At 63.9% G+C, this 106,391-nt stretch carries 112 protein-coding genes, 1 pseudogene and 1 riboswitch; of the genes and pseudogenes, 64 read left to right on the forward strand and 49 right to left on the reverse strand.

The annotated features are described in order from the left end of the window. Window positions 1-2,430, forward strand: a complete 2,430-nt coding sequence (locus B7Z66_04395; GenBank protein ID OYV77351.1) for a hypothetical protein — start codon at window positions 1-3, stop codon at window positions 2,428-2,430. Window positions 2,431-2,484: 54 nt separating this feature from the next. On the opposite strand, the gene B7Z66_04400 is transcribed toward B7Z66_04395, so the two are convergent. From B7Z66_04400 to B7Z66_04435, 8 genes and pseudogenes are all read right to left on the reverse strand, one after another. Next, window positions 2,485-3,909, reverse strand: a complete 1,425-nt coding sequence (locus B7Z66_04400; GenBank protein ID OYV77352.1) for a nitrogen regulation protein NR(I) — start codon at window positions 3,907-3,909, stop codon at window positions 2,485-2,487. After that, on the reverse strand, window positions 3,902-4,981 hold the full coding sequence (locus tag B7Z66_04405; protein ID OYV77353.1) for a two-component system sensor histidine kinase NtrB: 1,080 nt from the start codon (window positions 4,979-4,981) through the stop codon (window positions 3,902-3,904). Before B7Z66_04405 ends, B7Z66_04400 begins: the two co-directional genes overlap by 8 nt. Before the next feature lie 467 nt (window positions 4,982-5,448). Next, window positions 5,449-6,174, reverse strand: a complete 726-nt coding sequence (locus tag B7Z66_04410) for a hypothetical protein (GenBank protein OYV77354.1) — start codon at window positions 6,172-6,174, stop codon at window positions 5,449-5,451. A 126-nt stretch (window positions 6,175-6,300) separates the two neighbouring features. Beyond that, window positions 6,301-7,707: a type I glutamate--ammonia ligase gene (locus B7Z66_04415; protein OYV77355.1), complete on the reverse strand. Its 1,407-nt coding sequence runs from the start codon at window positions 7,705-7,707 to the stop codon at window positions 6,301-6,303. A gap of 193 nt (window positions 7,708-7,900) precedes the next feature. Beyond that, window positions 7,901-9,106 (reverse strand): hypothetical protein, encoded by a 1,206-nt coding sequence (locus B7Z66_04420; GenBank protein OYV77356.1) that lies wholly within the window; start codon window positions 9,104-9,106, stop codon window positions 7,901-7,903. A gap of 85 nt (window positions 9,107-9,191) precedes the next feature. Further along, window positions 9,192-9,425 carry a SirA family protein gene (locus tag B7Z66_04425; protein OYV77357.1) on the reverse strand — a complete coding sequence of 78 codons (234 nt, stop codon included), beginning with the start codon at window positions 9,423-9,425 and terminating at the stop codon, window positions 9,192-9,194. Then, window positions 9,422-10,465: a tRNA (5-methylaminomethyl-2-thiouridylate)-methyltransferase gene (locus B7Z66_04430; protein ID OYV77358.1), complete on the reverse strand. Its 1,044-nt coding sequence runs from the start codon at window positions 10,463-10,465 to the stop codon at window positions 9,422-9,424. The genes B7Z66_04425 and B7Z66_04430 overlap by 4 nt, the downstream gene beginning before the upstream one ends. A 242-nt stretch (window positions 10,466-10,707) precedes the next feature. Continuing rightward, window positions 10,708-11,223 (reverse strand): annotated as a pseudogene (locus tag B7Z66_04435) (hypothetical protein). Window positions 11,224-11,504: 281 nt separating this feature from the next. On the opposite strand from B7Z66_04435, the gene B7Z66_04440 reads away from it, so the two are divergent. The 5 genes from B7Z66_04440 (at window position 11,505) to B7Z66_04460 (ending at window position 16,287) form a co-directional block, all read left to right on the forward strand. Further along, window positions 11,505-12,437, forward strand: coding sequence for a glycine--tRNA ligase subunit alpha (locus B7Z66_04440; GenBank protein OYV77359.1), 933 nt, complete (start codon window positions 11,505-11,507; stop codon window positions 12,435-12,437). Beyond that, window positions 12,430-14,502, forward strand: a complete 2,073-nt coding sequence (locus B7Z66_04445; GenBank protein OYV77360.1) for a glycine--tRNA ligase subunit beta — start codon at window positions 12,430-12,432, stop codon at window positions 14,500-14,502. Before B7Z66_04440 ends, B7Z66_04445 begins: the two co-directional genes overlap by 8 nt. A gap of 70 nt (window positions 14,503-14,572) precedes the next feature. After that, window positions 14,573-14,908 (forward strand): pyrophosphatase, encoded by a 336-nt coding sequence (locus tag B7Z66_04450; GenBank protein OYV77361.1) that lies wholly within the window; start codon window positions 14,573-14,575, stop codon window positions 14,906-14,908. A 22-nt stretch (window positions 14,909-14,930) separates the two neighbouring features. Next, window positions 14,931-15,497 (forward strand): D-glycero-beta-D-manno-heptose-1,7-bisphosphate 7-phosphatase, encoded by a 567-nt coding sequence (locus B7Z66_04455; protein ID OYV77362.1) that lies wholly within the window; start codon window positions 14,931-14,933, stop codon window positions 15,495-15,497. Window positions 15,498-15,516: 19 nt separating this feature from the next. Further along, entirely contained in the window at window positions 15,517-16,287 is a 771-nt protein-coding gene (locus B7Z66_04460) for a 1-acyl-sn-glycerol-3-phosphate acyltransferase (protein OYV77363.1), read from the forward strand. A 14-nt stretch (window positions 16,288-16,301) separates the two neighbouring features. Here the strand turns inward: B7Z66_04460 and B7Z66_04465 are convergent, their stop codons facing one another. The 3 genes from B7Z66_04465 to dnaA all read right to left on the reverse strand — a co-directional run bounded on the left by B7Z66_04465 (window position 16,302) and on the right by dnaA (window position 21,633). After that, window positions 16,302-18,719, reverse strand: a complete 2,418-nt coding sequence (locus B7Z66_04465) for a DNA topoisomerase (ATP-hydrolyzing) subunit B (GenBank protein ID OYV77364.1) — start codon at window positions 18,717-18,719, stop codon at window positions 16,302-16,304. 264 nt (window positions 18,720-18,983) lie between these two features. Next, on the reverse strand, window positions 18,984-20,084 hold the full coding sequence (locus B7Z66_04470) for a DNA polymerase III subunit beta (protein ID OYV77365.1): 1,101 nt from the start codon (window positions 20,082-20,084) through the stop codon (window positions 18,984-18,986). 211 nt (window positions 20,085-20,295) lie between these two features. After that, window positions 20,296-21,633, reverse strand: coding sequence for a chromosomal replication initiation protein DnaA (gene dnaA / locus B7Z66_04475; protein OYV77366.1), 1,338 nt, complete (start codon window positions 21,631-21,633; stop codon window positions 20,296-20,298). Between the two features lie 200 nt (window positions 21,634-21,833). On the opposite strand from dnaA, the gene B7Z66_04480 reads away from it, so the two are divergent. Genes B7Z66_04480 through B7Z66_04510 form a run of 7 tightly spaced genes read left to right on the forward strand, consistent with a single transcriptional unit; the run spans window position 21,834 to window position 28,369 of the window. After that, window positions 21,834-21,968: a 50S ribosomal protein L34 gene (locus B7Z66_04480; protein ID OYV77367.1), complete on the forward strand. Its 135-nt coding sequence runs from the start codon at window positions 21,834-21,836 to the stop codon at window positions 21,966-21,968. 11 nt (window positions 21,969-21,979) lie between these two features. Next, the gene (locus tag B7Z66_04485; protein OYV77368.1) at window positions 21,980-22,345 is read left to right on the forward strand and encodes a ribonuclease P protein component; all 366 of its coding nucleotides are present in this window, start codon (window positions 21,980-21,982) and stop codon (window positions 22,343-22,345) included. Then, window positions 22,330-22,566, forward strand: coding sequence for a membrane protein insertion efficiency factor YidD (locus B7Z66_04490; protein OYV77369.1), 237 nt, complete (start codon window positions 22,330-22,332; stop codon window positions 22,564-22,566). The genes B7Z66_04485 and B7Z66_04490 overlap by 16 nt, the downstream gene beginning before the upstream one ends. Continuing rightward, window positions 22,559-24,211, forward strand: a complete 1,653-nt coding sequence (locus B7Z66_04495; protein ID OYV77370.1) for a membrane protein insertase YidC — start codon at window positions 22,559-22,561, stop codon at window positions 24,209-24,211. The genes B7Z66_04490 and B7Z66_04495 overlap by 8 nt, the downstream gene beginning before the upstream one ends. 30 nt (window positions 24,212-24,241) lie before the next feature. Further along, complete coding sequence (locus tag B7Z66_04500) at window positions 24,242-25,594, forward strand: tRNA uridine-5-carboxymethylaminomethyl(34) synthesis GTPase MnmE (protein OYV77371.1); 1,353 nt, start codon at window positions 24,242-24,244, stop codon at window positions 25,592-25,594. 53 nt (window positions 25,595-25,647) lie between these two features. Continuing rightward, a complete protein-coding gene (locus tag B7Z66_04505) occupies window positions 25,648-25,983 on the forward strand; it encodes a hypothetical protein (GenBank protein OYV77372.1) in 336 nt (111 codons plus the stop codon). A gap of 1 nt (window position 25,984) precedes the next feature. Continuing rightward, window positions 25,985-28,369: a hypothetical protein gene (locus B7Z66_04510; protein ID OYV77373.1), complete on the forward strand. Its 2,385-nt coding sequence runs from the start codon at window positions 25,985-25,987 to the stop codon at window positions 28,367-28,369. 31 nt (window positions 28,370-28,400) lie between these two features. Here B7Z66_04510 and B7Z66_04515 read toward each other — a convergent pair whose 3' ends face one another. The 5 genes from B7Z66_04515 to B7Z66_04535 form a co-directional block, all read right to left on the reverse strand. Then, window positions 28,401-29,027, reverse strand: a complete 627-nt coding sequence (locus B7Z66_04515; GenBank protein ID OYV77374.1) for a hypothetical protein — start codon at window positions 29,025-29,027, stop codon at window positions 28,401-28,403. Window positions 29,028-29,088: 61 nt separating this feature from the next. After that, the gene (locus B7Z66_04520) at window positions 29,089-29,319 is read right to left on the reverse strand and encodes a hypothetical protein (protein ID OYV77375.1); all 231 of its coding nucleotides are present in this window, start codon (window positions 29,317-29,319) and stop codon (window positions 29,089-29,091) included. Between the two features lie 186 nt (window positions 29,320-29,505). After that, window positions 29,506-29,952, reverse strand: coding sequence for a hypothetical protein (locus B7Z66_04525; GenBank protein OYV77376.1), 447 nt, complete (start codon window positions 29,950-29,952; stop codon window positions 29,506-29,508). A gap of 146 nt (window positions 29,953-30,098) precedes the next feature. Continuing rightward, complete coding sequence (locus B7Z66_04530; GenBank protein OYV77377.1) at window positions 30,099-30,260, reverse strand: hypothetical protein; 162 nt, start codon at window positions 30,258-30,260, stop codon at window positions 30,099-30,101. A 116-nt stretch (window positions 30,261-30,376) separates the two neighbouring features. Next, window positions 30,377-30,910: a hypothetical protein gene (locus tag B7Z66_04535; GenBank protein ID OYV77378.1), complete on the reverse strand. Its 534-nt coding sequence runs from the start codon at window positions 30,908-30,910 to the stop codon at window positions 30,377-30,379. A gap of 193 nt (window positions 30,911-31,103) precedes the next feature. Between B7Z66_04535 and B7Z66_04540 the strand changes: the two genes are divergently transcribed. The 4 genes from B7Z66_04540 to B7Z66_04555 all read left to right on the forward strand — a co-directional run bounded on the left by B7Z66_04540 (window position 31,104) and on the right by B7Z66_04555 (window position 33,729). Next, on the forward strand, window positions 31,104-31,532 hold the full coding sequence (locus B7Z66_04540; GenBank protein ID OYV77379.1) for a hypothetical protein: 429 nt from the start codon (window positions 31,104-31,106) through the stop codon (window positions 31,530-31,532). Between the two features lie 173 nt (window positions 31,533-31,705). After that, entirely contained in the window at window positions 31,706-32,263 is a 558-nt protein-coding gene (locus tag B7Z66_04545; protein OYV77380.1) for a hypothetical protein, read from the forward strand. 77 nt (window positions 32,264-32,340) lie between these two features. Then, the gene (locus B7Z66_04550; GenBank protein OYV77381.1) at window positions 32,341-33,021 is read left to right on the forward strand and encodes a hypothetical protein; all 681 of its coding nucleotides are present in this window, start codon (window positions 32,341-32,343) and stop codon (window positions 33,019-33,021) included. A 114-nt stretch (window positions 33,022-33,135) separates the two neighbouring features. Then, window positions 33,136-33,729 carry a hypothetical protein gene (locus tag B7Z66_04555; GenBank protein ID OYV77382.1) on the forward strand — a complete coding sequence of 198 codons (594 nt, stop codon included), beginning with the start codon at window positions 33,136-33,138 and terminating at the stop codon, window positions 33,727-33,729. Between the two features lie 43 nt (window positions 33,730-33,772). Here the strand turns inward: B7Z66_04555 and B7Z66_04560 are convergent, their stop codons facing one another. Further along, window positions 33,773-34,174, reverse strand: coding sequence for a hypothetical protein (locus B7Z66_04560; GenBank protein OYV77383.1), 402 nt, complete (start codon window positions 34,172-34,174; stop codon window positions 33,773-33,775). A 223-nt stretch (window positions 34,175-34,397) separates the two neighbouring features. Between B7Z66_04560 and B7Z66_04565 the strand changes: the two genes are divergently transcribed. Then, a complete protein-coding gene (locus B7Z66_04565) occupies window positions 34,398-34,589 on the forward strand; it encodes a hypothetical protein (GenBank protein ID OYV77384.1) in 192 nt (63 codons plus the stop codon). Window positions 34,590-34,643: 54 nt separating this feature from the next. Here B7Z66_04565 and B7Z66_04570 read toward each other — a convergent pair whose 3' ends face one another. Further along, entirely contained in the window at window positions 34,644-34,835 is a 192-nt protein-coding gene (locus B7Z66_04570; GenBank protein ID OYV77385.1) for a hypothetical protein, read from the reverse strand. A 124-nt stretch (window positions 34,836-34,959) separates the two neighbouring features. Between B7Z66_04570 and B7Z66_04575 the strand changes: the two genes are divergently transcribed. After that, window positions 34,960-36,129: a ribonuclease D gene (locus tag B7Z66_04575; GenBank protein ID OYV77386.1), complete on the forward strand. Its 1,170-nt coding sequence runs from the start codon at window positions 34,960-34,962 to the stop codon at window positions 36,127-36,129. A gap of 50 nt (window positions 36,130-36,179) precedes the next feature. Here B7Z66_04575 and B7Z66_04580 read toward each other — a convergent pair whose 3' ends face one another. From B7Z66_04580 to B7Z66_04595, 4 genes are all read right to left on the reverse strand, one after another. Beyond that, window positions 36,180-36,953, reverse strand: coding sequence for an ABC transporter permease (locus B7Z66_04580; GenBank protein ID OYV77453.1), 774 nt, complete (start codon window positions 36,951-36,953; stop codon window positions 36,180-36,182). Continuing rightward, the gene (locus B7Z66_04585; protein ID OYV77387.1) at window positions 36,953-37,888 is read right to left on the reverse strand and encodes an ABC transporter; all 936 of its coding nucleotides are present in this window, start codon (window positions 37,886-37,888) and stop codon (window positions 36,953-36,955) included. Before B7Z66_04585 ends, B7Z66_04580 begins: the two co-directional genes overlap by 1 nt. Window positions 37,889-38,150: 262 nt before the next feature. Continuing rightward, window positions 38,151-40,244, reverse strand: a complete 2,094-nt coding sequence (locus tag B7Z66_04590; protein ID OYV77388.1) for a hypothetical protein — start codon at window positions 40,242-40,244, stop codon at window positions 38,151-38,153. After that, window positions 40,165-43,839 carry a methionine synthase gene (locus tag B7Z66_04595; protein OYV77389.1) on the reverse strand — a complete coding sequence of 1,225 codons (3,675 nt, stop codon included), beginning with the start codon at window positions 43,837-43,839 and terminating at the stop codon, window positions 40,165-40,167. The genes B7Z66_04590 and B7Z66_04595 overlap by 80 nt, the downstream gene beginning before the upstream one ends. Before the next feature lie 56 nt (window positions 43,840-43,895). Here B7Z66_04595 and B7Z66_04600 point away from each other — a divergent pair, with 56 nt between their 5' ends. From B7Z66_04600 to B7Z66_04655, 12 genes are all read left to right on the forward strand, one after another. Next, window positions 43,896-44,840, forward strand: coding sequence for a heme ABC exporter ATP-binding protein CcmA (locus B7Z66_04600; GenBank protein ID OYV77390.1), 945 nt, complete (start codon window positions 43,896-43,898; stop codon window positions 44,838-44,840). Beyond that, window positions 44,837-45,520: a heme exporter protein CcmB gene (locus B7Z66_04605; GenBank protein ID OYV77391.1), complete on the forward strand. Its 684-nt coding sequence runs from the start codon at window positions 44,837-44,839 to the stop codon at window positions 45,518-45,520. The genes B7Z66_04600 and B7Z66_04605 overlap by 4 nt, the downstream gene beginning before the upstream one ends. Before the next feature lie 262 nt (window positions 45,521-45,782). Then, entirely contained in the window at window positions 45,783-46,424 is a 642-nt protein-coding gene (locus B7Z66_04610; protein ID OYV77454.1) for a heme ABC transporter permease, read from the forward strand. Then, complete coding sequence (locus B7Z66_04615; GenBank protein ID OYV77392.1) at window positions 46,421-46,588, forward strand: heme exporter protein CcmD; 168 nt, start codon at window positions 46,421-46,423, stop codon at window positions 46,586-46,588. Before B7Z66_04610 ends, B7Z66_04615 begins: the two co-directional genes overlap by 4 nt. Next, window positions 46,585-47,049, forward strand: coding sequence for a cytochrome c biogenesis protein CcmE (locus tag B7Z66_04620; GenBank protein OYV77393.1), 465 nt, complete (start codon window positions 46,585-46,587; stop codon window positions 47,047-47,049). The genes B7Z66_04615 and B7Z66_04620 overlap by 4 nt, the downstream gene beginning before the upstream one ends. Next, window positions 47,046-49,046 (forward strand): c-type cytochrome biogenesis protein CcmF, encoded by a 2,001-nt coding sequence (locus B7Z66_04625; GenBank protein ID OYV77394.1) that lies wholly within the window; start codon window positions 47,046-47,048, stop codon window positions 49,044-49,046. Before B7Z66_04620 ends, B7Z66_04625 begins: the two co-directional genes overlap by 4 nt. After that, window positions 49,046-49,582 carry a thiol:disulfide interchange protein gene (locus B7Z66_04630; protein ID OYV77395.1) on the forward strand — a complete coding sequence of 179 codons (537 nt, stop codon included), beginning with the start codon at window positions 49,046-49,048 and terminating at the stop codon, window positions 49,580-49,582. Before B7Z66_04625 ends, B7Z66_04630 begins: the two co-directional genes overlap by 1 nt. Beyond that, window positions 49,579-50,064: a hypothetical protein gene (locus B7Z66_04635; protein OYV77396.1), complete on the forward strand. Its 486-nt coding sequence runs from the start codon at window positions 49,579-49,581 to the stop codon at window positions 50,062-50,064. The genes B7Z66_04630 and B7Z66_04635 overlap by 4 nt, the downstream gene beginning before the upstream one ends. Further along, the gene (locus tag B7Z66_04640) at window positions 50,061-51,329 is read left to right on the forward strand and encodes a c-type cytochrome biogenesis protein CcmI (GenBank protein ID OYV77397.1); all 1,269 of its coding nucleotides are present in this window, start codon (window positions 50,061-50,063) and stop codon (window positions 51,327-51,329) included. The genes B7Z66_04635 and B7Z66_04640 overlap by 4 nt, the downstream gene beginning before the upstream one ends. Window positions 51,330-51,376: 47 nt before the next feature. Next, a riboswitch (cobalamin riboswitch) is annotated at window positions 51,377-51,602 on the forward strand. 115 nt (window positions 51,603-51,717) lie between these two features. Then, on the forward strand, window positions 51,718-53,568 hold the full coding sequence (locus B7Z66_04645) for a hypothetical protein (protein OYV77398.1): 1,851 nt from the start codon (window positions 51,718-51,720) through the stop codon (window positions 53,566-53,568). Further along, a complete protein-coding gene (locus tag B7Z66_04650; GenBank protein OYV77399.1) occupies window positions 53,565-54,302 on the forward strand; it encodes a hypothetical protein in 738 nt (245 codons plus the stop codon). The genes B7Z66_04645 and B7Z66_04650 overlap by 4 nt, the downstream gene beginning before the upstream one ends. A gap of 18 nt (window positions 54,303-54,320) precedes the next feature. Next, the gene (locus B7Z66_04655) at window positions 54,321-54,875 is read left to right on the forward strand and encodes an ATP:cob(I)alamin adenosyltransferase (protein ID OYV77400.1); all 555 of its coding nucleotides are present in this window, start codon (window positions 54,321-54,323) and stop codon (window positions 54,873-54,875) included. A 17-nt stretch (window positions 54,876-54,892) separates the two neighbouring features. Here B7Z66_04655 and B7Z66_04660 read toward each other — a convergent pair whose 3' ends face one another. From B7Z66_04660 to B7Z66_04670, 3 genes are all read right to left on the reverse strand, one after another. Then, window positions 54,893-55,783 carry a phosphate ABC transporter, permease protein PstA gene (locus B7Z66_04660; GenBank protein OYV77401.1) on the reverse strand — a complete coding sequence of 297 codons (891 nt, stop codon included), beginning with the start codon at window positions 55,781-55,783 and terminating at the stop codon, window positions 54,893-54,895. After that, complete coding sequence (locus B7Z66_04665; GenBank protein OYV77455.1) at window positions 55,780-56,676, reverse strand: phosphate ABC transporter permease subunit PstC; 897 nt, start codon at window positions 56,674-56,676, stop codon at window positions 55,780-55,782. The genes B7Z66_04660 and B7Z66_04665 overlap by 4 nt, the downstream gene beginning before the upstream one ends. A 136-nt stretch (window positions 56,677-56,812) precedes the next feature. Further along, entirely contained in the window at window positions 56,813-57,910 is a 1,098-nt protein-coding gene (locus B7Z66_04670; protein OYV77402.1) for a phosphate ABC transporter substrate-binding protein PstS, read from the reverse strand. Window positions 57,911-58,210: 300 nt separating this feature from the next. Between B7Z66_04670 and B7Z66_04675 the strand changes: the two genes are divergently transcribed. Both B7Z66_04675 and B7Z66_04680 read left to right on the forward strand, forming a co-directional pair. After that, the gene (locus B7Z66_04675; protein OYV77456.1) at window positions 58,211-58,504 is read left to right on the forward strand and encodes a hypothetical protein; all 294 of its coding nucleotides are present in this window, start codon (window positions 58,211-58,213) and stop codon (window positions 58,502-58,504) included. A gap of 34 nt (window positions 58,505-58,538) precedes the next feature. Continuing rightward, on the forward strand, window positions 58,539-59,312 hold the full coding sequence (locus B7Z66_04680; protein ID OYV77403.1) for a hypothetical protein: 774 nt from the start codon (window positions 58,539-58,541) through the stop codon (window positions 59,310-59,312). 533 nt (window positions 59,313-59,845) lie between these two features. On the opposite strand, the gene B7Z66_04685 is transcribed toward B7Z66_04680, so the two are convergent. Continuing rightward, a complete protein-coding gene (locus B7Z66_04685) occupies window positions 59,846-60,457 on the reverse strand; it encodes a YihA family ribosome biogenesis GTP-binding protein (protein ID OYV77404.1) in 612 nt (203 codons plus the stop codon). A gap of 191 nt (window positions 60,458-60,648) precedes the next feature. Here B7Z66_04685 and B7Z66_04690 point away from each other — a divergent pair, with 191 nt between their 5' ends. The 7 genes from B7Z66_04690 (at window position 60,649) to B7Z66_04720 (ending at window position 66,971) form a co-directional block, all read left to right on the forward strand. Next, a complete protein-coding gene (locus tag B7Z66_04690; protein ID OYV77405.1) occupies window positions 60,649-61,260 on the forward strand; it encodes a cytochrome c4 in 612 nt (203 codons plus the stop codon). Window positions 61,261-61,433: 173 nt separating this feature from the next. Beyond that, on the forward strand, window positions 61,434-62,189 hold the full coding sequence (locus B7Z66_04695; GenBank protein ID OYV77406.1) for a hypothetical protein: 756 nt from the start codon (window positions 61,434-61,436) through the stop codon (window positions 62,187-62,189). Between the two features lie 85 nt (window positions 62,190-62,274). Beyond that, on the forward strand, window positions 62,275-63,909 hold the full coding sequence (locus B7Z66_04700) for an acetolactate synthase large subunit (GenBank protein ID OYV77407.1): 1,635 nt from the start codon (window positions 62,275-62,277) through the stop codon (window positions 63,907-63,909). 23 nt (window positions 63,910-63,932) lie between these two features. Further along, window positions 63,933-64,763, forward strand: coding sequence for an endonuclease (locus B7Z66_04705; protein ID OYV77408.1), 831 nt, complete (start codon window positions 63,933-63,935; stop codon window positions 64,761-64,763). 101 nt (window positions 64,764-64,864) lie between these two features. Next, window positions 64,865-65,305 carry a hypothetical protein gene (locus tag B7Z66_04710; protein OYV77409.1) on the forward strand — a complete coding sequence of 147 codons (441 nt, stop codon included), beginning with the start codon at window positions 64,865-64,867 and terminating at the stop codon, window positions 65,303-65,305. Window positions 65,306-65,395: 90 nt separating this feature from the next. Beyond that, complete coding sequence (locus B7Z66_04715; protein ID OYV77457.1) at window positions 65,396-66,055, forward strand: hemolysin III; 660 nt, start codon at window positions 65,396-65,398, stop codon at window positions 66,053-66,055. Window positions 66,056-66,632: 577 nt separating this feature from the next. Next, window positions 66,633-66,971: a sulfite reductase subunit gamma gene (locus B7Z66_04720; protein OYV77410.1), complete on the forward strand. Its 339-nt coding sequence runs from the start codon at window positions 66,633-66,635 to the stop codon at window positions 66,969-66,971. A gap of 43 nt (window positions 66,972-67,014) precedes the next feature. Here the strand turns inward: B7Z66_04720 and B7Z66_04725 are convergent, their stop codons facing one another. After that, window positions 67,015-67,245, reverse strand: a complete 231-nt coding sequence (locus tag B7Z66_04725; GenBank protein OYV77411.1) for a hypothetical protein — start codon at window positions 67,243-67,245, stop codon at window positions 67,015-67,017. Continuing rightward, entirely contained in the window at window positions 67,221-67,538 is a 318-nt protein-coding gene (locus B7Z66_04730) for a hypothetical protein (GenBank protein ID OYV77412.1), read from the reverse strand. Before B7Z66_04730 ends, B7Z66_04725 begins: the two co-directional genes overlap by 25 nt. Window positions 67,539-67,893: 355 nt before the next feature. On the opposite strand from B7Z66_04730, the gene B7Z66_04735 reads away from it, so the two are divergent. After that, window positions 67,894-68,535 (forward strand): hypothetical protein, encoded by a 642-nt coding sequence (locus tag B7Z66_04735; protein OYV77413.1) that lies wholly within the window; start codon window positions 67,894-67,896, stop codon window positions 68,533-68,535. A 156-nt stretch (window positions 68,536-68,691) separates the two neighbouring features. On the opposite strand, the gene B7Z66_04740 is transcribed toward B7Z66_04735, so the two are convergent. Continuing rightward, window positions 68,692-69,111, reverse strand: coding sequence for a hypothetical protein (locus tag B7Z66_04740; GenBank protein OYV77414.1), 420 nt, complete (start codon window positions 69,109-69,111; stop codon window positions 68,692-68,694). 151 nt (window positions 69,112-69,262) lie between these two features. Between B7Z66_04740 and B7Z66_04745 the strand changes: the two genes are divergently transcribed. Beyond that, window positions 69,263-69,889 carry a transcriptional regulator gene (locus B7Z66_04745; protein ID OYV77458.1) on the forward strand — a complete coding sequence of 209 codons (627 nt, stop codon included), beginning with the start codon at window positions 69,263-69,265 and terminating at the stop codon, window positions 69,887-69,889. Between the two features lie 41 nt (window positions 69,890-69,930). On the opposite strand, the gene B7Z66_04750 is transcribed toward B7Z66_04745, so the two are convergent. Beyond that, window positions 69,931-70,551, reverse strand: a complete 621-nt coding sequence (locus B7Z66_04750; protein OYV77415.1) for a hypothetical protein — start codon at window positions 70,549-70,551, stop codon at window positions 69,931-69,933. A 196-nt stretch (window positions 70,552-70,747) separates the two neighbouring features. Between B7Z66_04750 and B7Z66_04755 the strand changes: the two genes are divergently transcribed. From B7Z66_04755 to B7Z66_04785, 7 genes are all read left to right on the forward strand, one after another. Beyond that, the gene (locus B7Z66_04755) at window positions 70,748-71,152 is read left to right on the forward strand and encodes a transcriptional regulator (GenBank protein OYV77416.1); all 405 of its coding nucleotides are present in this window, start codon (window positions 70,748-70,750) and stop codon (window positions 71,150-71,152) included. Window positions 71,153-71,195: 43 nt separating this feature from the next. Beyond that, window positions 71,196-71,879 carry a hypothetical protein gene (locus B7Z66_04760; GenBank protein OYV77417.1) on the forward strand — a complete coding sequence of 228 codons (684 nt, stop codon included), beginning with the start codon at window positions 71,196-71,198 and terminating at the stop codon, window positions 71,877-71,879. Window positions 71,880-72,347: 468 nt separating this feature from the next. Beyond that, window positions 72,348-73,700, forward strand: coding sequence for a hydroxylase (locus B7Z66_04765; protein ID OYV77418.1), 1,353 nt, complete (start codon window positions 72,348-72,350; stop codon window positions 73,698-73,700). A gap of 182 nt (window positions 73,701-73,882) precedes the next feature. Next, on the forward strand, window positions 73,883-74,776 hold the full coding sequence (locus B7Z66_04770) for a hypothetical protein (protein OYV77459.1): 894 nt from the start codon (window positions 73,883-73,885) through the stop codon (window positions 74,774-74,776). Further along, window positions 74,770-75,597, forward strand: a complete 828-nt coding sequence (locus B7Z66_04775; protein OYV77419.1) for a hypothetical protein — start codon at window positions 74,770-74,772, stop codon at window positions 75,595-75,597. The genes B7Z66_04770 and B7Z66_04775 overlap by 7 nt, the downstream gene beginning before the upstream one ends. Beyond that, entirely contained in the window at window positions 75,590-76,396 is an 807-nt protein-coding gene (locus B7Z66_04780) for a 1-acyl-sn-glycerol-3-phosphate acyltransferase (protein OYV77420.1), read from the forward strand. Before B7Z66_04775 ends, B7Z66_04780 begins: the two co-directional genes overlap by 8 nt. After that, window positions 76,389-77,207, forward strand: coding sequence for a glycosyl transferase family 2 (locus B7Z66_04785; protein ID OYV77421.1), 819 nt, complete (start codon window positions 76,389-76,391; stop codon window positions 77,205-77,207). The genes B7Z66_04780 and B7Z66_04785 overlap by 8 nt, the downstream gene beginning before the upstream one ends. A gap of 426 nt (window positions 77,208-77,633) precedes the next feature. Here the strand turns inward: B7Z66_04785 and B7Z66_04790 are convergent, their stop codons facing one another. The 13 genes from B7Z66_04790 to B7Z66_04850 form a co-directional block, all read right to left on the reverse strand. Beyond that, entirely contained in the window at window positions 77,634-78,377 is a 744-nt protein-coding gene (locus tag B7Z66_04790; protein ID OYV77422.1) for a 3-oxoacyl-ACP reductase, read from the reverse strand. A gap of 14 nt (window positions 78,378-78,391) precedes the next feature. Continuing rightward, on the reverse strand, window positions 78,392-78,871 hold the full coding sequence (locus B7Z66_04795; GenBank protein ID OYV77423.1) for a 3-hydroxylacyl-ACP dehydratase: 480 nt from the start codon (window positions 78,869-78,871) through the stop codon (window positions 78,392-78,394). Further along, complete coding sequence (locus B7Z66_04800) at window positions 78,865-79,683, reverse strand: 3-oxoacyl-ACP synthase (GenBank protein OYV77424.1); 819 nt, start codon at window positions 79,681-79,683, stop codon at window positions 78,865-78,867. Before B7Z66_04800 ends, B7Z66_04795 begins: the two co-directional genes overlap by 7 nt. Then, window positions 79,680-80,915 (reverse strand): beta-ketoacyl-[acyl-carrier-protein] synthase II, encoded by a 1,236-nt coding sequence (locus tag B7Z66_04805; protein ID OYV77425.1) that lies wholly within the window; start codon window positions 80,913-80,915, stop codon window positions 79,680-79,682. Before B7Z66_04805 ends, B7Z66_04800 begins: the two co-directional genes overlap by 4 nt. Window positions 80,916-81,008: 93 nt before the next feature. Continuing rightward, window positions 81,009-81,302: a hypothetical protein gene (locus B7Z66_04810; GenBank protein ID OYV77426.1), complete on the reverse strand. Its 294-nt coding sequence runs from the start codon at window positions 81,300-81,302 to the stop codon at window positions 81,009-81,011. Continuing rightward, window positions 81,299-82,132, reverse strand: coding sequence for a polysaccharide deacetylase family protein (locus tag B7Z66_04815; GenBank protein OYV77427.1), 834 nt, complete (start codon window positions 82,130-82,132; stop codon window positions 81,299-81,301). The genes B7Z66_04810 and B7Z66_04815 overlap by 4 nt, the downstream gene beginning before the upstream one ends. Window positions 82,133-82,166: 34 nt before the next feature. Then, on the reverse strand, window positions 82,167-84,530 hold the full coding sequence (locus tag B7Z66_04820; protein OYV77428.1) for a hypothetical protein: 2,364 nt from the start codon (window positions 84,528-84,530) through the stop codon (window positions 82,167-82,169). Beyond that, a complete protein-coding gene (locus B7Z66_04825; protein ID OYV77429.1) occupies window positions 84,527-84,958 on the reverse strand; it encodes a hypothetical protein in 432 nt (143 codons plus the stop codon). The genes B7Z66_04820 and B7Z66_04825 overlap by 4 nt, the downstream gene beginning before the upstream one ends. Window positions 84,959-85,151: 193 nt before the next feature. Next, window positions 85,152-86,153 (reverse strand): acyl-CoA synthetase, encoded by a 1,002-nt coding sequence (locus B7Z66_04830; GenBank protein ID OYV77430.1) that lies wholly within the window; start codon window positions 86,151-86,153, stop codon window positions 85,152-85,154. After that, entirely contained in the window at window positions 86,150-86,470 is a 321-nt protein-coding gene (locus B7Z66_04835; GenBank protein ID OYV77431.1) for a hypothetical protein, read from the reverse strand. Before B7Z66_04835 ends, B7Z66_04830 begins: the two co-directional genes overlap by 4 nt. After that, complete coding sequence (locus B7Z66_04840) at window positions 86,457-87,821, reverse strand: beta-hydroxyacyl-ACP dehydratase (protein OYV77432.1); 1,365 nt, start codon at window positions 87,819-87,821, stop codon at window positions 86,457-86,459. The genes B7Z66_04835 and B7Z66_04840 overlap by 14 nt, the downstream gene beginning before the upstream one ends. A gap of 325 nt (window positions 87,822-88,146) precedes the next feature. Then, window positions 88,147-88,407, reverse strand: a complete 261-nt coding sequence (locus B7Z66_04845) for a hypothetical protein (protein OYV77433.1) — start codon at window positions 88,405-88,407, stop codon at window positions 88,147-88,149. Further along, on the reverse strand, window positions 88,407-88,688 hold the full coding sequence (locus tag B7Z66_04850; protein ID OYV77434.1) for an acyl carrier protein: 282 nt from the start codon (window positions 88,686-88,688) through the stop codon (window positions 88,407-88,409). The genes B7Z66_04845 and B7Z66_04850 overlap by 1 nt, the downstream gene beginning before the upstream one ends. A 979-nt stretch (window positions 88,689-89,667) precedes the next feature. On the opposite strand from B7Z66_04850, the gene B7Z66_04855 reads away from it, so the two are divergent. The 7 genes from B7Z66_04855 (at window position 89,668) to B7Z66_04885 (ending at window position 94,828) form a co-directional block, all read left to right on the forward strand. Continuing rightward, window positions 89,668-90,420, forward strand: a complete 753-nt coding sequence (locus B7Z66_04855; GenBank protein OYV77435.1) for a hypothetical protein — start codon at window positions 89,668-89,670, stop codon at window positions 90,418-90,420. A 176-nt stretch (window positions 90,421-90,596) separates the two neighbouring features. Beyond that, window positions 90,597-90,887 (forward strand): zinc/iron-chelating domain-containing protein, encoded by a 291-nt coding sequence (locus B7Z66_04860; protein ID OYV77460.1) that lies wholly within the window; start codon window positions 90,597-90,599, stop codon window positions 90,885-90,887. A gap of 468 nt (window positions 90,888-91,355) precedes the next feature. Beyond that, on the forward strand, window positions 91,356-91,625 hold the full coding sequence (locus B7Z66_04865) for a hypothetical protein (protein OYV77436.1): 270 nt from the start codon (window positions 91,356-91,358) through the stop codon (window positions 91,623-91,625). 397 nt (window positions 91,626-92,022) lie between these two features. Beyond that, window positions 92,023-92,391, forward strand: coding sequence for a sulfite reductase (locus B7Z66_04870; GenBank protein OYV77437.1), 369 nt, complete (start codon window positions 92,023-92,025; stop codon window positions 92,389-92,391). Between the two features lie 117 nt (window positions 92,392-92,508). Next, window positions 92,509-93,201, forward strand: coding sequence for a hypothetical protein (locus B7Z66_04875; protein ID OYV77461.1), 693 nt, complete (start codon window positions 92,509-92,511; stop codon window positions 93,199-93,201). A gap of 17 nt (window positions 93,202-93,218) precedes the next feature. Continuing rightward, entirely contained in the window at window positions 93,219-94,148 is a 930-nt protein-coding gene (locus B7Z66_04880) for a hypothetical protein (GenBank protein ID OYV77438.1), read from the forward strand. A gap of 128 nt (window positions 94,149-94,276) precedes the next feature. Next, window positions 94,277-94,828: a hypothetical protein gene (locus B7Z66_04885; protein OYV77439.1), complete on the forward strand. Its 552-nt coding sequence runs from the start codon at window positions 94,277-94,279 to the stop codon at window positions 94,826-94,828. Window positions 94,829-94,871: 43 nt separating this feature from the next. Here the strand turns inward: B7Z66_04885 and B7Z66_04890 are convergent, their stop codons facing one another. Further along, the gene (locus B7Z66_04890; protein OYV77462.1) at window positions 94,872-95,240 is read right to left on the reverse strand and encodes a hypothetical protein; all 369 of its coding nucleotides are present in this window, start codon (window positions 95,238-95,240) and stop codon (window positions 94,872-94,874) included. Window positions 95,241-95,479: 239 nt separating this feature from the next. Here B7Z66_04890 and B7Z66_04895 point away from each other — a divergent pair, with 239 nt between their 5' ends. After that, window positions 95,480-96,127 carry an adenylate kinase gene (locus B7Z66_04895; protein ID OYV77440.1) on the forward strand — a complete coding sequence of 216 codons (648 nt, stop codon included), beginning with the start codon at window positions 95,480-95,482 and terminating at the stop codon, window positions 96,125-96,127. Between the two features lie 207 nt (window positions 96,128-96,334). Here the strand turns inward: B7Z66_04895 and B7Z66_04900 are convergent, their stop codons facing one another. Then, on the reverse strand, window positions 96,335-96,802 hold the full coding sequence (locus B7Z66_04900; protein ID OYV77441.1) for a hypothetical protein: 468 nt from the start codon (window positions 96,800-96,802) through the stop codon (window positions 96,335-96,337). 158 nt (window positions 96,803-96,960) lie between these two features. Between B7Z66_04900 and B7Z66_04905 the strand changes: the two genes are divergently transcribed. Beyond that, the gene (locus B7Z66_04905) at window positions 96,961-97,317 is read left to right on the forward strand and encodes a hypothetical protein (GenBank protein ID OYV77442.1); all 357 of its coding nucleotides are present in this window, start codon (window positions 96,961-96,963) and stop codon (window positions 97,315-97,317) included. Between the two features lie 71 nt (window positions 97,318-97,388). Here B7Z66_04905 and B7Z66_04910 read toward each other — a convergent pair whose 3' ends face one another. Together B7Z66_04910 and B7Z66_04915 are read right to left on the reverse strand one after the other, a co-directional pair. After that, a complete protein-coding gene (locus tag B7Z66_04910; GenBank protein OYV77443.1) occupies window positions 97,389-98,246 on the reverse strand; it encodes a hypothetical protein in 858 nt (285 codons plus the stop codon). Between the two features lie 216 nt (window positions 98,247-98,462). Continuing rightward, entirely contained in the window at window positions 98,463-99,134 is a 672-nt protein-coding gene (locus B7Z66_04915; GenBank protein OYV77444.1) for an FMN-dependent NADH-azoreductase, read from the reverse strand. Between the two features lie 140 nt (window positions 99,135-99,274). Here B7Z66_04915 and B7Z66_04920 point away from each other — a divergent pair, with 140 nt between their 5' ends. The 5 genes from B7Z66_04920 to B7Z66_04940 all read left to right on the forward strand — a co-directional run bounded on the left by B7Z66_04920 (window position 99,275) and on the right by B7Z66_04940 (window position 104,048). Beyond that, a complete protein-coding gene (locus B7Z66_04920) occupies window positions 99,275-100,216 on the forward strand; it encodes a LysR family transcriptional regulator (protein ID OYV77445.1) in 942 nt (313 codons plus the stop codon). A gap of 151 nt (window positions 100,217-100,367) precedes the next feature. Next, the gene (locus B7Z66_04925) at window positions 100,368-102,188 is read left to right on the forward strand and encodes a hypothetical protein (GenBank protein ID OYV77446.1); all 1,821 of its coding nucleotides are present in this window, start codon (window positions 100,368-100,370) and stop codon (window positions 102,186-102,188) included. Between the two features lie 334 nt (window positions 102,189-102,522). Continuing rightward, complete coding sequence (locus tag B7Z66_04930; GenBank protein ID OYV77447.1) at window positions 102,523-103,251, forward strand: hypothetical protein; 729 nt, start codon at window positions 102,523-102,525, stop codon at window positions 103,249-103,251. 43 nt (window positions 103,252-103,294) lie between these two features. Then, window positions 103,295-103,555: a DUF5062 domain-containing protein gene (locus B7Z66_04935; GenBank protein OYV77448.1), complete on the forward strand. Its 261-nt coding sequence runs from the start codon at window positions 103,295-103,297 to the stop codon at window positions 103,553-103,555. 289 nt (window positions 103,556-103,844) lie between these two features. Next, the gene (locus B7Z66_04940) at window positions 103,845-104,048 is read left to right on the forward strand and encodes a cold-shock protein (GenBank protein OYV77449.1); all 204 of its coding nucleotides are present in this window, start codon (window positions 103,845-103,847) and stop codon (window positions 104,046-104,048) included. Between the two features lie 153 nt (window positions 104,049-104,201). On the opposite strand, the gene B7Z66_04945 is transcribed toward B7Z66_04940, so the two are convergent. Continuing rightward, complete coding sequence (locus B7Z66_04945) at window positions 104,202-104,618, reverse strand: hypothetical protein (protein ID OYV77450.1); 417 nt, start codon at window positions 104,616-104,618, stop codon at window positions 104,202-104,204. Between the two features lie 250 nt (window positions 104,619-104,868). Between B7Z66_04945 and B7Z66_04950 the strand changes: the two genes are divergently transcribed. Further along, window positions 104,869-105,747: a hypothetical protein gene (locus B7Z66_04950; GenBank protein OYV77451.1), complete on the forward strand. Its 879-nt coding sequence runs from the start codon at window positions 104,869-104,871 to the stop codon at window positions 105,745-105,747. A gap of 116 nt (window positions 105,748-105,863) precedes the next feature. Here B7Z66_04950 and B7Z66_04955 read toward each other — a convergent pair whose 3' ends face one another. Then, window positions 105,864-106,385, reverse strand: coding sequence for a glutathione transferase GstA (locus B7Z66_04955; protein ID OYV77452.1), 522 nt, complete (start codon window positions 106,383-106,385; stop codon window positions 105,864-105,866). Window positions 106,386-106,391: the final 6 nt, after the last annotated feature.

A 106,391-nucleotide genomic window follows, 5' to 3' on the forward strand; every position in this document is an offset into this window, starting at 1 on the left:
ATGCTGTTCGACGCATCCAAGCCGGCACCGCCCAACGGTAACAACGCCCAGGATAACTATTTCTTCCTGGACCTGCGCAACCGCGGCCAGCTCCGCTTTGGCTTCGATGACAACCAGGGCAACGGCTACGCGGCGCAGACCGGACGTTTTTCCTTCGGGAAGAAGACCTGGGTCCACATCGCCGTGACCTGGGACCTGGGGGCGGGAACGATACAGATCTACGTGAACGGCAACCTGGCAGCCACCGACTCGGCCTCCGGCTCCAGCGGTGCCCTGGGGGCCTTGAACAGCCTCTATCTGGGGAACAACCGCAGCAGTTTCCAGGGGCCGCCGGGCGCCACCGGGGGTTCTGCGGACGGGGTCATGGACGAGGTGCGGATCTACCGCCAGGTGCTCACCCCGGCCGAGATCCTGTTCGACATGAACGCCACCCATCCGTGCGTCGCGTTGGATCATTTCACGATCGGCGTGGGCACCGGGACCGCCAGCACCTGCTCACCGCTGCCCGTCACCATCACCGCCGAGGATGCCGCCAACAATGTGCTGACTACCTACGGCGGGCTCGTCAACCTGAGCGACTCCGCTGGACATGGGACTTGGTCAGTGAATACCGCCTCCGGTACCGTGACGCCGGGCGCCGCGGACAGTGGGACCGGGACCTATCAGTTCGTCCCCGCCGACAACGGGAGTGTGGTTCTCAATCTCGCCGACGTGCACGCCGACGACCTCACCGTTACGGTAACGGACCCCACCGCGAACGTGACGTCCACTTCCGCGCCGGTCAGCTTCCGCGACGACGCCTTCGTCATCACGCCGACTGACCCGCTCGGCACCCAGGTGGTGGCGGCGCGGCCCCATGGGTTCGACGTTGCGCTGTGGCGCCGCGACCCCACTACCGGCAACTGCGCCATTGCGACGGGATACGCGGGGGTCAAGCCCCTCAAGGCGTGGTACGTGGCGGACCCCAGCGATCCGGCGGGCGCGCTGCCACCCGCCATCGGCGGCGTAACCTTGCCCGGTGCGATCCCCGCGGCGAACGATCTGAGCCTCGCTTTCAGCTCCGGTCAGGCGCCCTTCACTTTAAACACCTCCGACGTGGGCAAATACGCCCTCGGCCTGCGGGACGATACCAGCGGCTTCGCCAAGGACCTGACCGGCGGTGCGCGGCCCATCGATGGGAGCAGCGCCACCCTGACCGTGCGTCCGTTTGCACTGGCGCTGGTAAACATCAGCGCCGGCGCCACGCCGAACCCCGGCAGCACCACGCCGGGGGGCGCGGTATTCACCGCTGCGGGCGGCGGATTCAGCGCCACGGTGCGCGGCGTGCAATGGCAGGCCGCGGACGATCCGGGCAATACCGGCAGCCCGGCACCGGGCGCAAACTTGGCGGACAACCCGCTGACTCCCAGCTTTGCCTGGAATACCGCCCTTGCGGCCGGCACGCCGTTCCAGCCAGCGGGCGGTGTCCGCGGCAATCTGACGCTGGGTGGTACCGCACCGGTCACGCTTCCCCAGGCGGCCTACGGCGGTGGCAGCACCACCGCCAGCCCCTTGCAATACAGCGAGGTGGGCAGCTTCACCCTGCAAGCGCAGGCGGCAAACTATCTGAATACCCCTGGGATCAACGTCTACGGCAACGCCGTGGTGGGGCGCTTCATTCCGGCGTATTTCCAGACCGTGGTGACCCCAGGTTGCAGCGGCGCGCCGTTCACCTATTCCGCGCAGCCCTTCAACGTCACTGCGACGGCATACAATACCTTGGGCACCGTCACCCAGAACTATGACGGGAACCTGGGATACGCCAAGCTCACCACCTTCTCCGACGCCAACGCCGGAACCGGAGGCACCCTGAGCAACAACCTGCTCGCGGCCCTCGACTATGTCCATGGGGTCGGTTCCGACAACCAGATCACCTATACATTCACCAACAAGGACACCGCCCCGTACACGCTTGCGGTGCGCGCCACGGATACCGACGCGGTGACTTCAGCGGGGCACCTGGAGGGCACTACCGAGATCCGCAGCGGGCGGGTATTTTTGCAGAATGCCTTCGGCTCGGAGTTGCTCGATCTCACCATGCCCCTGGCGGTGCAGTACTACCAGGATGCCACAGCCCAGTGGGTACCCAACACTGCCGACACCTGCACGACCCTCAGCGCAGGCAGCTTCACCCTCGGGAACTGGTCCGGCGCCCTGCATCCCGGAGACACCGCCATCACCGGCGTCACCTTGAGTGCGGGCAGCGGCGCCCTGACCCTGTCGGCTCCCGGCGCCGGCAAGGTCGGTTCGGTGGACGTGACCGGGACCGTGGCGAGTTGGCTGCAGTATGACTGGAACGCGAGCGGCTCGCTGTCCAATCCCAGTGCGCTCGCCTCCTTCGGCATCTTCAAGGCCCCCAACCGCGTGATTTATCAGCGCGAGCTCCCGTAGAACGCGGCACCTAATCGCGGGCGCGCGCGTCCCGCGCGGGGGCCCTGCAGCCGCTCAGGAAGGCTCGTGGCCTAGCGTCGCCTCCATGCCCAGTTCGCGGATCTTCCGGGTGAGGGTGTTGCGCCCCCAGCCCAGGAGCTTGGCGGCATCCTGACGCCGTCCACCAGTACGCCGCAAGGCGGTTTCGATCAGGATGCGCTCCAGCCGCGGGGTCGCCTCATCCAGGATCGCCCGTTCACCCTGGGCGAGGCGCTGCTCCGCCCACCTTTTCAGGCCCGATTCCCAGTCCTCTTCGCGGGTCGGGACACCGGCGTCTTCCCGCAATTCCGGCGGTAGGTCCGCCATATGGATCTCCCGCCCGGGGGCCATCACGGTAAGCCAGCGGCAGGTATTTTCCAGCTGGCGCACATTACCGGGCCAGTCCAGGTTCTGGAGGTAGGCGTCCACATCCGGGCGCAAGGCCTTGGGTGCCACGTCGAGCTCCTGCGCCGCCTGTTCCAGAAACACGCGCGCCAGGCCGGGGATATCGGTGCGCCGTTCCCGCAGCGGCGGGATCTGGATCCGGATGACATTCAGGCGGTGGAACAGGTCTTCCCGAAAGGTACCCTCCTGCACCCGCTGGCTCAGGTCCTGGTGGGTGGCCGCGATGATCCGCACGTCCACCTGGATCGCGGTATGTCCCCCAACCCGGTAGAACTCCCCGTCCGACAGCACGCGTAACAACCGGGTCTGCAACTCCGCCGGCATATCGCCGATCTCGTCCAGAAAGAGGGAGCCACCGTCGGCCTGCTCAAAGCGCCCGCGTCGCTGGCCGGTGGCGCCCGTGAATGCGCCACGCTCGTGGCCGAACAGCTCCGACTCCAGAAGGTCGCGGGGAATCGCCGCCATGTTGAGGGCGATGAAGGGGTGGTCGGTACGCGGGCTGTGGCGGTGCAAGGCGCGCGCCACCAGTTCCTTGCCGGTCCCTGACTGGCCGGTGATGAGCACTGTGATGTTGGACCGCGACAGCCTGCCGATGGCGCGGAACACCTCCTGCATGGCCGGGGCTTCGCCGATGATCTCCGGCATGCGCGCGCTTTGGGTACCGCCACCCCCAACGCTGCGTTCGCGCCGGTGTGCGACGGCGCGGCGGACCACCGCGAGTGCGTCATCGACGTCGAAGGGCTTGGGAAGATATTCAAATGCGCCGCCCTGGAAGGCGGATACGGCGCTGTCCAAATCGGAATGCGCGGTGATCACGATCACCGGCAGGTCCGGATAGTGCGCGCGTATCCGCTCCAGCAATTGCAGTCCATCGGTGCCCGGCATGCGGATGTCGGTGATGATCGCATCCGGGACATCGCGGGACAGGGCGTCCAGCACGCCGTCGGCGCTCTCGAAGGTCTTCACACTCATGTCCGCTTGCCGCAGGGCACGTTCCAGCACCCAGCGGATCGAGCGGTCATCATCGATGATCCAAATGCGTTCCGGGCTACTCATCGCGGCACTCCAATGGCAACAGCAGGGTGAATTCGGTATGGCCCGGACGGCTGGTGTATTCGATCAATCCGCCGTGCTGGTTTACCAGTGATTGGGCAATGGAGAGACCGAGCCCGGTACCGCCCGCACGACCCGTGATCATCGGGAAGAAGATGCTCTCCTGAAGTTCCGGTGGAATCCCCGGACCATCGTCCACCACGTCGATCCGTGCCACCAGTTTGTGGCGCCGGGTACCGATGGTGAACTGGCGTTGGGCGCGGGTGCGCAACGCGATGGTCCCCTGATCGGCCACCGCCTGAAGGGCATTGCGCACGATGTTTAACAACGCCTGCACCAGCTGGTCCGGATCCGCCCAGAGGGGCGGGATGCTGGGGTCGTAGTCACGCTGGATTCGCACCCCGGCGGGCGCTTCCACCTCCACCAGGTTGCGCACATGCTCGACCACCTGGTGCAGGTTGATCTCGCGCTTGCGGGGCAGTCCATTAGGACCCAGCATCCGGTCCACCAGGGACTGCAGCCGGTCCGCCTCGCCGATGATGATGCGGGTGTACTCCCTGAGATGCGCGCCGGGGAGTTCCCGTTCCAGGAGTTGTGCCGCTCCGCGCAGGCCACCCAGGGGGTTCTTGATCTCGTGGGCGAGCCCGCGGATGAGGGCGCGGGTTACTTGGCTCTGGGCGATCAGGTTCTCTTCCCGCGTGATGCGTAGGTGGCGGTCCACCTGTAGCAGTTCCAGCACCACCGCGGGGCTGGAGTCGGCCTCCAAAATCGGGGTCACGGTGCAGTCAACGGTGACCAGGCGGTCAATGGGGAGCCGCAGCTCCAGCCCCCGTTCGGTGTAGGGGTGGGCGCCCGCCAGGGCCTGGGCCAGGATCGGGGTGAGGCACTCGGCGCCGGGCAGGAGCTGGTTCAGGTGGAACCCCCGTGCCTGGCGTGCGCTGACCTCCAGCAGCATCTCCGCGGCCGGATTCAGGTAGCGCAGGGTGAGACCGTCCCCCAGCAATAGGACCGCGACGCTGAGATTCTCGAGGACCCTTTGGGCCCCATTCCGCATTGGCAAGACCGGCGCTGGCATATCTGAACCTCTTGCAAAACCTCTTGCAAAAACCAAACCACTCCCCGTCGCGGGTATCAAATCTTTCGCGGGATTCTGAAAAAAATCATTTACGAACAATGCACTGCCATGGACAGCGGTGTGCGGCCGCGGTGCGCCAACGCACGCTTGCACGCATTGAGGTTCCCTGCGGGGATATGGGTGGCCACTTAGCGACCCTGTGCGCACCATGATAGTGCATTTTGGGCGCCGCTGCGCCGCAGCAATGAGCCCACGGGTCACGCGTCAATAGCCGATGAGACGGGCTCTAGCCCGGATTTCTGAGCGGTTTCCGGCCGCGGCTGCCCACGTAGCCAGGGCCGGGCCGTATTCTCTTCTCAGGGGCCGCCTCGACTAGGCGTCGATCCGCGCCATCGGAACGGACACGATCAGAAAAATAGGACGGTTGCCCGCCGCCGCAGTACCGACACGACTACTTGGACAAGGCGTTAGGGGGCGCCGCTGCGTAGCGGGCGGGGGATATTGGAGTTGGGGCTGAGTACGTTCGGATTCGAAGAAAGTACATTAGGGTTTTGCGACCGGACATTGGGGTTGGAACTCAGCACATTGGGGCCGGGCGATCCCTGGGTCCCCGCGGGGTTCGGTGCGAGGAGCGCGGAGAACCGCATCAAGTGAAACGTGACCACTGGGCTCGACGTCAGTACGTTACCCGTAGGCCCCACCACCTGGGCCTCCAGGGTGTGGGTGCCACGATCCACGTTGGGAATCACCATATCCGGCGCCGCGTATTGGTGCGGCAAGCGGGAGCCGTCCAGCAGCAGAACTATGGTGTCGCCTTCCCCTGCCCTGAGCGCCGGGTGGATCGCCACCTTCACGGCGACATCCCCATTGTTCTGGCGCACCGTGGCATCGGGCCCGGGTGCGGTGATCTTCAGGGACGCGTAGACGGCGTGCCCTGCCATGCCCGCGGTGCCGGTCACCCCCGGCACCGGGAGCTTGGCCGGATCGTAGACGTTGGCCGGCGGGATCACCACTTTCTGGGCCCCGGGGCGGGGTTGGTCGGAAAAGACCACCGACCCGTCCTTGCCCACCCAGCGGTAGACGTTGGCGGCAGACGCCAGCATTGGCACCGCCCACAGGGCAAGTATGACCCAGCTGCGATTCATGACGACTACGATAGTGGAGCCGGTCCTGGGGCGCAAGGGCCCGGCCATGAAGGGTAGCGCGCAGGGTAGCCTGCCCCGCTTCCCGGCCGCGCCGGCACGGGGGCCACGGCGGGGGCCTCAAACGACAGACGCCCCCGCAAGGGGGCGTCTGTGAGCCGCACGTTTACGGCAACTTCACAGGCTATAATAGAGATCAAATTCCACTGGATGCGTGGTCATGCGCAGGCGGGTGACCTCCTTCATCTTCAGGTCGATATACCCGTCGATCATATCGTCGGAAAACACTCCACCGGCGGTGAGGAACTTGCGGTCCTTGTCCAATATGCCAAGCGCCTGATCCAGCGCGTGACACACCGTGGGGATCTTCTTTTCCTCTTCCGGCGGAAGATCGTACAGGTCCTTGTCCATGGCCTCGCCGGGGTGGATCTTATTGAGGATCCCGTCGATGCCCGCCATCATCAACGCCGCAAAGGTGAAGTACGGGTTGCCGCTGGAGTCCGGGAACCGTACCTCGATGCGCCGCGCCTTTGGGTTGGCCACGTACGGGATACGCACCGATGCGGAGCGATTGCGCGCCGAGTAGGCCAGCAGCACCGGTGCCTCGAAACCCGGGACCAGGCGCTTGTAACTGTTGGTACCTGAGTTCGTAAAGGCATTCAGGGCACGCGCGTGCTTGAAGATGCCGCCGATATAGTAAAGCGCGAGTTCCGACAACCCACCGTACTTGTTGCCCGCGAACAGATTCTTGCCCTGCTTGGCCAGGGACTGGTGCACATGCATGCCGCTGCCGTTGTCGCCCACCAAGGGTTTCGGCATGAAGGTCGCCGTCTTGCCGTAGGCGTGGGCCACGTTCTGAACCACGTACTTGAGGATCAGCAGTTCGTCCGCCTTGCGGGTAAGGGTGTTGAAGGCGGTGCCGATCTCGCACTGACCAGCGGTTGCCACCTCGTGATGATGCACCTCCACCTTCAACCCCATCTCCTCCAGTGCCAGACACATGGCGGAGCGGATATCTTGCAGGGAGTCCACCGGTGGCACCGGGAAATATCCGCCCTTGACGGAGGGACGGTGCCCGATGTTGCCGTCATCGAAGACGCGCTCGGAGTTCCACGATGCCTCGTCGGAGTCGATCTTGTAGAACGCGCCGCGCATCTCCGCACCCCAGCGCGCGTCGTCAAAGATGAAAAACTCCGGCTCCGGCCCGAAGTAGGCGGTATCGGCGATCTTGGTGGACTTCAGGTAGGCCTCGGCGCGCTTGGCGATCGTCCGCGGATCGCGGTCGTAACCCTGCATGGTGGTGGGCTCGAGGATATCGCAGCGCACGATCAGGGTCGGCTCGTCGGTAAACGGGTCCATCACCGCCGTTTCCGGGTCCGGCATTAGCACCATGTCGGATTCATTGATCCCTTTCCAGCCGGCGATGCTGGAACCATCGAACATCTTGCCGTCCTTGAAAAAGCTGCCGTCCACTTGGCTCGCCGGCATGGACAGATGCTGTTCTTTACCACGGGTGTCGGCGAACCGGAGGTCGACAAATTTGACACCCTGGTCTTTGAGCAACTTCAGTACTTTCGCGGACATGAAAGGTCCTCCTGGACAGTGACGGGAGGCGCTGCGCGATGCATCTGCGCGGCCGCCGGAACCGGTTGGTTGTAAAGAGCACAAACTGTGCCATTGATATAACCGCCTGTTATTTCAGTGCTTACGGTGGTCCGGCGGCCCGACTTTTTCAAAAAATGCGTCATGATAGTGCAAACTGGCCGCCTGCGCACCGTTATCGTGCGAGCGCGCTCTCGAAGTGCACCGCGACCTTCCCCACCTCGGGAAGATTCCGGGCCCCGCGGGCCAGGGCCTCCGCGAGTGTTTCTGCGGAGTCCAGATCCGTCACCACCGCGAGCGGCAGCACCAACTCGACATTCACCTTGCCCCCCAGATAATGGAGGGTGACTCGGCGCAGGCGACGCGCCTCGTCCAGTCCACGCCATTCGCGGCGCAACCGCACCAGCATCTCATCCCTCTGGGGCAAGTGCTGCGATGGGGATACGGTCGCATCGTCTTCCGGGTCGATATGCACCAACACGTCCGTGATCTCCTCGAACTGGCGGATCAACCGCGCACGTACCGTCTCACTGATCTGGTGCCCTTCGGATACGCTCAAGGTTGGTTCCACCAGGATATGCACGTCCACGAGCGCGTCGGAGCCCATCCGCCGGCTGCGCAGCATGTGCAGGGCCTTCACCCCTGGCACGGATTGTATGGCATGTTCGACCGCTACCACCCGTTCCCGCTCCAGGCCGGTGTCGATGAGCTCACGCACGCTCTGCCACATCAGGCCCCAGCCGATCTTGGCGATCATCGCCGCCACCACGATGGCGGCGATGGCGTCCAGGTAGGGGAGGCCCGCAAGGGTTCCCGCGATCCCCACCGCCACCACCACGGAGGAGATGGCATCGCTGCGATGATGCCAAGCGTTGGCCCGCAGCACGTTGGAACGGAAGCGGCGCGCGGCGCGCGCCGTGTAGTGGTAGAGCGCCTCCTTGGATACGATGGACAGGGCGGCGATCACCAGGGTCAGCACGTCCGGGCGCAACAGGTCCCGGGGCGCGAAGAGACGGTAGCCCGCATCGTACATGATCCCAGCCCCCACCAGGATCAGAAACACGCCGAGCGCGACGGTGATGACCGTCTCGATACGTCCATGGCCATAGGGATGGTCTTCGTCCGCGTCCCGGCTACCGTGGCGGACCGCCACCAGAACCATGGCGTCGGACACAAGATCGGACAGCGAGTGTATCCCATCCGCCACCAAAGCCTGCGAATGTCCCTGCAAGCCGAACACGACCTTCACCACGGACAGCACCACGTTCACCATCGCGCCCACTACGGTGACCCGGCGGGAGGCCTGATAGCGAGCGTCCGCGTCCGGAGACGGGATAGCGTTGTCGGTGATGCCGTTGGACATGCGTGGGGAAGGGGTCATGGGATCGCGCGGCGCCGGAAGGGCCGGTTCGGCGGGTATTATCCACCAGACCGGCGGTGCGCGGAACCGCTGCGGGAACTTGGCCTCACGAGCCGACGGCCACCTCGATGGTGATCACGATTTCCCCCCCGGACTCCCGGGTCTCCAGTACCCGGTGACCGTACATGCGGCACCAGACCGGGATATCGTGGGTGGCACCGGGGTCGGTGCAACGGATCTCCAGCCGGTCCCCGGGGAGCATAAGGCGAACCCGATCCTGGGTACGGATCACCGGCAGGGGACACAGCAGACGGCGTGCGTCCAGTACCTGACAGGTCACAGATACCACTCCTTGGGAACCCCATCCGCCGCCAGCGGCGCCACCTCCAGCACGCGCGGGGCCTTTCCGAGGGGCGTCACCTCCACCTGGACCCACGGTGCGTCCCGGCCTTGGCTGAAGCGGGCAGTCAGACGCGCGGCCAGCTCCAGATCCGTGCCGTCCGCCGCCCCGTCTACCAAGGCCAGGGGCCCGGGGTGGCTCACGGTGGTCAGGTGGGTAAACTGCCGCCGGTAGCCCTCCAGGAATCGATTCTCGCCTTCTTCCCGGGCAATAATGAGCTTGAAGTGAGGGCGCGGGCGCAGGTGGCGCCCTACCTTTAACAGCATGATATCGTCTAGTTCGTAGTCCCGGACCCCCTGTGCCTGCCACAGGTCCTGCAGCTTTGCCGAGTAGCGCGCATCCGTGAGGAAGCAGCAGCCGCCGGCAGGCTGAGCGTAGTCGCTGAATCCGTAGCGCTTGGCCAAGGCCATCTGGGGCTTGCGGGACCGTCCGTTGAAATCCAACAGCCGCTCGCGGTCCACCCAGCCCTCCCGCTCAGGCAAGGTGGGCGGCAGCAACCGGGCACACAGCGGACGCAACAACCGGTCCCCGGCGCCCGACTCCCGTGCCACCACCGGGAGGGTATCGCGGCGCTGGGACATGGGACGCTGGCCCAGGACCTCCCCGGTGATCACGAAGTCGAAACCGTGGGCCTCCATCCAAGCCCGCGCCCGCCCCACCATGAACCCCTTGCAGTCCAGGCACGGGTTGAGGTTTTGGCCGTAGCCGTGGCGGGGATTGAGCACCACGTCCTTGTAGTCCTGGGATACGTCCAGGATGTGCAACCGGATCCCGAGCTGCTCGGCCACCCACAGGGCGTTGTTGCGTTTTGGGCGCGCCCGGTCACGGTCGCGTATGGCATGGGTGTGTCCCTCGACGCAGAATCCCGTGAAGAAATTGATCCCCTCCACATGGATGCCCTGGTCCAAGATCACTTTCACGGCCAGCATGGAGTCAAGGCCACCGGACACCAGCGCCACTGCCTTGCGCGGTTCAGTCATGGGAGTCCCCTGGGGTCGGCAGGAAAATGGATCTAACGGCAGGCGCCCTCTGCCCACCCCGGGTCCGGCGGGCGAGCGGGCCGCGCAGGGTCCCGTTCGCCACGGCACCTGCGCATACCGTAGTGATGAAGTGTAGAAGATCCCGGTACCGGCGACAAACCCGCGGTAACGGTTCAGTGCAGGGGCCCGTCTCCGGCGCCGGTCTCCGAGCGGGGCGCTGGCACGCCCCCGGTGGCCTTCACCAGGGCCCGAAAGGCGCGGACGCTGCCGGTATCGCGCCACAGCTCGGCGCTGCCCAGCAGGTCCGGACAAGGACGGCCGTCCAGGTCCCGCATGGTCTGGAGCACATCCATCAGGGGCACGAACGCGGCGGCGAGCCGGGCGAAAAGGGCGTAGGCGCCGCGCGTGAAAGAGTCCGCCAAATCCTGGTAGGCGGTACGCCCCAGGCTCACAAAATAGCTGGTACACACCAGGCGGCGTTCGGCGCGGCGCGGGAAAAGCCCGGAGTAGAGCAGGCACTGATCCCCGACGGCCCGCAGCCGCTCGGCCCGTACCCGTCCGCTGGCAGCGGCCCCACGCAGATACTCCAGGGCCATGACGCGGGCCGCCAGTTCGGGCTCTGCGACGAAACGCATCAACAGAAAGACCAAGTAACTTTCCAGATCCTCGTCCAAGTCACAGTGGCAGACACGCTGCGCGTCGTGGACCAGGGCATGCCACTGGGCAGTGGCGGTGGGTTGGAGCACAAGTTCCGTCATCCGGGGCCTCCCACCCACTGCATCGACCGCCGCCCCCGGGATCTTTAGCGCCCGGGGGCCCGGCGAGCGGGGAACAACCCTGACGGTAGGTTGCGAGATATCGCCCGTTGGTCTTGTTCCAGCTGCCACGCCACGGCGCCAGTCCACGTCGTGCCGGCGGCGGGCACACTCGGCCCTGGTGGTGTGGTGGCGGCCCCGGCCACACCCGCGCCTTCGTTCACATCCCCATCCACGCTATACTGGCCCGTCTTTTCAGGACCGACCCAAGCGGATATCCGCACGTGCCCAGCGAAGTCGCCCCGAAACCTCCGGCCACTTTTCAAGGTCTCATTCTCGCCCTGCAGCGCTACTGGGCGGAACAGGGCTGTGTCCTGCTGCAACCCCTGGACCTGGAAGTGGGCGCCGGGACCTTCCATCCAGCCACCTTCTTGCGCGCCATCGGTCCGGAACCCTGGAACGCCGCCTACGTGCAGCCCTCGCGCCGGCCCACCGACGGGCGCTACGGGGAGAACCCCAACCGGCTGCAGCACTACTATCAGTTCCAGGTGGTGCTGAAACCGTCCCCCCCCGCGATGCAGGACCTCTACCTGGGATCCCTGGCTGCGCTGGGGATTGACGCGCGGATCCACGACATCCGCTTCGTGGAGGACAATTGGGAATCCCCCACTCTGGGCGCATGGGGCCTCGGCTGGGAGGTGTGGCTCAACGGCATGGAGGTCACGCAGTTCACTTATTTCCAGCAGGTGGGCGGTCTGGACTGCGCGCCGGTGATGGGCGAGATCACCTACGGACTGGAGCGCATCGCCATGTACCTGCAGGACGTGGAGAGCCTGTTCGATCTAACCTGGACCGACGGGCCCCTGGGGCGCGTCACCTATCGGGACGTGTTCCATCAGAACGAAGTGGAGATGTCCGCCTACAACTTCGAGCAGGCGGACGTGGATACGCTGTTCCAGTGGTTCGAGGACTGTGAAGCCCAGAGCCGGCGTCTCACGGAGTTGGACCTGCCACTGCCTGCTTATGAACTGGTGCTGAAGGCCTCCCATCTCTTCAATCTGCTCGATGCGCGGAACGCCATCTCGGTCACCGAGCGCCAGCGTTACATGCTGCGCGTGCGGGCGCTGGCGCGCGCCGTCGCGGAGCGCTACTTCGAGCGGCGCAAAGCGCTTGGGTTTCCGTTGAGCCGCGCCGCTACGGGGCCCGGCCATGACTGAATACCGGGATCTGCTGGTAGAAATCGGGACCGAGGAACTCCCGCCGCGCGCGCTGGTCGCGCTATCCGAATCGCTCGCGACAGGCCTGTGCGCTGGCCTTGCGGACGCCGGGCTGGACCATGGCGTAGTGCATCCCTACGCGACCCCGCGCCGCCTGGCGGTCTGGATCGAGGACCTGGGCATCAAACAGCCGGAACGCCTGGCGGAACGGCGCGGGCCCGCCCTGAACACCGCCTTCGATCAGGATGGGAACGCAACCGCAGCCGCGTTGGGCTTCGCGCGCTCCTGCGGCGTGGCAGTGGAGACCCTGGAACGGTTGGAGACGGACAAGGGTGCGTGGTTGGTGTTTCGCCGCGCGGAACCGGGCCTAACCACCACCGCCCTCGTCCCGGATCTGCTGCGCCGAGTCTTGGACACTCTGCCGGTTCCCAAGCGCATGCGTTGGGGGTCGGGGGATGCGACGTTCGCGCGGCCGGTGCGCTGGGCGGTACTGCTGTTCGGCACAGACATCATCGACGCCGATGTGCTGGGGGTGCGCACCGGTCGCACCACGCAGGGACATCGGTTCCATCACCCGCAGCCCCTAACCCTGACGCAGCCCGCCGATTACCCGGCACGGCTGGCGGCGGAGGGCTTCGTTCAGCCGGACTTTGCGGTGCGCCGCGCGACCATCCGCGATCAGGCAACGCGTGTGGCGGCACAAGCCGGTGGTCGCGCGCTGCTGGATGAAGGACTTTTGGACGAGGTTACCGCCCTGGTGGAATGGCCAGTGGCCCTGGTAGGTAGTTTTGACCCGCGCTTCCTGGCGCTGCCCCAGGAGGTGCTGATCTCCACCATGCAGGTACACCAGAAATATTTCCCCGTGGAAGATCCCGCCGGGGGCCTGCTACCCCGGTTCGTAGCCATCAGCAATCTGCAGAGCCGGGATCCGGCACAGGTGGTGGCAGGCAATCAGCGGGTCATCCGCCCGCGGCTGGCCGATGCGGAGTTCTTCTGGGCCCAGGACCGCAAGCGCAGCCTGCAGGCGCGACGTGAACCGCTGCGCACGGTGGTATTCCAACACAAGCTCGGATCCCTCTACGACAAGAGCGAGCGGGTGGCGGCACTGGCGGCGGCCATCGCGCCGCGTCTGGATGCCGACCCCGGAGAAGCGGCACGCGCCGCGGCGCTGGCCAAATGTGATCTGGTCACCCAGATGGTCGGGGAATTTCCCGAATTGCAGGGAACCATGGGCCGCTACTATGCCATCGAAGACGGGGAGCCGGAAGCGGTGGCACGGGCCATCGATGAGCAGTACATGCCACGCCACGCCGGCGATGCCCTGCCCGCGAGCCCAGTGGGCCAAACCCTCGCGCTGAGTGACCGGCTGGATACACTGGTTGGGATCTTCGCTATCGGGCAACGGCCCACCGGCGACAAGGATCCCTTCGCCCTGCGCCGGGCCGCCGTGGGTATATTGCGCCTGCTCATCGAGCGGCACCTGGACCTGGATCTGGTTGAGCTTCTGGATCAAGCAGCGGCGGGCTACGGCAGCACGGTGGGCGGCGCGGTGGCGCCGGAGGTGTTCGAATTCATGCTGGAGCGGCTGCGCGCCTACTACCTCGAGCAAGGTGTCACGGCCGAGGTGTTCGAAGCGGTGCTGGCATGCCGACCGACGCGGCCACGGGATTTCGACCGGCGGGTGCGCGGGGTGACGCACTTTCTGCGGCTGCCGGAAGCCGCGAGCCTTGCCGCCGCCAACAAACGTATTCGCAATATCCTGCGGCAGGCGGGTTACACCGCAAGCGCCTCGGTGGATTCGGGACGGATCGTCGCCACGCAGGAGGACGATCTGCACCGGACGGTGAAGACGCTGTCGGTCGCGGTGGAACCGGACATCGGCCGTGGAGACTATGCGCGGGCCCTGACCAGCCTGGCGGGACTCAAGGAACCGGTGGATCGGTTTTTCGACGCGGTAATGGTAATGGACGAGGACCCCGCGCTGCGTGCGAACCGGCTTGCGCTGTTGCACACCATCAGCGCGCTATTCCTGCGCATCGCGGACATCTCGCGGCTCCCAGGGTGATTCGCGCGCCGAATCGCGCCCCCGTATACTGAGTCCTGCGGGCCAAAGCAAACCACCGGGGAGTATGGCCATGGATCCGAGCGACTCTTACGCGGCAATGCTCGAAGCCGTGCAGCGGTTCCACGACAAACACCACTTTCGGGACACTGGTGGCGAGGAGCTGGCTTACCGGGTGGCCCTGATGGCGGAGGAATTGGGCGAGATCTCCGCCTGCGTAACCAAAGGCAAGGATCGAGCGCACCTCGCCGAGGAGTGCGCGGATTTGTTCATCCTGTTGCTCGGAACCGCGATCTCGGCGCCGTTTGATCTTCGGCAAGCGTTCTGGGAAAAGATGGAACGGCTGATGCATCGTGAGGCGCGCATGATCAACGGACGCGTGCGCGTCTCGGAATTCCGCGACCCATGAGCCCGGCCCGGGGAGCGTTATCGTGAAAATGATCATCCTTGACCGGGACGGCGTGATCAATCACGACTCGGACGCCTACATCAAGTCGCCCGATGAATGGGTGCCGATCCCCGGCAGTCTGGAGGCCATCGCACGGCTCAACCGAGCCGGCTACCGGGTAGTGGTCGCCACCAACCAGGCGGGGATCGCCCGCGGTCTGTTCGACATCGACACCCTGATGGACATACACGCCCGGCTGCATCGCGAACTGGCGGAGATGGGTGGCGGCATCGACGGTGTTTTCTTTTGTCCCCATGGTCCCGAGGACGATTGCCGCTGTCGCAAGCCGCGGCCCGGTCTGTTGGAGGAGATCGCCCGGCGCCTAGGTGTCTCGCTGTCCGGTGTGCCCGCCGTGGGAGATTCCGTGCGCGACCTGGAGGCGGCCGCTACCGTGGGCGCACAGTCGGTACTGGTACGCACCGGCAAAGGGGCGGCGGCCCTTGCTTCCGGCGCTGTTCCGCCGTCGACGCCGGTATTCACCGATTTGGCAGCGTTCGTCGACGCCCACCTCAAAAGCGCGGCGGCAGAATCTGCCGGCGCCGATGATTAACCGGGCTGGCCACCGCGCGATGATGGAGTGGGTGCGGTCCGCCGCCTACGCGGCGGTTAGTTTGATCAGCACCCCGGTATGGGCGGTGCTAAGCCTGTTCACCTTTCCGCTCCCGGTCTCTCGGCGATATCGGTTCATTACCCTATGGACCCGCTTCACGCTGTGGTGGCTCGGCGTAAGCTGTGGGCTGCATTACCGGGTGGAGGGCGCCGAGCGCATCCCCGCCGGTCCGGCCATCGTAATGGCCAAGCACCAGTCTGCCTGGGAAACCATGGCGCTCCAGCGGGTGTTCCCGGAACAGACCTGGGTACTCAAGCGGGAGCTGCTGTGGACCCCGTTCCTGGGGTGGGCCCTGGCGCTGCTGGATCCCGTCGCCATCAATCGAAAGGCCGGCCGGCGGGCCGTGGAACAACTCGTCGAGCAGGGGCGTGCACGCCTGCAACAGGGGCGCTGGCTGGTGGTCTTTCCGGAGGGCACCCGGGTCGCTCCGGGGCGGAAGGGTCGGTATCGGCTTGGTGGGGCGGTACTGGCGGCCCGATCCGGTTACCCGGTCGTGCCAGTGGCCCACAACGCCGGGGACTTCTGGCCACGCCGCAGCTTCCGCAAGCGAGCGGGGATCATCCAGGTGGTGGTCGGCGAGCCGATCGAGACGCAGGGTTTGGCGCCGGAGGAAATTTTACGGAGGGTGGAAACGTGGATCGAGGACACCATGGCCCGGATCAGCCCTGCGTATCCGGCATTGGCCCCAACCATTCTACCCGCGGCGTCAAACGAATTAAATAATTTATAAACAATAAGTTATAATTATACGTCCAGGTTCGTGACGTACAGGGCGTTGCGTTCTATGAACTCCCTGCGCGGTTCCACGTGATCCCCCATCAGGGTGGTGAAGATCTCGTCGGTGCCGACTACGTCCTCGATTTTCACCTGCAGCAGGCGCCGGCTATCCGGATCCATGGTGGTCTCCCAAAGCTGTTCGGGATTCATTTCTCCCAGGCCCTTGTAACGCTGGATCTGCTGGCCGCGCTTGGCCTCCTCCATCAACCAGTCCATGGCCTTCCGGAAATGGCTCACGGACTCGCGGCGCTCGCCACGCTGGATAAACGCGCCTTCACCCAGAAGTCCGTCCAGCTTCCGCCCCAGATCGGCCATGGTTCGGTACTCTGCGGAGTCAAAAAATTCTGTGGGGAGGAGGTGTTCGGTCGCGATCCCGTGGGTCCGGCGCCGGACCCGAACCTGCGCACGCGCCCCCTCTTCCGCCGGCTCCAGAATCAGTTCATAGCGGACCCCAGCCACCAGCCCTGCGTTGAGCCTACCCTCCAGTTCCTGGAGCCATACGGTCATCTGGCTACGATCCAACACCGCCTCCTTTGCTAGGGCGGGCATGTACACGATGGTCTCCAGCACCCTTGGGTCGTGGCGCCGCGACAACCGGCCGATAGCTGCCATTACCGCGGTATAGTCCCGGGCTAATCCCTCCAGTGCAGCCCCGGCAATGGGGGGCGCAGCGGCGTTTACGTGCAAGCCGGCACCATCCAGGGCCACCTGAAGCAAATATTCCGTCAGTGCCAGGTCGTCCTTCACGTAGTGTTCCTGCTTGCCTTTTTTGACCTTGTAGAGGGGCGGCTGGGCGATATATACGTGGCCGCGTTCCACCAATACCGGCATCTGCCGGTAGAACAGGGTCAGCAACAGGGTGCGGATGTGGGAGCCGTCCACATCCGCATCGGTCATGATGATGATCCGGTGGTAACGAAGCTTATCCGGGTTGAATTCTTCCTTCCCGATACCACACCCCAGGGCGGTAATCAGGGTGGCTACCTCAGTTGACGATAACATCTTGTCAAATCTTGCTTTTTCAACGTTCAGGATCTTGCCCTTCAACGGCAGGATGGCCTGAAAGCGCCGATCCCGACCCTGCTTCGCGGAGCCACCGGCGGAGTCTCCCTCTACCAGGAATAATTCCGACTGGGAGGGATCCCGCTCTTGACAGTCCGCCAGCTTGCCGGGAAGGCCGGCCATGTCCAAGGCTCCTTTGCGCCGGGTCATGTCCCGAGCCCGGCGCGCCGCCTCCCGCGCCCGGGCGGCGTCGACGATTTTGCCCGTGATGGCCTTGGCGTCCGCGGGATTTTCCAGTAGATATTCCCGTAGTTTTTCCGCCACTGCTGCCTCCACCACGGCACGCACCTCGGATGACACCAGCTTGTCCTTAGTTTGGGAGGAGAATTTCGGGTCCGGCACCTTGACTGACAGGACTGCGGTCAATCCCTCGCGCACATCGTCTCCGCTTACCACTACCTTGGCCTTCTTCGCGACCCCTTCCTGCTCCATATACTGATTCAGGGTACGGGTCAGGCCCGCGCGCAACCCGGCCAAGTGGGTTCCGCCGTCCCGTTGGGGGATATTGTTGGTGAAACAGAAGATGTTCTCCTGGTAGGAATCGTTCCACTGCATGGCCAATTCCACCACGAGCAGATCGCGCTCAGCGCTGAAATAAAAAACATTCGTGTGTAAGGGGGTTTTGTTTCGGTTGAGGTGCTCCACAAAGGCCCGGATCCCGCCTTGGTACTCAAACAGGTCCGTCTTATCGCTACGTTCGTCCGTCAAGCGGATCCGTACACCGGAATTCAGGAATGATAACTCCCGCAGGCGTTTGGATAGGATGTCGTAATGGAATTCGATATTGGTAAAGATGTTCGAGGCCGGCTTGAAGCTGACCTCGGTGCCAGTCTGATCGCTGTCACCGATGGGTCGCAGGGGTGCTTGGGGGACCCCCATACGGTATTCCTGCTGCCAAACCTTGCCGTCCCGGCGGATGGTAAGCTGCAGAAGCTCGGACAGTGCGTTCACAACAGAGACCCCGACGCCATGAAGCCCGCCGGACACCTTATATGAGTGGTCGTCGAACTTACCGCCCGCGTGGAGCACGGTCATGATGACCTCCGCAGCGGAACGCCCCTCTTCCGGATGCAGATCTACGGGGATGCCCCTTCCATTGTCCACCACGGTGACCGACTCGTCGCTGTGGACCACCACGCTGACCTCAGAACAGTAGCCGGCCAGGGCCTCGTCGATGGAGTTGTCAACCACCTCGAAAACCAGATGGTGGAGGCCTGTCCCGTCGTCGGTGTCACCAATGTACATTCCGGGCCGCTTACGAACGGCATCCAGACCTTTCAAGACTTTGATATTAGAGGAGTCGTAGCGCGGGCTTGCAGTCATGGAAATTCCTGGGTCCGAGGACATCGCGAGTATAGCACTAAGCCTTTCCTAAATGGTTTCACGTGAAACATGCCCGCTGGTATCACCTTCAGGTCGAACGGCCGCTCCGGCGTCGGTACTGGTCGCTACTTCTTCAGCGACGCGGATACGCCGCGATGGGCGAACGGCCGTTCTTAAGAATCACATCCCTGGGTGGAGAGGAAGGGCTGGACGGTTCGCTGGCAGGAATGTTTCACGTGGAACAACCAGGGTCAGCGGGTACCGTTACAACCTCATGGGCATAACCACATACCGGTACTGGTCCTGTCCTACCGCCTGAATCAAGGCGCTACTGTTGCCATCCGTCAGCTCCACCTGCACACGCTCGGTCTCGATCGCCGAAAGCGCATCCACCAAATAGGTAACATTAAACCCGATCTCCAGCGTTTCCCCCTGATATTTCACCTCCAGCTCTTCCTCGGCCTCCTCCTGCTCCGGGTTATGGGCCTGAACCCGTAAATTCCCTTTCGTAAGGTGCAAACGCACCCCCCGGTATTTCTCGTTGGAAAGGATCGATGTGCGGGTCAATGCCTGACGCAACAGTTCCCGATCCGCCTCCATCACCTTGTCCCCCCGCCTCGGAATCACCCGCTGGTACTCTGGGAACCTGCCGTCGATGAGCTTGGACGTAAAGCACAGTTCGTTCAGCCGCACCTCCACGTGGTTGGCGCTCACAGCTAGCTGAACCGGGGTATCCTGGTCCCCCAACATCCGTAGCAGTTCCTGTACCCCCTTACGTGGAATGATGAGCTGGCGTGGACCGGGCACCTGGACGTCGGCAGCTACCTCACCGATAGCCAGTCGGTGTCCGTCCGTGGCTACCGCCCGAAGGACACCGTTCTCCAGCTCCAGCAGGAGACCATTCAAATAATACCGTACATCCTGCAGCGCCATGGCGAAGTGCGTGCGCGTGATCAATTCCCGGAACTGCCTTTGGGACAGGTGGAACCCTACGGCATCCTTCCCCATCGCTACAATGGGGAAGTCATCTGCCGGTAAGGTTGCCAAGGTGAAGCGGCTCTTGCCGGCACGGACCGTGATCCGCTCCCCCGTGACACTTATCTTCAGTTCTGATTGTTCCGGGAGGGTCCGGCAGATGTCTACAAACTTGCGCGCCGGGACCGTGATGTCCGCAGGGTCTTTTACCGCCACCGGGATCTCTCCGACCAACTGTACCTCCAGGTCGGTCCCGGTTAGGGTTATTTTTTCTTTTTTACATTGAATCAATAAATTGGACAAGATTGGCAAGGTCTGGCGCCGCTCCACCACACCTGCTACAGCTTGCAGGGGCTTTAGGATTTGCTCACGCTGTAGGGTAAATTCCATGACCAGCCTCTATAAATATTGTTTTATAAAATCTTTGGGTTGATAGTAGTAATAAGCATCCGTCTGCTTTGGGTATAACTTGGGTTTTATCTGAACTTTCAATGCTGTTCAGGACTATCTACGACCCGAAACCCGGTGTGCGGGAAGTGGGCATCCGGTGTACAACCTGGGATAACTTTTTACCCACCCAGGAATCCACAGGTTACCCACATCAATTGCTCAGGGTTCTGAACAGGTTGTTATAGTCCTCCTTGATTCGCTCATCGGAGTCGCGCAGCTCGATCATCTTCCGGCAGGCATGTAACACGGTAGTATGGTCACGGCCGCCAAAACTGTCCCCAATTTCTGGGAGGCTATGATTCGTCAACTCCTTCGCCAGCGCCATGGCCAATTGCCGGGGCCGGGTAATGGAGCGGGTTCGGCGTTTGGACAGCAGATCCGCCACCCGGATCTTGTAGTATTCCGCGACGGTCTTCTGAATGTTGTCCATGGAAACCAGCTTGTCATGGAGCGACAGCAGGTCGCGCAGGGATTCTTTGGCAAATTCCGGAGTGATGGGTGTTCCTACGAACCGCGCGTTGGCAACCACCCGGCGCAGGGCACCCTCCAGCTCGCGAACATTGGAGCGGATCCGCTTGGCGATGAAGAACGCCACTTCATGGGGTAACTCCAGCTGAAACTGCTGAGCCTTGCTGATCAAGATCGCGACCCGGGTCTCCAGCTCCGGCGGCTCGATGGCGACCGTCAGTCCCCATCCGAACCGAGACCGGAGACGCTCCTCCAAGCCCTTGACTTCCTTTGGATATCGGTCACAAGTGACGATCACTTGCTGCTGATTTTCCAGTAATGCATTGAAGGTGTGGAAAAACTCCTCCTGGGAATGCTCCTTGCCCGCGAAGAACTGGATATCATCGATCAGCAGTGCATCCACCGAGCGGTAGAAGCGCTTGAACTCATTGATGGTGTTGTGCTGGAGCGCCTTGATCATATCCCCGACGAAGCGTTCCGAGTGCAGATAGACCACCCGTGCGGAGGGATTGGCCTGCAACATGCGGTTGCCCACCGCATGCATAAGATGGGTCTTACCCAGACCAACTCCCCCATAGATAAATAACGGGTTGTATGCCCGCCCGGAATTGTCAGCCACCTGTTGAGATGCGGCCCGCGCCAACTGATTGGACTTGCCTTCCACGAAGCTGTCGAAGACGAACTGCGGGTTCAGGTAGCTGCTGCGCACTACCTCCTGCCCGGTGCTGTAGCGTTCCCCTTGTGCCACCCGCGCCGCTGCCACCGGTGCGCTGCGGCGGGTGCTGCCGATTTCCAACAACACCCGCGGAGGGTGGCCGCTCCCATGATGCGACACGACTTCCGTGATCTGTTCGAAATAGTGCTCACGAACCCAATCGAGCACGAAGCGATTCGGGGCCAACAGGTGCAGCGCGTTGTCCTCCTCCACCGCGTGCAGTGGCCGGATCCACGTGTTGAACTGCTGCTCGGACAACTCTCCCTCGAGACGATGGAGACAACTTTGCCACAATGAACCGACCACAGGGGCGGGCCCTCACGTTATCGTTATCGAGCAGGTGCCGGATGGCAGTGCGGGAGGCCACACAGTCTACCCCGCACCCGCGCGTCGATCCACACCGGAAATGTCTGTGGCGACGCTATTGACAGCGCCGGAACCCTCAGACTAAACTGCTGTTTTTCCAGTAAATCTAAACGACAGCGAAAGACACCACAGGTCCCGCTATGAAAAGAACCTTCCAGCCCAGTAACATACGGCGCAGTCGCACGCACGGCTTCCGTGCGCGCATGCGCACCAAGAACGGTCGGCGGGTGCTGAAGGCCCGGCGTGCAAAGGGGCGCGCGCGCCTGTCGGCCTGACGGCGGATCCCTTGGGCGCGGGCCGGAGACGTTTTAGCCTACACGTCCGACTGACCCGCGAGGAAGAGTTCCAGCGCGTCTTCGACCGGCCACTCCGGTTCAGCCATGGCGGGTTAACAACTCTCGCCAGGCGGAACGACTTCGGTTACGCTCGCCTGGGCTTGGCCATCTCCCGCAAGTCTGCCGGCACCTCGGTCACCCGAAACCGTATCAAGCGGCTGGTGCGGGAGAGCTTCCGCCACCATCAACATCGCCTCGGCGCCGTGGACGTCGTGGTGCTGGGGCGCAGCGGGGTTGCGCAAATGTGTAACGACGCAGTGCGTAATACCCTGGAACAACACTGGACGGCCTTGATCGAACGATGCAAAGACTGCTGATCGCCCTGCTGCGGGCCTACCGATACGCGCTCAGCCCGTATATCGGCATGCATTGCCGGTTTACCCCGACCTGCTCCGAGTACGCCATGGATGCGATCCAGCGCCACGGTGTAGGTACCGGCTGCACCATGGCCGCACGCCGGTTGTTGCGCTGCCACCCCTGGCACGCGGGCGGTTTCGATCCGGTACCGGAGGCGGAACGGCGCCACCCCCATGGATAATCAGCGACTGCTATTATTCATCGCCTTGTCCTTTGTGCTCCTGCTGATGTGGCAGGCGTGGATGAAGGACTACGGGGAACACCCCGTTCCCCCGGCGTCGGTGGTGCAAGGTAGCGCCCCTACCGCCCCGCCGCTACCTTCCGATCTGCCGACAGCCGGCCCTGCCGCTACCCCGGGCGCCGCGCCGGCCCCCGCCCCCGCCGGATCCAACGCACCCAAGGGGCAGCTGCTACACGTACACACCGATGTCCTGGACGTGGTGATCAGCACCACCGGCGGTAGCCTGCAGCGGGCGGCGCTGCCGGAGTTCGCGGCATCCGAGCACGGGCCCCGCCAGCCGGTGGTTCTGCTGGACGACCAAGCCGGCAAGCAGTTCCTGGCGCAATCCGGCCTGCTGGGAGCGGATGACGAGGCGCCTACCCACCATGCCCAATTCACGGCGGAGCGTACCGATTACCGCTTGGCGCCCGGGGCCCAACAGCTTCAGGTGCATCTGCGCTGGGACTCGGGCCACGGCGTCACGGTGGACAAGATCTACACCTTCCACCGCAACAGCTATGTGGTGCATCTCCAGGAGATCGTACACAACGCGGGGCCACGTCCCTGGAAGGCGCGCCCCTATGAACAGTTGATGCGCGAGCCACCCGCGACTACCAGCTCCATGTTGGTCCACAATTACGTGGGCGGCGGGGTGATGTACAGCCCTGAGGAGAAATATCAGAAGATCCCCTACAAGGAGATGTCCAAGAAGAACCTGAACCGTGCCGTGACCGGGGGATGGCTCGGGATGGACCAGCACTATTTCCTGGTCGCTTGGTTGCCACCGTCCAGGACCCGGGAACGTTTCTACACCAAGGCCCTAGAGGGTGGGCGCTACGTCATCGGGACGATCGGTTCCGAACTCCAGGTGGCCGCGGGACAGACCACCCGCGTCAGCGCCCGTCTCTATGTAGGTCCCAAGCTCCAGGGTCGTCTCACTGGCGTGGCTCCAGGGCTGGAACTGACCGTCGACTACGGATACCTCACGATACTTGCGAAGCCCATTTTCGCCATGCTGCGGTGGATCCATGGGGTGATCGGGAATTGGGGCTGGGCCATCGTGATCCTCACGGTGCTCATCAAGCTGGCGTTCTATAAACTTTCCGAAACCAGCTACCGCTCGATGGCGAACATGCGCCGTTTGGCGCCGCGTCTGAAGGCCCTGAAGGAGCGCTACGGGGACGATCGCCAGCGGCTCAACCAGGCCATGATGGACATCTACAAGGAGGAGAAGATCAACCCTCTGGGAGGCTGCCTTCCCATCGTGGTACAGATTCCGGTGTTCATCGCCCTCTACTGGGTGCTCCTGAATAGCATGGAGCTGCGCCAAGCGCCCTTCGTGTTGTGGATACATGACCTGTCGGCGCCCGATCCATATTTCGTGCTGCCGATCCTCAACGGCATCACCATGCTGGTCCAGCAACGGCTGAATCCTTCGCCGCTGGATCCGATGCAGCAGAAGATCATGATGATCATGCCGCTGATGTTCTCCGTATTCTTCGCATTCTTTCCCGCCGGGCTGGTACTCTACTGGCTGGTGAACAACATGCTTTCCATCACCCAGCAATGGGTGATCACCAGGCGGGTGGAGAAAGCGGCCAAGTAGCCGTCCCGCGGCGGTGGGCGGGCCGCGCCCATGAACGACGTCGATCAGGACACCATTACGGCGCTGGCCACCCCGCCGGGGCGCGGCGGCGTCGGTATCGTGCGCGTTTCGGGTCCCGCAGCGGCCTCCATCGCACGCGCACTCCTCGGTTTTCTGCCCGCTCCACGGATGGCTTGCTACCGCCGGTTCCGTGACGTGGACGGCACCACCCTCGACCACGGCCTCGCCCTGTTCTTCCCCACGCCCAATTCCTTCACGGGAGAAGACGTCCTGGAGCTGCACGCCCATGGCGCGCCGGTGGTCCTGGACTCGTTACTGCGTCGGGTCTGCGGACTGGGCGCCCGGCTCGCCGGCCCCGGGGAGTTCTCGCGCCGCGCGTTTCTGAACGGGAAGCTGGATCTGGTCCAGGCGGAGGCGGTGGCGGACCTGATCGCCAGCGCCACGGGTCAGGCGGCGCGCGCCGCGCTGCGTTCCCTTGAGGGCGTGTTCTCAACCCAAGTCTGCGAACTGGTGGAGGCCGTGGCGGAGTTGCGTGCCTACGTGGAAGGTGCGATCGACTTCCCCGAAGAGGACATCGATTTTCTCGCGCGCGGCCAGGTGGACGAACGGCTCGAGGCCTTGTCGGCGCGGCTGCTTGGCGTCCAGGGCCCCGCCCGCCAGGGATTTTTGCTGCACGAGGGACTGCGGATCGCGATCGTTGGCCGTCCCAACGTGGGCAAGTCCACCCTGTTGAACCGGTTGGTGGGCCGCGCGGCGGCCATCGTCACGGACGTTCCCGGCACCACCCGCGACGTACTGCGGGAAGTGGTGGATCTGGATGGCATGCCCCTGCATTTGGTGGACACCGCGGGCCTGCGCGATACCGGGGATGCGGTGGAGCGGGAGGGGGTGCGCCGGGCGTGGGAGGAGATCGGGCACGCGGATCGCATACTGCTGGTGGTGGATGACCGCGCCGCCCTGGGCGCCGAGGATCAACCCCTGCTGGCGAAGTTGCCCACTGATGTGGCGCTCACCGTGATCCGCAATAAGATCGACTTGAGTGGGCACCCGCCAGGCCAGGGGGAGCAGGAGGGCCGGACCCAGCTCTGGTTGTCCGCCCATACCGGCGCCGGGGTGGACGTCCTGCGTGCCCATCTGCGGCGCGCGGCAGGCCTGGAGGAAGGGGCCAGCGCCTTCGTGGCGCGGCGGCGCCATCTGGACGCCTTGGATCGGGCCCAACTGCACCTGACCCAGGGGCGCCGGCAGCTGCAGGCCCAGGGAGCGCCGGAGCTTTTGGCCGAGGATCTGCGTCACGCCCAGCGGGCCCTTGGAGAGATCACCGGCGCAGTTACCACGGAGGACTTGTTGGGCCGAATATTTGCCAGCTTCTGCATCGGCAAATAACCGGTCCCCGGCCCACTCACGCTGGGGCTCCGGAAACGGCTATCATCAAGCCCATGTGGAGTAATCGCGCCACCCCCTTGAACCATATGTTGTCGCTGGTGCTCGGCGCCGTCCGCGCCCGGGTCGCGGGTCGCGTGCGTACCGGATCCGCCCTGGATGTGGCCCTGAGGCACGCCTGGTCCAATCCGCTCGCGGGCGCCCTAATCCTCGTCTACCATGCGTTGCGGCGCGCGCGCCAGATCACCGTGGCGGGAGTCGCAGGTTGCGTGGCTGCCCTCGTCCTGCGCTATATCACCTTGCGGGGAGGCGGGCCCCGGATCTCCATCCCCAACGCCCTGCTGTGCACCGACCTCCCCGTGGTCCGAGAGTCCGGCACCGATGCGGTGTGAAATGCACAAGCCGATTCCACGCGCCACCGGATGGAGTTGGTTTGGAGCCGGGGGGTGCTTTGGACTGCTGCTCGCGTTCTTTGCCCTCGGTGGCGCGGCGCTGGCCCAAGGTGCTCCCTATAATACTTCGGCGTTGGACCACCTTCAGCGCGAGCTGCGGGTCGTGCAACGTTCCCTGGACCGCCGCGTGTTGTCAGGCCAGGAGCTGCGTACCCTTCTGGATCATGCCACTCAGGTTCAGACGACAGCAAACCAATGCGTCGCGGATGCCGCCAAGCAGGCGGACCAGATTCAAAAAGATCTGGATACCCTGGGTCCGCCCACCCCAGGGGAGGCGCCTGCCGTTGGCCATAGACGTAGCGGTCTGGAGCAGGAAAAGATCGATACGGAGCAGGGTGGCGCCACCTGCCGTTTGCTGCTGCTCGACAGTCAGGAGGTCCTCACCGAGATCGGTCGGCGCCAGAAGCAACGCCTCGCGCAGCACCTGCTGACCCGCGGCCCGTCGATCATTGCGCTCATCAGGGAGAACTGGGCGCAGCCGACCGCGTGGTGGTCTTCCACGCGCGCTTTTCTCCGTGCCCATAGCGGGTTCGCCCTCCTTGCTCTGTCGGACTGGCTGGAGTTGGCCGCCACCTTGCTCGCGGCCGCCATCGCCGCGTGGTTCGCGCGCCGATGGCTGTTGCCGCGCGCGGCCCGGGAGCCGGCGCCGGCCAGCTTCGGCGCGCGCTTCAACTGCGCGCTGCTCTCGGTATCCGCCCGCTACGCCACGCGGCTCCTGGTGACCGGCGCGGCGGCGGCGTTCCTGTGGGCGGAATTGGGTGACGTGGAACCGGACCCGTTCATTGCGGTCCTGGCCTACGGCGCATTTTTCTATGTCGCATTACTGGCCGGGATACGCTTGTTCCTCGCCCCCTGCCCGCCCGCACCGCCCTATCTGCCCCTCGCCCCGGATCTGGCCCATGCCCTGGCGCGGCGGCTTCGGGTGCTGGTGGGGCTGCTGGTGGTCGGCCTCCTGGTCTTTACCACTGTGCTTTCCAGAAGCCTGCCACTCCCCGCTCTGGAGCTGGCGCGCGCGATCTATGCCGCGGTGCTGGTACTGAATGTGGTGTGGATCATCTGGCTGCTGGGACAGTTGCCCCGGTTCGCCCACACGGTGGTGCCGCGGGTGCTGGTGACGCTGGTGCTGGGTGCGGCACTGGGCGCCGAATGGCTGGGCTACCGCAACCTGTCCGTGCTGATGTTGCGGGGGTTGCTTGGGACCGGACTTGCGCTCGGGTTCACGCTGCTGGCGCAGCGCCTGCTGTTCGATGCCCTGGATGGATTCGACCACGGCCGCCACGGCTGGCAACGCCGTGTGCGCGGCCTCATGGACCTCAAGCACGACGAGCTGGTCCCCGGCCTGGGCTGGTTACGGGTGTTGATGGGTTTGGCCCTATGGTTCGGATTCGCCGCCACGGTACTGCGGATATGGACCCTGTCGGACGCGGGGTTCCTCGCCGTTATCGGTCTGGTCAATACCGCGGTGCCAATAGGTTCGCTGCGGATCGTGCCGGCACGGGTGCTGATGGCGGCGGTAGTATTCGCGCTGCTGCTCGGAACGTCCCGCTGGCTACGCAGGCGCCTGTCACGCCAATGGCTACAGAGCGCGCGCATGGAGCGCGGTGCCCGCGAGGCCATGGTAACCATGACCGGTTATCTGACCGTGGCGATTGGCTTGTTGGCGGCGCTGTCCATTGCCGGGGTAAACCTGACCAGTCTGGCGATCGTCGCCGGCGCGCTTTCGGTGGGAATCGGCTTTGGGCTGCAGAACATTGTCAACAATTTCGTCTCCGGCATCATCCTGTTGTTTGAACGGCCGATCAAGACCGGGGACTGGATCGTGGTCGGCGAGGTGGAGGGGCACGTCAAGCGCATCAGCATCCGTTCCACGATCATACAGACGTTCGATTGGGCGGATGTGATCGTGCCCAACTCGGACCTCATCTCCGGAAAGGTGACCAACTGGATGTTGCGTGATCCATGGGGGCGCATCCGGGTTCCGATCGGTGTTGCCTATGGTAGCGACACGGCACTGGTGAAGCAGCTCCTGCTGGAGGTGGCCAGCGCTCATCCACACGTGCTTTCGGGGGGCGCGGTGCCGGATCCCATCGTACTGTTCCTGGCGTTCGGCGACAGCTCGCTGAACTTCGAGTTGCGGTGCTTTATCCGTGACATCGACCGGCGCCTCGCGGTGATTAGCGACATCAATTTCTCCATCGATGAGGAATTCCGCAAACACGGCGTGGAGATCCCGTTCCCGCAGCGCGATCTACATGTGCGGGATTGGACGCCGCCGCCCGATGCGGGCCGGCGTGCAGATACCCCGCGGGACCCCGGCCCCGGATGACCACTGTCAAGCGTAAAACACTACGCTACTTTCAGGCCGCCCCTTCCAGGCGCCGCTCCCGATAGCCGATGGCGCGCAGAAACAGATCGATGCAGCGGTCCACCAATTGATGCAGGGGCACATCCCGGTAGCGCTCGGAATCATAGATACACTTGGCGTACAGGGCCTCGCGCAACATGCCCTGGAACATCAGGCTCGCGCTGGGCACGTCCACCGCCGCCGCCTGGCCCAGGGGCGCGAGTTCGCGTATCCCGAGATCGATATAATCGGCGAAGTGTTTCCAGCGATTCTCGAAGAAGCTCTCGGCGAACGGATTGTTCTCGAGCACGGCGTGCATTTCCATGCGCAGGAAGTCAGGATCGTCGGCGACGCTGTCCACGAAGGTGCGGGCAATGCGCCGCAACACGCTGGCGAAATCTGAAGGTCCGCGCAGCACCGCGTCCACATAGTTCTCGCGGTTGCAGGCGGTGGCGTTGACCACCGCCTCGTAGAGCGCCTCTTTGGAGGGGAAATGCTTGTAGAGGGTGGCGGGGCTGACGCCGAGCCGTTCCGCGATGGCGTCGACGGACACACCATGTAGGCCGTTCTCGGCGAACAAGGCCTTGGCCGCTGCGAGGATCGCGGCGCGCCGTTGGGATGCCGGTAGACGTTTGGTCATGCCAGCCCCTCGCTTCGGGGACGGGCCGGCGGACGCAAGGCGCGCCCGCCGGCCGACCGAATCAATGTTTGCGAATCAGGAACACGAACTCGCCGGAGTTCTGCTGGGAGTTCAGCAGTTCGTGGCCGGTTTGCTTACAGAAGGCCTCGAAGTCCTTGACCGCACCTGGATCGGTGGCAATCACCCGAAGCACTTGGCCGGACTTGAGCTCGTTGATCGATTTCTTGCAACGCAGGATCGGCAATGGGCAATTCAGGCCGCGGGCGTCCAGTTCCGAATCGAATTCCGCCATGACGTTTCTCTCCTCACAATTTACGGGTCATTTAGTTGTGGCCTGCATCGGGCAGGGGACCGCTGGCGGAAGCCTGTCAATCGGCTTTTTGCCAGATAAGTAAGTAAACGTTTACTAACTTAAAACACCCCCTGGGGTCCTGTCAAGACCTTCGGCGGACACCTCAGCGGGGTTGCCGCACGCGTTTCAGGGCGCGAACAGCCGTCGCCACCAGCGCCGGCGCCCACCCGGAGGCGGGAGGGCATGCAGGTCCGTGGGGACCAGCCGCGACAGGATCCAACCCGGGAGAGGTGGGTTGTCGCTCGATCCGCATGACACCCCCAGGTTGTTGGGGTCGTAGATCTTTACGAAGGTGGGGGCATCAAAGTCGTCCACATAAACGATCCCACAGTAATCCTCCCCATGCTCCCGGCGCAGCATTGGGGTAATTTCTTCGACGAAATTCAACAGGGTCTCGGCTGGGGCCGGGGCCGTGGGCGGCGTCTCCCCAACCGCGTAAAGATACCAGCCGTCGCCGGCCCGTTGCCGCAGCACCTCCCAGAAGCGATCCAGCTGCTCCCACCGGAGGATCCCCTGGAAGCTGCCACGCAGGTGCCTGACGTACTCAGGCTCCGTGTCGCCCCGTGTCTTCATGATCCTGCATTCCTCGTGGAGGCGTGTCCCCGTTGCGGTAAGTCGGTTCGGTACCCCAGCCCTTACATTTTGGATCTGCCGATGGCTCAAAACACCCCGGTTCGGAGCGCGCTGAATGAATCTCTAAGTGTGAAGTGCCACCCTACTTATGGAAACCCACCCCGATCCCGAGGTGGATCCGGGGTTCCGCCGCGGCCCGCGCCGTGGACCACAATATAGAGCCGCACCGCGTCGACCACCGGATACCGATAGGGCGCATCGCCCACCCGACCCTCCTGGGGCTTTCCCAAGTCCCCGAGGAAGGTGATCCGCTGACCCGGGAAGAGTCAATGGTCTCGAGGTAGCCGACCTGGAAGACCAGAAATCGTTTCCCCGCCGCCAGGACCGCCGCGCTAACGCGTGCAATCTGGTACGCGGACACGGATCAGTTCCCCCAATAGGGCGGGCCCCAGGGATACCACGGGGACCACCAGGGGTCGTAGTAATACCGCGGGTAGCCGTAGCGCTCGCGCTTGGGAAGCGGGGGCCAGAGATAATAGGCCTCCACCGTTACCACGGGAAAATGGTATTCAAACCGCCCGATGGGGCGCGTGACCTCGTGATCCAGCCGCCCCGCAACCGTGATCAGCCGTCCTTTGGCATAGATTTCCGGATCCAAAAAGCCGGAGACCTCTGCGAGGAATCGTCCGGCACTCGCATCGCCCTCTTCGCTGGGGCGCCCATCGCGCGCTAGCGGCCGCGCGACCACCTGTATCCAGGTCTGAGCCGTGCCGTTCTCGACCGCGGCAATAGTCCCACCCCAGCGCACCTGTGCGCCGGAAAATCCGTTGGGATCCGCTCGCACCTGCGCCACTGTGGGGCTGCTTCCCGGCGGTGGAGAGCCGATCGGGGGAGGCACCGGGCTGGCGCAACCCGCCAACAGCAACGCCGCGGTCCAACACCAATAGAGCCTGTTCATGTGCCATGCTCCTGTGGGGACCGGGACGGTCGTTTTCGCTATTCGGGCCACCGTGCCGATCCCGCATCGCCAGCTTACCACGGGCCCGCAAGGGCGCGCCCTGCCGTGCGCCCTATTTGCATTCTATCGCGCACTGTCGCAGCCTGTTGCCATTAGGGCGCGACCGCTCGATGCCTCACTGCCCGGAGAAATCATGGATCACGACGAGCCTTTTGAACCGCGCAACGAACTGGAGCGCGCCCTGGTGGCGGCCCAGGAAGGGCACACCCCGGCGGACGTATTTATGGAGGACCTGCTCGGTGCACAGGTGTTTGTGCCGGCGCGCGATTCCGTCGGGATCGGCGGGTTCCAGAGTAACGCGCCGCCCGAGCCGCTGACGGTGCGGGACGACGAAGGGACCGAGGTGCTCGTGGTGTTCACCAGCCCAGATCGGGCGCGCGCATTCCTTGAGGACTTTCCCGGGTACCACGGGGGCCTGCTCATGGACTTCCGGGCGGTCTTGGCGAAGGTGGGCAGTGGTTTCGGGGTCGCCCTGAATCCGGGGTGGTCCGTGGGCCTGGAGATGGCGCCGGAGATGGTCCGCCAATTAGTTGGCGCTGATCCCCAAGCCCCGCGGCACTAAGGTCCGAGTGCCGATCGGACGCTGTTTACACTCTGAGACCTGGGTCCCATTTTGTGCGGCACAGCGGTTTATACTCTGCCGTTGCGTAACACCTTGGATTGGGTTCCTAATGATAGGTCGGGAAGGGGACGCCGGCTCCGTGCGCTCCCCGCGTGGTGGTCATCAAAGGAGGGATGGAGATGTTCGACATGAATCAGATCAAGCGCAACGCCAACAAGTGGTCGAAGGGAGAGGAAAATCCGGAGGAAACGTTTCCGATCGAGGAACCCGCCACCTCAGCGCCGCGCAGCGGCCCGCGTACCAGTAGTGGGCCGGCGACGATCGGACCTTCGATCCACATAAAAGGCGACCTTACCGGCGAGGAGGACCTGGTTATCCAGGGGCATGTGGAAGGGACCATCAACCTGAAGCAGAACAACCTCACTGTGGGTGGCAACGGTCGCATTCGTGCCAACATCTTCGCCAATACTATTACCGTGGAGGGGGAGTTGCAGGGTGACCTGTACGGCACCGAGAAGGTGGTCATCCGCAAGACCGGCAACGTGCGCGGCAACATCGTCTCGCCCCGAGTGAACCTGGAGGACGGCGCCAAGTTCAAGGGGAGCATCGAGATGGATCCGAAGGCGGTGGAGTCCGTGGTAGCTCAGAACCGCCCCGCCCACGCCATCGAGTCGCGGCCGCACGAAACGCCCGAGGCCCGCAAAGACCGGCCGGACCTCAAGCAGGCCTGAAGCGGCGTGACGCTGCGCGCCCCACCGCCCACGGGCGCGGTATCCGGACGGCCCACCCGCGCCAGGGTGGGCCGCGGGTGAATGCGTCGCCGTCCCACACCAGCGGTACGCCCGCCGAATCCGCAGCCGCACAAGGCGAGACCAGCAGCCCGCTGTTCGATTCCCTGGCCGCGCGCCTCGACCCTGAGCGTAAGGTCGACATCCTGGACTTGGGGGCGGCGTGCAGTTCCAATGTGGATTATTTCAGCCGCTTTTCCTGTCGGTTGCACATCGCCGATGCGCTGGACCCGCTGAGCGACTGGAATCCCCCGGCCGATCCGGACACCGGGGTGGTGGATGAGGCAGCGATCGACGTCCGCGTCTCGCAGCTCCTGCCTCGCCGGGACGGTACTGCTTTCGACCTGATCCTGTGCTGGGATCTGCTGAACTATCTGGACCGGGCGGTATTCAGGGTCCTGATGGCCCAGTTGGCGCGCCATACGGGCCCGGGTACCCACTTGCATGCCTTCGTGTGGTCCCAGCCCCAGATGCCCATGGGGCCGGCGCGCTTTCGGCTCGGGGAGGGTGGCCGGATGCGCTACGCCGCCAGCGCCGCTACGCGGGAGTGCCCGCGCTATACACAGCGTGACCTGGAGCGGCTCATGCCCCAGTTCGCCGTCGGGCGTTCAGTACTGCTACGCAGCGGCCTGCAGGAATACCTGTTCGACGCCCGGATCCATGCGCGGGAGCCCGCCGATCGCGCCGACGCCTTGAGTTGACCCCGGCCCCAATTCGCGTTTTCCCGCGCTTGTCGCCAGAGCGCCGGACTTGACCCACGCCGCCCAAGGACCTTTATTGGGCCCGGGGCCAGAGCCCCCCAGCTGCGAGGCCCCATGTCCCTCGAATCCCTGGTCACCTCCTACGGATATGTCGCGATTCTGCTGGGCACTGTTCTGGAAGGGGAAACAATACTCTTCCTAGGTGGGGTGCTGGCGCACCAGGGGTATCTGGCGCTGCCGTGGGTGATTACCGCGGCGTTCTGTGGCACCCTCTGCGCGGACCAGACGTGCTACTTCGTAGGCTTGACCAAGGGAGGTGCCGTCCTGGAGCGCCGACCGGCCTGGAAAGCGAAATCCGCCCAGATACTCGAGCGGCTGCGCCGCCATCGGATCCTGGTGAGCATCGGCTTTCGGTTTCTGTACGGGCTGCGTACCGTAATCCCCCTCGCCATCGGCACCAGTGGGATCCGCCCACGCCAGTTCGTGCCCTGGAACATCCTCGGCACCGCCATATGGGCGGCGACGATCAGCCTGCTCGGATACGGGATCGGCGGGGCCGTGGCGGGGCTGACGGAGGGTGCCCGTCGCTATGGATTCCTAGCCCTTGCGGGCGCGGCCACACTACTCGCCCTGGCCTGGGTGCGCTACCGGACGCTGCGCACGGCCGGCCGCGACGGCGCGGCGGGTCCGGGCGCAGCCGCCGAATGAGGTCCGGCCGATGCCCGGGATGCCAGGGCATGAACCCGAGGCTTCAGGCCCCGGGCTCGGTTTGGCTCCAGGCGTAGGCGCAGTCCAGCTCCGCCCGGACCGCGGTGATCCCGCTGAGACCGTCCTCGATCATGGTGCTCAAGGGGGTGCGTTGGTTGAAGCGCCGGTGGGGCTTGTTCATCCATGGGGTGCCCGGCGCCGGGTCCCGCGGGTAGGTGGTACGCAGGGCGTCGGCGATTTCCGCCAAGTGCTCGACCCGTTCCCAGATCGCCGGGTCATCGGGAAACGGGGTGTCGTCCCGGAACCGGCGCAGGTGCCGGGTCCGGGTGTCGTCCGGCAGGCCCAGGAGGGTGCGCTGGTCTTCCGTCCCCACGCCCCAGCGATCCAGCAACCGCATGATGCCCTGGGCTACCGTCACGCGCTCGTCATAGCTCAACTCTTTCATGGACCCTCTCCCAGGACCACCTTTGTGGTCGCCCCAGCGGGTTGGCGTGGATCGCCGCAACTGCCCCGCTATCGTAGCATGTGGACGGCGTTCCGCACGCCGCGACCCGGGAACGCGATGTCCGCAATCGCGCGCATATCCACAGCCGGTATAGGGGCAAGCCGGGGGCCCTAAAGTTTCGCGTTCGATTTTCCGATAGGCTCCGGTGCCCGAGAGGATCGCCATGGCTTCCGATGTCATCCGCCTGGATCGCGAGCGCTCCCGCCGCAAGGCGGCCGCCTACGCGCGCGCCTACCGCCGTTTGGCCTACCGGTTTCCCCAGGACAGTCTGTATCGCGATTTGGTGTTCTGGGTATCGGACAATTTTTCCCGGGAAGCCGCTTCCCTGACCGCCATGTCGGAATCCGCGCCCTGACCGTACCCGTACCGGAGCGCCGTCTTAGGACCGCTGCGGATGCTGCGCTCTCTACTAGGTCAGCTTGATCAGTACCACCACGAACAAGGCGACCAGCAGCAGCGGGATCAGCACGCCTCGCCAATCCTTGTCCTTGGCCTGACGGCTCTGTGCAAACGCCGCCTTGATCCCGGGGCGGAACCACAGGATCAGCAACAGCGCCCCGACTCCCACTAGGACCTTTCCCAGGGTGCTGACGGGTTCCATAGGTGAACGCACTCCCCGCGTTGTGTGCCGTAGCGCCCCTCCCATGCTAACGCCAACATCGCCTCCCCGGCCAGCCCCGGACCCGGTTCGTCAGCCCGGGCCGCTGCTGCTATGCTGCTCCCCCATGGACGCTACCGCTGACACGCTCTATGTAGATACTCCTGCCGCCCTGGAGCGGCTCTGTGTACAGATCGACGGCCAGCCATGGTTGGCCTTGGATACCGAATTTCTGCGCGAAAAGACCTATTTTCCGCAGCTTTGCCTGGTGCAGATCGCCACACCACAGCTGACCGCATGTGTGGACCCGCTGGCGCTTGCCGATCTCGGACCCCTGCTGGACGTGCTCTATCGTCCCACGATCCTCAAGGTGCTCCATGCCAGCCGCCAGGACCTGGAGATCTTCCACCATCTGCGCGGTGCCCCCTTTGCGCCGGTGTTCGATACCCAGTTGGCGGCGCCCCTGCTCGGCCATCCCGACCAAGTGGGCTACGCTGCCTTGGTGGCGGCGGTCCTCGGTGTGAATCTCAGCAAGTCCCACACCCGCGCCGACTGGCGCCGCCGTCCGTTACCACCGGAGCAACTGCGCTACGCTGCGGACGACGTGCGCTATCTCGCGCCCCTCTATCAGCGGCTGAACACCGATCTCGCAGGGCGCGGGCGGCTCGACTGGCTGGCGGACGAGTTCACTGCCCTGAGCGATCCGGGCCAATATGAGAACCCCCCGGAGCAGGCTTGGCACCGGGTGCGCGGTGCCGACCGCCTGCGCGGCCCGCGGCTCGCAGTACTCCAGGATCTCGCGGCTTGGCGGGAGTCCACGGCGCGGGCGGAAGACCAGCCCCGTGCCTGGTTGCTGCGCGACGAGACCCTGCTGGATTTGGCCCGCATGATGCCGCAGACCGAGCAAGATTTGCGCCACCTGCGGGGTCTGAATGAGCGGGTAGCGCAGCGCCACGGCGCGGATCTCGTTATGCGGATTCGCGCCGCCGCACAACAGGTGCCGCGCCCCGCCGAGACCGCCCGCCCCCACCCACCGCGCCTGGAGCCATCCGCCGAGGCCCTGGCGGACCTCCTGATGGCGGTGGTGCGCGCTCGCGCGCAGCAGCACCAGTTGAGTCCGGCTACCTTGGCGCCCCGCAAAGAGGTAGAGCGCTTGGTCGCCGGCGAGGACCACAGCGTGCTGCTGAAGGGCTGGCGCGAACGGATGATCGGTGAGGAACTGCGTTCCGTGTTGCGCGGCGAGCGCCACGTATCCGTGGTGGACGGCGAGTTATTAGTAAGCCCGGCGGGGCCATGAAATCCACATGGATATCGGGTCCCATCTATTCCGGATCGAGTGCAACAACACTAGCTGCGGATCCCGACGCCATGGCGCAGCAGGTACAGGCTGATTATGAACAGTGCCACGATAAATCCCAATATGATGCTGTAGGCCGTCACCAAGCCGATATCCGAGACCCCAAGGAAACCGTAGCGGAAGGTGTTGACCATATACAGAATCGGGTTCGCCAGAGAGGCCCGCTGCCAGAACGGCGGCAGCAGCGATATTGAATAGAACACGCCACCCAGATAAGTGAGCGGCGTCAGCACGAAGGTGGGTACGATGGAGATATCGTCGAAGCTTTTGGCGAACACCGCGTTTATGAACCCCGCGAGCGAGAATACAACCGAGGTCAGGATAACCGTGGTGCAGGCGACCAATGGGTGACTTACCTGCAGGTGGCTGAAGAACAGCGATACCGCGCTCACCGCGATACCCACCACCAACCCACGGGCCACGCCACCGGTCACGAAGCCGAGCAGGATGACGTAGTTCGGCATCGGCGAGACGAGGAGCTCCTCGACGCTGCGTTGGAACTTGGCGCCGTAGAACGACGACACCACGTTGGAATAAGAGTTGGTGATTACCGCCATCATGATCAGGCCAGGTACTATGAATTCGATGTAGCGGAAGCCGTCCATGACGCCGATCCGCGCCCCGATCAGATGGCCGAAGATAACGAAGTACAGCGAGGTCGTGATTACCGGCGGCAGTATGGTCTGCAACCAGATCCTGGCGAAGCGCAACACCTCCTTGATGACAATGGTCTTGAACGCGACGTATTTCCCGCGCACCGTCATCATGCGGCGTTACCTTCGGCCCCACCACCATTGATCAAGTGCACGAAGAGCTGCTCCAGGCGGTTGGCCTTGCTGCGCATACTCAGCACCTGGATATCGGAGCGCGACAGCTCGGCGAACAGCTGATTGATCCCCTTCTGCTTGTAGACCTCCACCTCCAGCGTGGTCTCATCCAGCAGACGTACCACGTGACCTTCCAGCGCTGGAGCGCTACGCAACGGCTGGTCCAGGTCCAGAACAAAGGTCTCGGTATCGAGGCGATTCAGCAGCCGCTTCATGCTGGTGTTCTCCACCAGCTCGCCGCGGTCGATGATCGCGATGTTACGGCACAGGCTCTCCGCCTCTTCCAGGTAGTGGGTCGTCAGGATGATGGTGGTGCCCTGGGCATTGATGTGTCGGAGGAACTCCCACATGGAGCGCCGCAACTCGATATCGACGCCCGCCGTGGGCTCATCGAGGATCAACAGTTCCGGCTCGTGCATCAGGGCGCGGGCGATCATCAGGCGGCGTTTCATGCCACCGGAGAGGTCCCGCGCCGCGCTCCGCCGCTTGTCCCAAAGTCCCAGCTGCCGCAGCACCTCTTCGGCGCGGGTGTAGGCGCGTTTGCGTTCCATGCCGTAGTAACCAGCCTGATTGACCACGATCTCCACCACCGGCTCGAACAGTGGAAAATTGAACTCCTGGGGGACCAGGCCGATGTGGGTGCGGGCGTCGGCGAATTGGGTATCTATATCTTTGCCGAAGATGAACGCCTTTCCGGCGGTCTTGTTCACCAGTGAACTGACAATCCCGATCAGCGTGGTTTTTCCCGCCCCGTTGGGTCCGAGCAGCGCGAAGAAATCCCCCTGGTTTACGTCCAGGTCGATCCCCTTCAGGGCATGGTGCCCGTTCGCGTAGATTTTGCTGAGACCGTGTACGGAAAGTGCTTTGGACATAGGAACGACCGAGGAATGCCGACACCCATTGCGGCGCAGGAGGAGGATTGTAACATGGGCTCGCACGGCTGGGCCGAGACCCGCCAAGGCACAGTTTGGCGTGCGGACTTTCAGGCATGAGTCACTACACCCTGCGCAGAGACCATGACCTGTGGATGATAGTGCCATGAATAAAATCGGCCAATTTGAAGCAATCGAGCGCCGCACCCTGCGTCGCTGCGTAAGAGTAACGGCGTAGGTAAGCAGGATCTTGGGTGCCCCCTCAGTAGCGGTGTACGCTCCCGCGGCGGTTCATGGCCTCATCGTAGCGGGTCGTATCCGCGTTGCGCGGTTGCGGCGATGGGCTTCGTGCAACCCACTGGCCGATGGCCAAATAGTCCAGATGTCCGAGTTGAAATGCCCGGATCGCGTCATAGGGCGAGCATACAATAGGCTCCTCGTGCATATTGAAACTGGTGTTGATCAGACACGGGAGCCCAGTCAACTCGCGATACTTCGACAATATCCGGTGCAGGCTGGGGTTGTCCTGTTCGCTGACCAGCTGCGGCCGTGCCGTATTGTCGATGTGAACCACTCCGGGACAGTTCTTCGCCATCCATTCCGTGCAGTTGAAGGTGATGGTCATGAAGCGTGCTGCGTTCTCGGCGCCATCAAGACCCGTGAAGCACTGTTCCGCGTACTCGGCCATGACCACCGGCGCGAACGGCATGAATTCGGTCCGGTGCAGTGCCTCGTTCATCCAATAGTGTACCGAGGGGTCGGTGGCCGGATACAGGATGGTGCGGTTGCCTAGGGCGCGCGGACCATACTCCATGCGGCCATTGAATCGTGCGACCACCGCGTTGGCGGCGAGGAGCCGGGCAATCTCGCTCTCTACGTCCTCGTAGCGGGTGGCTTCCACACCGCATTTCTCGAGTTCCTGGCGGATCTCCGCGTCGCTGTACTCAGGCCCCAGATAGACGTGCGGCATGGTCGGAAACGTGGGCTCATAGCGCTTGCCGGAGCGCTGATAGTAGAGGCCGAGGGCCGCACCCACGGGCATGCCCTCGTCCGACATGCCGGGGTGGATGAACACCGAGTCCACCTCGGGCATCTCGTGGATGCGCTGATTGATCTTCACGTTCGCGCACACGCCGCCGGCGAGCGCCACGTTACGCCGTCCGGTCTGTTTGAGCCAATGACGCACGAGCCCCACCACCAGCTCTTCCGAGTAATCCTGAATGCTGGCCGCGAGATCCTTGTGGCTGAAATCCGCAGGGAGCCGGCGTTGAAGTTCGCGCAAGGCCGAGAGAAAGAAGACGTTGGCCACGTTCCTGAAGCGCCCGTCCTCCAGGGCCAGGATTTTGCGCAGGATGGGCACGTACTGCGGCTTGCCGTTCGCGGCGAGACCGGTGATCTTTCCTTCGTGGCGGCCTGCCTTGAATCCGCAGATCTGGGTGATGTAGGAGTAGAAGGTCCCTAATGAGTCGAAGCTTGGGATCGCACATAGCTCGGTGAACTTCCCATCGGCCACGTCGTAGACCTTGCCGCAGTTGCCGTCCCCGCCGCCGTCGATGGAAAACACCGCGGCATCGCGGTAGCCGCTGGTATAGTACGCCGAGGTGATATGGCAGTAGTGGTGGTCCAGGAAGTGGATAGGGCAGGTGAATCCGAATTCCTCCCGGAGGATACGCTGCAATTCCTTGCGCCGCCGGTTAAACGCCGGCTGCCGCATCGCGTAGTAGACCTTGTCGATGGTGGGGATACGGCGCCGCAGCTTGCTTACGTTGGAGGCCACCTCGAACAGGTATTGTTTGTACTTGCTGCGTTTGAGGCCGAACCAACCGTCCTTGAAGTCCACGTAGCCGTCGATCAAGTGCTGATTCCGCGTGGCTACCGCGACAGCATCTATGTCGCCGGGTGCCAGAGAGTGGCCGCGCATCAGGTTACGGATGGATTCGCGCGGAATGCCGAACACCATCTTTTCGCGGATCAGACGTTCGTCGGTAACGGCGGCGACCAATACGCCGTCCCGCACCAAGGCAGAGCCGCAACTAATGTGGTCCCCTATGCCTAAGATCTGCACCCCATCCCCTCCTTGACCGTGCCCGTACCGTACCCGTGCGGTCAGTTGTCCCGCTGGAACGACTCGCAGCAACCCATCCCGGTGACCGGCTCCCGTGCGGTGCTGCCGCCTGCCGTCGGCAAGGACAATATCGGCGCGACGTCCATTTTCTGTTCGCTCCGTCGGGACGTGCCCGCGGATGGTACCCTGTCGCTGCACGTCCCGACGGAGCTCACTCCTCAGGCTCGTAGCCCAGGTTCGGCGCCAGCCAGCGCTCGGCGGTGGCCGTGTCCATACCCTTGCGCCGCGCATAATCCTCAACCTGATCCCGGTTGATTCTGCCCACCCCGAAATAGCGGGCATCGGGATGGGAGAAGTACCAGCCGCTCACCGCGGCGGTGGGGATCATTGCAAAACTCTCGGTGATGGCGATCTGCGCGTTGCGCAGGGGGTCGATGAGCTCCCACAGCAGGGCCTTTTCCGTGTGGTCCGGGCAGGCGGGGTAGCCCGGAGCTGGACGGATCCCGCGGTAGCCTTCCTGGATCAACGCCTCGTTGTCCAGCTGCTCGTCGGGTGCATAGCCCCAGAACTCGCGGCGCACGCGTTCATGCAGGCGTTCGGCGAACGCCTCGGCCAATCGGTCTGCCAAGGCCTTGAGCAGGATCGCGCTGTAGTCATCGTGCTGGGCCTCGAACTCCGCCACTTTCGCGTCGATACCGGCGCCGGCGGTGACGGCAAAGGCGCCGAGGTAGTCCTTTAGGCCGGTGGACTTGGGGGCCACGAAATCCGCCAGGCACCGGTTCGGCCGGCCGGGCGGCTTCTCGCTCTGTTGGCGCAGATGATGGAGCGTGATCAGGACCTCGCGGCGTGACTCGTCAGCATAGAGTTCGATGTCGTCTTCGCCCACCTGGTTGGCGGGGAACAGCCCAATCACGCCCCGTGCCGCCAGCCACTTCTCCTTCACGATCCGCCCGAGCATGTCCTGTGCGTCGGCGAACAACTTGCGTGCCACCTCCCCTTTCTCCGGATCGTCCAGGATCTTCGGGTAGTTGCCGGCCATTTCCCAGGCGTGGAAGAACGGGGACCAATCGATCAGCCCCTGGAGTTCCTCCAGCGGGTAGTCGTCGAAGACACGTATGCCCAGGACCGCCGGGACCGGCGGCGTATAGCCTTCCCACTGGACCTTGGACCGGTTGGCGCGCGCCTGGTCCAGCGTGCGCCAGCGGGTCTGCGCCCGCTTTCCGCGGTGCTGTTCGCGCACCTGCTCGTATTCGGCGCGCAGCGCCGCCACGTATTCGGCGCGCCGCTCGCTACTGATCAGGTTCTGTGCGACGCCCACAGCGCGAGATGCGTCTTTCACGTAGATGGTGGGCTCACTGTAATGCGGCGCGATCTTGACCGCGGTGTGTACCCGCGAAGTAGTTGCGCCGCCGATCAGCAATGGGATCTTGAACTGCTGGCGCTCCATCTCCTTGGCCACGTGCGCCATTTCGTCCAGTGACGGTGTGATCAGTCCGGACAGGCCCACGATGTCCACCCCTTCGGCCTTGGCGGCCTCCAGGATCTTCGCGGCCGGTACCATTACACCCAAGTCGATGACCTCGAAGTTGTTGCACTGCAACACCACGCCCACGATGTTCTTGCCGATGTCGTGCACGTCCCCTTTTACGGTGGCCAGTACGATCTTGCCGTTGGGCCGCGAACCGGCATGTTTCCGCGCCTCGATGAATGGGATCAAATAGGCTACGGCCTTCTTCATAACCCGGGCGCTCTTCACGACCTGCGGCAGAAACATCTTGCCGGCGCCGAACAGGTCCCCCACCACGTTCATGCCGTCCATCAGGGGGCCCTCGATCACCTGGATGGGGTGGTCAAATTGATGGCGCGCCTCTTCCGCGTCCTCCTCGGCGTGGTCGGCGATGCCCTTGATCAGGGCGTGCTCCAGACGTTTGGCCACCGGCCAGGCACGCCACGCAAGATCCTCCTGCTTGGCCTCGCCGCCCCCGGCGCGGTAGCTCTCGGCGATCTCCAGCAGGCGCTCGGTCGCGTCGGGCCGGCGGTCCAAGATCACGTCCTCCACCCGCTCGCGCAGGTCAGGCGGGATCTCCTCGTAGACCGCGAGCTGCCCGGCGTTAACGATCCCCATGTCCATGCCGGCCTGCACGGCGTGATAGAGGAACACGGCGTGTATCGCTTCGCGCACCGCGTTGTTGCCCCGGAACGAGAACGAGACGTTGCTCACCCCGCCGGATATGAGGGCGTGGGGCAGGTCTTGTTTGATCTTTCGCGTGGCCTCGATGAAGTCCACCGCGTAGTGGTTGTGCTCCTCGATCCCGGTGGCCACCGCGAAGATGTTGGGATCGAAGATGATGTCCTCGGGCGGGAACCCGGCCTGTTCCGTTAGCAGCCGGTAGCAGCGCGCGCAGATCTGCACCTTGCGTTCCAGGGTGTCCGCCTGCCCGGTCTCGTCGAAGGCCATCACGACCACGGCCGCGCCGTAGCGGCGCACCAGCTTTGCTTGGTGTAGAAACCCCTCCTCACCCTCCTTGAGGCTGATGGAGTTCACCACGCCCTTGCCCTGGATGCATTTCAGGCCCGCCTCCAAGATCGACCACTTGGATGAGTCGATCATGATGGGCACTCGGCAGATGTCGGGCTCGGTGGCGATCAGGTTGAGGAAGGTCACCATGGCCTTTTCGCCGTCCAGCATGCCCTCGTCCATGTTGACGTCGATGATCTGGGCGCCGCTCTCCACCTGCTGGCGCGCCACCGCCAGGGCCGCCTCGTAGTCGCCCTCCAGGATGAGCTTCTTGAAGCGCGCGGAGCCGGTGATGTTGGTGCGCTCGCCCACGTTCACGAACAGGGAATCGGCGCCGATGTTGAGCGGTTCGAGACCGCTCAACCGGCACTTGCGCGGCAGCGCCGGGATACGACGCGGTGGATGGGCGGCCACCGCGTCGGCGATGGCGCGGATATGCGTCGGCGTGGTTCCGCAACAACCGCCCACGATGTTGAGAAATCCGCTGGCGGCCCACTCGCCGATCTCCCTCGCCATGGCCTCGGGGGTGTCGTCGTATTCCCCGAACTCGTTGGGCAGCCCTGCGTTGGGGTGGGCGCTGACGTAGGTGTCGGCGACCCCGGAGAGTTCCTCCACGTACTGACGCAGCTCCCGGGCGCCGAGGGCGCAGTTCAGGCCGATGGACAGCGGCCGTGCGTGGCGCACCGAGTTCCAGAACGCCTCGGTGACCTGGCCCGACAAGGTGCGGCCGCTGGCGTCGGTGATGGTGCCGGAGATCATGACCGGCCAGCGCGCGCCGCGCTCCTCGAACAGCGATTCAATCGCGAACAACGCCGCCTTGGCGTTCAGGGTATCGAATACTGTTTCCACCAGCAGTAGATCGGCGCCGCCGTCCAGGAGCCCGCGGGCCGCCTCCCCGTAGGCCGCCACCAGTTGGTCGAAGCTCACGTTGCGGAACCCCGGGTCGTTCACGTCCGGGGACAGGGACGCGGTGCGGTTGGTGGGGCCCAGTGCGCCCGCCACGAAGCGGGGGCGTTCGGCGGTGCCCACCGCGTCCGCGGCCTCCCGGGCGAGCCGCGCCGCGGCCACGTTCAACTCGTAGGCGAGCGATTCCAGGTGGTAGTCGGCCTGGGAAATAGCGTTGGCATTGAAGGTGTTAGTCTCCAGGAGGTCCGCGCCCGCCTCCAGATAGGCGGTATGGATATCCCGGATGATCCCGGGCTGCGTCAACACCAGCAGGTCGTTGTTGCCCTTCAGGTCCGAGGGGTGATCCGCGAAGCGTTCGCCGCGGTAATCGGCCTCCCCAAGCCGGTAGCTTTGGATCATGGTGCCCATGGCACCGTCCAGAATCAGGATCCGTTCTTGGAGCAGTTTGGCGAAGGTTTTCATAAGGAAAGGGCTAGACCGCGTCGCGTTCTTGGGGCCGGGCGCCTCCCTTTTGAGGGATGTCTTTGCCTGGGGCATTGGGGCGGCAGCGGGCGACGGGCTGGGGAGTACTGCCCAGCTCCGGTGCAACGACCGGTGCCCGTGAGGCGCGCACTATACCATGGATCCACGGCCATTTTACGGCCACGGTGCGGTGCCCCCCGCGGTCCGGGGACCGTCCATGGGCGCCACCTGCCGCGGACATTTTGCCATGCTATCATGGGCGCCCCGTTCGCGCGGGGCCCGGTTCCTCCACGCCAGCCGGCGTGGAGGGCATCACAACGGATGGCTCTGCATTGGAAACCGCACCGGACAGCGCGGCGTCCCGGGGGGCGCGGTCGGACGTCAACCGCCTGGAGGCGGAGGGGTTGGAGTGCGTGCGCAATGACCGCGTGCTATTCCGGGGGCTCGGCCTGACCCTGGCGCCGGGTCAGGTCGTGCAGGTGGAGGGTCCCAACGGTTGTGGCAAGACCAGCCTGCTGCGTATCCTGTGTGGGCTCAGGTTGGCGGACGCGGGAGAGGTCCGCTGGGGCGGAGCCCCGCTGTCCGCGGTCCGTCCCGAATACCATGAGGCATTGGCCTACGTGGGGCACCGTCATGGTGTCAAAGGGGAGTTGACTGCACGGGAAAACCTGAGCTTTAACCGTGCCTTGGGGGGTGGTGGCCCAGGCCGGGAGCCGCCTGACGCCCTGGAGCGGCTTGGGCTCACGGGATTCGAGGACGTGCCCTGCCGCACCCTGTCCGAGGGGCAACGGCGCCGGGTGGGGCTGGCACGCTTGCTGACGGCGCACCGGTGGCTGTGGATCCTCGATGAACCACTCACCGCCCTGGACCGAGCCGGCGTGGCGGTGGTGGAGACGCTGGTGCGGGACCACGCTCAAAACGGGGGCATGGTGGTACTGACGACCCACCAAGCGGTGAAGCTGGAGGGATGTGCCCTGACCCGGGTGCCCCTCGGTTCATGAGCGGCTCCGGACCCCTGGCCGGCTTCGTGGCCCTGGTGCGCCGGGACCTGCTCCTGTCCTTCCGGCGTCGGGCGGAGATGATCAACCCGCTGTTGTTTTTCATTATAGTGGTTACCCTCGTGCCCCTCGGCGTGGGGCCGGAAAAGGCCACGCTCCAGGCCATGGCGCCGGGGGTGATCTGGGTGGCGGCGCTACTGGCGGCGATGTTGTCCCTGGAGGGCATCTTCCGGTCGGATTTCGACGACGGGTCCTTGGAACAGGTGGTACTCAGCCCGCACCCGCTGCCCGTGCTGGTGCTGGCCAAGGTCCTGGCCCACTGGCTGGTGAGTGGCCTGCCCCTGGTGCTGTTGGGTCCGCTGCTGGGTGTGTCGCTGTTTCTGCCGGCCCGAGCCATGGGCAGCTTGGTGCTCAGCCTGCTGCTCGGCACTCCGGTGCTGAGCCTGGTCGGGGCCATTGGGGTGGCGTTGACCGTCGGGGTGCGACGCGGTGGGGTCCTGCTCTCGCTCCTGGTGTTGCCGCTCTACGTCCCGGTGCTGATCTTCGGGGCCAGCGCGGTGAGCAGCGCGGCCGCCGGGCTCCCGGTGGATGGCCCCCTTGCCCTGCTGGGGGCCTTGCTGGTCCTGGCCCTGACCCTGGCCCCGGCGGCGGCGGCGGCGGCGTTGCGGATCAGCTTTGGGTGAGAATGGATCGGGATTAACCTGGGTCAACGTAAACAATGCCCGGGGCGGGAATAATTCCCGGAATCGGTGGTCACAAACAGAGGCCGGGGCCGGAGCGGTGCCTGGAACAGACGTGAGAGCGGAGCACGGTAGCGTGGCGATCCGGGAGGCGACAGCCCTGCGACGGGCATGGACTTTTTTCCATCGGCTGGCGTCGCCGCGGTACTTCTACGCCCTCGCCGGGCGGATCATCCCGTGGCTCGGGTGGGCCACGGGGCTGTTAATGCTCGCCGGACTCTACGACGGGTTGTGGTTGGCGCCCCCCGACTATCAGCAGGGGGACAGCTACCGGATCATGTTCATCCACGTGCCCTCTGCCTGGATGTCGTTGTTCGTCTATTTGGTGATGGCGGGCGCCGGGGTCATCGGCTTGGTGTGGCGCATCAAGCTGGCGGAGGTGATGGCCAAGAGCTGTGCGCCTATCGGCGCCTCGTTCACGTTCCTGGCGCTGTGCACCGGATCCTTGTGGGGCAAGCCGACGTGGGGTACTTATTGGGTGTGGGACGCGCGGCTGACGTCGGAACTGATCCTGCTGTTTCTGTACCTGGGCTACATCGCCCTGGAGTCGGCCATCGAGGACCGGCGTACCGCAGCCCGCGCCGCGGCGATACTGGCCCTGGTGGGGGTAGTGAACATCCCGATCATCCACTACTCAGTGGTGTGGTGGCACACCCTGCATCAGGGACCTACGGTGTTCAAGATCGGCGGGCCCTCCATCAGTCTGGATATGCTCGTCCCCTTGTTAATCATGGTCCTGGCATTTAACCTGTTCTTCCTCACTACGGTGCTGATGCGTGCCCGCGCGGAAGTGCTGGAGCGCGAGGCAGACAGCGCCTGGGCCCAGGAAGCGGTGGATACGCGATGACTCTGCACAAATTCCTGTACATGGGCGGGTATGCCTTCTACGTCTGGACCTCCTACGCCATCGCGCTGGTGGTCCTGTCCGCCAACGTGCTCCAACCCCTCTACCATCAACGCCGGTTGCGCGAGCGCCTGGCACGCCGCCTCCGGCGGGGAGCCGGGCGATGACCCCGAAACGCCGCCGTCGGCTGATCTTCGTGGTGGTGCTGGTGACGGGCATCGGCACCTCCGTTGGGCTGGCGAGCTACGCCTTCCGCCAGAACCTGCTCTATTTCTACAGTCCAACCCAAGTGGCGAAGGGCGAGGCGCCCGTCCATCACATGTTCCGGGTCGGGGGCTTGGTGGAGAAGGGCAGCGTGCACCACGATGGTCTCACCGTGCACTTCGTCGTGACGGATACCGCGAAAACGGTGCCGGTGGTCTACACCGGTCTGCTGCCGGATCTGTTCCGTGTAGGGCAGGGGGTAGTGGCCCAAGGGCGCTTGAACCGCAACGGGGTGTTCATGGCCACCGAAGTGTTGGCCAAGCATGATTCCACTTATATGCCGCCCGAGGTGGCTCGTGCTCTGAAAAAGGCCCACCTCCGGGCCCTTGAAAAGGCCAAGGAAGCGGAGGTTGCGCAGAAATGATACCCGAGGTTGGGCATTTCGCTCTGGTGCTGGCCCTGTCGTTGGCGCTGGTGCAGGCGGTGGTTCCCCTGCTCGGCGCATGGCGCGGCGTGCCGGAGTGGATCGCGGTGGCGCGGCCCGCGGCCTGCGGGCAGGCGCTGTTCGTGGGGGTGGCGTTTCTGTGTCTGATCTACGCGTTCCTCACCAATGATTTTTCCGTTGCCTACGTGGCGGAGAACTCCAACACGGCCCTGCCATGGTTCTACCGGATCGCTGCGGTTTGGGGCGCCCATGAGGGCTCGCTGCTGTTGTGGTCCACGATCCTTGCGGTATGGACCCTGGCCGTAACCTTCCGGAGCCGCAGCCTGTCGCCGGACTTTGCCGCCCGGGTGCTCGGGGTCATGGGGGTGGTGAGCGTGGGTTTCCTGCTGTTCATGCTTACCACCTCGGATCCGTTTACCCGCTTGTTCCCGGCACCGCTCAACGGCCGCGATCTCAATCCGCTGCTCCAAGACCCGGGGCTGGTGATGCATCCGCCCATGCTCTATATGGGCTATGTGGGCTTCGTGGTGCCGTTCGCTTTTGCCATCGCGGCGCTCCTGGACGGGCGCTTGGACGCGGCCTGGGCACGTTGGACGCGGCCCTGGGCCACCTCCGCGTGGTTGTTCCTCACCGTCGGGATCACCCTGGGGAGCTGGTGGTCCTACTCGGTGCTGGGTTGGGGCGGCTGGTGGTTCTGGGATCCGGTGGAGAACGCGTCTTTCATGCCGTGGCTGATGGGCACGGCGCTGATCCATTCACTGGCGGTGACCGATAAGCGCGGCGCGTTCAAGACCTGGACCGTGCTGCTGGCGATCTTCGCCTTCTCCCTGAGCCTGCTGGGCACCTTCCTGGTGCGCTCCGGGGTGTTGGTATCGGTGCATGCCTTCGCCACCGATCCGCGCCGTGGCATCTTCATCCTGATCTTCCTGGCGATCGTGGTGGGGGCATCGCTGCTGCTCTACGCGTGGCGTGCCCCAAAGGTAAAGGGGGGCGGAAGCTTCCATCCCCTGTCGCGGGAGACCCTGTTGCTGGTGAACAACGTGCTGCTGGTAGCCGCAGCGTTCACCGTGTTGCTGGGTACCCTGTATCCGCTGTTTCTGGAAGGGATGGACGTGGGCAAGATCTCCGTGGGCCCCCCCTACTTCGATATCGTGTTCGTGCCCTTGACCCTGCCGCTGGTATTCCTGGCGGGGATCGGCGCCCTCACGCGCTGGAAACGCCAGGAATTCTGGCCCCTGATATGGCGGCTGTGGTTGCCCTTCGTGGCCAGTGTCGCGGTTGGTACCGCGTTCTCGATCTGGTACACCGGTGAAGTGCGCGCGCTAGTGATCCTGGCGGTGGTACTGGCGTTTTGGGTGATGTCGCTCTCGGTACGGGATGTCTGGGGCCGTATCCGCCACAACCGTGCTGCGGGTACCCCCTGGTACCGAGTTCACCGCCACTTCCTCGGCATGTCCATAGCCCATTTCGGCATCGGCGTATTCGTGCTCGGGGTAACTCTGACCAGCACCGGTAGCCTGGAGAAGGACGTGATAATGGCGCCGGGGAATACCGTGACCCTGGCCGGCTATACGTTCCAATTCGACGGCGTACGGCCGTTGAAGGGACCCAACTACACTGCGACCCAGGCCCGGGTGCCGGTGTTTCGGGACGGTCGGCAGGTGGCGCTGTTGCATCCGCAGAAGCGTGTCTACGTGGTACAGACCAGCCCCATGACCGAGGCCGGAATCCAGCCGGGTCTGTTCCGGGACCTCTACGTCTCGCTCGGTGAGCCGCAGGACAACGGGGCCTGGACCTTGCGGATCTACTATAAGCCCATGGTGCGCTGGATCTGGATCGGCAGCCTGCTTATGGCCCTGGGTGGCCTGGTGTCCGCCACCGACCGGCGCTACCGCCTGGCGGTGGCGCGCGCCGCGCAACCGGCTGCCGGCCCGGTGGCCCCGAGTGTGGGGGCGGTCTCTCCCGGGAAGGCCTGATGGTCCGATATCTGATTCCACTGGGCATCTTCGCGATGCTGGTGGTGGTGCTGGCGATCGGCCTGCAGCACGACCCGCGGCGCGTGCCTTCGCCCCTGATCGGGAAACCCGCGCCGCAATTTTCCCTGCCGGAACTCGCCGATCCGGCGCGCACCCTGAGCCGCAAGGATCTGCTGGGCAAGGTCACCCTGGTGAACGTATGGGCGTCCTGGTGCGTCTCGTGCCGCGACGAGGCGCGGGTGCTGGTGGCGCTGGCCAACAGCCACGTGGTGCCGATCTACGGGCTGAACTACAAGGACAATCGCGACGACGCCCAGCGCTGGTTGCAGACCTTCGGTGATCCCTACGTGGCGAACGCCTTCGATCACAAGGGCATGGTGGCCATCAACTGGGGTGTATACGGCGTCCCGGAGACCTTCGTGGTGGATGCCAAGGGCATCATTCGTTACAAGCAGATCGGACCCATCACCCAGGAGGCGTTGAAGCGAAAGATCCTGCCCCTGGTGCGCAAGCTCCAGGCGGAGGTTCCAGGATGAGCCGCTGGCGCGCGCTATTGGTGCTGTTGTTGCTGGCGCTGCCTATGGTGCTACCCATGGCGCATGCCACGGAGCCCACTTCCGGGTTTACCAACCCGAAGGAAGACGCCCATTACCATGCCTTGCTCAAGAACCTGCGCTGCCTGGTGTGCCAGGACGAATCGCTCCAGTCTTCACAGGCGGGCCTCGCCCAGGATCTGCGTCGCGAGGTTCGGGAACAGATGCGGGAGGGCAAAAGCGACAAGGAGATTATCCACTATTTGGTGGACCGCTACGGTGACTTCGTTTTGTTCCGTCCCCCGCTCATGGATACCACGTTCCTGCTCTGGTTCGGGCCATTCCTGGGGTTGCTGTCCGGGCTGCTGATCGCGTTCTTCCTGGTGCGCGCCCGCGCGCGCGCCGGCCAGAGCGCGTCACTGCAGCAGGCCCAACATGAACGTCTGGCGGAACTGCTGGGGCGCGACGAGGATCGCAACAAATGATACTGCTGTGGCTGGTCCTCGGGACCATGGTGCTGGTAGCTCTGGCGGTGGTGTTACCGCCCCTGATGGGCCGCGGTGCGGCCGCCGGACCGGCGCGCGCCAGTATATATCGGGCGCTGCATCGCAAGCGCTTGGCAGAACTGGAAGGGGACCTGGAGAGCGGGACCCTGAGCGCGGAGCAGTTCGAGCAGGCGCGCGCCGAGATCGAACGCGACACCCTGGAGAATCTGGAGGGCGCCGTCGTGGCGCCGGCCGTGGGCCCGCGCCGGCGTCATCGCTGGATGGTGGTGGTGGTGGCGCTGATCATCCCGGTGTTCACCGGTGGAATATACTGGCGGCTGGGCGGCTGGGCCCTGGTGTCTCCAGATGCCCGTGCGCGCATCGCGGCGGAGGCCGTGGCCCAGGGTGACACGGATCCCGCTGTCATTCAGGACATGGTCACTGGCTTGGCGGCGCGATTGAAGCGCAAGCCTGACGATCTTCAGGGCTGGATGATGCTGGGCCGTTCCTACCGGGTGTTGAACCGTTTCGATCAAGCCGCCGACGCTTATGGCAAGGCCTACGCGCTTTCCAACAAGAAGGACCCGGCGTTGCTGGCGGATTATGCCGAGGTCCTGGCCCTGGCCCATGGCAACCGCCTCGCAGGCAAGCCGGAGCAGCTTTTGACCCGTGCCCTGGCGCTGGATCCGCAGCAGCCCAAGGCCCTTTGGCTCACTGGCTGGGCGGCTTATCAGAGCGGCGACTACGCCCAGGCAGCGGCGCGCTGGAAACCGCTTGCGAAGCGTGCCCCAGCGGGCAGTGATGTGGCACGCATCCTGGAAAAACAGATCGCCCAGGCAGAGGCCCTGGCGGGCCGCGCCACCCGCGCGCCATCGGAGCGCGCGCCGGCGCGGACCCGGGAGACGGCCTCCATTGCGCGCAAGGCGCTCACGGTCCAAGTGCGCCTGGCGGCGGCGCTCGCTCACAAGGTTCGTCCCGGCGAGACCGTGTTCATCTATGCGCGCGCGTTGCAGGGCCCCCCGATGCCTCTGGCGGCGGTGCGCCGGCAGGTAAAGGATCTGCCCACCACGGTGGTCCTCGATGACACCCAGTCCATGCTGCCGGGGCGCACCCTGTCCCAACAGGCCGAGGTGGTCGTGGGGGCGCGCATCTCCCGGACCGGCAACGCGCTTGCGGCCCCCGGGGATCTGCAAGGGCTCAGTGCACCGGTGGCGCCCGGTCGCAAGGGAGTCGTCGAACTCACCATCGACCGCGTGATTCCTTGACGCCGCGCACTGCGTTTTCTTGACACTCGATACCCCCGCCGATAGAGTCTCCGCCACGCGCTTCAGGTGTCCCGAGGGTGTTCGCCCGAGGGATGAAACGGGAAGCCGGTGCGCAACGGAGCTCCACTCCGTCTGCTAATCCGGCGCTGCCCCCGCAACGGTAAGCGAGTCAAGGTTCGGCATCAAGCCACTGTGTTTCGACACGGGAAGGCGCCGGACCGGACGCAAGTCCCCTCGCGAGCCCGGAGACCGGCCTGCGGCGTTACGGTCAGTGCCGCGTGGGGCGGCACGGTATATTTCATGCCGTGCCCGTATTACGTCTATTCCCCTGCCGCACCCCATTCATCATCACCGCCTGCGCGGGTGCGCGTGGCGAGGGGGGATTTACATGAGAATAACAAGGTACCGCGCGGCCTGTGGGGCCGCGCTGTTGGTCGTCGTTGCCGGTTCCGCCCAGGGCGCCGATCTGTACTCCTCCCCCATCGTGGTGACCGCTACCCGCACCGCGGAGACCGCAGATCAGACCCTCGCCTCGGTCACCGTTATTACCCGCAGTGACATCGAGAGCAGCGGCGCCCAATCCCTACCCGAGCTCCTGCAACAGGTCAACGGCCTGGACGTCACCACCAACGGTCCGTTCGGCAAGGTGAGCTCCGTATTCCTGCGCGGTACCAGCTCGACCCAGACCCTGGTGCTGGTGGACGGCGTGCGCGTGGGCTCGGTCACCACCGGGACCGTTTCCTGGGAGTTTTTGCCGTTGTCGGAGATCCAGCGCATCGAGATCGTGCGCGGACCCCATTCCAGCCTCTACGGGCCGGACGCGGTGGGTGGTGTGATCCAGATCTTCACCCGCAAGGGCAAAGGGCCCGTGCGGCCCAGTGCCGATGTGACCTACGGCGGCCATGAGACTTACCACGCAGTCGGCGGCATCGCCGGTTCCGTGGGCCGGGGGTGGGTCAGCCTGCACGGCGGAGGGTTCGGTACCGAGGGGATCCGGGTGAGCAAACCCGGTAGCCTGGAGTTTGGAGTCCCTCTCAACGATCCAGGTAACGACGGCTATAACAACGACTCGTTCAGTGCCGGTGCCGGCTACGATTGGGCCAACGGGACCGCCCTGCAGGTCAATGCGCTGCGCGCGGTGGGTACTACCCAGTACGATTCCAATTATCAGAATGAGGACAATTTCCTGCAGGAGGTGTTGAGCGGACAGCTCAGCTTTCGGCCCCAAGCGTTTTGGAATGTCCACCTCAAGGCGGGGCGCAGCCTGGATAACCGGACCAGCTTCCGCTCCGACGGCACGCTGCCCAGGATCCGCTTCGACAGCGAGCGGGTCACCGCCAGCTGGCAGAACGATTTTTCCATTGGGCAGACCCAATTGTTGAGCGTGGGCCTGGATTACCTCGACGACTTGGTGTCGAGTACCACCACCTTCAACAAGACCTCGCGTTACGATGCCGGGGTGTTTACCCAGTACCAGACCCATCTGGGCCGCAACGATCTTCTGGCCGCGGTGCGCCTGGACCACAACGAGCAATTCGGCAACCACACCACCGGTAGCGTGGCGTGGGGCTACCGGTTGACGCATGCCCTGCGGGTAACCGCCTCCTATGGCACCGCGTTCCGCGCGCCCACCTTCGACGACTTGTATTTTCCGGCCTTTTTCGGCTTTCCTACCAGCAACCCGAATCTCCGCCCGGAAACGTCCCGCACTGTGGAGCTGGGCCTGCGGGGCAAGCATCCCTGGGGGCGTTGGGACATCAGCGCCTATCGGACGCGCATCCGCGACTTGATCTCCCTGGACGCCAATTACATCCCGCAGAACGTGGGCCGCGCCACCATCCGCGGCGTGGAGGCCAACCTCAACACCCGGATCCGCGGGTGGGATCTGGGCCTTGGGCTGAATTTCATGCGCCCCCACGATGACATCAATGGCACGATACTCGCGCGCCGCTCCGAGCGTTCCCTCAAGCTTGCTCTTGGCCACGCCTTCGGTCCGGCACGGGTGCACGTGGACTGGATCGCCGAGGGTCAGCGTTTCGACAACAACGCGAACACCGTGCGGCTGGGCGGCTATGGTTTAGTGAATGCCACTGTGCAGTATGCGCTGACCCCGAGCTGGACCCTGCACGCCAGTGTGGAGAACCTGTTCAACAAGGGCTATGAGACCGCGGCTGGGTTCAACACCTTGGGCCGCACCCTGTTCGTGGGGATACGCTATGCCCCGGGCGCGGGGGCATGAGCCGCGCCCTGCCCCGTTTTCTGGTGTTGTCCGCTGCCCTGCACTTGGCACTGCTGGCGGCGTGGCGGGTGCCGCCGCGGTTGTCGTTCGGTGCGCCGTCGGCCGGCGCGCCGTTGCAACTGCGCTTCGGTGTCGCCGCGGCACCGATGTCGGGGGCCGGCACCGTGTGGTCGCACGCCACGTCCCGCCCCGTCTCCGTGCCCGCCCGCCGCGTGGCACACCGGGCATCGCCGCGGACTCCGCCGCACCACGAACCGCCTCAGACCGCGCGCCGCCGCCCGTGGCATCCGGTGGCGGCGGCGGTGAGTCCGCACGCGGTAGCACGCGACCCAGTTGGGGGGGATACGGCAAGGGTGGTGGTGCACACCGTGATGTCTGGCGCGCAGCCCGGGGCCCACGCCGAGCGCACCCCGTCCAGCGCCGCCGGGAACGGCGCGTCGGTGGCACAATTTCTGCGCAGCGCGGTACTGCGGCTGTTGGCGGACCACTTTGAATATCCATGGATCGCCCGGCGCCAGGGCTGGGAGGGCGAGGTGCGCTTGGCGCTGCGGGTGGGCTCCGATGGGCGCGTCTCCGACTTGCGAGTGGTAGGCACCTCAGGCTATGCGATATTGGACCGCTCCGCGCTGGAGAGCGCACGCCATATCCACAGTGTGCCCGACGCCGCCCGTTGGCTGGATGGGCGGCATTTTGATATCGTTCTTCCGGTGGAATACCGCTTGGTGAACGGCTGAGTCCGCGGGAGCCGCACGATGGGACACCGTTTATCGAAGATCTACACCCGTACCGGGGACCAGGGCACGACCGGCCTCGGTGACGGCGGTCGGGTTGCCAAAGACGATCCGCGGGTCGAGGCCTACGGTACCGTGGACGAGCTCAACAGCACGCTAGGGTTGGTGCTGGCGCAGCCGCTACCCGCTGGGGTGCGCGAGTGCCTGCTGGAGGTACAGCACGACCTGTTCGATCTGGGCGGTGAACTGTGTATTCCCGGACATACCGCCATCCGCGCCGCCCAGGTCACGGTCTTGGAGCGGACACTGGACCGTTTCAACGCCGATCTTCCGCCGCTGAAGGAGTTCATACTGCCCGGCGGCGGTCCCGCCGGCGCCGCCTGCCATCTGGCGCGCACCGTATGCCGCCGTGCCGAGCGCCGCGTGGTGACCTTGGCACGCAACGCCGCCGTGGGCCCGGAGGTCGTGCGCTACCTGAACCGCCTGTCCGACCTGCTGTTTGTGATCGCCCGGGTCCTGGCGCGCCAGGGGGGTGGTCAGGAGACGCTATGGTGCCGTAGCCGGTCGCCCGGCTGAGGTTTGAGCGGCGTCCCTCAGCGTGCGCCGAGCCGGCGCGAGAATCCGGTCAGCAGCAGTCGTGCCAGCACGTTGATCAGCAGCACCAGGGCCGTGATCAGCAGCGCGGCCGCAAACGCCAGACGGTGGGCCGATGCGAAGGGTTCGTTGATGAAGGTCCAGATCACGTAGGTGAGGTAGCCCACCGGTTCATGGGTGAGGTTTCCGTTCCATAGATAGTTGGACCAGCCCGCGGTATACAACAACGGCGCGGTCTCCCCCATGCCGATTGCCAGGGCGAGCAGGATCCCCGTAAGGACCGCAGGCGCTCCGGCCGGCAATACCACGCGCAGGCTCACCCGCCAGTCTTGGGCGCCCAGGGCGTAGGCTGCCTCCCGCACGCCGAACGGCACTTGGCGCAGGGCCAGGTCCGTGGTGCGGGCGATATAGGGCACCATCATGATGGCCAAGGTGATGGCGCCCGCCGCGAGCGAGAAGTTCCAGCCAAACGCGATCACCATGGTGATATAACCGAAATAGCCGAGCACGATGGACGGCACCCCCACCAGCACGTCGGCCCAGAACCGCACCGCGTGTCCCCAGCGGCCGCGGCCGAACTCCGACAGATAGATGCCGGTCCCGATCCCCAGCGGCGCGGCGAGCAGCAACGCGCCGCCCGCCAGCAGCCCGGTCCCGGTGATCGCGTTGGCGAGCCCGCCGCCGATCCCGTTGGTGACTTGGGTGAACAAGTCCAGGGACAGGCTCGATGCGCCTTTGTGCATGACCAGGTAGAGCAGGTCCGCGATGGCAAGCGCGAGCAGGACAAAGGCGAGGACGCTGATGGTCCAGCCCAATACATTGAACACCCTGCGCCGGCGTATCCGTGCCAGGGCGTGGTGCGTGGCGTCGGCCGAGGATCGCGGCTTCATCGGCCTCCCGCGTAGCGCAGCAACACGCGGGCCAGCATGTTCACCCCTGCGGAGATCACCAGCAATATCAGCGCGATTTCGGCCAGTGCCCGCACCGCCATGGAGGTGGGGTCCTGCAGGGCACTGTCCAGTTGCGAGACGATGAAGGAGGACATGGTGGAGATCGGACTATAGGCGTTGTCCGGCAGGTAGTTGAGGGCATTGCCGCTCACCATCAGCACCGCCATGGTTTCTCCCAGCGCACGCCCCAGCGCAAGCATGCTGGAACCGATCAGTACCCGGCGCAGGCTTGGCAGCACCACCTTCCAGAATACCTCGATGGACGTCGCGCCGACGCTGAAGCCGGCCTCCCGCAGTGCGATGGGCGTTGCCACGATGGCGTCGCGCAGGGTCGCTGCAATCAGCGGCACGATCATGAGCGCCAGCACCAGGGCGGCGGTCAACAGCCCGTAGCCGCTGCCGGTGGGGCCGCCGAAGAAGGGGATGAATCCCAGGAACCGGGCCATCATCGGGTAGACGTGGCGGCTCAACAGGGGGATCAGCACCACGTAGCCCCACAGCCCGAACACCACGCTCGGCACCCCGGCGAGCAGCTCCACAAAGAAGGAGAGTGTTCCGCGCAGGCGCCGCGGCGCGCCCTCGGCGAGAAACAGCGCGGTCCCGATCCCGACCGGGAGCGCCAGAGCCATCGCCATCAGGGAGCTGAGCAGGGTGCCGACGATCAAGAACAGGATCCCGTAGTCGGCGTCCGGCAGCACTTGCTGTCCGCCCACCGATATCGGATCGGAGTACAGGCGTCCCAGGTTCCAGGTATCCTGATACAGGAAGTGCAGCCCGTTGAAGCGCACCGCCGGCCACGCGTATATGGTCAGGAACAGGAACAGCGCCAGCATGATCACCGGGATCGATGCAGCAATGGAAGCCGTCGCGCTGCGGAACCACCGGCGCAGCGCGTGACGCCAAAAGGAATGGCGCACCGCCGGCGGAAACCGCCGGCGGGCGCCATCGGTTACGGGCCCGAGCAGGGGCTCAGCGGATCTGGTCAATCTGTCGTCTGCTGAGTTTTGCCACACTCTTCGGGAGCGGCACGAAGTTCACTTCCTTCATGAAGTGAGCAGCGTTTCCGCCACGCGCCTCAATGGCCCAGCCGAGCAGTTCACGCACCGCGTGGCCCATTTCCGGGGTCGATTGTTTTTTGTCGACGATGGCATACTCGTAGTTGATGATCGGATACGATTCATCGCCTGGCGCGAAGATCAGGCTGATGCGCTGGTCCGCCGGGGTCTTGGGTACCATCTTGGCGGCGGCGGCCATTACCGTACGGGTGGTCGGCAGCACGAAGCGCCCGGCGCGGTTCTCCAAACGGGCCTCACCGAGTTCGGCCTTGTCCACCTCCTTCTTGTAGCTCACGCCCACGTAGGCGACCGAATAGGGTGTGGTCTGGAGCGCCTGTACCATGCCTGGGTTTCCGATTGCACCGATTCCATTGCGCACCGGAGGCCAGCTCACCGTCGTACCGTAGCCCAGCGCGCTGTTCCACGACGGCGTCGAATCGCTCAGGTACTGGGTGAAGATGAAGGTGTCGCCGCTGCCGTCACTGCGATGCACCGGAACGATGAGGTTGTGCGGCAGTTTCACCCCATGGTTGATGCGGACGATGGCCGCATCGTCCCAACGGGTGATCTTGCCGCTGTAGATCCCCGCAAGGACGGGGCCGCTCAGGCGCAGGTGGTCGCGGTTCAGGCCGGGCACATTATAGTTGACCATCTGCGAGGAAATCGCCAGGGGAATGCTCAGCATGCCGGGATGCTGGCGTACCAGGGCGTCGCTCAGGTAGGCGTCGGAGGCACCGATCTGTGCCACGCCGGAGACCGCCTGCGCGATACCGGTTCCGCTACCCGTGGATTGGGTGGTGATCCGCACGTTCGGGTGGGCGCGGGTGTAGGGCGGCACCCATAGATTGAACAGCGGGTAGAGCAGCGATGAACCGGTCTCCAATACGGTGACCGTCGAATTCGCCGACGCGCCCACGGGTAAACCGAACGCGGCGACGGCACCGGCCAACACGGCGCCTTTGAACAGGGACCGGGCGATCCGGGTGACAGTTTGGGGCGATCTTGGCATCATGGTCTCCTTGGTGACGTTTGCGGTGCCGGGTGACGCGGAGTGGCCCGCGGTTGCCCGGACGCGGCATGGATACTGGCCCGGATATGGGCAGCCGGTGCGAGGCACTATAGCGGTGGAATGTGACAGGATTCTTACGACGCACTGCTCTCCGCAGGCAATTATCTGTAGAGATAGATTTGTAGTGTTTAACGTTACAGTTTATCGATGCATTCGACGACATGAATCGGCGTTGGGCGCGCAATCCGGGGGCGGTACTACCGGGGAACGACCTTGACTGACCGTGCGGTGGACCGGGACGCGCTGCTGCTTGCGGTGGAACACCTGGACCGGCTGGAGCTCTACGGGGAGGCGGAGGTGCCTGCCGCGGTGATTGAGAACCGCCCGGGTCAGCAGCTCTCCCTGGCGATCTACTACAAGGTCGCTGTGGAGTTCGGCGGCATTGGTCCGGCGGCGGCGCGCCGTGCGCTCAACCTGTTCGGAGGTCATGTGGAGGATGCACGCGCGGCTCCCGGTCGCCATCCCCACATCGAACGCCTGTTCCGCATCCTGGAACACGGCGAGTATTTCGCGGCCAAGGCGATCCCGAAGACGTGAAGTCGCGGAGGCGTGCGTTGGGCATCTTGGATCCATGAAGCCACCGGCGGTCGTGATCGGCATCGGCGAGATGGGAGGTGTGTTCGCCCGCGGACTGTTGCGCACCGGCCATCCTGTGGTTCCGGTGCTCAGCGATTCCGACACCGACGCATTGGCCGCCCAGGTACCGACGCCCGCTGTGGTGCTGGTGGCGGTAGGCGAGACGCAGCTTGCGCCGGTGTTGAATTCGATTCCGCTGCAATGGCGCCAGCGCCTCGCGTTGCTGCAGAACGAACTACTGCCGCGTGATTGGGAAGGCCACGGCATCGATACCCCGACGGTGATCGCTGTATGGTTTGAAAAAAAAACCGGCCAGGACGTCTCGGTCATCCAATCCTCCCCGGTCCACGGTCCCGCCGCGGAGCTGACCCGCGATGCCCTGGGAACGCTGGGTATCCCGGCCCATGTACTGCACGATGCCCATGACCTGTGTTTCGAGCTGGTACGCAAGAACCTCTACATCCTCACCAGCAATATCGCGGGACTGGAGGCCGGTGGTGACGTGGGCACCCTGTGGGATAACTATCAGGAACTGGCCGCGGAGGTGGCCGCTGAAGTCCTGGCGATACAGGAGTGGCGGGTGGGCTGGCCGCTCCCACGGCAGGCGCTGCTGGCGGGTATGGTGGAAGCGTTCCACGCGGACCCACGCCACCGCTGTACCGGCCGCAGCGCACCTCTGCGTTTGGCACGCGCCCTCGCCCATGCCGACCAGGCAGGACTGGCGGTGCCCCGTCTGCGGTCACTCCATGCACAGTTCCCGGCGGATTAATTCGGTGTAGTTCCGCGACCAGTGTGCGGCGTTGCCTGCCTGCAGTAGGCAGCGGTACAAATCGTATTGCCGCGCTCTTCCTGCGTGACGGTGAAGGCCAGGTTGCCGCACGGTGTCTACGGGAGAGACCCATCTCCGGATTGCGGCAGGGGCAATGGGCACGCGGGCCGTTGCGGCGCGATGCTCGATCTGCGCGGGTTACCGCGGTGGCTCTGTGGCCCGCGACCACAGAATAGTGGAATCCGCGCGAACTCGCGTCACCGAAACACCTACTTGCGACCGCCACAGGTGCCCCGGCGACAAACGCGGACGCCGCGCCGCGCCGTGGAGGCGCTGCGCTGCGGATCGCGCCCTGAACTTTTCACAAGGGACCCGGTCATAGTGTGTGGGCGCTAGGATTGGCGCCCACCCGCTTTATCCTCCCTGAGCGGGAATAGCCACCCAGTTTTCCCCAGACTGGGTGATTGTATTGCCCCGGTTTTCTCCCCCCCTTGAAAACCGGGGTTTTTTTGTCTCCCACTTTTGCGCCGGTTTTACGCCTGCGGGCCGTGGTCTCCGAACCACCCATCCAACACGGCCGACGCTTCGTCGATCCCCAGGCGGCGGGGGACCGAGAAGAGCTGCGCACTGACCCGAGCATAGCGCTCTTCTACAGTGCGCTGCAGTGCGAGCAGGGCCGCGATTCCCGGGCCACGCTTGAGTTTATCGGCTTTGGTGAGCAGCACATGTACCGGCAATCCGGCGCGGTGGCACCAGTCGAGCATGGTAGTGTCCAGGTTAGTAAGGGGGTGGCGGATGTCCATTACCAGGATCAGGCCCCGCAGGGACTCGCGGTGCTCCAAGTACTCCGCGAGTCCCAGCTCCCAACGCGTCTTGACGGCTACCGGCACCTTGGCATAGCCGTAACCTGGGAGATCGACCAGCCGCAGGTCGGGCGTCACCTGGAAGAAATTGAGGAGCTGAGTGCGCCCTGGGGTTTTGCTGGTGCGGGCCAGGGTCTGCTGGTCAGTGAGGGCGTTGAGTGCGCTGGACTTGCCGGCGTTGGACCGTCCCGCGAAGGCCACCTCACCACCCCGGTCCGGGGGGGCGTGGGCCAGATCCGGGGCGCTGCATAGGAATTGGGCACGACGGTAGCGGGAACCCATATGCCTATATAACACCGCCGCGGTGGCGCAACGCAAGGTGATAGGGCGGCCGGTATTGACCACAAGCGCCACAACTGATATACAGGCAACGCAATTTTTCGCCTCGCCTTAGTGTGTCCGTACCCACCCGCCCTGGTTCTGGACCGTAAGGCCGACCCGTCACGGAGCGGATCTTCAGGAGTCGGTGCCTAATGAAAAGATGGATAACGGTGGTCCTCGTCTGCGCGCCCCTCGCGCTCGTTTCCAGCTCGGCCGGAGCGACCGGCAACGCCAAGGCCGGTGATGCCAAGGCCGCTGTGTGCCGCGCCTGTCACGGCCCCGACGGCAACAGCCTCAACCCCCAGTGGCCCAACCTGGCGGGACAGAGCGCCCCATACATTGTCAAACAGCTCCAGGACTTCAAGGCGGGTAGGCGCACCAATCCGCTCATGAGTCCGCAGGCCGCGAAGCTCAGTGAGCAGGACATGGAGGACTTGGCCGCCTACTTTTCTTCCCAGAAGGAGAAGATTGGTTCCGCGGATCCCAAGCTGGTCACGGCCGGTGAACGCTTATATCGCGGCGGCGACGCGGCCACCGGCGTGCCGGCCTGCATGGCCTGCCACGGCCCCACCGGCGCCGGTAATCCCGCCGCCCGCTACCCGGCCCTCCACGGTCAGCATGCGGACTACGTGATGAGCCAGCTCGAGGCCTTCAAGGACGGCAGCCGTACCAATGATCCGAACAAGATGATGCGCGAGATCGCCGGGCGCCTCACCAAGGAACAGATGCGCGCGGTGGCCTCCTACATCAACGGTCTCTACTGATCATCCCTCCCTGCACCTGAGGGGGCGGCCGCCCCCTCAGGTGCACCGCCCTTGCCCCCGCCACATCGAACCCTCCGCCGGTTACCGGCGTCTACTCTATATGCAATGCAGGGGCGCCCGGAAAGTGGTAGGCTGAGGGCCTTGGGTTGTGGCCATATTAGCGGGGCAAGCACATGAAACTATTTAGAAATAAGCTTCGGTTCCGGTGGGTCCTGTGGGCGGCCCTGGTACTGGTGCCCGGTTTCGCGCAGGCGGGTCCGGCCAAGCCACAGTTTGATGCCGGCATCGACTACAAGGTCATCGACCCGCCGGTGGCGATCCCGGGTGCGGCCAAAGGCAAGGTCACCGTAGTCGAGTTCTTCTGGTACGGCTGTCCCCATTGTTACCACTTCGAGCCGTACCTGGATGCCTGGCTGGAGCACAAGCCGGCGGACGTGCAATTCATCCGCATACCAGCGCCCCTGAATCCGACCTGGACGATCCACGCCCGCGCCTACTACGCCGCCCAGGAACTGGGGGTTTTGAATCGGATCCACCGCCCGCTGTTCGATGCCGTCCAGAAGGAGGGTCCACAGCTGGCCAGCGAGGACGCGTTGACTGCGTTTTTCGCCCAGCACGGGGTCAAGGCGGCGGATTTCCGCGCCGCCTACGAATCGTTCACGGTGGACGCCGAGGTGCGCCGCGCACGGGCCCTGGCACAAAGCATGGGCATCAGCGGCGTACCTACCCTGGTGGTGGATGGCAAGTTTAAGACCGACGCCAGTCTCGCGGGGGGTAATGAGAAGATCCTCCAGGTCGTGGACTATCTGGTTCGGCGGGAGTCTCGACAGGCCGCCGTGGACCGGACCCGTATCGCCTCGACCGTCCGCCTCAAGTCTGCCCCCTCGCCCGCCGCCAACTCACAGGCCCGCGGCGCCCACGCCCGGTAGCGGGTCCGGCGGCCTTCGCCCGGCCAGGACGGGCCCCGGCGTCCGGGGCCGCACGCGCTCCGTCAAGGGAAGGATACAAACCGGGATGAATGCGGCACAGCTCTTCGTGAAATGCCTGGAGAACGAGGGAGTCGAATACATCTTCGGGTTGCCCGGCGAGGAGAACCTGGATGTGCTGGACGCCCTGATCGATTCTCCGATCCGTTTCATCACTACGCGCCACGAACAAGGGGCGGCCTTCATGGCCGACGTCTACGGGCGTCTGACTGGCCATGCTGGCGTGTGCCTATCTACCCTGGGCCCTGGTGCGACCAATCTCGTGACCGGTGTGGCCGACGCCAACATGGACCATGCGCCCCTGGTAGCAGTGGCGGGCCAGGCGGCTACCACCCGCCTGCACAAGGAATCCCATCAGACTCTGGATCTGGAGTTGATGTTCGCGCCGATCACCAAGTACTCCTCCCGGTTGTTGACGCCTAACATCATCACTGAGGTCGTCCGCAAGGCCTTCAAGCTGGCACAGACCGAGAAGACCGGCGCATGTTTCATCGAGTTCCCGGAAAACATTGCGCGCATGGTGGTCGCGGACGAGCCGCTTCCGGCGCGCCAGCCGGTGGCGTCGGAACCGCCCACGGATCGCCTCAACTACGCAGCTGAACTGATCTCCGAGGCCCGGGACCCGATCATTTTGGCGGGCAACGGCGTGATCCGTGCCCGCGCCTGGCAACAACTCGCGGAATTCTCGCGCAAACTCAACATACCGGTGGCCAACACCTTCATGGCCAAGGGCGTGGTTCCATTCTTCAAGAACCCCATGGCGCTGGGCAGCGTCGGCCTGCAGTCCAACGATTACGTCAATTGCGGATTCAGCCGCGCGGACGTGATCATCTGCGTGGGTTACGACTTGGCGGAGTATCACCCCAAGCTCTGGCATCCGACCCGCGATCGCAAGTTGATCCACATCGATATGAATCCCGCGGAGGTCGATGCCCACTACACCATCGAGTGCGGCGTAGTGGGCGACATCAAGACGAGCCTGGTACGCATCGCGGATCTCGCCACGCCACACCAGGATCACAAGATGCGCGTGTTGCGTGACCTGCTGATGACGGAGATGCAGCAGCTTAGCGAGGACCGAGGCTTCCCCGTGAAGCCCCAGAAGATCATCTGGGACCTGCGTACCGCGATGGCGCTGGAGGACATCGTCATCTGCGACGTGGGCGCCCACAAGATGTGGATGGCGCGCATGTTCCGGTGCGAATATCCCAACACCTGCATTATCTCCAACGGCTTCGCCAGCATGGGCATCGCCGTGCCGGGCGCAATAGCCGCGAAGATGGTATACCCTGACCGCGCCGTGGTCGCGGTGACCGGAGATGCGGGGTTCCTGATGAATTGTCAGGAGATCGAGACCGCGGTGCGTCTCAACACCCCGCTCGTGATCCTGATCTGGAACGACGGAGGTTACGGGCTGATCGAATGGAAGCAGCTCAATACCTTCAAACGTTCCGCGAACGTGAAATTTGGGAATCCGGATTTCGTGAAACTCGCGGAGGCCTTCGGTGCGAAGGGCTACCGTGTGCAACGTAGCGTCGATCTCCTGCCGATTTTGAAGGAGGCGCTCGCGTCCAGTGCTGTGTGCATCATCGACTGTCCGGTGGACTACGCCGAGAACTTGAAGCTTACCGCCGCCATGGGCGAGATGGTCTGCCCCATATGACGCTTTCATACGGGCCGTGGGGGATGGGGCCCTCTCCAGCACGAGCCTACATAAGGGATACCATCACCGAGTCTGGCCACACTGATGCCGGCACAGGTGAGCGCCTGCGGCTGTTGAGTTACAACATTCAAGCCGGCATCTCCACCACGCATTTTCACCAGTACCTCACCCATAGCTGGAAGCACGTACTCCCGGACGCGGAGCGTCTTACCAACCTGGACAGCATCGCGTGTCTGGCAAGCAACTTCGACTTGGTCGGCCTGCAGGAAGTGGATGCGGGCAGCCTGCGCAGCGGCTTCGTGAATCAAACGGAGTACCTGGCGCTCAAAGCCGGCTTTACCCATTGGCATCACCAGACCAACCGCACCATCGGGAATGTCGCACGCCAGAGTATCGGCCTAGTGAGCCGGTTCCGGCCAACGCTGTTGACGGAACACAAATTGCCGGGACGCATCCCCGGGCGTGGCGCCCTGCGGGTCGAGTTCGGGTCGCCGGGTGCGCAACTGGTGCTGGTTATCATCCATCTCGCGCTAGGCAGGCGGGCACGGTTGCAGCAGCTCAAGTTCATCGGCGAGCTGATCACTGACGACCCGAATGTGATCGTCATGGGAGACCTGAATTGCCGTTCGCGCAGCCCGGAGATGGACCAACTCCTGGGGGATACCGGCTTGTGTGAGCCGACCCACGACCTGCTCACGTTTCCGAGCTGGCGACCGAGTCGCAACATCGACCATATCCTGGTGACGCCCAGCGTCAAGGTGGAGCGGGTATCTGTCCTGAACTACCCTTTCTCCGACCATCTGCCGGTAGCCATGGACGTGCTCCTCCCTGGGAATGTCACACTACGGTCCTAAGGTACCTCGCCGCATCCCGAACCGGGAGCGATCATGATCGTTGGATGTGCCTACACGATAGAGAGGAAGCCGCTTGAGCGTCCCTTGCTTCGTGTTGATCCATGCGGTCGATTCCAGGACGATTATCTCTCACCCGCTCCCCCTCCTTCCCAGGGCTACCGGGACGCATCCAGGACAATCCCGTGGCCCGCTCTCTGATCGGCATCGTGCTTGCGGCGTTAACCTTGGGCGCCGCAATCTTGGTCGCGCGCCGCGTCCGACCGCAGTTTGTTATCAGAATCCAGAAACAGCGGGCACGTTGCGTACGCGGAGAGGTCAGTGAACGGTATGTACGGGATTGCAATGATGTGGCTCAGATCACGGGCGTGAGGAGCGGGTGCATCCGCGGCTTCCGGCGCGCTGGCGCGGTCCACCTGGTGTTCTCGCGCGCGATCTCTGGGGCGGCCCGCCAGTCGTTCCGCAACGTCTGGCCCGACGGACAGGATGCCGGCCCGCGTCCCATCCCGCCCCGCGGACCCTCCGGCCGCCGTGCGCGCGGATAGTCGGTGCCGCTCCCGGTGAATGTCGCCGTGCAGGGCGAGGACGCACCGGGAGTATACTGTGACGTATATTGTAATCGGAGGGCCATGCCCATGCGTATCGCCGTAGTGGGTTCCGAATATTCGGTGGGCGAGGAAATCGCGCACGCGGTCAGCCACGGCTTTGGCCTGCTGCTGGCGGTTGCGGGCCTGGTGGTTTTGGAGGTGTTCGCGGCGCTGCATGGTGGCGCCGCGCGGATCGTGAGTGCCGCGGTATTCGGCAGCGCGCTGATCCTCCTCTATCTGGCCTCGACGCTATATCATGCGAGCCAACGGCCGCGCGTCAAAGACATCCTGCGTCGTCTCGATCACTCCGCCATCTACCTGCTGATCGCCGGCACCTACACGCCGTTCGCACTGGTCAATCTGCGCGGCCCATGGGGTTGGACCCTGTTTGGCCTGGTCTGGGGCTTGGGGCTGATAGGGGTCCTGCGTGAGCTGCTTACCCGCTCATCCTGTCAGACCCTGGAGCTTGCCCTCTACCTGGGGCTGGGTTGGCTGGCACTGGTGGCCATCAAGCCCCTCGCCCACGCGCTGCCAACACCCGGCCTCCTGCTGCTGGTGATCGGGGGGCTGGCCTATAGCGTGGGCGTTGTGTTCTATGTCTGGCGCCGTCTGCCTTATCACCACGCCATCTGGCATGTATTTGTCCTGGCCGGCAGCGCGTGCCATTTCTTCGCGGTGCTCTTCTATACCGTGCTACGCCCAGCCTGAGCGGTGGTACGTCCCACTACGACTCCAAAGCCTAAATTGGGGCGCGGCGGCGGTCGGTACTGAGCGATCCAGCTTGGTGGGGCAACGCATCACGGATGGCGAGGACCTGGGCAAACCCAAGCCCGCGTTGCCCACCCGCCGGACCAACTGAAATTTGCGGGCGTACAGAGGTGTTTCTACCTCAACTCAGCGTCCGAGCGGACTAGTGGCGCACCACCAACGCCGTTGAAGGGCCGCACGTAGTCGTGCGTTCGGTAGCACGGTGCTGTGGCGATCACGTCAGCCGCGGTTTGCACGACAAGCGCGCCGGCGGGTCACGGTCGTGCGCCGCTTAGCTGTGCGTTCCGCGCCGAAAGCGCCGTGGTGGGCGCGTATCGTTCCGATCATGTGTTCCCAACGTCGCGGCTTAAGGTATCCGTGGGCGTTCGCGGAGGACCACGTCGGGGTAAGAATTGCTCGCGCTTGACCTGCGTCAATGACCCTGAGCCCCACACCGCGGTAACAATTACTGATCGGCGTGCGGCCCGGGCCGGTGGAGTCCAGGACCGGGTGGCCGCTGCCTCGCGGAGGAAGGCACATGTCTTTGAAGGTGGACACAAAGGTGATTCGGACCGACGACGAAGGCTACTTGGTTGACCCCATCGATTGGGACGACGCGGTGGCACTGGCACTGGCGTGCCAGGAGAACATCGAGCTGACCGATGGGCACTGGGGTGTGATCCGTTTCATGCGCGAATATTACGATGAACACGGGATCGCTTCTGATGCCCGTTTCGTAATCAAGTACATTGCGGAAGAACGCGGACTCGGGCACGAGGCGCGCGATGAGCTGTTCCGATTGTTTCCCTACGGCTATGTGAAACAGGCATGCAAGATCGCCGGAATGAGGCGGCCGCGGGCATGGAGTACCGGATGACGGCGCCGGCATCTTCATACGTGCCCGGGCGCGACCGTGCGACTCAGATCCTGGGGAGGGATTCGACCTTGACGTAGCGCCACCCGTCCTGCACTAGGCGGATAATCTGATCCATGACTGGCTCCCGGGTATCGACCTCGTCGATGAACAGCGACTCGACGCCCTGGGCCTGCAAGGCCCGGATGCTGTTGGCGCAGGCGATGAAGTGGAGGTTATTGTGGGCATGGATCATCGCGATCACTTGCCGTTCTACCGGGGAGACCCCCGCCCGCATGAGGTTGAGCCCCCTGCGTTGGCCACCACCGCGACCTGACTGTCACGGCCTTGGTGGTTCTTGAGAAACTTGCGGATATAGTCCAGAACGGCCACGAACGGCTTCGGGTCGGATTCGCTGATGTGCAGCACGACGCGCTCCGCCTGCCGTTGCGCCAATCGACCCGCGGCATGGGCGGTGCCACCGACCTGATGATTGCGCTCATGGTATCCAATTTTGTGTCCGCCGGGAACCCGGCAGCGGTTGCGTGGGTTCCTAGGTCTCGGGGTGTCTGCCACGGTAGCGTCCACCATGTCTCAGGCACACCTGGTAACCCGACTGACGGGGGCTTGGTGCCGCCCATGTACAAGACCGCCGCCGGACACTAGAATCAAGTCGATGTCTGTCCAAGCCAACTGCCGGACGCGCGATGAGAGCAAAATTGCAGACCGTGGGCGGTCAGGGTCGAAAGAAATCGAAAGGTTGGGCCGGCTTTCCACCGTCGCCGTAGTTGGCGTGATTGCTCGGACAGCTTACCAGGGCTCAGCCGTCGCAAACCTCGATGGCGCGTACAGGGGACTCGCGGTGGCACTCGAAGCGCAAATCTTCAATCGCAGCGTAGCTCGGTACACCGTTCCGGGGCCGATCCGTCACTCCGGACGACTGCTGTTGGCGCTGCTGAGTCTGGTTTCCGGAGCGCGCTTGGCCCATGCCGCGGATGTGACCGTTCAGGTCCTTGCCAAAGAGGCCGGGCAGCCGATCACGGCCGCATCGGTTTGTTTGGGTACGCGTGCGGATCCGAGTCAATTCGGTGCGCAGTTGACCGGCCCCGAGGGTATGGTCGTGTTTCACGGCGTACCGGACGCGCCCCTGGTGTTGACGGTGTCAAAGGCGGGCCGCAGTGGTGACCAACAGGCACTGTTCGGTGGGCGTTCCGACCAGATCCTCAACGTATCCCTGGCGCGGGGCGGGACCGGGCCGGTATGCCGCGGGGCGAGCGCCCCGCCCGCCCCGGTTCTGGCGCTTACCGGGCTGCGCCTCGATGGGGGCGCGGCGGTCACGGAACACCGGCGGGTTACTCTGGATTTTTCCCTGACGGGAACCGCCAACCAGTACCGGGCCAGCGAATCACCGCAGTTTACCGGGGCGCGGTGGGCGACGCTCCACCCGCGGCCGGGTTTTGAGCTGAGTGCCGGACCCGGCGAGAAACAGGTTTATCTGCAGGTGCGCCAATTCCGCGAGCGCCACGGTTCCACCCTGGAGGTGCGCTCCAACGTGGTCTCCGGTGCCATCCGCTACCAACCTCGGTGATCTGCCGGAATCGCGACACAGAAGACCACCAGGGCGCACCGGTCGGGACCGATAACATGACCCGTTGCCGCCGGTGGGAGTAGTGGTTCGCTGTAGCGAACCATGCGCTGGCATGATCGTTATTCTCGACAGCCGGGACGTGCACCTGCGACACCCTTAATCCCCTGGGGACCGTAGCGGAAGGATCTCGTAAGAAATCAGTTCGTCCGGTTCTCCGGTATACGCCACGAAGGCGATGGTCTCTACGGCAAGGAACGCCCCGTGCCGGTGGCCGTTGGGATGGAGCAGGTAATCGCCAGGGAAGAGGCGCTGGCGTCCCGCCTTGTCACAATGGCCTCCTTGCAGGATATAGATGTGTTCGTCCGACCGGGCCACGGCCAGAACCTTGATCAGCATCCCGACCGGCGGGCGGAACCGGATCACCTGGGCGACCCCACCCCCTTCCCCGCGGCGGTCGCTTAACGGTTTGACGAAAACGGTCTCCTGATCCTGGTATACGGAAAGGTCGCCAAGCGCGGCGCTACCCGGGGTCCAGGGGATTTCGTCGGTACGGAGCTGCAAGGGTCGAAGCGGCATGGGCTGCGGGCCTCGTGTTAATCGTGGACTGAAGGAAGGGACAGTCTACCCCGTCGCGGCGCTGGGTGGCTTCGATCGTTATCGAAATATGGAGTAACACTTGGGGCCCTCGAAAATCGCTGGCCTGCTGGGAGTTCCCGCGCGCGCCGCGATGTTGTGGGCGCTGGCGGGCGGGGAGGCATTGCCCGCCAGCGAGCTTGCCTACCGAGCAGGAATCACCTGCCAGACCGCGAGCTATCATCTGGCGCGACTGGTCGAGGCGCGACTGCTGACGGTGGAACCCTGCCTGCGCTATCGCTACTATCGATTGGCGAGCCCTGAGGTGGCGCATCTGCTGGAGGATCTTATGGCCTTGTCGGGACCCCCACCGCTGCGGGATCGCGCGGACCGTGCCGTGGTCGATCGGTTGCGCTTGGCACGTAGTTGCTACGATCATTTGGCGGGCGGTCTCGGAGTGGCCTTGACCGACGCATTGGATTGCCAGGGGTGGATCGAGTTGAGCGAACGGGATTACCGGGTTACGCCGTGCGGCGACGCAGGGTTCTCGGGATTAGGCATCGAGATTCCCGTGCTGCGCCGCCAGCCCCGACTTTTCGCGCGCCGCTGCATCGACTGGAGCGAGCGGCGCCCCCACATCGGCGGCGCGGTGGGGGCAGCCTTGATGGAGCGGTTGCAGGCTCTGGGCTGGATCCGCCGGGAGCGCGCCACCCGCGTGATCCGCGTCACGCCGCGCGGGCGGCGCGGCCTATGGGATACCTTCGGCTTCGGCACGAAATGAGCCCAGCCCGCCTTCGATAGCTCCGGGAAAGCACGGCTTACCTAGCGCCCTACCGCTTCCCTTTCCCGCGCCCGCGCCAACGCCGGGCGGGTGAGCAGCCGATCTGCGTATCGCTCAACGTGCGGGTGCTTGAGGGGCAGCTCTGCTTTTCGTGCCCAGCCCAGGGTGTGAGCCAACAGCAGGTCGGCCACGCTGAGTTCGTCGCCCAGTATAAAGGGTTGGTTACCGAGTCCTTGAGCGAGCACGTCCAGCATTCGGTCGAACTCGTATTCCACCGCGGGTCTTACCGCGGGCACCCGCAACGCCTCCGGCAACACGAAGCGGTGTTTCGCGAGCGTCCACAGGGGTTGTTCCAACTCACTGCAGACGAAGAGACACCACTGGGTGTGGCGCGCGCGAGCCATGGTGTCTGGCGCGGGAACCAGGCGCCGCGCCGGATCGAGATCGGCCAAGTAGGTGCAGATGGCGGCGGACTCCGTCAAGACGGCCCCGTCGGTTTCCACAGCCGGCACCTTGATGGCGGGGTTGACCTCCTGATAGGCCGCGCCTCCCGCGGTGCCCTGGATCAAGTCCACCGGGATGTATTCGTACTCCCAGCCCAATTCCTCCAGCGTCCACACTACGCGGATGGATCGCGATCCGGCACTACCGTAAACGCGCATCACGGACGTCCTCCTTGCTTGATATGTTTCACGATGAGACCGGCCTGGCGAGGCCGGCTAGCCCCGGGGCTGCAATTCGATGGGGTGATGCATGGCGTTACCTCCGTGTCCTGCACAAACTTGCATTTTGAAAGTCGAATCGTAGTCGAGTAACTTGCAATATGCAAGTTATAGGAAAAGGTGCTATCTTTCAGGCATGAAGCCACCCAACACCGTGCCATCCTTCGCTCGGTCTGCCCCGGGTTTCAAACGGTCCCCCTGCCCTATCACCAACACCCTGGATGTCCTCGGGGACCGCTGGACCCTGCTCGTGGTGCGCGACTTGTTCCTGGGCAAGCGCCTGTTCGGGGAGTTCAGCGCGTCCCCCGAGGGTATCCCCACCAATATCCTGGCGGACCGGCTCAAACGCCTGGAGCGAGAAGGGGTGTTGTGCCGAATCCCCTACCAGGAGCGCCCGGTGCGTTATGCGTATACCCTGACGGACAAGGGCCGCGATCTGTCGCCGGTGTTGGAGGCGATGATGGGCTGGGCCAACCGCCACATACCCGAGACCGCCAGGCTCCCCAGAGACATGGTCGAAAAACTAAGGCGGGGCCGCTGAGCCAAGCAGCCCGGATGGGCTACCGTCGTTGCAGGGAGGTGTCATGAGCTGCTGCTGTCCCCACGCGCAGTCCGCGGGCCGGCTGTTTTCGTTCTTTGCACACCGTTACCGCAAGCGCTTTGAGCGCCGCGGATTCGAGCCGTCCCAGCGCCAACTCATGGCGGGACTCGGTCAGGCGGGTTTCACCGGGGCCTCGGTTCTGGAACTGGGCAGCGGGGTCGGCCACCTGCACCAGACCCTCCTGGAACAGGGCGCCACCACGGCGACCGGCATCGACCTTGCCCCGAAGATGATCGAGGAGGCGTGGCGTTGGGCGGCGGACCGCGGCTTGGCCGATCGCACCCGGTACATCGAAGGTGACTTCATGACCCTGGCCGAATCCATCGAGCCCGCCGACGTTACGGTGCTGGACAAGGTGGTGTGTTGCTACCCGGATGCCGACGGTTTGGTGCACCGCTCCCTGGAGAAGACACGGCGGGTCTACGCCCTGACCTATCCGCGCGACCGCTGGTACGTCACCGGTGCCATCACCGTTGGCGCCTGGCTGCTGAAATTGACCGGTTCCGATTTCCGTCCCTATGCCCATTCCCCGGCGCAGATCGAGCGCTGGATCACTGCGGCAGGATTTTCCAAGCGCAGCCAAGCGACTACATTAGTCTGGCTCACCCAGGTCTACGCGGCCGCGGGCCAGCGGGATCCGTTGCGAGCAGCGCCACCCCGCAGCTGACGCGTGGTCTAACAGCGGCACGACTTGTGATGCTACATCGTGGGAGTGAACCCGCGCAGGCACGCCCAACCGGTTGCGATCCGGCACCCAAACAGGTGCCAATTGCGCACCAAAATACGCGTACAATAGTGCCCTGGTGTCGGATAGGGACTGTCCCACATGACTACGCCGCCGGGCGCAATGGGGCGGATGATCCAGACCACAGGCACCCGCGGAGTTACCGATGCGCAGACCCGAACCCCTGCCGCTGTCCGTGGTATACCGACTGGACACGACGCAACGACGGTTGCGTGAACCCCCCGCCGTCGAATCACTGACTCAAGTCTACGACCGCCGCCGCATCCTGGAACTGGCGGTGGTGCCACCGGCACGGGTTGTCCCCATCCGCGCGATGACCGCCATACCATTCGGTTGGTGGTCCGTTTCGCCTTTACGACGCCCCGAATATAGCGGGATTCAGCGCCCAGGATGGGTAGTCTGTCAGTGACTACACAGCGGTCACCGGAGAACCACTTGCAAACCGCGGGATCCGTGCCGCAGCAGGCCGATGTCCTGGTCATCGGCGCGGGGCCAGCTGGGTCTACGGTGGCCGCATTGCTCGCAGCGCGTGGGTTGCGTGTGACCGTACTGGAAAAAGCCCGTCACCCACGTTTCCACATCGGTGAGTCCCTGCTGCCGGCGAACCTCCCTCTGTTCGACAAATTGGGAGTGGCCGCCGAAGTGCGCGCCATCGGGATGGAAAAGTGGGGCGCGGAATTCGTATCGCCCTGGCACGAACAAAAAACCCAGACGTTCGAGTTCGCCGACGCATGGGACAAATCCATGCCCATGGCCTACCAAGTCCGGCGTTCCGAGTTCGACCAGATTCTCGCTCGAAACGCCGCACGCAAGGGCGCCACGGTGTTAGAAGGTTGCACGGTACGCGACGTGCAGTTTCTGCCGCGGGGAGACGGTGCTACCGTCAGCGCCACGCGTGATGACGGAAGCACTTCCATTTGGCGTGCCAGTTTCGTCATCGATGCCTCTGGGCGTGACACCTTTCTGGCTAGCCGATTCAAGGCCAAGTACCGGAACCCGAAGCATACCAGTGCCGCAATCTACGCCCACTTTAGAGGAGCGCAACGGCTCGACGGCAAGGCGCAGGGCCACATCAGCATCTTCTGGTTCCAGCACGGTTGGTTCTGGTTTATCCCACTGGTCGATGGCACTACCAGCGTCGGTGCGGTAATTTGGCCCTACTATCTTAAATCACGCACCAAGCCGTTAGATGCGTTCTTCGCCGACACTATTGCCATGTCGACAGAGCTATCGGCGCGGCTGGCTATTGCTACGCGGGTGACCGCTGTTGAGGCCACCGGAAATTTTTCATATAGCTGCGACCACACTCACGGCACCAATTACCTGCTCATCGGAGATTCCTATACCTTCATAGACCCGGTATTTTCCACCGGCGTGATGTTGGCCATGCAGAACGCTTTTTTCGCCGCCGATGCTGTACATATTTGCCTGCGTGACCCGGCGCACGCTAAACGGGCATTGGCTCGCTTTGATCGAAAAATGCGCCATGGTCCACGCCAATTTTCGTGGCTTATCTATCGCATCAACCATCCCACCATGCGCGACTTGTTCATGGGCCCCCGCAATATCGGTCGGGCAAAAGAGGCATTACTGTCTGTTCTGGCCGGGGACATTTTCGGAAAAACACCGCTATGGACCTCATTGCGATTATTCAAAAGCATCTACTATATTAGCGCGTTGCGTCACCTGAACCGCTCTTGGAAGGCGCTGTGGTCACGAAAACGGCAAATCCGTCCGGAATAGTGGCCGGACGCAGTAGCTGACTGATGGGGAAATCGTTGTCTTTGCAGCTGAGGTATTGGTCGGCATCGGAACTTGGCAGGCAACGCGCCGACGAGCTGCGCCGCGTGCTCGGAGTGGCCTGCTTCAGCGTTGGGTCCGAGCAGGCCCTGGCCGCGCTGGATATCCCCCAGGCCTACATACATGTGCCGCCGCTGATACCGGGACCAGCCCTGTGCGAAGCGTGGGTAACGGATCCACCGCTGCGTCAGGGTGTGCACGGAAAATTGCGCTACTGCTGCAGCGAATCCATTTTGTTCGGCGTTCTAACCACGGTGGAAAATGCGTCCACCACTCGTCCCGGGGACTTGAGCCCCGGTTTTGCATGCGTTGTAGAGCGCATGTATTCCGACATATTCGACGCCCTGGATGTGTTGGGGTTCCCGCATCTATGGCGGGTATGGAATCATGTCCCAGACATCAACCGTGAAAGCGATGGGTTGGAGAGGTATCGCCAATTTAATATCGGCCGCCAAGATGCATTCAAGGCACATGGCCGCAGCACCGTAGGAGTCAGCGTGCCAGCCGCGAGCACCGTGGGACTGGCCAGTAACGCGCCGCTGGTAGTGCATTTTATCGCGGCGTGCCAGCCGGCAACGGCCATCGAGAACCCCCGCCAGATCAGTGCTTATCACTATCCAGAACTCTATGGCCCGCGTAGTCCCACTTTTTCCCGCGCGACACTGGCCGAGGTGGGTGGCCATCCCGTACTGTTCGTTTCCGGCACTGCCAGCATTGTCGGCCATCAGACCCAGCATGCCGGCAACGTGGTGGCACAAGCCCGCGAGACCCTGCGCAATATCGAATCCATCCTGGACCAGGTACGGCGGCACGGCGAGGCCTACGCTCGGCCCAGCGATTTGTTGTACAAGGTATATGTGCGCTATCCGCAAGACCGATCAGCCGTCGCCGCTGAATTACGCCGCTCCGTCGGCGATCAGGTTCAGGCCGTGTATCTGCAGGCCGATATCTGTCGTAGGAACCTCCTAGTGGAAATTGAAGCGACAGCCCTGTACGCGGATATGGTGTCGACGTGCTGAAACGGCTCTTCGCAACACTTGTATTTCTTGCGGTTCCTGCCAGGGCTCTGGCCGCCGAAAAACCTCTATGGGTAGCCGGCGTCGGAGCCGGATTTTTGAGCGTCCCCGACTATCCCGGCTCCGATCAGCAGCGCGGATATATCTTGCCGTTACCCTATTTCGTCTATCGCGGTAAATTCATCACGGCGGGCCGCAACGGGATCCAGGGACGCTTATTCGCGAGTAAGCGCGTGCATTTCAGCTTAAGTCTGAGTGCCTCGCCACCGGTTAATAGCACTGACAATCCCGCTCGCCGCGGCATGCCCGATCTCCGTCCGATGGTCGAGTTGGGGCCGGAGATCGATGTGCAGTTGTGGCGTTCAGCGAGCCGGCGGATGCGGTTGGACCTGCGTCTTCCTGTACGTGCTGCGATCACAATCGAAGCCCCGCCGCGGCAAATCGGGTGGCTATTTACCCCCGTACTCAATCTGGACATCGCCAACGTGATTGGGCAACGCGGATGGACTATGGGTATCCAGGCCGGCCCCTTGTTTACCGACCGTGGCTACAATCAGACCTTCTACGGCGTAGCGCCTGTCTACGCGACGGTTACACGCCGGACCTACACGGCACATGGCGGCTATGCCGGGGCCAAACTCACCCTGGCGCTTAGCAAGCGTTTTCAGCGCTACTGGATCGGCACATTCGTACGCTACGATGCCCTGACCGGCGCCGTGTTCGCCAATAGCCCATTGGTGCTGCGGAGCCATAACATTTCGTTCGGTGTGGGAGTGGTGTGGATCTTCGGGCAATCTTCGCAAATGGTGGCTAGTGATGAATAACGGCGGGTCGCGAGCGCCGTCCACCTATTGCTACTTCCGCGTTGCATGGGATGTGCTCCGCCTGACCGCTTGCCTCGCAGTGTTCTGCGTGCTGGGATTGTTGTGGTCGATGGTCGCCATTCCACTATACTATCTATTGCCGCGCAGAACCGGCCTAATTTTTGGCCGCGCGTTGATCCATAACGCTTTTCGTCTCTACATGCGCATGCTCACCATTGTTGGTGTTTGCCGCTTCGACCTTTCCGCATTGGATGTCTTGCGCGGCCAGTCGCCGATGATCGTCGCACCCAACCACCCCAGCCTGCTAGACGCGGTGACAGTCCTTTCCCGCGTGCCCGGGATGGCCTGCATCATGAAGGCAAAGATCGTCAACAACGTCTTTGTAGGCGCTGGCGCGCGTCTCGCGCGCTATATCGAGAACGACGCGCCGCGCAGGATGATCCAACTCGCCGTCGCCGATCTGCGCACGGGCCATCATCTGTTGCTTTTCCCGGAAGGCACCCGTACCACGCGCTTGCCGATAGGTCCAGTGCGCGGCAGTATCGGCCTGATCGCCAAACACGCGCAAGTTCCGGTACAAGCCGTCTTCATTGAGACCGACTCCGCACTATTTGCCAAGGGATGGCCGCGACTTTGTAACCTGCACCTGCCTATCAGTTATTGCGTTCGCCTGGGACGGCGTTTTGATCCGCCGCAGAACGTGCGTGCCTTCGTTATCGAACTAGAGGCATATTTTATGGATGCCATGGCCGATACGCGCCTGCTGAGATACCCTCCGAAGACCGCGCGCAATGACTGAAGTCGCGTATAGCGCCAGCGGCGGAACGCCGCAGGTGTCGCCGAGCCACGTCGTTATCATCCCCAGCTACAACCCGGGCGCAAAGGTGTTCGAGACCGTGCGCGCCGCGCGCGCCCGCTGGGCCCCGGTGTGGGTCGTCGTAGACGGCAGTACGGATGGCACTGCTGAAGGCTTGCGTGCTCTAGGCGCCGCCGACCCGAACTTACGGGTGTTCGTGTTGCCGGAAAATCGCGGAAAAGGCGCTGCCGTACTGTACGGGCTGGACCTCGCCTCCAAGGCCGGATATACCCATGCACTGACGATGGACTCGGACGGCCAGCACCCCGCAGAGCGCATCCCCGCGTTCATGGAGGCATCCACTCAATGCCCCCGCGCCATGGTGCTGGGTGTTCCGGTGTTCTGCCCGAGCGCACCACAACTGCGAGTGCAGGGCCGTAAGGTCTCCAACGCGTGGGCCAACCTCGAAACTCTGTGGATCGGAATCGACGACTCGTTGTGCGGCTTTCGCGTCTACCCGATCGCGCCCCTGCGCCACGTAATGTGCCGTCAGCGCTGGATGCGCCGCTTCGACTTCGACGCCGAGGCGGCCGTGCGTTTGTCTTGGCTAGGTGTTCCCGCAATAAATCTGCCGGTCCTGTTGCGTTATCTGCGTGCCGATGAGGGTGGCGTGTCACACTTCAACTACGTGCGCGACAATATGCTGCTTACGTGGATGCACGCGCGCCTGTTTTTGGAGTTCGTATTTCGGCTGCCCGTGCTGTTGATGCGACGAGTCCGTCGTACGTCACGACTGAACTCAGACGAGATGTGAGCCGCTTACCTGAATATAGGCCGCTGCAGCAGACGTTAACAGCCCCGTCAGCACGACCCTAAGCAGGTTTCGATACAACGCGCGGACAGCAATTGGGGTAGCATATTAGGCGGCGTATCCACCGCCGTATGTCATGCCCCTGCAACCTCATATACCCCGCGCCATCTAGAGGAAGGCTTCGGACTGAAAGCGCAACGGAGCGTGGGTGGTGATCAGCGTAACGCAGCCCAGCCCAGCAGCGGTAGCTGGTCCGGATGCGAACCGCAGACTTTCCGGCCGTAGCGTAGTACACGAGCTTCGTTTATGTGCCCAGCCAGCACCACGAAAACGGATTATCCCAATGTGACAACGGGCGACGCATCGCTGACCAGCACCAAGACGGAAAAGACCCCCGCAAACATTGCAAACCGGTGGCCTGAGTGCGCCTCAATACATAGCGCCGTTGATGGAAATAACTTGACCGCTGATGTATCGGGCTTGGTCGGAGGCGAGAAAGCCGACCAAGTCAGCAACCTCCTCAGGGGTTCCGGCGCGTTGCATCGGTACCAATCGCTCAATCGCAGCCGCGTCGAAGGCGGCTCTACTCATTTCAGTGGCGATGATGCCTGGGGCGACGGCGTTAACCGTGATGCCGCGTTTGGCGACCTCCAGCGCCAGCGATTTCGTCGCCGCGTGCAGTGCGCCCTTCGCGGCAGCGTAGTTGACTTGTCCGGCGTTGCCGCTTAGTGCGGCCACAGAAGTGATATTGACGATACGTCCCCAGCGGGTGCGGATCATTGGCAACATCAGCGGTTGGGTAACATGAAAAAACCCGTTCAATGAGACGTCTATAACACGCTGCCACTGTGCCGTGCTCATGCCAGGTAGTACAGCGTCGTCATGCACCCCAGCGTTGTTCACCAACACCTGTACCGGACCGTCTGCGAGGATGGTATCGACAGCGGCAGCGGTGTTCCTGGCGTCGGCGAGGTCGAAGGCGATGGCACGTGCGGTGTGGCCCTGGCTGTGTAATTCCGAGGCCAGCGCCTCAGCACGGGCCATGCCGTTGTTGGCGTGAATAATGACTTCGCAGCCATCTGCCGCCAGACGGCGGCAGATGGCTGCGCCAATTTCGCCGCTGCCTCCGGTGACCAGTGCCCGGCGTACAGTTCGGGACGTAGGATGGGCCATGAGCGTATGGTGAGCTACGAAAAGCCCGAAGTCAAAGCGTCGATCAAGATCGAAGCGCGACCGTCCAGCAGTGTGCGCCCATCCGCGCACACACTGAACTCATATAGCAGCAACTCGCCATTTCCGCTGGTACGCTCGGCATGCACCTGCAAGTCCGAAACAATATCGTCCAGGCGTGACACATGCAACTGCGTCCGGCGTACGCTAAGGAGGAGACCGGGACGCACTACTGGATCGTTGGTCTCCCCCATCAGCAACGCGCTATGCACCGCCATTGCCTGCGCGGCATATTCAATTCCGCACCCAGTTCCGAGACGGCCGAATTGGCGCAGCGGATTAGTGGCGTCGCGATGGCTGGACGTTGCGCAGACGATGTGCTGCGCATCCCAGGCCAGCACTGAACTGAGCAGACACATACGGCCACAATGCGGAATATGCGTAGCGATCCAGGCGTGATCCAATAGTACGCCGTCGAGTCGGATCGGTTTCAGCATGATGACAGTTCAATGGCCAGTCGCTGGTCGGGGAGACCATCGAGCGCCAAACTCGTCGATTCCATGCGTGCCAGTGTGCTCAGCAGCGGCAGAGCGCGCGCTGCGGGAATCGTGCGGCGCAGCGCTTCCAGGTCGGGATTGGCCAACGTCTGTGCCGGCGCATCAGTGAAGATCGCATCGGGATATACGCACACACGCGCCAAGCTACGTGGGCTAGGCTTGGGTACGAGCACCAGGGCAACAGCGAAGCTATCGGTGATCGGCCGAACGCTGAATAGCGGTTCCGGGTAGTTGGAGTCATACGCCAATAATAGTACAGGGCTACGACTGAGCATCACTTGGGAAAGCGCTTCCAGCAATGCAGCAGCGAAACTTCCGTCGTAGGCACACAGCACTACGGACGGTGTCATCGACCCCGTAGCGATGCCCCAGTATCCCGAGGCCACGTTGTGGACCGAGTTGTGAAACCGCGTCGGCGAAATCAATCGGTCGCCGGAGGCCAGCGCCGTGCAAATTTCATGGCAGTTCGGACCGTCACCGCCAGAGGAGCTGAACACGGTCGGCAGGTCACGCGGGTTGAGCTCGGCGGCGGCGACCGCGGCGAGCCCGGTCGCGAGCGTGAGTTTAATCACCGTCGTGGCGCGACGCCGTTCGGCGGGCTGCAAAAGCTGGGGGCTCGGTAAAACGGTTTTTCCTGGCGAGTAAGGGGCCTCTCCGCGCAGCACAGCACGCGCCTGCTCCCAGCTGACCAAGCCCGGACCGAGTAATCCGATGCCGTCGACGTAGGCCTCAATGTTGCGCGTGGAGTTCAAGCGCGGTCTCCCGCGAGACCTAGAATAAGGCTGCAATTGGTCCCGCCGAAGCCGAAGGAATTGCTCATCACCCGCTGCGGCGGCGCGTTGCGAAGCTCCAACAGATAGTCGAGCGGGCCCGCCTCGGCTATGTCCGGATCGAGCGCAGCGGTACCCACACTTGCGGGCATGAAGCCATGGCGCAATGCCAGCACACTGAGCACCGCCTCAAGTCCACCAGCGGCACCCAGAGTGTGGCCGGTCGCGCCCTTGGTAGAACTGCATGGCACGCCAGCGCCGAACAGCCTGCCCACCGCGCGACCTTCTGCAGAGTCGTTGACGCGCGTAGCGGTGCCGTGCAAATTAATGTAGTTGATGTCAGCAGCTACCAAACCGGCTTGGTCGAGCGCACGCTGCATGGCTAAGCGCGCGCCCAAGCCGTCTGGGTGCGGCGATGACATATGATACGCGTCACTCGATTGGCCTACACCCAGTAACACCACGGCGTCGTTCGGGACATCACGCGGCGCGCGCTCGAGTAATGCAAAAGCGGCCGCTTCGCCCAAAGACAAGCCACTGCGCTGCGCGTCGAAAGGCCGGCAGGGGAGGGCGGAAAGCAGCTCGAGTGACTTGAAGCCATACAGCGTGGTCAGACACAAGCTGTCCACTCCGCCCACCAGCGCACAGTCGATGGCCCCCAGTGCCAACAGGCGCTGCGCGCTGGCGAAGACATTGGCGCTCGATGAACAGGCTGAGGATACGACGGCCGCCGGTCCGCGCAAACCGAAGCGTGCGCGCACGTAGGCGCAAAGCGAAAAGGTGTTGTGGGTTTCGGCGTAACGGAAATCTGACGGCAGCGCGCCGCGCTCATCCAGTCGGTGGTAGGCGAGCTCGGTTTGAAGAATCCCGGATGTGCTGGTGCCGACGAATACGCCGACGCGGGGCGCACCGTAACGCGCGACGGCCGATTCGACGGCCTCGACGAATTCGTCCTGTCGTAGGCCTAATTCCGCCAAGCGGTTGTTGCGGCAGTCGTAGGCCGCGAGAGGTTCCGATAGCTGTACGGCGTCCACGCCGGCGACCGCACCGGTCCAAGTCCTCAGATCCACCGTATCAAAGGAACAGGGAGCCAAGCCGCAAACATGTGCGCGCAATGCAGTTAGATGGGCTGGTAGTCCGGCACCCAGGCTGCTCGCGACAGTGCAGTGAGTGAGCAGCATGGGAGGGACCAACGGTGTAGGGTAGGAGTTCATGTCTAGTGTGGGCGTTTCATGCCGTACCCGCCGATGGCTGTGGCAGTGAAGCTCGGAAAATAGATGACACGAAAGTGTGGCGTGCCGGAGGCGTCATCCACATGTAATAACAGCACTCCTTGTGCTGCCCGTGCCGCGCGCGCGGCGTGGTATATCGCCTTGCGCCGGGTAGTCGGCGCCGCCCAATACGTTGGGAGCCACTACCGCATCGGCGTTTCCAAAACCGGCCGTCTGGATACCGCAATGTTCGAAGGTCGCGGCATCGCGGAGCGCGCGGCACGCGCGTACCACCACGCTGGCGAGGAAATGCCGCGCGAAGCGCACGGCAACCCGATAGCGCGCAGCGGCGTGGCCGATCAAACGGGTTCGCGTGGGGGGGATTGTCATATCAAGGCTTCGCGCAAGGTAACTGGGCGCAGTCCGGCGCGATTCAGGGCAGAGAGTAGTTCAGGCAGAACAGCCAGAATAACAGGCTGGCCTTCCGTTGTACGCGCGGCGTGGCCGTCATGCAGGAGCAGTATATCACCGGCGCGCAGACCACACAGTAGGCGTCGCAAAACATGTCTAGCAACACCTTCGCGGGTGTCGAAGCCGCGTCGCGTCCAACTCGTCAGGCGCAGATTCAAACGGGCCAGTACCGGGCCGAGAAACGGGTTACGCAGCCCGGCGGGCGCACGGAAAAATTGGGGCCGCTGGCCGCCTATAGCAGTAAGGCTGTCCTGCGCGGCCTGGAGCTCGCGCGTATAGGCGCGCGGCCCGAGCATGACGAAATTATGCCGGTGGTGTTCGGTGTGATTTTCCAGCGCATGGCCGCGCTCCACGATAGCACGCGCAAGTTCGGGGTGGGCACGCGCGCGTCTTCCGATACAGAAAAATGTGGCGCGTGCGCCGTAGCTGTCGAGTAGGTCGAGCACCGCAGGTGTGACAGCGGGGTCAGGACCATCGTCGATGGTTATCGCCACTTCGCCGCGTGCTGCGGCGCCCTCCGGCAAGCACCTGATGTTGGCACCCAGCAGCGTGCTGCGCGGCCACAGCCCGGCGGCGGTAAGCAACAGATGATCGGCAAATACGGCGCCTGCCGCCCAGGTCCACAGTGCAGGCTGCCACAGTACGGTGACCAGCGCGAGCAGATGGAGCGCGAGCGAGGCACGAATCAGGGGCGTGGCCCGCCAGGGCGAAGTGGGCAGCGGCGCGGGGCTAGCTAGTGGTGCGGGCATAATCTCGTGCGTCGTGGGCAAGGAAACGGGCGCTTCAACGGAGGGCGCCCCGGGTGGAACCACTGCGCCTCGCAAGCAGTGCCGAAAACAGCAGTGCAATCAATGCGCCGGGGCCAACGGTCACCCCCAGCGCGCGAAGTACTGGGACCCCCGAGAAGGCAAGCGTACCAAAACCGGCTACCGTGGTCAGGTTAGCGAACACCAGCGACGCCAGGGTGCGTGGCGCGATCCCTCCTTCCACGCTCCCGCGGTCAAAGAACAGCGCATAGTTTGATCCTACGGCGACGATCAGCATCATACCGATCAAATGCAGGAGGGTAAGCTGCACGCCTGCCAGTACCAAGCCACTGGTTACCACCAGTACCGCAGATAGCAGGGGCGCTAAAACGCGCACTACGCGCACCGCGGAACGTAGCGCTACCAGCAACAGGACCGTGATCGCACCCAGCCCGGCCAACGACAACCATAGCGTGGCTCGCAGATAGCTGGCGTATAGGTGGTTGCTAATTTGACCGACATTGAACAATTTTGCGCCGCTGCCGATGAGCGCGGCGTTCACACTCGCAGCGTCGATGAGCCCTGAGGTCGGAGCGCGCAGCGGCAGCAGCGCACTCCACGTGCCGTCGCGCTGGCGTAGCAAGAGGCTATCGATGATGCGGTAAAAATCCGTATGGCTAAGGTCGTGTAAAGTCAGCGGCGCAGCATGACGTGCGGCCTCGGCCTCATCCACGAAAGGGGTGAACAGCGCTGGTTTGACCGGCAGGCCTCGGACCGCGGCAGCTAGCCGGGTGCGCAGCGCGGCCGCGGCTGGGATCGCGGCTAGGCGATTGCGCTGGGTGGCGATGCTGGGCAGGTAATGCGCGGGGCTGTCGAAGCCGGCGATCACGCCCCGCGCCACTAGGGCGCGCAGCCGCGTACCCACGGCTTCCGCCGCGCTAAGAGCGGCGTCGGCACTCGCACCACGCACCGCCACTAAATCCCCGGCATCGGGCGCTCCAAGCGCGCGGCGCAGCTGCGCGTCCAGCGCTAGGCTGCGAGCACTGACCGGGCTCAGGGATGAGAGCTGCGGGGACCACAACTGCTGCCGATGTCCAAAAAGCACCACGCAGGCCACCAGTACCAGCGCAGGGACGACCCAGCGCGCGCGTTGTAGGTGTACGACGGCCCGCAGCAGGTGGGCACCGGTGCTACGCAAATCGCGCACCCCGAAGCGCCGCGGTAGCAGGTGCGGTAATACAAAGCGGGTCACCAGCGCGGCGCTCAACAGCCCGGCGATGGAATAGACCCCGAGTTGGGTCAGCCCGGGAAAATTCGACAGCAGTAGCGTAGCGAATCCGCATACCGAAGTCAGCATGCCGAGGCGTATGGTCGGCCAGAAACGCCCCAGCCAATCACGGCGCGCGGCATCGCCCGCCGCCCCGGATTGCACGAAAAGATAGATGGAATAGTCGACCGTCTCGCCGATCAGGGTGGTGCCAAAGCCCAGGGTGAGCCCTTGTACCACACCGAAGCTGAGGCTCACCGCGGCGATACCGGCAAGCACGCCGGAAAACACCGGCAGCAATCCGAGCAGCAGCACGGGCAGCGAGCGGTAAACTGACAACAGTAGAGCGACGATGAGCACGCCGCCAATGAGCGAGACACGCTGAACCGCGTCTTTGATGGCCGCTCGAGACTGTACCGAGAACACACCCGGGCCGGACAGCACCAGCTTGTTCTGTGCGGCGGAGCCCCCGAGCTTCGCCTGCGCGGTGGCGAAGGCGCTTTGAATCTCGGCCATGGCGGCCGCTTGCCCGTCAGTATCCGCGCCGGACGCACGGGTTTGCGCCACCAGCAATGTACGCCCGGCTCCGGGCTCTACCCATACGCCATCGCGTTTTTGTGGTTGCGCGCCGCCCGCCAAGTCGTTTAGAAGTTCCACGGTGGCACCGGTGGGGTCGGCAGGCAGCAGGGCTTTTACCTCCTCACCCAGCGGCAACGCAAGTTGGTCAATGCTACCGGCGATGGCGTGGTGCAGGCCGGACACGGTAAAGAGTTCGGGCGTGGTGCGAGGGTTGAGGACATAGCGGTGATCAAAGATGAACCGGAAATCATGCCGTATTCCGCTGGCCTCTCCATTATTGACCGCGACGAAGGCGTGGTCGGTGCGCAGCTTCTGCGCAAGAGCACGGGATAGAGCCACCCGGTCGCTTAGATCGGCGCCGTCGATGCCGATTAGGATGAGGCGTGAAACCAAACCGTGCTGTAACTGGTCGACCAGGATTTGCGCCTGTTCATTGGGGGTGCGCGGCAAAAAGGCCGACATATCGGCGGTGTACCGGCTGTGGGCGATGACTGCGACACAGCCTAGTAGTGCCATCACCCATAACAGCAAGGTCGCGCGGACACGCCAGATCATGGCATGGCGTGTTGTTGGATGATCAACGACGAATGATCACCGTCAGCCTGCTGCACGGCGATGGTGCGCACCCAATTCTCGCGTCCCCCGATACGGACCTGGCGTACCCGCGCGCGCACGGTCGCGTCGAGTGGCACCAGGGTGAGACTCCAGCGGGCGGCATCGCCCTCGAGTGTAACCCGGTAGTCGCGCGTCAGCGCGCGGAGATTGCCGTTGAGTGTGGCACGAATCCCGTCCACCAGGCCCGCGACCTCCGGGTGGGAACGCAGGCTGAACTGCCGGCGCCGCCCATCGGCTTCGACGCTGACTTGATTCCCCTGCACCACTAGAGTCTGCGGCCTGGGTTTGAGGGTGCGCATCTCGAGAAGATCCGGCGCGGCGTAGCGCAGTTCGCCGGAGGACTTGATGGGCACATTTAGGATGGCCATAGTTTTAGTTTCGACGTAAGTGGCTCGTCCCGCAGGACGTTGTGCCAGTGCGTGCATCAGCGTTTCGAGATTCCAATCGGCGGCGCGCGCGAGTGGCACACACAGCAGCGCCGTGGCAAGCACTAGGATGCACGTGACGTAAAGGTGGAGCGGTCGGTGAAAACCTTCAGTCATGCGCGGGGTCATGGGTGCTCTATTCGGCTTCGGGGCTTACCGCTTCAGCGGCGGCGCCCTGCCAAAAATCATAGAAGTTGAACCAATTATAAGGCGCGGCGAGGCAATGCGCTTGCAGGCATCCGACGTAGCGTGCCAATGCCGCGTCCAGCGCTACGGCGCTCTTCTTGAGACCGACCTGGCTGAAGTCGGTTAGGGCCTCGAAATGGACGTCGTAGCGGTTACTGCCGCGATATACGGCGACCATGAAAATCACCGGCCTGCGCAGCAGCGCGGCGATGCGCAGCGGGCCGCGCGGCCACGGCGCGGGTACACCGAGAAAAGGCAGGGAGGCGGTAGCGTCGTCGTGCAGGGAACGGTCGCCGAGGATGCCGACCACCGCGCCGGCGTCCAGGCGTTCGCGCAGGCGTAACATCGAGTCGACTTGTCCGAGCGGGATGATATCGCGCGCAGCCATGGGGTTGATGGCATTCAGCGTCGCATTGATTCGGCGCGCGTTGTCCTCGTACATCAACATCGCCACCGGGAGATCACCACGCTGGCGCGCGAGGGCGCGCAGCACTTCGAAGCTTCCGAAATGCGCGCCTATGAGAAAGGCTCCCTGGCCCCGCGCCAGTGCGTCATCGATGATCTCCTGACCACTCACGCGGATGTCAAACAGGTCAAAGCGTTCATTGAGCAAATAGATGCGGTCATGGATCGTGGAGGCGAAAGCGAACACGTGGCGGAATCCATCGGCCCAACTCGCTTCGCGCCCTAGCGCACGGCCTAGATATTGTCGGGATGCGCGCCGGGCACGGGGTGTGAAAAGCACGAAGTACACAGCGATTCCGGCTAACACAGCGTGGGATATGCGCCGACCCATGCGCAGTGAAATCCAGGTCATGATGCGCAGCATCAGTGTATTGCTGCGCTCCGTGTTTTGCGTCCATTCGGAACTGGGCGACTTGCTTGACGTGCGCTCCGAGCCTTGGGCGCTCGCGCCGGGATTCGTCGTAGTGGATCGGCGGGCAGCGCTCATGCTTGCCCCCCGATGTTTGGATCCGGTCCCAGCAAAGTGCCGCTGACGACTATGTGCCCTTCCGTGACGAGTTCAAATAGAATGCTACCATCCGCGGCTTTCTCGTGCCTCAAGCACAGGTCCTCCCCAGGGCCTACGGAGCTGCGAAATTTGACGGCGGTGATGCGGCAGCGTTCATGCGCGAGCCCATGAGACCAGAGGAAGTGCAGCGCCGTGTCGAGCAACAACACGCCGGGCACGATTGGACGGCCCGGGAAGTGTCCGTCGAATACCGGATGAGCACGGGGGTAACCAGGAATCGGTTCAACGTCTGTCATCGGCCACCTCATGGCAAGCGCTGTGTTGCTTGGCCAGCTCATGCAATGTCGAGCGAGGCAGCTTCCCGGTGGTATTGCGCGGTAACGCGTCCACGAGCACGAGGGGGCGCGGGAGAAATACCGCGTCGACGCGTTCACGCAGCGCGGCAAGCAAATGATCATGGGTAAGTGTCGGGGCGACGACGAACGCCATCAGGCGCATGTTGTGGCTTGATTGCATGTCGTCGGGCATGTAAAAGACCCCATCTATCACGCCGGGGATAGAGTTGAGTTTATGGTCTAGATAAGCCAATGAGCTACGGTTGCCGGCGATATTCACCATATCAGCGCTTCGGCCGTGGAGTAGAAAGTGGTTGGAATCGAGGGGCTCGATTACATCGTGCAGAGCGGTGGTTTGCGCAAGGTGGCCGCCGACAGCTTGGCCGACACCGAGATGGTCGCGCTGCAAGTGCACGCCGGGTAGTAATTCCCAGGTAGCAGTTTCTGCCGTACGCCGGGTGGCGATCTGTCCGGTTTCGGTCGATCCGTAGATTTCCAAGAGCGGGGCTCCAATGCGCACTTCCGCTTCGTGTGCAAGGCTGCGTGACAGTGGCGCGGTGGCCGACAAAATCAGCGCGACCGGCGGTAGCGCCACTTGCGACGACAGCAGAGCGCTCAAATGCACAGGCGTGGTCACGAACACGCGCGGCGCAGGCACTGCGGCCAAATCGGAGGCGACGTCGGCCGGGTAGAAGGGATGCGCAGCGCCTAGCGCAGCGCCTCCTTGGAGTGCGAGTAGCACGGTCGACTCGAAGCCATACATGTGCTGCGGGGGCACGGTTCCGATCAGGGTGTAACGCCGGTCGTCGTTCAGCCCTAGACGTGTGGAGCCTGATTGCACACAAGCGGTGAGGGCGCCCCAATTTTTGGGGTGTGGAACCGGAGTGCCGGTGGACCCGGATGTAAAGGCATAGACAACCACCCGATCCGCCGCAATCATCGGTACGGTCTGCGCTTCGAATTGTGCGCCAGACCCAATCCCTCCAGGGTAGAGGATCTGTGGAAAATTTAGGTCGCAGGGTTGTTCGCTCAAGCAGAATACGTCGGGAGCGAAAGCACGTATCTGCCGGGTTGTGTCAGCGGTACGGGTGGATGGCAGCAGGGTGATGCGGTTGCTGATGGCCGCAGCTGCAAATGCGACAGTAAAGTGATAGCGATCGTGGCAGAGGTTCAACATGTGCATGGTATCGGGCATCGCGGCCGCAACGCGCTGCACATCGGCAAGGAAATCGCTCAGGCGGACCGGTTTGCCCTTGCGCCATGCGAACACACGGCTAGGGTCGGAATATGAAACCAGCGGCAATTCGGTCATACGTACACCTGTGATGCTGCTGTGGTCGTCTCCGATCGGCCAGCGGTGATACCTCTCGACTCGACTCCGGCAAGGGTGGCGCGTCTGTGTTCTGGACAACGGCATCGGTGCAGTGGATATAGGCTTGGACAGCTTGGACCAGCCTCGTACGTTCGTGTGCCGGCAACTCCCGCACCCACCTCAACTACTCGGCGCCAATAATTGCTGCCACCAGGGGCGGCGTCCGCATATTCGCGAACGGTGGCCCGACGGGCATGGGAGCAGCAGGGAATAAGTTGGTAGAAAGCAACGACATGGACGCGAAGGAAAATCGTCCCGGCGCGGGTCACAGCGCGGGCGTAACGCGCCACGCGGCGGGGGATGCTGCCCACGCAATGTAGAGGCGCAACCGGTAACGATGGGTAGCCGCCCTTGACGGGAAGTTCGGCGCGCCATCCAGACCTAGCAACGGTGCGAAAGCCAAGATCAGGCCGAACGGGTCGGGCTGATCCGCGCGCATCGCAAGGTTGGTGCGCAGTGGATCGCCGACGTAAACGGTTGCAAAGAGTACCTCGTGTACGAGGCTCTTTGCCCGGGGCGTCTTCACTAGGTTTTGAACGCGGCCACATGGTCGGCCAGATTGCGCAGCGAACTGAAAATGCGGTGGTTGTCGGCACCATCGGCGCGCAATTGGACTCCGTATCGTTTGGACAAGGCCATAGCGAGCTCAAGAATATCGATCGAATCCAGTCCCAGACCGTCGCCGTACAGCGGTGCGTCGGGCTGGATTTCGGAAGGCGATATCTCAAGATTGAGCGAAGTCACGATGAGCTGTGCCACGTCATGCAGGAACGCGGCATCGGCGGGTGTGGTGGTGGGTTCTGACATGATGTGCTAAAACCACGAAAACACAAGGAAAAGCAAGGCATAACGATACTAGATCCTGTCCTGAAGCGCAACTCTGACAGGGCACTCAGAGCGTGCGCATCGGCGTTTGCCCAGCCCGCTGAAATCCAATAGGATCACCGAGCCCTCCAGGTACCTCATCCAGGCGGAACGGTGGCAGGAAATCGCAAGGCTCATTGGGCCAGTGCGTCGACCATCAGCGGCTAGGTACACCGCGCCGCGACCAACGCAGCTGGTGCCCGCAAACCGCCCCATCAATGGCCTCAGTGGCCTTCACGCACCCCCAGGTGTACCACCAGCCTCAATGGCAATCTGGGGCGGAACTGCTCCGCCGGGCTTGGAGTCCACCGCCGGTCGCGCGTGGCTGGGCAGTTCTTGGACAGAATCCGCGTAGTAGGACCTGCCCCGCGCGCGGGGACTTCGGGTTATTTTGAAACGCTGGTGTCCATGATAGCGATACGCATTGAGAGCATGCGCCTTGCGAGTCCGGCGGCAGATCGTGGGGTGGGTCCGGGCTGGGTGCGCCCCGGAACACCTGGCTTGGGAGTTCGCGTCCCCGGTACGACCGATGTGCACTGGGTCAGGCAGGCCGAGCGCAATGGAGACCAACGTAATGGTCCCGGACAAGGTGGTATGTTGCTACCCGGATGCCGACGGTTTGGTGCACCGCTCTCTGGAAAGACCCGGCGGGTCTACGCCCTGACCTATTCGCGCGACCGTTGGTACGTCACCGGCGCCCCACTGTTGGTGACTGGCTGTTGAAACTGAGCGATTCGGAATCATAGGGTTACCAGCCCCACCGTCCCGCTAAAGCGGTTGTGACCCGATACCTGAATGGTACTGCCCACGGCGTGCGCAAATGTGCGTACAATAGTGCGGCGCCGTCCGCTTGCGACTGCCCCATTTGACCACGCCGCCGGGCGCACAGTCCGGCGGTTGAACCCGGCTCCGCGGAGGCACGATGCCCAGATCCAACTCCCTGCTGCGCGCAGGACTCAGAACGCTGGGCGTCGGTTGGGCCACGGTTCTCCTCACCGCTATCTCAATCCTATTGTCGAATCTGATTACCCTCGCCATCGCCTGGGGGGCGGGGAGCGCGTCGGACCACACCACTTTCGTGACCGCAACGGTTGCCTCTGGTCTGATCACACCCCTGTTCTCCTACCTGTTGTTATCCCTGGTCTCCCAACTGGACGCAGCGGAACGACAGTTGCGCGAACTCTCCACCATCGATTCACTGACCCAGGTCTACAACCGCCGCCGTATCCTGCAACTGGCGGAGGCGGAACTGGCACGGGCCGCGCGCACCGGGGAGGCGCTTTCGGTGGCGATCCTCGATATCGACCATTTCAAGCAGATCAACGATACCCATGGCCATCCCGGCGGGGATGTGGTGTTGCAAAAACTGGCCTTCCTCTGCAAGCGGCACTGCCGCGAGATCGATCATTTCGGGCGCTACGGGGGCGAGGAATTCATGTTTGTACTTCCCACCGCCGATCCTCACCGTGCCGCGGACTTCGCTGAGCGTATCCGCGGAATCTTGGAGTCCACGGCTATTACCTACCATGACGCCATTATTCCGCTCACCGTGAGCATCGGCATCGCCAGCTTTGCGGACGAGGAACTCGACATGCTGTTGTTGCGTGCTGACCAAGCGCTCTATGCCGCGAAGCGCGGCGGGCGCAACACGACAGTGGCCGCGTCCGCCGCCTAGGGGCCGGGCAGCCAGGACTACTGGGCCGCCACGGCGGCAGAATGGGCCATCCTTTCGTCTGTCGGGACGCACTGCCATCTTACCCATATGGAATGCCGTCTAAGGCGGGCATTGCGAACTTCGGCCTAAGAACTGTTGGGTGCGTTGGCCGAGCTATGGAAGATAAATATAAATTCATGACAACCGAAGTTAGTATCTTGCCCAATGCCAAGGTGGCCTGCGTAAACTGCGAGGCCTGCTGTTGTCGTTTGGAGGTAAGGCTCATTACCGATGCGGGAGTGCCCGATAAGTATATTGAGACTGATAAATGGGGCGGGGAACGCATGGCGCGGCTGGAAGACGGTTGGTGTTCTGCCTTGGACCGAAACACCATGACTTGTATGATTTACGAGCAGCGGCCATGGATTTGCCGTGATTTTGAGATGGGAGGATGCGAATGTATTAGCGAGCGAGCCGCCAATCTGTAGATTTCATCGTACGGGAAACATGCTCGCAAAAGCCTGACTCGTGGATCAGGGTGCCTCCTCCCCTTTCTCCGATCCACTTTAGTAGTTGTAACGCCGCGTGGACGATTTCAGTTATTGGCGAAGCAAATTGGTGGACACGTGGATATTCCCGTTAGTACGGAAGATTTCGCCCAGGCCACATCCACCAGCGAGGGGAGCTATCGTCGTGTGGTACGGCGGGGGCTACGATGTTCCATCTGGGCAGGCGCATCCGTTCCGGCGGTGCAAGACCATGTCGCGGGTCTTGGACAACGGTGCATGACAACGCGCGGGGGTAGATGCAAGGGGCCGCAGGACCTGAATGCCCGGCCCGCGAGTTTGAGACAGGTGCTACGCAACTAACGTATCCAGGTACTTTGACCCCTTGATTTTGGGCACTTTAACGGCTATATGTTTTGACCATCAAAGTCGGATCCCGAGGCACGCGCAATGACCGATTACCCGGCCCCGAAGATGTCGGCCCTGTGCCGGTCATTGACGCGAGATGGCAGGACGGTCCAGGTCGATATCTATGCGGATGGCGAGGATGGGTGGCTTCTGGAGGTCGTGGACGAATATGGCAATTCAACGGTCTGGGATGACCCGTTTCCCACTGAGCAAGGTGCCCTCGACGAGGTCATGGAAACCATCAATGAAGTAGGCATTGGTTCTGTCCTAGGTCCTGAACCGGGAGCCGGGCACCAAAACGAAGACATATGACGGCACGTCTCGCCGCGCAGCTTGAGGACATGTCCAGCAGCATCGGTGAGCACCCGGATTGACCATTAACCACCAGGAGAGCGCGCTATGGCAAAGGGCATGGAAAAAAGAAAGGAAACCAAGAAGAAGCCGGAAAAGAGCCTGAAAGAAAAACGGGCTGAAAAGGCCGCCAAGAAGGACCGGACGCCGATGCACTAGAGCGCCTGCAAGTCATCGCGTGTAACCGGCGCCGGCGCCGGATTCACAGCCGCGTGCCTCGCGAGGAACCCGGAAATTCGGTGGTACCCCAGGGCTGCTCGGCCCGGGCCCTGGCGCGTTGTTCTGCCCGCCCGGTGGAACGCCAGCCCCTGGCAATGTACTAAACTGATAGGGAACGCCAACCGGGGAGGGATGTTTCATGACCGAGCCCTTGGATCATATCCTGTACCGTAGCGGTGATTCCACAGACCCCGAATTTCCCTACGCGCCCATAGATTGGACCCGCGGCGCAGCCGAGAGGCGTGCCCAGGATGAGGGGCTGGCGCTGGGCAGCGATCACTGGGATCTGGTGCGCGCCCTGCACGAGTTCTTCGCCCGCCACGCCGATCGGGGTCACGTGCGGTTCCGGGAGATCCACGACGCCCTTGAGGAGCGCTTCCACGCCCGGGGCGGCGTGCGCTTTCTCTACGGACTGTTCCCCGGCGGGCCGGTGGCCCAGGGTTGCCGGATCGCGGGCTACGAGCCGCCCGCCGGCACCATCGACCGGGGTTTCGGCAGCGTCGTTTGAAAGCCGCGGGAAGGCCCACGGCATCGCATCACCCTTGACGCGCCTCCATCCGGACGGTTCAATCCCCAGGCGCCCGCATTTGCCGGGCAACGGAGGCGGCGGGTGGCAAACGACGGCGTGGAACCGGTGGTGTTTTCCTGGAGCGGCGGCAAGGACAGCGCCCTGGCGCTCCACGCCCTGCTGAACGATGCCCGTTACCGGGTGGTAGCGCTGTTGACTACGGTGGCGGACGACTACCGCCGCATCAGCCATCATGGCGTGCGGGAATCCCTGTTGGATCTTCAGGCCCAGTCCTTGGGCTTGGCGTTGGATAAGCTGTATCTCCCCTCGCAACGTTGTACCAACGCCGATTACGAGGCGCGCATGGGTGAGACCATGGCGCGCTACGTCGCCCAAGGGGTCCGTCTCGTGGCGCACGGCGACATCTTTCTGGAGGATCTGCGCACCTACCAGGAGCGCAATCTGGCGCGTGCCGGCATGCAGGGGCTGTTTCCAATCTGGGGCCGCGATACCCGGGAGTTGCTGGAGGCGTTTTTCAAACTCGGATTCCGCGGGTGCCTCTGTTGCGTGGACGCGCAGCGCCTCGGCGCGGACTTCGCCGGCCGTGAACTGGATGCGCGGTTGCTGGCGGATCTGCCACCGGGGGTCGATCTTTGCGGCGAGAACGGTGAGTACCATTCGTTCGTGTGGGACGGTCCGATCTTCCGGCAGCCGGTTCCGGTGCGTCTCGGCCAGCGGATCACCCGGGAAGGACGCCACTTCGTGGACCTGATTCCCGTGGGAGAACCCGAATTGGCGGCGCTCCTGTGAACGGGAGCCGGGCGCCCATGCGCATCGTCTCTTTGTTGCCCTCTGCCACGGAGATCGTCCACGCCCTGGGGTTGGGGTACCAACTGGTGGGGGTGTCCCACGATTGTGACTTCCCACCCCAGGTGCGGAACCTCCCTCGCGTGAGTGCCTGCGCCATCGCGGACCCGGCACGGAGCAGCGCCGAAGTGGATCGTTGGGTACGCGAGCGGCTCGCCGCCGGCGTGCCCCTCTATGAATTGGATGCCGCGGTCCTGCGCGCCTTGCGCCCCGATTGGATCCTGACCCAGGACCTGTGCGCGGTATGCGCGCCCGATTACGGCAGCGTCGCCGCCCTGGCCGCGGCGCTGCCCGGACCGCCGCGGGTGCTGAATCTGGAGGCGTCCACCCTGGAGGGGGTGCTGGGCACCGTGACGGCGGTGGCCGCGGCGCTGGGGGTCGCGGAGCGGGGCGCCGAGGTGGTGGCGGGCCTGCGGGCGCGCATCGCCGCAGTGGCGCGGGCCGTGGTGCAGGCGCCGCACCGGCCCCGCACCGCGGTGCTGGAATGGCTCGACCCGTTGTTTTGCAGCGGACACTGGACCCCGGAACTGGTCACGCTCGCCGGCGGCGAGGAGGTGCTGGGCCACCCCGGCGCGCCGTCCATCGTCAAGCAATGGGACGAACTCGCCGGTGCCCGGCCGGAGGCGCTGGTGATCGCCTGCTGTGGTCAGTCCGCCGAGCGGGCATCCCAGGATTGGGAGCGAATCCGTCAGCGTCCGGAGGTCCGCGACTTGCCCGCGGTGCGCGCCCGGCGGGTACAGCTGGTAGACGGGAATGCGTATTTCAACCGTCCAGGCCCGCGCCTGGTGGATAGCCTGGAACTCCTGGGCCGGTTCCTGCATCCCGGGTACTTTTCCCGGCGGGAAGCGCATGGGATGGCCGTTGGTGCGGACCACGTCCGGTCGGACTAGGGCCTCCGATGAGGCCGTTGGAGCAGTGGCGGTAACCACCGGCACCAAGCAAAATTCGGGCCGTCGACCCGGCGCTGCGCCCACGGGAGTGCTGGGGTACAATGGCGCCACCGGATTCGGAGCAACTTATGTACCAAGCGCGCAACTGGACCATCGTTGGCCTCCTCTTCGCCGTCGCCGCCGCGCGGCTGGTGCCGCATGTGCCGAACTTCACGCCCCTGGAGGCGATGGCCCTGTTTGGCGGCGCCACCCTCGAGGATCGCCGCAGCGCCTTGTTGCTGCCGCTGGCGGCCCTGTTTCTGAGCGACGTGTTTCTGGGCTACGCGGTGTACGGGTATGGCCTGCTCTATGCCGGCATGCCCTTCGTGTACGGCGGGGTCGCGCTGATCGTGGGGCTGGGGTTGTGGATGCTGCGCCACCGCGTGACCGGCCCGCGCGTCGCGCTGGCGGCCTTCGCGGCGGCGGTGGTGTTCTTTCTGGTCTCGAATTTCGGCGTCTGGCTTTCGGGCAATCTGTACGGGAAGACCCTGGATGGGCTGGTGACTTGTTACGTTGCCGCGCTGCCCTTTTTCCGCTATAGCTTGGCGGGCACCTTGTTCTATACGGTGTTGCTGTTCGGCGGCTTCGCCCTGGCCGAACGGCGGTTCCCGGCCCTGCGCCGGGATGCCACGGCGGCCTGAGTCCCCCGCCCCGCGGTAGAAAAGTCCTGCGTCCGACAGACGCCTAGGGGAGCTGGATCTTGCCCCGACCCGGGAGACCGCCGGCCCCCCCGCGGCTCGCCCCGCCGGTCTCCGGAATCACGATGGAGGAGGCCGCGTCCCGGCGCAGTTCCTTGAGTTCATCCAGGGCATTTTCCACCGCTACCTGCGCCGCCTCCGGGAACTGAGCCACCGCCTCGTCCAGGGAGTCGGCGGAGAGTTCAAAGGACAGGGGCAGCGCGCCCATCGGGGTCAGTAACTGCGCTTGGCCGATATAGAGCACCCGGCGCTGCGGGTCGGCGGCGCCGTTGGTGTCCACCGGGGTGAGTTGTCGGATGGTGCCCACCTCCCGATCGGTGAATATTTCCTCCCGGTAGAGGTTATCCGGGTCCATCCGCCCCTCGGCTGCCTGCTCGTCGGAACCCATGGGTGTCGCCTCGCTGTGGGGTATCGCTCCAAGCCAGTAGGTTACCAGATCCGCCATCCGCCGCCGCGCCCTGGGGCGCGGCGGCGGCATTTCCGGTTCCCGGCGGAGTGGCGCCCCGGGCCGAAAACGGGCACAATGCGGCCCCGGTTTCCCCGCGGGACGGTCGTTCCCGGGGTGCGGGTGATTCCAGAAGAAGAGGACCAGCCATGAGATTGATTCTGCTCGGCGCCCCCGGTGCCGGTAAGGGTACCGCGGCGAAGATGCTGACGGCGTTGGACGGCTCGGTGCAGATCTCCACCGGAGACATCCTGCGCGGTGCCGTGCAGGCGGGCACCGAACTGGGCCGCAAGGCGCAGGAATATATGACACGTGGCGACCTGGTGCCGGATGCGCTCATCCTGGGCATCATGGAACACCGGCTGCAGGAACCCGACTGCGCCAAGGGATTTCTCCTGGACGGCTTCCCGCGCACCATCCCCCAGGCCGAGGCCCTGACAAAATTGCTCGACCAGCTCGGTATCCGCCTGGATGCGGCGGTGAACATCGACGTGCCCCGGGACGTGATCCTGGACCGCCTGACCACCCGTCGTACCTGTTCCAACACCAAGTGCCAGGCGATCTACAACGTCAAGTCCCGCCCGCCGAAGAAGGCGGGGGTCTGCGACAAGTGTGGCAGCCCGGTGATCCAGCGGGACGACGAGACCGAAGAGGCCATCGGGAAGCGGCTGGATACCTACAACGAGAAGACCGCGCCCCTGGTCGGATTCTACGAAAAGACCGGACAGTTGCTGAGTGTACGAACCACGTCCAGCGACGAAGTCGTGGCTGCCATCCGTAACCAGATCGGGATCTGACCCTGGCCCGGTGGATCCGGGGCACTCCCGCCCCGGATCCACCGGGGTTCCACGCGCCGCTCCCGCAACGTTGCGGACCCTCGTTTCCATCGGGTGCGCGCAACACCGGTCATCTTCGGCGTTGTGCAAGGGCGCGCCTGTGGGTCCCGCACGGGCCTGCGCCCCGGGCGGCTGGGAGCGATGCGCGAAGGCCGCCGGAATGCGGGTTCAGTCGTGGGGACGGAGGTCGCCGCGCCGATGCACGGAGAGTCCCCAAATACCCAACCCGCGGCTCCGCGCGACCTTCTCCAGCACCTGATATTCATAGGGCGCGTCCGGCAGAGCGGCGGCCCATCCCTGTTGGAGCAGCCATTTCGAGAGATTTTTCCCGCCGGCACGGCAGATCGCGACATAGCTGCCGTCCGGGTTTTGCGATTTGGTGTTGCAGTGGACAAAATTTGTTCCGATGTCGAACTTGAGCGCGATTATGGCGCGCGGCCCGCACGACATCGGCCGTTCAAAGTCGTAGCAATCCTGCCCCGTCGGAGGGATCAGGATGCCATAGAGATGGATGGTGGCATTGCGGATGCTGAGGGTACCGTCATCGTTCACGAAGGCAAAGCTGTCGAAATCGGCGGCCTCCGTCCGTTGCGGAAGCAGGCACACCAACACCAGCGTAAGAAACAGTGCGCGCATACCCGTATTGTAGCCCGGGAGCGATGGTCCCGGAACGCGGATGTGGGCCGAGGGTGGACGAGGAGTAGCGTAGTATCTTCGCAGTCGTCGTAGAACCGCGGCCGGACGGCGCCACTCGCGTTGCTTGGCTGTGACGGGCCGGCGGGAGGCGCGGATTTGTGAGTGCGGAAGACGGCGCGGATTACCAATTCGAATGGGTCCTGCCGGGTGAGCAGGCACGGGTGCGTTTTGCCGGGGATTTCGAGGGGCGCGCGGTCCTCTGGCACATGACCCTCTACACCCTCGCTTGCTATGGACGGGGATCGGTCACGGCGTCTGGGCCACCAGCGCCCCTGCGCTCCTTCATGGAGATCCGCCAGGATGAGACCGGCACTTTCCGCCTGGAGGTGGGCCTCAATACCCCGATCCTCGATGAACCCGCCATCCGCAAGACCATCGTGATGATCCGCAATTACCGGCGCTTGAGCTGGGGGCGCCGGGAGTGGGGCGAGCCGATGGCCCCCGGGCCGGGCTGACGACGTGCCTGCCCGGCCCGGTCCACGTGGGCCGGGTTGTGGACACCCAAGGCCGTATCGGGTGATTTGCGCTACTGGCCGGCCCAGGCCGCCTTCCGGCGTACCAGCCGTCCGGCGTGAAAGTCCGCCATAGCCTCTTCGATCTCCGCCCGCGTGTTCATGACGAAGGGCCCGTACTGCACGATGGGTTCCCCGAGGGGACGCCCCGCCACTAACAGGAAACCCGCCCCGCCGCCACCGGAGCGGACCTCCACCCGGTCCCCGGGGCCGAGCACCGCGAGGGTGTGCCGGGGGATCGGGGTGCCGGCTACCACCGCCTCGCCCTCGAACCCATACACGAAGGCGTTGCGATCCGCGGCCAGGGGGGCTGCGAAAGTGGCGTTCGGCTCCAAAGTCACGTGCAGGTAACACACGTCGGTGTGGGGATCGTCCACGGGCCCCCGTTGGTCGTCATGAGTCCCGCTGAGGAGCCGGATACGGGCCCCAGGCGCCTCGATCACCGGGATCGCCCGGGCCGCAAACTCCTGGTAGGCGGGGTCGCTCATCTTCTCGCGGGCGGGTAGGTTTACCCACAGCTGAAACCCGCGCATCACCCCCGCGCTCTGCTGAGGCATTTCCGAATGGATTACGCCGCTGGCGGCCTTCATCCACTGCACGCCCCCAGCGCGCAGGTCTCCGTGGTTGCCCATGCTGTCGCGGTGTTCCATGTGGCCTTCCAGCATATAGGTGACGGTGACGAAACCGCGGTGCGGATGGTCCGGAAAGCCAGCGATATAGTCGTCCGGGTTCTCACTGGCGATATGGTCGAGCATCAGGAACGGGTCCAGGTTGCGCAACACCGGGGTGCCGAGCGTGCGATGGACGACCACCCCGGCGCCCTCGGTCACGGGCATGGCGTGGACCTGCTGGGTAATGGTGCGGGTGGGCATGTCAGGGTTCCTCCAAGTGTAGGACGGGCCCGCTACCCAGGGCCGGTCCGAGGCGTCATGGTGTTACTGCGGCAGGGGGGAGTCGACGCAGTTTTTCGATCGACCCGGTCTCATCGTCCCCGCTACGCTCCGCGGGAGATCGAAACCCGCGACTCGTTTTGCCACCCACCGCTACGTGGAGAGGACTCGCATCAGCCCCAGGGGTGCCGCCGGGCTTCAGGCGGCATCGTCCGTGCGTGCTACCGGCAGGTGCTCCAGCGCCGCGCCGAGCTGGGTGTGGGCGCGGCTTAGCGCGGATTCGCCCTGGGCCATCAAACGCTCGGCGGCGATCACCTCCACATCGGTGATGCCAAGGAAGCCGAGTATGTGGCGCAGATAGCGGATCGCGAAGTCGATTTCGCTGCCCACGGCGGTCCCCCCGGAGGCCACCATCAGATAGGCCTTACGTCCCTGGAGCAGACCCACCGGTCCATTCTCAGTGTAGCGGAAGGTCAGTCGCGCCCGCGCCACCAAGTCGATCCAGGCCTTGAGGGCGGCAGGAACCCCGAAGTTGTAAACCGGAACCCCCATCACCAGCAGGTTTGCGTCCATCAATTCCTGCACCAGCGTGTCGGACTGGGCCAGCGCCGCACGCTGCGCCCCGGTGCGTTCCTCGGGGGCCGTGAAGTTCGCCTGGATCCAGGCCTCGTCCACGAACGGCAGCCCCGTCGCCACGTCCCGCACGGCGACTTGGGTGTGCGGATGACGCGCCGTGAGGCCCTCAATGAACCGGTCGGTGAGCTGCCGGGACACGGACTCGCGGGTGCGCCCACTGGCGTCCACCCGCAACACCCGCAGGGGGGTGGAATAGTCGGTCGGTTGGGCGATTGGGTGCTGGATCCTACTCATGGCGGTCTTCCTCCGATTCCGGGGCGGCGGCCCCGGGTTTGGGGCGCGTCACGGGGTGGGCTTGGGAGGCAGTCTGACAGTTGTCAATATGCAGAAAAACAGTTGATTTATGAATATATTGTTCGTAACTTACGAACAATATGGATCGGTTTACCTATATGCAGACGTTCTTGCGGGTGGTGGAAGCGGGGAGCATCACCGGAGCCGCGGACCGCATGGGGGTGGTGAAGTCCGTGGTGAGCCGCCGGCTCGCGGATTTGGAAGCCCATCTCGGGGTAGAACTCTTCCACCGCACGACCCGGCGGCTCACGCTCACCGATACCGGGCGCAGCTTCTATGAACGGTGTGGGCGGATCCTGGCGGACCTGGAGGAAGCGGAGCAGGCGGTCAGCCGGGAACACGGGGCGTTGCGGGGCCGACTGCGGGTGGCCGCGCCCCATTCCTTCGGGTTGCGTCACCTGACCCCCGCGATCACCGGGTTCATGACCCGGCATCCCGGGGTGGTCTTCGAGCTGGATTTCAACGATCGGCAGGTGGATCTGCTTCAAGAGGGCTTCGACATGGCGGTACGCATCGCGCGTCTCGCCGACTCCAGCCTCATCGCCCGGCGCATCGCGCCGATCCGACAGGTGGTGTGCGCGAGTCCGGCGTACTTGGCCCAGCACGGGGTGCCGCGCCAACCGGAAGACCTGAAGCGGCATGCGTGTCTGGCCTATGCCAATTCTCCGGAACCCGACACCTGGACCTACCGCACACCCGGTGGCGGCGAGGGTACGGTGACCGTGCCGGTCCATCTGGCGGCGAACAGTGGAGACTTCCTGACGGCGGCCGCCGTCGCCGGGCATGGCGTGGTACTGGAACCCACCTTCATCGTCTACGACGCAATCCGCCAGGGACGCCTGCGACCGGTGCTGGAGAACTACGAATGGCCGGGCATCAGCGCCTACGCGGTTTACCCCCATACCCGGCACCTCTCCAGCCGGGTGCGTGCGTTCGTGGACTTCCTGGTGGAATGCTTCGCCGGGGTTCCCTACTGGGACCGCCCGGCCCCTGGGGCGGGGGCGTCCCCCGGCCCGGCATGATGGCGCGCCGCGGTGGCTGTTCCCCTCGCCGTATCACGCCCCGACTCTGCTAAACTAAGCATCGGCCATTCTCTGGCCGCGCCGCGGGCGTCCCGCCTCCAGCGCATTTATAATCCCGGGCCCCGCCCGATTTTCCCAGGCTAGTACCGCAATGATACGTAGGCTTGAGGACGTGCATGCGTCCCTGCGGGGACTCCACTCCTGGGCCGTTGCGTTTGGCGCACGGCTGCTCGCCCGTCTACAGATCCGCGAGACCCAGACCACCCTGGTGTGGGCCGGCCTAGTGGGGGGTATCGGCGCGCTCATGACGGTGCTGTTTCGGGCGTCCGTGCATTGGCTCGAAGTCTCCGTGCTTCATCACAGCAGCGCGAGCCTCGTGCAATCCGCCACCGCATTTCCCTGGTGGATCCGCCTGCTGTCGCCGATGATCGGGGGGCTGTTGGCTGGGCTGGTGCTTCAGTTCGGCATGCGCCTGGCGCCTGGGCAGAGTTCCACCGACTACATGGAGGCCATCGCCCTGGGGGACGGTGTAATCAGCGCGCGCGCGAGTCTGGTGAAGAGCGCTTCCTCCATGCTTACGGTCTCCACCGGCGGGTCCATCGGCCGCGAGGGTTCCATGGTACAGCTGGCGGCCATGGCCGCCTCCCTGGTCGGGCGGCTCGCGAAATTCTCGCAGCCGCGGTTGCGTCTGCTGGTCGCGTGCGGCGCCGCGGCCGGTATCGCATCCGCCTATAACGCGCCCATCGCCGGCGCGTTGTTCGTATCCGAGATCGTGCTGGGCAGCATCGCGATCGAGACCTTCGGGCCGTTGGTATTCGCATCCGTGGTGGCCAACGTTACGGTGCACCGCTTCTTCGGTTATCAGGCCATCTTCGCGGTACCGCCGTTTACCTTCGCCTCCAACTGGGACCTGCTGTTCTACGTGGCCCTGGGGCTGGTGGCGGGCGCCACGGCGCCCCGCTACCTGTGGCTGCTCGAGCGCTCCCGGGAGTGGTTCACCGGGATGCGCGTCCCACTGTTTCTGAAACTCGGGCTCGGCGGTTTCGTGGTAGGCGTGATATCCCTGGGCATTCCCGAGGTCTGGGGCAACGGATACAGCGTCATCGGCTCCGTACTGCATGGCCATTGGCTCTGGTTGATGCTGCTGGTGGTACTGCTCAGCAAGGTGCTGGCCACTGCCGTCACCACCGGCTCCGGCGCGGTGGGCGGTGTGTTCACGCCGACCTTGTTCGTGGGCACCACCCTCGGCGCGCTCTTCGGTACCTTCCTCCACATGCTCCTGCCGTCGATCACCTCGGTACCCAGCGCCTACGCGCTGGTGGGTATGGGCTCGTTTCTGGCCGCTACCACACACGCGCCGCTGACCGCCATCCTGATGGTGTTCGAGATGACCAGTGACTACCAGATCGTGCTCCCCCTGATGCTGGGTTGCGTGGTGGGGCACTACACGGCGCGGCTCATCCGCGGCGACGCTATCTACACGGAATCCCTGCGACGCAAACGCGAGGAACAGCCGCAGCCCCAGGTCATCGAGACCATCGATCACCTGATTGCGCCGAATCCGCCTGCGGTCCTGCTCACTGCCGGTTTCGAAGAGGTGACCCGTGCGTTCACCAGCCAACGGGTGAACTGCCTATACGTGGTGGATGGTGCCAACGCCTTCGAGGGGCTGGTCCCCTTGGCGGATATTACCCGCTACCTCACGGACCGCAGTTCCGCTGAGAACCTGGAGGCCGGCGATCTGGCCATGCGCAACGTGCCAACTCTACCGCCCGGCGCCAGCATCATGGAGGCGCTCGAGTGCTTCATGCAATTTCGCGGCGAACGGCTGCCGGTGGTGGCCGCTGACGGTAGCCGACGGTTGCTCGGTTCGGTTTCCAAGAGCGACCTTCTACTGGTGCTGCACACCAACCTCGATCAGGGCGGCGATCCCGAGGTGGTTCGCACGGCCCACGCCAGCGTGCGTACCTGAGGGGCCAGGCGCCTAGGCCGTGGCGCGACGCATGCGAACCCCATCGGGCCATCGAGGCCCGTTGCTGGGTATCCTCCATACGGCCCGGGCCTGATGGGATCTCGTCAATGCACACGTCTAGCGATGGCCAGCTCGCTGCGCCGCGGGTCGCGCCCGCTCCATTTTCCCGGCCCTTGCGCGTTCGGAAAATGACGGGCCGCGTTCCGGCGTGCGGCTTCGCAACCGCCCGTGAACCCTAGGAGTCTGTCGGACTTAGGACTGATCTACTGCGCGCTAACTCCGCACCCACGGTATACTCATTCCACTGCGTGACCTGGCCATCCAGGAGACGGCGATGTATCCGAGCGGTATCAACTATTTCCCACTGGCGCTTCCGTTTTTCCTGTTCCTGCTGGTGGCCTTCATCGTGCTGCTCGTTCTGCTGGAGGTGGGCGTGCTGCGCTACGCCTACGAACGCATCGGCATCGATCGCCGCTATGTGGCGAGCCTGCTGCTGCTGTCCCTGCTGGGCAGCTACATCAATATCCCAGTGGCGCAGCTTGCCGGCCACCAAGTCCTGTCTGGGCAGAGCGTGGATTTCTACGGCATGCGTTACGTGATCCCGATGGTGGTCGACTGGCCGGGCACGGTGATCGCCGTGAACGTGGGCGGCGCTTTGATTCCCACCGTCGTTTCACTGTACTTGGTAGTGAAGAATGGATTGTATCAGCCGGCCTTGGCGGGCATCGCCATCGTGGCCGCAGTCTGTCACTTCCTGGCGCATCCGGTGCCGGGGCTGGGTATCGCCGAGCCGGTATTCGTGCCGCCTGTGGTCACCGCCGCGGTCGCGCTGTTGCTTGCGCGGCGCCATGCTGCACCGCTCGCCTACATCAGTGGCAGCCTCGGCACGCTGATCGGTGCCGACCTGCTAAACTTGGGAAAGATCCAGGGCTTGGGCGCGCCCGTCGCCTCCATCGGCGGCGCCGGCACCTTCGATGGTATTTTCATGACGGGTATTCTGGCAGTGGTGCTGGCGGGACTGGTGGGCCGGGCGCATTTGGCGCCCGGTGATTCTTACCGGTGAGATATCTCGGAACCCCGATGATACGGCAGCGGGTAGGGGCGGAATGAAGAAACTCAGACATGAAACTGAACTCGTCAAGGCCGCGCTTGCCGCGGGAATGAAATATGGGGAGGATCGCGGTGCGGTGGAGTTCGAGCCCACGGATTCCGCCAGCGAGAAGATCCTCTACGTCTATCGGTTGCTGGTTCACGACAAGCTGATCCAGCCACTGCCTGAGGATCAGGTATCGCAACAGAGCATGCGGCATAAGCTGGCGCTCTGGTATGCGAAACAACTACCCGGTGATCACCCCCTTATGAACTAGCGCGTGCGGGGCAAAATCCACACGGTTCCTGCTCCACGGGAGCGGGCAGGGCCAGTCGACCCTGGGGGCCTGCGTCCTTGGCGTCGCCGCGACGGGGGGATGGGAAAATGCCGCCCACATAAAATTCTTCTTGCCAACACCAGGAATTGGTGTATAGTCGCAACGCGTTGCAGTGCACTTCTTGCCGCCGGTTCGGAAGACCCCCTGTTGATCTGTGGTAACTCCCGCGCTTGATGCTCCCAGGAATGAACTGCAATTTATCGCAATTCAACTACATAGAGGTGTTACCGTGGCTACAGGCACTGTGAAATGGTTCAATGACGCAAAGGGCTTCGGCTTTATTACCCCCCAGGACGGCGGGAAGGACGTATTCGTACACCACTCCGCGATCCAGGGGAGCGGGTTCAAATCCCTGGCGGAAGGTCAGCAGGTGAAGTTTGAGGTCGAGCAGGGCCCGAAGGGTCCGTCGGCGGTCAATCTGCAGATCATCTAAGTTCAGTCATCTCCGGCGCATGCCGGTTGATTACTCAGGCCCCGCCCGATGGCGGGGCCTTTTTTGTGCGGCCGTTCTGTGGTCGATATGGAGACGCTGGCCGATGGGGGCCACTTCCGACTGGCCGGAAGGGCCCGATACGGGTGGCCCGCATCACTTCCGGCGGGTACCACGACGCTTGGCCTGTTGCGCAAGCATAGCGGGTACCAGTTCCCCATAGGGTAACGACTCGGCGTGGTCACCACCGCATGTGGCCGCCTGGATGAGTTCGTGGATGTCGGGGGCGTCGCCCATGGATCCCGTGCCCAAACGCGCCTTCAGGCCGCGCAGTCCGCCACTTTGAATCTTCAGGTAGACGCTGTGTGGGGTCGTGGTGAGATCGTCTTCCATACCTAGGGCGGGCAGGCCCACGGCCTTGAAGCAGTCGTATACCTGTCGGCAGAGGGTTAGCGCCGGTTCCGACCGGCAATGTATCTGCGGGGAATTGCGGGCGGTGACGGCTAGACCGAGATGGCAGACGAACTCTTCCGCGATGATCAGGTTTTGGAATGGGCATTTGGGCGCGGACACCGGTTTTACCTCCTGCGGGACGTGGTTTGACAATTATCGCTGGAATTCGCCGCCCGGGCGGCGCGCACCACCACCGCAAACGCCGGCGGCTTCCCGGCTGCGGAGCGGAAGCGGCTCGGCGCCAGCGAACGCGTCGTCGGGGCAACGGGGTCGCCGACCCCCGTGGTGCTTCCTGGGCCATGCGTTGTCATGAGCGCTGCGCTATGATCGGACCCAGAGACTCGCGAGTGCCAGTAGCGGTTCGTTGCCCATGAAGAACACCATACTCTGGATTGTGGCCATCGCCTTGGCGGCCGGGATCGCCGCAGTGCTCCACGATCGCCCGTGGGAGGCTCGGCTGGTAGCGCCGGTGGTAACAACGCCGGCCGCGGTTGCGCCGACGCACCGGCAGACGAAGGAGCCCCTGGTCCGTTATCCCGTCCCCGGCGCGGCTGCCGTGCCCGCGGAAACTTCCGTCGCGCCGCCCCAGAAGCCTACGGTGTTCTTGCCCACACTCGACGAGAGCGACAAGGCGATACAGCGTGCCCTTGAAGGTCTGTTTGGCGCGCCACGGGTCGAGGCGTTGTTCAACCTGAATTACCTCGTCCGCCGCATTGTGGTCACCGTGGACAACTTGCCGAAGCGGCGCCTGCCCCTTAGATATCTCCCCATCGGACCGACCATCGGAGATTTCATCGCCAAGGGCGCCGGGTCCGGGGATGCGAGGCGCTACACTATCAGCGCGGAGAACTACCGGCGTTACACGCCCTATGTGCAGCTGGTGACCGGCGTGAATACTCGGAAATTGGTCGCGGTCTACGTGCGTTTCTATCCCCTGTTCCAGAAAGCGTACCAGGATCTGGGCTATCAATACGGGTATTTCAACGACCGGCTGATCGAGGTTATCGATGATCTGTTGGCTACCCCTGAGCCCAAGGGGCCCGTTGAGCTGACGCGCCCCAGCGTTTTTTACAAGTTCGCGGACCCACATCTGGAGGCACTTTCCGCCGGCCAGAAGATCCTGATCCGCATCGGGCCCGTGAATGCCGCCCGGGTCAAGGCCAAGCTGCGGGATATCCGCCAGGCGCTGACGCACTTGGGCGCGGGCCATGGCGCTGCCCCACTGGCCCGTTTCGGAGATAGGCGTTAGGCAGCTTGTTCAGCGGTTCGTGCCGTGGTCGCCGTCGCCACTGGGGAAAGACATACTCCCTGTGACCCGTGCGCCCGGCCCGGGGTCCGTGCGGCGAACATCGGCGGCCAATACGTTTACTTCAGCAAACCCTCGGCGGCCATAGTGTTCTGGACTGCCGGCCGTGCGGCGACCCGGGCCATGTAGGTCCCCAGTGCCGGCCACCGTCCCATGTCCACCCCCAGATGATGGGTCCAGTTGAGGACCGTGAACAGGTAGGCGTCGGCGACGCTGAACGTATCCCCCATCAGGTATGGGTTGTTGCCGAGCCTCTGCTCCAGAAATTCGCAGCGTTGGCCGAAGACGCTGAGCTGGTTGGCCTTCCACTCCGCCGTGATTCTGGGGTTGTAGAGGGCGCCGAGAGTCTTGTGGACCTCGGACGCAATGAAATTCATCCACTCCAGGAGACGGTAGCGCGCCATGGTGCCGGCCTTGGGAGCAAGATTGCACTGCGGCTTCTGATCCGCCAGGTAGTGCAGGATCGCCACGCCCTCAGTCAGGATCTGACCGTCGTCCAACTGGAGGGCCGGGACATAGCCCTTGGGATTGATCTTCGTATAGTCCGCGCCGTTCGCGGCCGTCTTCTGGGCGAGGTCCACTTTCGC

Source organism: Chromatiales bacterium 21-64-14 (assembly GCA_002255365.1).
Taxonomy (GTDB): domain Bacteria; phylum Pseudomonadota; class Gammaproteobacteria; order 21-64-14; family 21-64-14; genus 21-64-14.

Excerpts from the sequence above, each read along its gene's own strand:
- B7Z66_04450 (OYV77361.1), top strand. The coding sequence starts at position 14,573 with ATGGATCCGAGCGACTCTTACGCGGCAATGCTCGAAGCCGTGCAGCGG.
- B7Z66_04825 (OYV77429.1), bottom strand. The coding sequence starts at position 84,958 with ATGGCCATCCTAAATGTGCCCATCAAGTCCTCCGGCGAACTGCGCTAC.
- B7Z66_04790 (OYV77422.1), bottom strand. The coding sequence starts at position 78,377 with ATGGCCCATCCTACGTCCCGAACTGTACGCCGGGCACTGGTCACCGGA.
- B7Z66_04595 (OYV77389.1), bottom strand. The coding sequence starts at position 43,839 with ATGAAAACCTTCGCCAAACTGCTCCAAGAACGGATCCTGATTCTGGAC.
- B7Z66_04525 (OYV77376.1), bottom strand. The coding sequence starts at position 29,952 with ATGAAGACACGGGGCGACACGGAGCCTGAGTACGTCAGGCACCTGCGT.
- B7Z66_04920 (OYV77445.1), top strand. The coding sequence starts at position 99,275 with ATGGATCGGTTTACCTATATGCAGACGTTCTTGCGGGTGGTGGAAGCG.
- B7Z66_04540 (OYV77379.1), top strand. The coding sequence starts at position 31,104 with ATGGATCACGACGAGCCTTTTGAACCGCGCAACGAACTGGAGCGCGCC.
- B7Z66_04900 (OYV77441.1), bottom strand. The coding sequence starts at position 96,802 with ATGCGCGCACTGTTTCTTACGCTGGTGTTGGTGTGCCTGCTTCCGCAA.
- B7Z66_04520 (OYV77375.1), bottom strand. The coding sequence starts at position 29,319 with ATGGCGGAATTCGATTCGGAACTGGACGCCCGCGGCCTGAATTGCCCA.
- B7Z66_04930 (OYV77447.1), top strand. The coding sequence starts at position 102,523 with ATGTATCCGAGCGGTATCAACTATTTCCCACTGGCGCTTCCGTTTTTC.
- B7Z66_04535 (OYV77378.1), bottom strand. The coding sequence starts at position 30,910 with ATGAACAGGCTCTATTGGTGTTGGACCGCGGCGTTGCTGTTGGCGGGT.
- B7Z66_04650 (OYV77399.1), top strand. The coding sequence starts at position 53,565 with ATGAGCCGCGCCCTGCCCCGTTTTCTGGTGTTGTCCGCTGCCCTGCAC.
- B7Z66_04460 (OYV77363.1), top strand. The coding sequence starts at position 15,517 with ATGATGGAGTGGGTGCGGTCCGCCGCCTACGCGGCGGTTAGTTTGATC.
- B7Z66_04880 (OYV77438.1), top strand. The coding sequence starts at position 93,219 with ATGCGCATCGTCTCTTTGTTGCCCTCTGCCACGGAGATCGTCCACGCC.
- B7Z66_04635 (OYV77396.1), top strand. The coding sequence starts at position 49,579 with ATGAGCCGCTGGCGCGCGCTATTGGTGCTGTTGTTGCTGGCGCTGCCT.
- B7Z66_04655 (OYV77400.1), top strand. The coding sequence starts at position 54,321 with ATGGGACACCGTTTATCGAAGATCTACACCCGTACCGGGGACCAGGGC.
- B7Z66_04420 (OYV77356.1), bottom strand. The coding sequence starts at position 9,106 with ATGACCCCTTCCCCACGCATGTCCAACGGCATCACCGACAACGCTATC.
- B7Z66_04415 (OYV77355.1), bottom strand. The coding sequence starts at position 7,707 with ATGTCCGCGAAAGTACTGAAGTTGCTCAAAGACCAGGGTGTCAAATTT.
- B7Z66_04590 (OYV77388.1), bottom strand. The coding sequence starts at position 40,244 with ATGCGCGGCGCAAGGGTATGGACACGGCCACCGCCGAGCGCTGGCTGG.
- B7Z66_04740 (OYV77414.1), bottom strand. The coding sequence starts at position 69,111 with ATGCCGCTTCGACCCTTGCAGCTCCGTACCGACGAAATCCCCTGGACC.
- B7Z66_04830 (OYV77430.1), bottom strand. The coding sequence starts at position 86,153 with ATGAGCGCTGCCCGCCGATCCACTACGACGAATCCCGGCGCGAGCGCC.
- B7Z66_04745 (OYV77458.1), top strand. The coding sequence starts at position 69,263 with ATGTTGTGGGCGCTGGCGGGCGGGGAGGCATTGCCCGCCAGCGAGCTT.
- B7Z66_04835 (OYV77431.1), bottom strand. The coding sequence starts at position 86,470 with ATGACAGACGTTGAACCGATTCCTGGTTACCCCCGTGCTCATCCGGTA.
- B7Z66_04860 (OYV77460.1), top strand. The coding sequence starts at position 90,597 with ATGACAACCGAAGTTAGTATCTTGCCCAATGCCAAGGTGGCCTGCGTA.
- B7Z66_04760 (OYV77417.1), top strand. The coding sequence starts at position 71,196 with ATGAGCTGCTGCTGTCCCCACGCGCAGTCCGCGGGCCGGCTGTTTTCG.
- B7Z66_04795 (OYV77423.1), bottom strand. The coding sequence starts at position 78,871 with ATGCTGAAACCGATCCGACTCGACGGCGTACTATTGGATCACGCCTGG.
- B7Z66_04765 (OYV77418.1), top strand. The coding sequence starts at position 72,348 with ATGGGTAGTCTGTCAGTGACTACACAGCGGTCACCGGAGAACCACTTG.
- B7Z66_04820 (OYV77428.1), bottom strand. The coding sequence starts at position 84,530 with ATGATCTGGCGTGTCCGCGCGACCTTGCTGTTATGGGTGATGGCACTA.
- B7Z66_04890 (OYV77462.1), bottom strand. The coding sequence starts at position 95,240 with ATGGACCCGGATAACCTCTACCGGGAGGAAATATTCACCGATCGGGAG.
- B7Z66_04515 (OYV77374.1), bottom strand. The coding sequence starts at position 29,027 with ATGACCAAACGTCTACCGGCATCCCAACGGCGCGCCGCGATCCTCGCA.
- B7Z66_04615 (OYV77392.1), top strand. The coding sequence starts at position 46,421 with ATGACTCTGCACAAATTCCTGTACATGGGCGGGTATGCCTTCTACGTC.
- B7Z66_04575 (OYV77386.1), top strand. The coding sequence starts at position 34,960 with ATGGACGCTACCGCTGACACGCTCTATGTAGATACTCCTGCCGCCCTG.
- B7Z66_04585 (OYV77387.1), bottom strand. The coding sequence starts at position 37,888 with ATGTCCAAAGCACTTTCCGTACACGGTCTCAGCAAAATCTACGCGAAC.
- B7Z66_04925 (OYV77446.1), top strand. The coding sequence starts at position 100,368 with ATGATACGTAGGCTTGAGGACGTGCATGCGTCCCTGCGGGGACTCCAC.
- B7Z66_04480 (OYV77367.1), top strand. The coding sequence starts at position 21,834 with ATGAAAAGAACCTTCCAGCCCAGTAACATACGGCGCAGTCGCACGCAC.
- B7Z66_04915 (OYV77444.1), bottom strand. The coding sequence starts at position 99,134 with ATGAGTAGGATCCAGCACCCAATCGCCCAACCGACCGACTATTCCACC.
- B7Z66_04855 (OYV77435.1), top strand. The coding sequence starts at position 89,668 with ATGCCCAGATCCAACTCCCTGCTGCGCGCAGGACTCAGAACGCTGGGC.
- B7Z66_04445 (OYV77360.1), top strand. The coding sequence starts at position 12,430 with ATGACTGAATACCGGGATCTGCTGGTAGAAATCGGGACCGAGGAACTC.
- B7Z66_04600 (OYV77390.1), top strand. The coding sequence starts at position 43,896 with ATGTCTTTGCCTGGGGCATTGGGGCGGCAGCGGGCGACGGGCTGGGGA.
- B7Z66_04400 (OYV77352.1), bottom strand. The coding sequence starts at position 3,909 with ATGAGTAGCCCGGAACGCATTTGGATCATCGATGATGACCGCTCGATC.
- B7Z66_04665 (OYV77455.1), bottom strand. The coding sequence starts at position 56,676 with ATGCTGGCGCTGTTCCTGTTCCTGACCATATACGCGTGGCCGGCGGTG.
- B7Z66_04660 (OYV77401.1), bottom strand. The coding sequence starts at position 55,783 with ATGAAGCCGCGATCCTCGGCCGACGCCACGCACCACGCCCTGGCACGG.
- B7Z66_04395 (OYV77351.1), top strand. The coding sequence starts at position 1 with ATGCTGTTCGACGCATCCAAGCCGGCACCGCCCAACGGTAACAACGCC.
- B7Z66_04865 (OYV77436.1), top strand. The coding sequence starts at position 91,356 with ATGACCGATTACCCGGCCCCGAAGATGTCGGCCCTGTGCCGGTCATTG.
- B7Z66_04620 (OYV77393.1), top strand. The coding sequence starts at position 46,585 with ATGACCCCGAAACGCCGCCGTCGGCTGATCTTCGTGGTGGTGCTGGTG.
- B7Z66_04500 (OYV77371.1), top strand. The coding sequence starts at position 24,242 with ATGAACGACGTCGATCAGGACACCATTACGGCGCTGGCCACCCCGCCG.
- B7Z66_04680 (OYV77403.1), top strand. The coding sequence starts at position 58,539 with ATGAAGCCACCGGCGGTCGTGATCGGCATCGGCGAGATGGGAGGTGTG.
- B7Z66_04730 (OYV77412.1), bottom strand. The coding sequence starts at position 67,538 with ATGGTGGACGCTACCGTGGCAGACACCCCGAGACCTAGGAACCCACGC.
- B7Z66_04555 (OYV77382.1), top strand. The coding sequence starts at position 33,136 with ATGTCCCTCGAATCCCTGGTCACCTCCTACGGATATGTCGCGATTCTG.
- B7Z66_04725 (OYV77411.1), bottom strand. The coding sequence starts at position 67,245 with ATGCGGGCGGGGGTCTCCCCGGTAGAACGGCAAGTGATCGCGATGATC.
- B7Z66_04895 (OYV77440.1), top strand. The coding sequence starts at position 95,480 with ATGAGATTGATTCTGCTCGGCGCCCCCGGTGCCGGTAAGGGTACCGCG.
- B7Z66_04870 (OYV77437.1), top strand. The coding sequence starts at position 92,023 with ATGACCGAGCCCTTGGATCATATCCTGTACCGTAGCGGTGATTCCACA.
- B7Z66_04560 (OYV77383.1), bottom strand. The coding sequence starts at position 34,174 with ATGAAAGAGTTGAGCTATGACGAGCGCGTGACGGTAGCCCAGGGCATC.
- B7Z66_04505 (OYV77372.1), top strand. The coding sequence starts at position 25,648 with ATGTGGAGTAATCGCGCCACCCCCTTGAACCATATGTTGTCGCTGGTG.
- B7Z66_04810 (OYV77426.1), bottom strand. The coding sequence starts at position 81,302 with ATGACAATCCCCCCCACGCGAACCCGTTTGATCGGCCACGCCGCTGCG.
- B7Z66_04580 (OYV77453.1), bottom strand. The coding sequence starts at position 36,953 with ATGACGGTGCGCGGGAAATACGTCGCGTTCAAGACCATTGTCATCAAG.
- B7Z66_04645 (OYV77398.1), top strand. The coding sequence starts at position 51,718 with ATGAGAATAACAAGGTACCGCGCGGCCTGTGGGGCCGCGCTGTTGGTC.
- B7Z66_04700 (OYV77407.1), top strand. The coding sequence starts at position 62,275 with ATGAATGCGGCACAGCTCTTCGTGAAATGCCTGGAGAACGAGGGAGTC.
- B7Z66_04715 (OYV77457.1), top strand. The coding sequence starts at position 65,396 with ATGCGTATCGCCGTAGTGGGTTCCGAATATTCGGTGGGCGAGGAAATC.
- B7Z66_04950 (OYV77451.1), top strand. The coding sequence starts at position 104,869 with ATGAAGAACACCATACTCTGGATTGTGGCCATCGCCTTGGCGGCCGGG.
- B7Z66_04470 (OYV77365.1), bottom strand. The coding sequence starts at position 20,084 with ATGGAATTTACCCTACAGCGTGAGCAAATCCTAAAGCCCCTGCAAGCT.
- B7Z66_04410 (OYV77354.1), bottom strand. The coding sequence starts at position 6,174 with ATGGCCGGGCCCTTGCGCCCCAGGACCGGCTCCACTATCGTAGTCGTC.
- B7Z66_04935 (OYV77448.1), top strand. The coding sequence starts at position 103,295 with ATGAAGAAACTCAGACATGAAACTGAACTCGTCAAGGCCGCGCTTGCC.
- B7Z66_04545 (OYV77380.1), top strand. The coding sequence starts at position 31,706 with ATGGAGATGTTCGACATGAATCAGATCAAGCGCAACGCCAACAAGTGG.
- B7Z66_04750 (OYV77415.1), bottom strand. The coding sequence starts at position 70,551 with ATGCGCGTTTACGGTAGTGCCGGATCGCGATCCATCCGCGTAGTGTGG.
- B7Z66_04465 (OYV77364.1), bottom strand. The coding sequence starts at position 18,719 with ATGACTGCAAGCCCGCGCTACGACTCCTCTAATATCAAAGTCTTGAAA.
- B7Z66_04630 (OYV77395.1), top strand. The coding sequence starts at position 49,046 with ATGGTCCGATATCTGATTCCACTGGGCATCTTCGCGATGCTGGTGGTG.
- B7Z66_04815 (OYV77427.1), bottom strand. The coding sequence starts at position 82,132 with ATGCCCGCACCACTAGCTAGCCCCGCGCCGCTGCCCACTTCGCCCTGG.
- B7Z66_04495 (OYV77370.1), top strand. The coding sequence starts at position 22,559 with ATGGATAATCAGCGACTGCTATTATTCATCGCCTTGTCCTTTGTGCTC.
- B7Z66_04780 (OYV77420.1), top strand. The coding sequence starts at position 75,590 with ATGAATAACGGCGGGTCGCGAGCGCCGTCCACCTATTGCTACTTCCGC.
- B7Z66_04640 (OYV77397.1), top strand. The coding sequence starts at position 50,061 with ATGATACTGCTGTGGCTGGTCCTCGGGACCATGGTGCTGGTAGCTCTG.
- B7Z66_04705 (OYV77408.1), top strand. The coding sequence starts at position 63,933 with ATGGGGCCCTCTCCAGCACGAGCCTACATAAGGGATACCATCACCGAG.
- B7Z66_04430 (OYV77358.1), bottom strand. The coding sequence starts at position 10,465 with ATGACTGAACCGCGCAAGGCAGTGGCGCTGGTGTCCGGTGGCCTTGAC.
- B7Z66_04510 (OYV77373.1), top strand. The coding sequence starts at position 25,985 with ATGCACAAGCCGATTCCACGCGCCACCGGATGGAGTTGGTTTGGAGCC.
- B7Z66_04690 (OYV77405.1), top strand. The coding sequence starts at position 60,649 with ATGAAAAGATGGATAACGGTGGTCCTCGTCTGCGCGCCCCTCGCGCTC.
- B7Z66_04910 (OYV77443.1), bottom strand. The coding sequence starts at position 98,246 with ATGCCCACCCGCACCATTACCCAGCAGGTCCACGCCATGCCCGTGACC.
- B7Z66_04720 (OYV77410.1), top strand. The coding sequence starts at position 66,633 with ATGTCTTTGAAGGTGGACACAAAGGTGATTCGGACCGACGACGAAGGC.
- B7Z66_04685 (OYV77404.1), bottom strand. The coding sequence starts at position 60,457 with ATGGGTTCCCGCTACCGTCGTGCCCAATTCCTATGCAGCGCCCCGGAT.
- B7Z66_04850 (OYV77434.1), bottom strand. The coding sequence starts at position 88,688 with ATGTCAGAACCCACCACCACACCCGCCGATGCCGCGTTCCTGCATGAC.
- B7Z66_04490 (OYV77369.1), top strand. The coding sequence starts at position 22,330 with ATGCAAAGACTGCTGATCGCCCTGCTGCGGGCCTACCGATACGCGCTC.
- B7Z66_04785 (OYV77421.1), top strand. The coding sequence starts at position 76,389 with ATGACTGAAGTCGCGTATAGCGCCAGCGGCGGAACGCCGCAGGTGTCG.
- B7Z66_04885 (OYV77439.1), top strand. The coding sequence starts at position 94,277 with ATGTACCAAGCGCGCAACTGGACCATCGTTGGCCTCCTCTTCGCCGTC.
- B7Z66_04405 (OYV77353.1), bottom strand. The coding sequence starts at position 4,981 with ATGCCAGCGCCGGTCTTGCCAATGCGGAATGGGGCCCAAAGGGTCCTC.
- B7Z66_04710 (OYV77409.1), top strand. The coding sequence starts at position 64,865 with ATGCGGTCGATTCCAGGACGATTATCTCTCACCCGCTCCCCCTCCTTC.
- B7Z66_04605 (OYV77391.1), top strand. The coding sequence starts at position 44,837 with ATGAGCGGCTCCGGACCCCTGGCCGGCTTCGTGGCCCTGGTGCGCCGG.
- B7Z66_04670 (OYV77402.1), bottom strand. The coding sequence starts at position 57,910 with ATGATGCCAAGATCGCCCCAAACTGTCACCCGGATCGCCCGGTCCCTG.
- B7Z66_04755 (OYV77416.1), top strand. The coding sequence starts at position 70,748 with ATGAAGCCACCCAACACCGTGCCATCCTTCGCTCGGTCTGCCCCGGGT.
- B7Z66_04610 (OYV77454.1), top strand. The coding sequence starts at position 45,783 with ATGCTCGCCGGACTCTACGACGGGTTGTGGTTGGCGCCCCCCGACTAT.
- B7Z66_04570 (OYV77385.1), bottom strand. The coding sequence starts at position 34,835 with ATGGAACCCGTCAGCACCCTGGGAAAGGTCCTAGTGGGAGTCGGGGCG.
- B7Z66_04695 (OYV77406.1), top strand. The coding sequence starts at position 61,434 with ATGAAACTATTTAGAAATAAGCTTCGGTTCCGGTGGGTCCTGTGGGCG.
- B7Z66_04805 (OYV77425.1), bottom strand. The coding sequence starts at position 80,915 with ATGAACTCCTACCCTACACCGTTGGTCCCTCCCATGCTGCTCACTCAC.
- B7Z66_04625 (OYV77394.1), top strand. The coding sequence starts at position 47,046 with ATGATACCCGAGGTTGGGCATTTCGCTCTGGTGCTGGCCCTGTCGTTG.
- B7Z66_04840 (OYV77432.1), bottom strand. The coding sequence starts at position 87,821 with ATGACCGAATTGCCGCTGGTTTCATATTCCGACCCTAGCCGTGTGTTC.
- B7Z66_04565 (OYV77384.1), top strand. The coding sequence starts at position 34,398 with ATGGCTTCCGATGTCATCCGCCTGGATCGCGAGCGCTCCCGCCGCAAG.